109 protein-coding genes, 4 pseudogenes and 1 other annotated feature (1 of these 114 running past the window's edge) are annotated in these 114548 nt (G+C 57.0%); of the genes and pseudogenes, 52 read left to right on the top strand and 61 right to left on the bottom strand.

Going from position 1 to position 114548, the window contains the following annotated elements:
- Nucleotides 1-773, bottom strand: the beginning of a protein-coding gene (locus ET34_RS0104875) for a hypothetical protein (protein ID WP_051640479.1). Its footprint begins 850 nt before the window's first position; only the first 773 of its 1623 coding nucleotides appear in the window; the start codon lies at nt 771-773; its stop codon lies beyond the left edge, outside the window.
- Nucleotides 774-1121: 348 nt separating this feature from the next.
- Here ET34_RS0104875 and ET34_RS0104870 point away from each other — a divergent pair, with 348 nt between their 5' ends.
- Nucleotides 1122-1574: a hypothetical protein gene (locus tag ET34_RS0104870; protein ID WP_031519947.1), complete on the top strand. Its 453-nt coding sequence runs from the start codon at nt 1122-1124 to the stop codon at nt 1572-1574.
- Between the two features lie 625 nt (nt 1575-2199).
- On the opposite strand, the gene ET34_RS20855 is transcribed toward ET34_RS0104870, so the two are convergent.
- The 3 genes from ET34_RS20855 to ET34_RS0104860 form a co-directional block, all read right to left on the bottom strand.
- Nucleotides 2200-3633 (bottom strand): ATP-binding protein, encoded by a 1434-nt coding sequence (locus ET34_RS20855; protein WP_051640485.1) that lies wholly within the window; start codon nt 3631-3633, stop codon nt 2200-2202.
- Between the two features lie 398 nt (nt 3634-4031).
- Nucleotides 4032-4388, bottom strand: a complete 357-nt coding sequence (locus tag ET34_RS21565) for a nuclear transport factor 2 family protein (RefSeq protein WP_072001964.1) — start codon at nt 4386-4388, stop codon at nt 4032-4034.
- Between the two features lie 98 nt (nt 4389-4486).
- Nucleotides 4487-5047 carry a hypothetical protein gene (locus tag ET34_RS0104860; RefSeq protein WP_031519946.1) on the bottom strand — a complete coding sequence of 187 codons (561 nt, stop codon included), beginning with the start codon at nt 5045-5047 and terminating at the stop codon, nt 4487-4489.
- A gap of 310 nt (nt 5048-5357) precedes the next feature.
- On the opposite strand from ET34_RS0104860, the gene ET34_RS20850 reads away from it, so the two are divergent.
- The gene (locus ET34_RS20850) at nt 5358-5744 is read left to right on the top strand and encodes a histidine phosphatase family protein (RefSeq protein ID WP_330217943.1); all 387 of its coding nucleotides are present in this window, start codon (nt 5358-5360) and stop codon (nt 5742-5744) included.
- A 387-nt stretch (nt 5745-6131) separates the two neighbouring features.
- A complete protein-coding gene (locus tag ET34_RS0104850; RefSeq protein ID WP_236633817.1) occupies nt 6132-6518 on the top strand; it encodes a hypothetical protein in 387 nt (128 codons plus the stop codon).
- Between the two features lie 262 nt (nt 6519-6780).
- Here the strand turns inward: ET34_RS0104850 and potD are convergent, their stop codons facing one another.
- The 4 genes from potD to potA are packed head-to-tail and all read right to left on the bottom strand — an operon-like array spanning nt 6781 to nt 10631.
- Nucleotides 6781-7827, bottom strand: coding sequence for a spermidine/putrescine ABC transporter substrate-binding protein PotD (gene potD, locus ET34_RS0104845; RefSeq protein ID WP_031519943.1), 1047 nt, complete (start codon nt 7825-7827; stop codon nt 6781-6783).
- Nucleotides 7824-8615, bottom strand: a complete 792-nt coding sequence (gene potC, locus ET34_RS0104840; protein ID WP_031519941.1) for a spermidine/putrescine ABC transporter permease PotC — start codon at nt 8613-8615, stop codon at nt 7824-7826. The genes potD and potC overlap by 4 nt, the downstream gene beginning before the upstream one ends.
- Nucleotides 8612-9469 (bottom strand): spermidine/putrescine ABC transporter permease PotB, encoded by an 858-nt coding sequence (gene potB / locus ET34_RS0104835; RefSeq protein WP_031519940.1) that lies wholly within the window; start codon nt 9467-9469, stop codon nt 8612-8614. Before potB ends, potC begins: the two co-directional genes overlap by 4 nt.
- A complete protein-coding gene (gene potA, locus ET34_RS0104830; RefSeq protein ID WP_152548357.1) occupies nt 9453-10631 on the bottom strand; it encodes a spermidine/putrescine ABC transporter ATP-binding protein PotA in 1179 nt (392 codons plus the stop codon). Before potA ends, potB begins: the two co-directional genes overlap by 17 nt.
- 246 nt (nt 10632-10877) lie before the next feature.
- Here potA and pepT point away from each other — a divergent pair, with 246 nt between their 5' ends.
- Nucleotides 10878-12101 carry a peptidase T gene (gene pepT / locus ET34_RS0104825; protein WP_031519936.1) on the top strand — a complete coding sequence of 408 codons (1224 nt, stop codon included), beginning with the start codon at nt 10878-10880 and terminating at the stop codon, nt 12099-12101.
- A gap of 52 nt (nt 12102-12153) precedes the next feature.
- On the opposite strand, the gene ET34_RS0104820 is transcribed toward pepT, so the two are convergent.
- The 9 genes from ET34_RS0104820 to rluE form a co-directional block, all read right to left on the bottom strand.
- Nucleotides 12154-13275 carry a ribosomal protein uL16 3-hydroxylase gene (locus tag ET34_RS0104820; protein ID WP_031519935.1) on the bottom strand — a complete coding sequence of 374 codons (1122 nt, stop codon included), beginning with the start codon at nt 13273-13275 and terminating at the stop codon, nt 12154-12156.
- A gap of 135 nt (nt 13276-13410) precedes the next feature.
- Nucleotides 13411-14874 (bottom strand): two-component system sensor histidine kinase PhoQ, encoded by a 1464-nt coding sequence (gene phoQ / locus ET34_RS0104815; protein WP_031519933.1) that lies wholly within the window; start codon nt 14872-14874, stop codon nt 13411-13413.
- A complete protein-coding gene (phoP, locus tag ET34_RS0104810; RefSeq protein WP_031519931.1) occupies nt 14871-15545 on the bottom strand; it encodes a two-component system response regulator PhoP in 675 nt (224 codons plus the stop codon). Before phoP ends, phoQ begins: the two co-directional genes overlap by 4 nt.
- A gap of 133 nt (nt 15546-15678) precedes the next feature.
- Nucleotides 15679-17049 carry an adenylosuccinate lyase gene (purB, locus tag ET34_RS0104805; RefSeq protein ID WP_031519929.1) on the bottom strand — a complete coding sequence of 457 codons (1371 nt, stop codon included), beginning with the start codon at nt 17047-17049 and terminating at the stop codon, nt 15679-15681.
- Nucleotides 17050-17067: 18 nt separating this feature from the next.
- Nucleotides 17068-17697, bottom strand: coding sequence for a high frequency lysogenization protein HflD (hflD, locus tag ET34_RS0104800; protein WP_031519927.1), 630 nt, complete (start codon nt 17695-17697; stop codon nt 17068-17070).
- A gap of 76 nt (nt 17698-17773) precedes the next feature.
- Nucleotides 17774-18895 (bottom strand): tRNA 2-thiouridine(34) synthase MnmA, encoded by a 1122-nt coding sequence (gene mnmA / locus ET34_RS0104795; RefSeq protein WP_330217942.1) that lies wholly within the window; start codon nt 18893-18895, stop codon nt 17774-17776.
- A 168-nt stretch (nt 18896-19063) separates the two neighbouring features.
- A complete protein-coding gene (locus tag ET34_RS0104790; RefSeq protein ID WP_031519924.1) occupies nt 19064-21013 on the bottom strand; it encodes a methyl-accepting chemotaxis protein in 1950 nt (649 codons plus the stop codon).
- A gap of 271 nt (nt 21014-21284) precedes the next feature.
- Entirely contained in the window at nt 21285-21740 is a 456-nt protein-coding gene (locus ET34_RS0104785) for an NUDIX domain-containing protein (protein WP_031519922.1), read from the bottom strand.
- A 2-nt stretch (nt 21741-21742) separates the two neighbouring features.
- Complete coding sequence (gene rluE / locus ET34_RS0104780) at nt 21743-22405, bottom strand: 23S rRNA pseudouridine(2457) synthase RluE (RefSeq protein ID WP_031519920.1); 663 nt, start codon at nt 22403-22405, stop codon at nt 21743-21745.
- 218 nt (nt 22406-22623) lie between these two features.
- Here rluE and icd point away from each other — a divergent pair, with 218 nt between their 5' ends.
- Nucleotides 22624-23874, top strand: a complete 1251-nt coding sequence (gene icd, locus ET34_RS0104775) for an NADP-dependent isocitrate dehydrogenase (protein ID WP_031519918.1) — start codon at nt 22624-22626, stop codon at nt 23872-23874.
- A gap of 513 nt (nt 23875-24387) precedes the next feature.
- Here icd and ET34_RS21560 read toward each other — a convergent pair.
- Nucleotides 24388-24504 (bottom strand): annotated as a pseudogene (locus ET34_RS21560) (lysis system i-spanin subunit Rz); the annotation flags it as partial.
- 475 nt (nt 24505-24979) lie between these two features.
- Between ET34_RS21560 and ET34_RS0104765 the strand changes: the two are divergent.
- Together ET34_RS0104765 and ET34_RS0104760 are read left to right on the top strand one after the other, a co-directional pair.
- The gene (locus ET34_RS0104765) at nt 24980-25864 is read left to right on the top strand and encodes an NAD-dependent epimerase/dehydratase family protein (protein ID WP_031519917.1); all 885 of its coding nucleotides are present in this window, start codon (nt 24980-24982) and stop codon (nt 25862-25864) included.
- Between the two features lie 59 nt (nt 25865-25923).
- Complete coding sequence (locus ET34_RS0104760) at nt 25924-26727, top strand: SDR family NAD(P)-dependent oxidoreductase (RefSeq protein ID WP_031519915.1); 804 nt, start codon at nt 25924-25926, stop codon at nt 26725-26727.
- A gap of 19 nt (nt 26728-26746) precedes the next feature.
- Here ET34_RS0104760 and ET34_RS0104755 read toward each other — a convergent pair whose 3' ends face one another.
- From ET34_RS0104755 to ET34_RS0104740, 4 genes are all read right to left on the bottom strand, one after another.
- Entirely contained in the window at nt 26747-27451 is a 705-nt protein-coding gene (locus ET34_RS0104755) for a dienelactone hydrolase family protein (protein ID WP_051640478.1), read from the bottom strand.
- A 66-nt stretch (nt 27452-27517) separates the two neighbouring features.
- A complete protein-coding gene (locus ET34_RS0104750) occupies nt 27518-28357 on the bottom strand; it encodes an SDR family NAD(P)-dependent oxidoreductase (RefSeq protein WP_031519911.1) in 840 nt (279 codons plus the stop codon).
- A complete protein-coding gene (locus ET34_RS0104745; RefSeq protein ID WP_031519909.1) occupies nt 28354-29556 on the bottom strand; it encodes an MFS transporter in 1203 nt (400 codons plus the stop codon). The genes ET34_RS0104750 and ET34_RS0104745 overlap by 4 nt, the downstream gene beginning before the upstream one ends.
- A gap of 216 nt (nt 29557-29772) precedes the next feature.
- Nucleotides 29773-30897, bottom strand: a complete 1125-nt coding sequence (locus ET34_RS0104740) for a metallophosphoesterase (protein ID WP_031519908.1) — start codon at nt 30895-30897, stop codon at nt 29773-29775.
- Nucleotides 30898-31004: 107 nt separating this feature from the next.
- Here ET34_RS0104740 and ET34_RS0104735 point away from each other — a divergent pair, with 107 nt between their 5' ends.
- Both ET34_RS0104735 and ET34_RS21555 read left to right on the top strand, forming a co-directional pair.
- Nucleotides 31005-31991, top strand: a complete 987-nt coding sequence (locus ET34_RS0104735; protein ID WP_236633816.1) for a LysR family transcriptional regulator — start codon at nt 31005-31007, stop codon at nt 31989-31991.
- A 253-nt stretch (nt 31992-32244) separates the two neighbouring features.
- Nucleotides 32245-32412, top strand: a pseudogene (locus ET34_RS21555) (NADP-dependent isocitrate dehydrogenase); the annotation flags it as partial.
- 73 nt (nt 32413-32485) lie between these two features.
- Here ET34_RS21555 and ET34_RS0104725 read toward each other — a convergent pair.
- On the bottom strand, nt 32486-34450 hold the full coding sequence (locus ET34_RS0104725) for a methyl-accepting chemotaxis protein (RefSeq protein ID WP_031519904.1): 1965 nt from the start codon (nt 34448-34450) through the stop codon (nt 32486-32488).
- 295 nt (nt 34451-34745) lie between these two features.
- Between ET34_RS0104725 and ET34_RS0104720 the strand changes: the two genes are divergently transcribed.
- Nucleotides 34746-36206 carry a sugar porter family MFS transporter gene (locus ET34_RS0104720; RefSeq protein WP_051640476.1) on the top strand — a complete coding sequence of 487 codons (1461 nt, stop codon included), beginning with the start codon at nt 34746-34748 and terminating at the stop codon, nt 36204-36206.
- Between the two features lie 47 nt (nt 36207-36253).
- On the opposite strand, the gene ET34_RS0104715 is transcribed toward ET34_RS0104720, so the two are convergent.
- On the bottom strand, nt 36254-37213 hold the full coding sequence (locus ET34_RS0104715; protein ID WP_031519901.1) for a sensor domain-containing diguanylate cyclase: 960 nt from the start codon (nt 37211-37213) through the stop codon (nt 36254-36256).
- A gap of 228 nt (nt 37214-37441) precedes the next feature.
- On the opposite strand from ET34_RS0104715, the gene ET34_RS0104710 reads away from it, so the two are divergent.
- The gene (locus tag ET34_RS0104710; RefSeq protein ID WP_031519900.1) at nt 37442-37636 is read left to right on the top strand and encodes a hypothetical protein; all 195 of its coding nucleotides are present in this window, start codon (nt 37442-37444) and stop codon (nt 37634-37636) included.
- 26 nt (nt 37637-37662) lie between these two features.
- On the opposite strand, the gene ET34_RS0104705 is transcribed toward ET34_RS0104710, so the two are convergent.
- From ET34_RS0104705 to ET34_RS0104675, 7 genes are all read right to left on the bottom strand, one after another.
- Nucleotides 37663-37908: a DinI-like family protein gene (locus ET34_RS0104705; protein WP_031519898.1), complete on the bottom strand. Its 246-nt coding sequence runs from the start codon at nt 37906-37908 to the stop codon at nt 37663-37665.
- Between the two features lie 90 nt (nt 37909-37998).
- Nucleotides 37999-40197, bottom strand: coding sequence for a glycoside hydrolase family 2 protein (locus ET34_RS0104700; RefSeq protein WP_031519896.1), 2199 nt, complete (start codon nt 40195-40197; stop codon nt 37999-38001).
- Nucleotides 40194-42887 carry a hybrid sensor histidine kinase/response regulator gene (locus ET34_RS0104695; RefSeq protein WP_051640475.1) on the bottom strand — a complete coding sequence of 898 codons (2694 nt, stop codon included), beginning with the start codon at nt 42885-42887 and terminating at the stop codon, nt 40194-40196. The genes ET34_RS0104700 and ET34_RS0104695 overlap by 4 nt, the downstream gene beginning before the upstream one ends.
- Before the next feature lie 18 nt (nt 42888-42905).
- The gene (locus tag ET34_RS0104690) at nt 42906-44300 is read right to left on the bottom strand and encodes a DUF3131 domain-containing protein (protein WP_031519892.1); all 1395 of its coding nucleotides are present in this window, start codon (nt 44298-44300) and stop codon (nt 42906-42908) included.
- A complete protein-coding gene (locus ET34_RS0104685) occupies nt 44285-45835 on the bottom strand; it encodes a DUF3131 domain-containing protein (RefSeq protein WP_081826903.1) in 1551 nt (516 codons plus the stop codon). Before ET34_RS0104685 ends, ET34_RS0104690 begins: the two co-directional genes overlap by 16 nt.
- The gene (locus tag ET34_RS0104680) at nt 45832-47199 is read right to left on the bottom strand and encodes a DUF3131 domain-containing protein (protein WP_051640474.1); all 1368 of its coding nucleotides are present in this window, start codon (nt 47197-47199) and stop codon (nt 45832-45834) included. Before ET34_RS0104680 ends, ET34_RS0104685 begins: the two co-directional genes overlap by 4 nt.
- Nucleotides 47196-49019, bottom strand: a complete 1824-nt coding sequence (locus tag ET34_RS0104675) for a glycosyltransferase family 2 protein (RefSeq protein WP_031519887.1) — start codon at nt 49017-49019, stop codon at nt 47196-47198. Before ET34_RS0104675 ends, ET34_RS0104680 begins: the two co-directional genes overlap by 4 nt.
- A 318-nt stretch (nt 49020-49337) precedes the next feature.
- On the opposite strand from ET34_RS0104675, the gene opgC reads away from it, so the two are divergent.
- The 5 genes from opgC to ET34_RS0104650 are packed head-to-tail and all read left to right on the top strand — an operon-like array spanning nt 49338 to nt 53490.
- Nucleotides 49338-50558: an OpgC domain-containing protein gene (gene opgC / locus ET34_RS0104670; RefSeq protein ID WP_031519885.1), complete on the top strand. Its 1221-nt coding sequence runs from the start codon at nt 49338-49340 to the stop codon at nt 50556-50558.
- Between the two features lie 12 nt (nt 50559-50570).
- A complete protein-coding gene (locus ET34_RS0104665; RefSeq protein ID WP_236633815.1) occupies nt 50571-51485 on the top strand; it encodes a hypothetical protein in 915 nt (304 codons plus the stop codon).
- A gap of 9 nt (nt 51486-51494) precedes the next feature.
- A complete protein-coding gene (locus ET34_RS0104660; protein WP_031519881.1) occupies nt 51495-52718 on the top strand; it encodes a PP2C family protein-serine/threonine phosphatase in 1224 nt (407 codons plus the stop codon).
- Nucleotides 52708-53052, top strand: a complete 345-nt coding sequence (locus ET34_RS0104655) for an STAS domain-containing protein (protein ID WP_031519879.1) — start codon at nt 52708-52710, stop codon at nt 53050-53052. Before ET34_RS0104660 ends, ET34_RS0104655 begins: the two co-directional genes overlap by 11 nt.
- Nucleotides 53053-53055: 3 nt before the next feature.
- Entirely contained in the window at nt 53056-53490 is a 435-nt protein-coding gene (locus ET34_RS0104650) for an ATP-binding protein (protein WP_031519878.1), read from the top strand.
- 1 nt (nt 53491) lies between these two features.
- On the opposite strand, the gene ET34_RS0104645 is transcribed toward ET34_RS0104650, so the two are convergent.
- Nucleotides 53492-54658 carry an esterase gene (locus tag ET34_RS0104645; protein ID WP_031519877.1) on the bottom strand — a complete coding sequence of 389 codons (1167 nt, stop codon included), beginning with the start codon at nt 54656-54658 and terminating at the stop codon, nt 53492-53494.
- 207 nt (nt 54659-54865) lie between these two features.
- Here ET34_RS0104645 and ET34_RS0104640 point away from each other — a divergent pair, with 207 nt between their 5' ends.
- Complete coding sequence (locus ET34_RS0104640; protein WP_031519876.1) at nt 54866-55201, top strand: FxLYD domain-containing protein; 336 nt, start codon at nt 54866-54868, stop codon at nt 55199-55201.
- Nucleotides 55202-55205: 4 nt separating this feature from the next.
- Here the strand turns inward: ET34_RS0104640 and ET34_RS22905 are convergent, their stop codons facing one another.
- Both ET34_RS22905 and ET34_RS20845 read right to left on the bottom strand, forming a co-directional pair.
- A complete protein-coding gene (locus ET34_RS22905; protein WP_035890891.1) occupies nt 55206-55601 on the bottom strand; it encodes a hypothetical protein in 396 nt (131 codons plus the stop codon).
- Between the two features lie 1038 nt (nt 55602-56639).
- Nucleotides 56640-57163, bottom strand: a pseudogene (locus ET34_RS20845) (VOC family protein).
- A gap of 279 nt (nt 57164-57442) precedes the next feature.
- On the opposite strand from ET34_RS20845, the gene ET34_RS0104625 reads away from it, so the two are divergent.
- The gene (locus ET34_RS0104625; RefSeq protein WP_031519874.1) at nt 57443-57670 is read left to right on the top strand and encodes a putative hemolysin; all 228 of its coding nucleotides are present in this window, start codon (nt 57443-57445) and stop codon (nt 57668-57670) included.
- Between the two features lie 73 nt (nt 57671-57743).
- On the top strand, nt 57744-58049 hold the full coding sequence (locus ET34_RS0104620) for a hypothetical protein (RefSeq protein ID WP_031519873.1): 306 nt from the start codon (nt 57744-57746) through the stop codon (nt 58047-58049).
- A 1-nt stretch (nt 58050) separates the two neighbouring features.
- On the opposite strand, the gene ET34_RS0104615 is transcribed toward ET34_RS0104620, so the two are convergent.
- The gene (locus ET34_RS0104615) at nt 58051-58392 is read right to left on the bottom strand and encodes a DUF488 domain-containing protein (protein ID WP_031519871.1); all 342 of its coding nucleotides are present in this window, start codon (nt 58390-58392) and stop codon (nt 58051-58053) included.
- A 196-nt stretch (nt 58393-58588) separates the two neighbouring features.
- Here ET34_RS0104615 and ET34_RS0104610 point away from each other — a divergent pair, with 196 nt between their 5' ends.
- The gene (locus tag ET34_RS0104610; RefSeq protein ID WP_031519869.1) at nt 58589-59296 is read left to right on the top strand and encodes a CTP synthase C-terminal region-related (seleno)protein; all 708 of its coding nucleotides are present in this window, start codon (nt 58589-58591) and stop codon (nt 59294-59296) included.
- A gap of 21 nt (nt 59297-59317) precedes the next feature.
- On the opposite strand, the gene ET34_RS0104605 is transcribed toward ET34_RS0104610, so the two are convergent.
- Entirely contained in the window at nt 59318-60499 is a 1182-nt protein-coding gene (locus ET34_RS0104605) for a CynX/NimT family MFS transporter (RefSeq protein ID WP_031519867.1), read from the bottom strand.
- Nucleotides 60500-60598: 99 nt separating this feature from the next.
- On the opposite strand from ET34_RS0104605, the gene ET34_RS0104600 reads away from it, so the two are divergent.
- A complete protein-coding gene (locus ET34_RS0104600) occupies nt 60599-61387 on the top strand; it encodes an AraC family transcriptional regulator (protein ID WP_031519865.1) in 789 nt (262 codons plus the stop codon).
- 65 nt (nt 61388-61452) lie between these two features.
- Here the strand turns inward: ET34_RS0104600 and ET34_RS21235 are convergent, their stop codons facing one another.
- Together ET34_RS21235 and ET34_RS0104590 are read right to left on the bottom strand one after the other, a co-directional pair.
- Nucleotides 61453-62430, bottom strand: a complete 978-nt coding sequence (locus ET34_RS21235) for a hypothetical protein (protein WP_051640473.1) — start codon at nt 62428-62430, stop codon at nt 61453-61455.
- 82 nt (nt 62431-62512) lie between these two features.
- Nucleotides 62513-62959: a DUF441 domain-containing protein gene (locus ET34_RS0104590; protein WP_031519861.1), complete on the bottom strand. Its 447-nt coding sequence runs from the start codon at nt 62957-62959 to the stop codon at nt 62513-62515.
- A 100-nt stretch (nt 62960-63059) separates the two neighbouring features.
- Here ET34_RS0104590 and ET34_RS23235 point away from each other — a divergent pair, with 100 nt between their 5' ends.
- Nucleotides 63060-63164 carry a small membrane protein YoaI gene (locus ET34_RS23235; protein WP_461784434.1) on the top strand — a complete coding sequence of 35 codons (105 nt, stop codon included), beginning with the start codon at nt 63060-63062 and terminating at the stop codon, nt 63162-63164.
- On the opposite strand, the gene ET34_RS0104580 is transcribed toward ET34_RS23235, so the two are convergent.
- From ET34_RS0104580 to yeaG, 3 genes are all read right to left on the bottom strand, one after another.
- Nucleotides 63161-63658 (bottom strand): YbaK/prolyl-tRNA synthetase associated domain-containing protein, encoded by a 498-nt coding sequence (locus ET34_RS0104580; RefSeq protein WP_031519859.1) that lies wholly within the window; start codon nt 63656-63658, stop codon nt 63161-63163. The two genes, ET34_RS23235 and ET34_RS0104580, sit on opposite strands and share 4 nt — an antisense overlap.
- Before the next feature lie 170 nt (nt 63659-63828).
- Nucleotides 63829-65115: a YeaH/YhbH family protein gene (locus ET34_RS0104575; protein ID WP_031519857.1), complete on the bottom strand. Its 1287-nt coding sequence runs from the start codon at nt 65113-65115 to the stop codon at nt 63829-63831.
- Between the two features lie 78 nt (nt 65116-65193).
- The gene (gene yeaG, locus ET34_RS0104570; RefSeq protein ID WP_031519856.1) at nt 65194-67128 is read right to left on the bottom strand and encodes a protein kinase YeaG; all 1935 of its coding nucleotides are present in this window, start codon (nt 67126-67128) and stop codon (nt 65194-65196) included.
- Between the two features lie 422 nt (nt 67129-67550).
- On the opposite strand from yeaG, the gene ET34_RS0104565 reads away from it, so the two are divergent.
- Complete coding sequence (locus ET34_RS0104565; RefSeq protein WP_031519854.1) at nt 67551-68297, top strand: MipA/OmpV family protein; 747 nt, start codon at nt 67551-67553, stop codon at nt 68295-68297.
- Between the two features lie 77 nt (nt 68298-68374).
- Nucleotides 68375-69229, top strand: a complete 855-nt coding sequence (locus tag ET34_RS0104560; RefSeq protein ID WP_031519852.1) for an aldo/keto reductase — start codon at nt 68375-68377, stop codon at nt 69227-69229.
- Nucleotides 69230-69287: 58 nt separating this feature from the next.
- Here ET34_RS0104560 and ET34_RS0104555 read toward each other — a convergent pair whose 3' ends face one another.
- Nucleotides 69288-70175, bottom strand: a complete 888-nt coding sequence (locus ET34_RS0104555; protein WP_031519851.1) for a D-hexose-6-phosphate mutarotase — start codon at nt 70173-70175, stop codon at nt 69288-69290.
- 94 nt (nt 70176-70269) lie between these two features.
- Complete coding sequence (gene gapA / locus ET34_RS0104550; protein ID WP_031519849.1) at nt 70270-71265, bottom strand: glyceraldehyde-3-phosphate dehydrogenase; 996 nt, start codon at nt 71263-71265, stop codon at nt 70270-70272.
- A 343-nt stretch (nt 71266-71608) separates the two neighbouring features.
- On the opposite strand from gapA, the gene msrB reads away from it, so the two are divergent.
- Together msrB and ET34_RS0104540 are read left to right on the top strand one after the other, a co-directional pair.
- Nucleotides 71609-72022: a peptide-methionine (R)-S-oxide reductase MsrB gene (msrB, locus tag ET34_RS0104545; protein WP_031519848.1), complete on the top strand. Its 414-nt coding sequence runs from the start codon at nt 71609-71611 to the stop codon at nt 72020-72022.
- Between the two features lie 43 nt (nt 72023-72065).
- Entirely contained in the window at nt 72066-72344 is a 279-nt protein-coding gene (locus ET34_RS0104540) for a YeaC family protein (protein ID WP_031519846.1), read from the top strand.
- Between the two features lie 37 nt (nt 72345-72381).
- On the opposite strand, the gene pncA is transcribed toward ET34_RS0104540, so the two are convergent.
- The 3 genes from pncA to sppA form a co-directional block, all read right to left on the bottom strand.
- Nucleotides 72382-73023: a bifunctional nicotinamidase/pyrazinamidase gene (gene pncA, locus ET34_RS0104535; RefSeq protein ID WP_031519844.1), complete on the bottom strand. Its 642-nt coding sequence runs from the start codon at nt 73021-73023 to the stop codon at nt 72382-72384.
- Nucleotides 73024-73049: 26 nt separating this feature from the next.
- A complete protein-coding gene (ansA, locus tag ET34_RS0104530; protein ID WP_031519842.1) occupies nt 73050-74066 on the bottom strand; it encodes an asparaginase in 1017 nt (338 codons plus the stop codon).
- A gap of 125 nt (nt 74067-74191) precedes the next feature.
- Nucleotides 74192-76042 carry a signal peptide peptidase SppA gene (sppA, locus tag ET34_RS0104525; protein ID WP_031519840.1) on the bottom strand — a complete coding sequence of 617 codons (1851 nt, stop codon included), beginning with the start codon at nt 76040-76042 and terminating at the stop codon, nt 74192-74194.
- Nucleotides 76043-76207: 165 nt separating this feature from the next.
- Here sppA and ET34_RS0104520 point away from each other — a divergent pair, with 165 nt between their 5' ends.
- The 4 genes from ET34_RS0104520 (at nt 76208) to ET34_RS0104505 (ending at nt 80259) form a co-directional block, all read left to right on the top strand.
- Nucleotides 76208-76759 carry an NAD(P)H nitroreductase gene (locus ET34_RS0104520; protein ID WP_031519838.1) on the top strand — a complete coding sequence of 184 codons (552 nt, stop codon included), beginning with the start codon at nt 76208-76210 and terminating at the stop codon, nt 76757-76759.
- Between the two features lie 117 nt (nt 76760-76876).
- Entirely contained in the window at nt 76877-77920 is a 1044-nt protein-coding gene (gene selD, locus ET34_RS0104515) for a selenide, water dikinase SelD (protein WP_031519837.1), read from the top strand.
- 4 nt (nt 77921-77924) lie between these two features.
- Nucleotides 77925-79874 (top strand): DNA topoisomerase III, encoded by a 1950-nt coding sequence (locus ET34_RS0104510; protein ID WP_031519835.1) that lies wholly within the window; start codon nt 77925-77927, stop codon nt 79872-79874.
- 130 nt (nt 79875-80004) lie between these two features.
- The gene (locus ET34_RS0104505) at nt 80005-80259 is read left to right on the top strand and encodes a DUF1496 domain-containing protein (RefSeq protein ID WP_031519833.1); all 255 of its coding nucleotides are present in this window, start codon (nt 80005-80007) and stop codon (nt 80257-80259) included.
- On the opposite strand, the gene ET34_RS0104500 is transcribed toward ET34_RS0104505, so the two are convergent.
- Together ET34_RS0104500 and xthA are read right to left on the bottom strand one after the other, a co-directional pair.
- Nucleotides 80225-80635 carry a pyrimidine (deoxy)nucleoside triphosphate diphosphatase gene (locus ET34_RS0104500; protein ID WP_330217949.1) on the bottom strand — a complete coding sequence of 137 codons (411 nt, stop codon included), beginning with the start codon at nt 80633-80635 and terminating at the stop codon, nt 80225-80227. The two genes, ET34_RS0104505 and ET34_RS0104500, sit on opposite strands and share 35 nt — an antisense overlap.
- A gap of 43 nt (nt 80636-80678) precedes the next feature.
- Complete coding sequence (gene xthA, locus ET34_RS0104495; RefSeq protein ID WP_031519830.1) at nt 80679-81485, bottom strand: exodeoxyribonuclease III; 807 nt, start codon at nt 81483-81485, stop codon at nt 80679-80681.
- A gap of 443 nt (nt 81486-81928) precedes the next feature.
- On the opposite strand from xthA, the gene ET34_RS0104490 reads away from it, so the two are divergent.
- The 7 genes from ET34_RS0104490 (at nt 81929) to ves (ending at nt 89605) form a co-directional block, all read left to right on the top strand.
- A complete protein-coding gene (locus ET34_RS0104490) occupies nt 81929-83149 on the top strand; it encodes an aspartate aminotransferase family protein (RefSeq protein ID WP_031519828.1) in 1221 nt (406 codons plus the stop codon).
- Complete coding sequence (gene astA, locus ET34_RS0104485) at nt 83146-84180, top strand: arginine N-succinyltransferase (protein ID WP_031519826.1); 1035 nt, start codon at nt 83146-83148, stop codon at nt 84178-84180. Before ET34_RS0104490 ends, astA begins: the two co-directional genes overlap by 4 nt.
- Nucleotides 84177-85655, top strand: coding sequence for a succinylglutamate-semialdehyde dehydrogenase (gene astD / locus ET34_RS0104480; protein WP_031519825.1), 1479 nt, complete (start codon nt 84177-84179; stop codon nt 85653-85655). The genes astA and astD overlap by 4 nt, the downstream gene beginning before the upstream one ends.
- Nucleotides 85652-86992, top strand: a complete 1341-nt coding sequence (gene astB, locus ET34_RS0104475; protein ID WP_031519823.1) for an N-succinylarginine dihydrolase — start codon at nt 85652-85654, stop codon at nt 86990-86992. Before astD ends, astB begins: the two co-directional genes overlap by 4 nt.
- 8 nt (nt 86993-87000) lie before the next feature.
- On the top strand, nt 87001-87966 hold the full coding sequence (gene astE / locus ET34_RS0104470) for a succinylglutamate desuccinylase (RefSeq protein WP_031519822.1): 966 nt from the start codon (nt 87001-87003) through the stop codon (nt 87964-87966).
- 313 nt (nt 87967-88279) lie between these two features.
- Nucleotides 88280-88759, top strand: a complete 480-nt coding sequence (gene spy, locus ET34_RS0104465) for an ATP-independent periplasmic protein-refolding chaperone Spy (RefSeq protein WP_031519820.1) — start codon at nt 88280-88282, stop codon at nt 88757-88759.
- Nucleotides 88760-89038: 279 nt separating this feature from the next.
- Nucleotides 89039-89605: an environmental stress-induced protein Ves gene (gene ves / locus ET34_RS0104460; RefSeq protein ID WP_031519819.1), complete on the top strand. Its 567-nt coding sequence runs from the start codon at nt 89039-89041 to the stop codon at nt 89603-89605.
- On the opposite strand, the gene cho is transcribed toward ves, so the two are convergent.
- The 3 genes from cho to nadE all read right to left on the bottom strand — a co-directional run bounded on the left by cho (nt 89582) and on the right by nadE (nt 92286).
- Nucleotides 89582-90460: an excinuclease Cho gene (cho, locus tag ET34_RS0104455; protein ID WP_031519817.1), complete on the bottom strand. Its 879-nt coding sequence runs from the start codon at nt 90458-90460 to the stop codon at nt 89582-89584. The two genes, ves and cho, sit on opposite strands and share 24 nt — an antisense overlap.
- Nucleotides 90461-90528: 68 nt before the next feature.
- Complete coding sequence (gene yddG, locus ET34_RS0104450) at nt 90529-91419, bottom strand: aromatic amino acid DMT transporter YddG (protein WP_031519815.1); 891 nt, start codon at nt 91417-91419, stop codon at nt 90529-90531.
- Nucleotides 91420-91458: 39 nt separating this feature from the next.
- Complete coding sequence (nadE, locus tag ET34_RS0104445; RefSeq protein ID WP_031519813.1) at nt 91459-92286, bottom strand: ammonia-dependent NAD(+) synthetase; 828 nt, start codon at nt 92284-92286, stop codon at nt 91459-91461.
- Between the two features lie 253 nt (nt 92287-92539).
- Here nadE and osmE point away from each other — a divergent pair, with 253 nt between their 5' ends.
- Nucleotides 92540-92890 carry an osmotically-inducible lipoprotein OsmE gene (gene osmE, locus ET34_RS0104440; RefSeq protein ID WP_031519811.1) on the top strand — a complete coding sequence of 117 codons (351 nt, stop codon included), beginning with the start codon at nt 92540-92542 and terminating at the stop codon, nt 92888-92890.
- Nucleotides 92891-92941: 51 nt separating this feature from the next.
- Here the strand turns inward: osmE and katE are convergent, their stop codons facing one another.
- Complete coding sequence (katE, locus tag ET34_RS0104435) at nt 92942-95200, bottom strand: catalase HPII (protein ID WP_031519810.1); 2259 nt, start codon at nt 95198-95200, stop codon at nt 92942-92944.
- A 222-nt stretch (nt 95201-95422) separates the two neighbouring features.
- On the opposite strand from katE, the gene cedA reads away from it, so the two are divergent.
- The 3 genes and pseudogenes from cedA to ET34_RS0104420 all read left to right on the top strand — a co-directional run bounded on the left by cedA (nt 95423) and on the right by ET34_RS0104420 (nt 96471).
- Complete coding sequence (gene cedA, locus ET34_RS0104430; RefSeq protein ID WP_031519808.1) at nt 95423-95656, top strand: cell division activator CedA; 234 nt, start codon at nt 95423-95425, stop codon at nt 95654-95656.
- A gap of 121 nt (nt 95657-95777) precedes the next feature.
- A pseudogene (locus tag ET34_RS22900) lies at nt 95778-96112 on the top strand (type II toxin-antitoxin system RelE/ParE family toxin).
- On the top strand, nt 96109-96471 hold the full coding sequence (locus tag ET34_RS0104420; protein WP_031519806.1) for an addiction module antidote protein: 363 nt from the start codon (nt 96109-96111) through the stop codon (nt 96469-96471). The pseudogene ET34_RS22900 and the gene ET34_RS0104420 overlap by 4 nt, the downstream one beginning before the upstream one ends.
- 90 nt (nt 96472-96561) lie before the next feature.
- Here ET34_RS0104420 and ET34_RS0104415 read toward each other — a convergent pair whose 3' ends face one another.
- The 4 genes from ET34_RS0104415 to hxpB all read right to left on the bottom strand — a co-directional run bounded on the left by ET34_RS0104415 (nt 96562) and on the right by hxpB (nt 100366).
- A complete protein-coding gene (locus ET34_RS0104415; RefSeq protein WP_031519805.1) occupies nt 96562-97953 on the bottom strand; it encodes an L-cystine transporter in 1392 nt (463 codons plus the stop codon).
- A 134-nt stretch (nt 97954-98087) separates the two neighbouring features.
- The gene (locus tag ET34_RS0104410) at nt 98088-98678 is read right to left on the bottom strand and encodes a metal-dependent hydrolase (RefSeq protein ID WP_031519803.1); all 591 of its coding nucleotides are present in this window, start codon (nt 98676-98678) and stop codon (nt 98088-98090) included.
- 95 nt (nt 98679-98773) lie between these two features.
- A complete protein-coding gene (gene kduD, locus ET34_RS0104405) occupies nt 98774-99535 on the bottom strand; it encodes a 2-dehydro-3-deoxy-D-gluconate 5-dehydrogenase KduD (RefSeq protein WP_031519801.1) in 762 nt (253 codons plus the stop codon).
- A gap of 162 nt (nt 99536-99697) precedes the next feature.
- Complete coding sequence (gene hxpB, locus ET34_RS0104400) at nt 99698-100366, bottom strand: hexitol phosphatase HxpB (protein ID WP_031519799.1); 669 nt, start codon at nt 100364-100366, stop codon at nt 99698-99700.
- Between the two features lie 149 nt (nt 100367-100515).
- Between hxpB and ET34_RS0104395 the strand changes: the two genes are divergently transcribed.
- On the top strand, nt 100516-101052 hold the full coding sequence (locus ET34_RS0104395) for a YniB family protein (protein ID WP_031519798.1): 537 nt from the start codon (nt 100516-100518) through the stop codon (nt 101050-101052).
- Between the two features lie 14 nt (nt 101053-101066).
- On the opposite strand, the gene ET34_RS0104390 is transcribed toward ET34_RS0104395, so the two are convergent.
- From ET34_RS0104390 to pfkB, 3 genes are all read right to left on the bottom strand, one after another.
- On the bottom strand, nt 101067-101927 hold the full coding sequence (locus tag ET34_RS0104390) for a fructosamine kinase family protein (protein ID WP_031519796.1): 861 nt from the start codon (nt 101925-101927) through the stop codon (nt 101067-101069).
- A 72-nt stretch (nt 101928-101999) separates the two neighbouring features.
- Entirely contained in the window at nt 102000-102296 is a 297-nt protein-coding gene (ghoS, locus tag ET34_RS0104385) for a type V toxin-antitoxin system endoribonuclease antitoxin GhoS (protein WP_031519794.1), read from the bottom strand.
- 69 nt (nt 102297-102365) lie between these two features.
- Nucleotides 102366-103295 (bottom strand): 6-phosphofructokinase II, encoded by a 930-nt coding sequence (gene pfkB, locus ET34_RS0104380; RefSeq protein ID WP_031519793.1) that lies wholly within the window; start codon nt 103293-103295, stop codon nt 102366-102368.
- 289 nt (nt 103296-103584) lie between these two features.
- Between pfkB and ET34_RS0104375 the strand changes: the two genes are divergently transcribed.
- The gene (locus ET34_RS0104375; protein ID WP_031519791.1) at nt 103585-104343 is read left to right on the top strand and encodes a DUF481 domain-containing protein; all 759 of its coding nucleotides are present in this window, start codon (nt 103585-103587) and stop codon (nt 104341-104343) included.
- A 247-nt stretch (nt 104344-104590) separates the two neighbouring features.
- A complete protein-coding gene (locus tag ET34_RS0104370; RefSeq protein WP_031519790.1) occupies nt 104591-104815 on the top strand; it encodes a hypothetical protein in 225 nt (74 codons plus the stop codon).
- A gap of 245 nt (nt 104816-105060) precedes the next feature.
- Here the strand turns inward: ET34_RS0104370 and ET34_RS0104365 are convergent, their stop codons facing one another.
- Together ET34_RS0104365 and ET34_RS0104350 are read right to left on the bottom strand one after the other, a co-directional pair.
- Nucleotides 105061-105240: a con-10 family general stress protein gene (locus ET34_RS0104365; protein WP_024548692.1), complete on the bottom strand. Its 180-nt coding sequence runs from the start codon at nt 105238-105240 to the stop codon at nt 105061-105063.
- Between the two features lie 641 nt (nt 105241-105881).
- Nucleotides 105882-106388 carry a ferritin-like domain-containing protein gene (locus tag ET34_RS0104350; protein ID WP_031519788.1) on the bottom strand — a complete coding sequence of 169 codons (507 nt, stop codon included), beginning with the start codon at nt 106386-106388 and terminating at the stop codon, nt 105882-105884.
- 747 nt (nt 106389-107135) lie between these two features.
- Here ET34_RS0104350 and ET34_RS23115 point away from each other — a divergent pair.
- The 8 genes from ET34_RS23115 to pheS all read left to right on the top strand — a co-directional run bounded on the left by ET34_RS23115 (nt 107136) and on the right by pheS (nt 114520).
- The gene (locus ET34_RS23115) at nt 107136-108674 is read left to right on the top strand and encodes a glycosyltransferase family protein (protein ID WP_330217933.1); all 1539 of its coding nucleotides are present in this window, start codon (nt 107136-107138) and stop codon (nt 108672-108674) included.
- Nucleotides 108671-109789, top strand: a complete 1119-nt coding sequence (locus ET34_RS23110) for a protoporphyrinogen/coproporphyrinogen oxidase (RefSeq protein WP_051640470.1) — start codon at nt 108671-108673, stop codon at nt 109787-109789. The genes ET34_RS23115 and ET34_RS23110 overlap by 4 nt, the downstream gene beginning before the upstream one ends.
- A gap of 249 nt (nt 109790-110038) precedes the next feature.
- Nucleotides 110039-111967, top strand: a complete 1929-nt coding sequence (thrS, locus tag ET34_RS0104340) for a threonine--tRNA ligase (RefSeq protein ID WP_031519786.1) — start codon at nt 110039-110041, stop codon at nt 111965-111967.
- 3 nt (nt 111968-111970) lie between these two features.
- Complete coding sequence (infC, locus tag ET34_RS0104335) at nt 111971-112513, top strand: translation initiation factor IF-3 (protein ID WP_072001962.1); 543 nt, start codon at nt 111971-111973, stop codon at nt 112511-112513.
- Between the two features lie 92 nt (nt 112514-112605).
- A complete protein-coding gene (rpmI, locus tag ET34_RS0104330) occupies nt 112606-112803 on the top strand; it encodes a 50S ribosomal protein L35 (protein WP_001124225.1) in 198 nt (65 codons plus the stop codon).
- A gap of 46 nt (nt 112804-112849) precedes the next feature.
- Nucleotides 112850-113206 (top strand): 50S ribosomal protein L20, encoded by a 357-nt coding sequence (rplT, locus tag ET34_RS0104325; RefSeq protein WP_013366084.1) that lies wholly within the window; start codon nt 112850-112852, stop codon nt 113204-113206.
- Nucleotides 113207-113319: 113 nt separating this feature from the next.
- Nucleotides 113320-113446 (top strand) — a sequence feature (Phe leader region).
- Nucleotides 113325-113369: a pheST operon leader peptide PheM gene (gene pheM / locus ET34_RS22830; RefSeq protein WP_201770422.1), complete on the top strand. Its 45-nt coding sequence runs from the start codon at nt 113325-113327 to the stop codon at nt 113367-113369. It overlaps the preceding feature by 45 nt.
- Nucleotides 113447-113536: 90 nt before the next feature.
- Nucleotides 113537-114520, top strand: coding sequence for a phenylalanine--tRNA ligase subunit alpha (gene pheS / locus ET34_RS0104315; protein ID WP_031519782.1), 984 nt, complete (start codon nt 113537-113539; stop codon nt 114518-114520).
- Nucleotides 114521-114548: the final 28 nt, after the last annotated feature.

Raw genomic sequence — 114548 nt, 5'->3', positions numbered from 1 at the left:
CTTTCAATGAACTGCTTACGCCCTTCATCGTTGATTAATTTGATAATGTTTTTGAAAACATTGCTTTCCCGCCTTTCTCCTACCAGGATTTCTCTGTACACTTTTTCAAATTCGGACAGGCAGTCGGGAACAGCAGTCCTCGCATGACGAAAGAAAGTAATTAAGTTGTAAATTGCATCAGCGAGTATCGGTAGCGAATCAATCTTATGAAAATTATTTAATCGGGAAAGCAGCTCGTTACTGCATGAGTGCGCGATGGAAAGATCCTGATGGCAGTAGCCTTTTCTTGCCTGTGGAGAAATTGGCGGGCAATGTGTCGGCCCCTCTGTCAGGATGGCAAACATATCATCATGAATAAATTCTTCCCAGAGTTTGTTTTGCTCCGCAAAGCGAAACCCCTGCTCTGATGGCTGCCGGTTCATCTCTCCCCATGTCTTAAGACTGACCTTGCCCTCATCAAAACCTTTATAAATTTGATACATGAATATAAGTGCATCAATGAGGCTGTCTTGCTTGGGCTCCTTAAAACTAAGCACCAGACTGTTCTGTGTATAAATTTTGCTAATTTTTTCACTCTGGGCTTGCAGCATTGTAAGTACCTGATGCTGCTCAGCAAACCATTTGCTGTACTCAGGATCTTCATTCAATTGCCGGGCTTTAAGAATAAGTAGGAGCAACTGTTCGCTGACTGCATCGTATATGTGTGGAAAAGGTGTCGCGACGCCAGAGAGAAACGTTAAAAACATGTTTTTATTGTGTTCGGATAGGTGCATCAGGGTCCCTTAAAAGAAGCTTGATGAGAGTTTGTGCTAGTTTTTATGCCGTTCAGCCTTAGCGAAATTTTCTAAAGATGACCATTTTTCATCAATGTGATGATAAAACCATAATCATAGATGATACCAATTACAAAAAAATAATCACAACTTTTTATATCCAAACGAAAAATAACTTATAAAAAATTTTTTAAAGCAAAAAAACAATAAGTTGATTTAAAAATACAAATTAAAAGTTAAAATAAATCAAGATAATGAATTTTATTTTTAACTTGATTTAATAATTAGAGATGAACTACTCTCTTTTCAGCGGGGCATGTCGCCTCGCATTTTGAAAAGGTGATAGCCATGAGTGACGTAACAACGCAAGACATTGATGATGCACTGGAGCGGGCCCAAGCGTTGAAAGACACCGCTGAGGAGTTCATTGATATCGCTGACGGCATCAATAATGCTGCGCGTATCAGACTGGAGGATGAGCGTGGTATCGACATCGATAGCACGCGTACGATACCTTTGGATGACATCCCGCTGGGTGAGGAAGCGCTGCGCGTGAAGGAAGATACGCCTGGCGTTGATATCGCAATCCAGACGCTGGAAGACCTAGCCGAAGGCAAAATTCCTACTGCTGAAGTGAATGAAAAATTCCAACAGGCGACGGAAGATCTGGACACTCTCGATAGCACGCTTCAGGATGTTGGTGCTGAAGAAGTCATCAAGGCCTCTCAGTTGTCTGAAAATGACAACGACTTCTACGGTGATCAGGATGACGAAACAAACGATGACGAGGAGTATGATTAACGGCCTAGGTTACCCTCTTTTCGTGAAGCCGGTCTCTTAAAGGTGAAGCGGGTGAGCGTCATTAACGTCACCTCGACTGCGAAGCCAATTTAAGGGCCGGCCGAACAATACACTTATCACTATTGACTGTGTTGGCTTGCTTTACCTGGCAGAAGATTCAAATTCAAGAATACCGATCATTTGATGGCCATCCGGCTCCTCGGCCTGCAGGGCTGGTTAGCTCCGACAGCCCATTTAGCGTTCCAGACCTGCCAGCTAAATAGCTGCCCGGAATAGTGCTCCACTTTTGGCCAGCCCCTGTGAGACAAGGGCGTGGTGAATTTGCTCTGCCATGTAGCGCTACATCAGACTTGCTATGATACGTTCAAAAGTGCCCGGCAGATGCCCATGAATGACAAGTGTAGCGGTATTAGGTGCAGCTATTTAGGGTCCAATGGCAAAAATGTAATGCCCCCTTCAAACAACTTTTTCCGTTTTCAAAATAGACTTTCATGTAAAAATTTAATAAAAATAAGCATGATGTTTAAGCCTGCATTTAATTTAGATAGCCTTAATTTGATATCTAAGATAAAATGGATATACATTTTTTTAGTAAAGCTTCATTATCAATAATTATCAATAATTATCAATAATTATCAATAATTATCAATTTAAGTTTTTTTCGAGTCCTGGTGATATTTTGGAAAAGCATTTTTAATGCATTATAATATCCATACCCCGAATAGATAAGATTCCCATTCACATGATATTCAAAATGACGATCAATAGTAACAACCACATTATCAAATTCCTGTCCAATGACACGATGAGCTGATTGATGGTAATAACTAGAGTATTGCTGATGGTATTCTTTATTATGTCGTGAAGGTGTAAAACGAAGAATCTCCCATTCTTCCCTATCAAGAAACAACAAGTATTTTTTTGCATCATCTAAATTCTTAAAGTAATTTAATTCAATATTGCCAGCATTACGGAAATCCACTTTTCGATTGTTGTTAAACAACATTTTGATGAAGCTGGCAATTTCTTTGTTAGTTCTAATTTTTTCAGATAACTCAAATGAATGAAGGTTATTTATTTTCTCAATCTTTTCATCATTGCCTTTTTCCCATGTTGCCAAGGTCTGCAACCTGTCGTATGAAAATATGCATGATTGTTTATTGGTGGTTACCTTTGTGATTAAATCATCTAGTTGATGCGCATAAATTCGCTGAACCTCATCAATGATAATCGTATTATGTTTCGATAAATCATGACTAGCCAGATTTTTTACTTCTATAATTTCCCAGCCTCTACCTATCATTGTGAGGTGACCTGAATTTAATTGTCCACAATGCACTAATAATACATTCTTACCGGCTTCAGAAAGCAATTTAGCAATATCATAAACCAACAGTGTTTTACCGGTTCCGGCAGCCCCTACCACTGAAATAAAGCAAGAATTTGTCGCATTAAAAATGAGTTTTGTTATTTGTGATTTGAAATCCTCTTGTTGATGAGTTAAAAAATATTTATCACTTAAAAACTTCTCTGTTGAGTTGAATGGGGATACTAAGTAGTCGGAAGGGTTAAAAAGAGAATCAATATTTTCCTTGAGTTCAGTGCCATATTTTTCAAGCAAATCACATAGTTGAAGAGAGCTTATTTCTACCAGTTCATCATCTTGATTAAGAGCGTATAAATGCCCAGTATCAGATGAAAAAGTGATTGCATAAATTTCTTTACCAATAAAGCTTAGGTAATATCGATTCCTGATAAGTTGTTTCTTTATCTTTTCCGGAGTGCTAGTGCGTTTTAATTCAATGTTTATAACAGCATCCCGATTGACTTTCAATAACTCAAATTCCTTGCCAATTTGTGGTATTTTATAACCCACAAGGAAGCCATCAAAAAGGCAAGGGTTTGTGATGAGCGCTCGCAACGATTCTAAAAGTGCCTTAACCTCCTCAATTTCAGCATTTTTAATCTCAATGTTATAATATCGCTTAAGATCTAAGAATTGATCTGAGCTAATGGAATCGTGTGCCTGAGATAAAGATAGTAAGTTTATGCTTTTCAAAGTGGCCACCGTAATTAATTTTTTAATTATGCCTTTACAGCTTGTTAATCGAATTATACATACCCAGCAGTTATAATCCGATTTGTAAATTACTCTGAAATGAATTTCATATCAATATATGTATAAAAATTTGCTTTCATATTGGTCGGCCATTGTTATTACTCCATGTAGCCCCCCTGCGGCTCCCCGACACGCTAGTCCGTCAACCAGCAGGCCGGAAAACTCCGCCCAACCGCCGCAATCAGCGTATAGGACCTGCGGCTGAGGTCTCATGGCGAACGCTCGAAGCAAAGTCTGTAATTAACGGTAAAAAATGAATGCTTTTTTATCTGCACATTCAGAGGCTAAAAGGATGCGAATGGCTGTTGTGAGCGAGGAGCGGACATTGTATCTGGCATCTATACGCTCCCTGCCTCTGGCGTTCCCTGGTGGAATACCAATTTCCATTGCCCGTTCGCAGAAAATTCCCAGTATGAAGAACGTAGGGTTGCACGACTGCCATCTGGATTAACAGTTCTGTAGTGCAATATTGCGAAATTATTTCCAACGCTGATAAGCCGGTAATCACGACTAAGAATAGCCGGAACATTATCTTCGCTTAAAAGCGCTTCAATAGTCTGAGTACGATCAACGACTACACCTGAGCGTGTTATTTCGCTAAATCTTTCGTGGAGTATCTGTTCAAGCCATACCCGATCTTTCCGCCTGCTGCTATGAAGAGAGCATTCAAGTCTTTTTAGCGCCTCCAGGAGCATAGTGTTTGTCCTCATCACAATCGAACATTAACTCTTAAGGCAATAATTGCTGGAATGCAACGTCCGCGCCGGCCGAAGACTGTGAGGGGCCCCCTTCTTCAAATCGGGATGCCCGTTTTAAGATCGAGCTTAAAAGGTTCCCAACCCCCTGGCGGGTCCCACTCTCCCAGGCCCAGCACCGTATCATTCTCTATCGATGTAATGATCACGCCATCAATGGCGCACTGCCTAGATTTCCAGAGAATGCCCGCATCAATATCCATCAGAAAAACGTGGCAGTAAGTGGTGACCAGAACCCGATTATGTAGCCTGTCAGAATGGATGTCAGGAACTGAATAAATATGGCCAACGTAATCACCTAATGGATGGCTTCTGAACGAGTGTGTGCTCATCTCAACAACATGAAAGTGGTCGCCACAAATGATTGCCACCTGGGATTCATTCAGTAGGAAATCACAAAAGGCGCTGGAAATCAGCCAGCCATCCTCGTCGGCACGTATATATAACTGTAAAATCACAATGGGCTCACCGCCCTTACTAATTAACAGTCGTCGATCCTTTTCTCCATTAGCGCCAAAGGGATTGACGTCGATGATCGAAACACCTTCCCTTTCATCACCGGGCTTAGGCTGTTCAAGCCAAGTCGCTTGCAATGTCATTGAGTATCCAAAGTGTGAACAGCAGAAGAACACATACTACTTTACAAGCTGATGTCACGACAGCGCCTTAGGTTGCCATATTGCGCTGACCGGGCCACGCGAATGAGTACATTCAAGTGTTAGCAACGTCCGCTTCTGGCACAAAGCCGACATTCACCCGGGTGTGGTGTGTAAAGCGTTTAAACGAAATCGCTGACACATTACGCCTGACTCAATTTGTGCGATCAACCCTAAATATGGTGGTAGAACACCCTGACGTATTTACGTTAGTCTCCCTGCATCTTGAGGATTACACAGAAAGAAGTGCAGTATGGAAATTATTTTGATGCGTCATGGAAAGCCCGCCTTTAGCAAATCGGCGAGAGTAAGCTGTCGTGAAATGGCCGACTGGATCGCACAATACGATTGTTCGGATACCGGCAGCGATATACCACCCGACACCAGTAGATTATTAGCCTCAAGCGCATTAAATATTATCAGTAGCCCGCTCCCCAGGGCACTCTCTTCCCTGAGCGCATTAGGGCGTAAGCCTGACCTTATTGATGACGTTTTCAGAGAAGCGGGCCTGCCGATATTCCACCTGCCCGGTATGAAATTATCCCCCACGCTCTGGGCTGCTTTGTTCCGCATTATGTGGCTTTGTGGCTTTTCCCGTAATGCCGAGCCCCAGGGAATAGCGAAACAACGCGCCGTTTAGGCTGCGGACATTCTCGTAACATCTGTAGAGCTATCAAACGGGCCCGTGCTGCTGATGGGGCACGGGGTGATGAATCGACTGATTGCAAAGCAGCTTATAGCGTTGGGCTGGAAAGCCTGTGGTCAGCAGGGTCATGGTTACTGGAACGCTAATATCTACAAATCAGGGTAAGTGGTCATTCTGAAGATACTGCCCTGTTTCACAACGCTATCTGCCATTATCCGCAAATGAACATTTCTTTGGTTGGCTATGGCGACTGGTTCGTTGACTTCAGCCCACCACCCGGGGAAACTGAAAAAAATATTACCGGTAAGTGAGTGAACTGTGCAGCGAGTATTGATTCAATTAATTCTGTTAAGCGTGAGTTTATTCAGGGCGGGAGAGATATTGGCAAACACACCGGAACAGGTCGTGATGGCCTTCCAGCATGATTATAAGATCTGGAATGACCAGACTTTCCAGCAAAGCCAGACCCGCGACGGGAAAGATATTATGCCGCTTGCGCAGAAGAGCTGGAATGAACTGCTGAAAAAATACACCGCACCGGATTTCGCAGGCGAACCCATTGCGTTTGGTTCCGAGTCCTCTCATGACCCTGAGCAGGAAAAGATCCTGTCGACAAAAATCACCGGCGATAATGCTGTTGTGACGACCAGATTATCAAAACAATATTACTCACCCGTTTATGAATATCAGTTGTTCAGAGACAATAATTCCTGGTACCTGTCGCAAATCTTTTTGGTTGATGAAGACGGGAAATACCCGAGCTTGTAATGCTCCGATTACACATAAATGCCTTGTGCAACGGGTTATAACATTTATTTCTGGGCTAACGCATGCGTATAACTCAGGCAAGGTATATCAGGCCTAAAAACTACCAGGTGAATTTGACGAAAGGCATTACTGAGGGAGCAGGGTGAGGGAAGGGGGCAAATCCTGACAGCGACACCATAAACAGCAAACGGCGGATGCCCGCCGTTCTGTTACATCAGTTAAACCCCAGGGCGGGCAAGCATGCTCACCCGCCGCTGCGGTTTTATCGTCCCGCTTTCAGCTTCTGGTAGTACGACTCATAGATCGCGCTGGCGTCGCCGACGTCGTTCTGCCATTCGCCTTTCTCGATAGTTGCCGCATCCGGGTAGAGTGACTTATCGTTGGCGACGTCCGGGCTTAACAGCTTGCGCGCTGCGAGGTTAGGCGTCGGGTAGCCGATGGTTTCCGCTACCTGTTTTGCCACGTCCGGACGCAGCAGGAAGTTGATCAGCTTCAGGGCGCCATCCACGTTTTTCGCATTGGCCGGGATCGACAGGCTGTCCATCCAGAAGATACCGCCTTCTTTCGGCCAGACCACCTCAAGCGGTGTACCGGCCTGACGGGCCACCCACGCGGAACCGTTCCACACCATTCCCAGATTCACTTCCCCTTCCATATACGGGTTAGCCGGGTTATCGGAGTTGAAGGCCGCCACGTTTGGCATCAGCTTTTGCAGCTCGTGATACGCCGCCTCGATCTCTTTCGCATCGGTAGTGTTACCGGAGTAGCCGAGTTTGCGCAGCGCCATCTGGAACACTTCGCGCGCGTCATCGGTCAGCAGCAGGCTGCTTTTGTAATCCGGCTTCCACAGGTCAGCCCAGCTGGTGATGGTTTTCGGATCGATCTCTTCGCTGTTAACGCCGATGGCGGTCGCACCCCAGATGTACGGGATGGAATAGTCATTGTTCGGGTCGAACGGCTTGTTGAGCATCGCCGGGTCGAGATTGTGGAAGTTGGTCAGCGTGCGCTTATCGATCTTCTGAATCATCCCCTCTTTGCGCATCTTGTCGACAAAGTAGGTGGACGGCACCACCAGATCGTACGCGCCTTCCTTGTAGGTTTTCAGCTTGGCGTACATGGTTTCATTCGACTCGTAGGTCGAATAGATCACCTTGATGCCGGTCTCTTTGGTGAACTGCTCCAGCAGGCCCGGCGGCACATACTCGGTCCAGTTGTAGAAGTAGAGGGTTTTGCCGTCGTCGGCATGTGCTGCGCTGACGCCCAGCGCCAGCGCGCCGGCAGCAAGCAGGTGGCGTGACCATTTTTTCATTTAAACGTCCCCTGAGTTTTGGTGTTATCGCGAAGGATAAGCTGGCTGGCAAGCACCAGAACCAGCGAGAGAAGCAGCAGAATGGTTGCCAGCGCGTTCACCTCAGGCGAGACGCCGACTTTCACCATCGAGTAGATCTTCAACGGCAGAATTTCATAGCTCGGCCCGGTAACAAACGACGAGACCACCACGTCGTCCATCGACAGGGTAAAGCTCAGCACCCAGCCGGCCGCCACCGCCGGCATGGCGAGCGGCAGAATGATTTTGCGCAGAATGGTGATTTCGCTGGCACCCAGATCCTTTGCCGCTTCCAGCATGCGCACGTCAAACCCTTTCAGCCTCGAGTAAACGGTGACCACCACAAACGGCAGGCAGAACGTGATGTGCGAGAACAGCAGCGACCAGAAGCCGAGCTGAATCCCGAGCAGCATAAACAGCACCAGCAGCGAGATGGCCATCACGATGTCCGGCGACATCATCACCACGAACAGCATCCCGCTGACAAACGGCTTGCCGCGGAAGCGGTAACGGTAGAGCGCCACCGCCGTGAGCGAGCCAATCAGCGTGGCGAACGTCGCCGAGAATACCGCCATGGTCAGCGAGTGGCGCGCGGCCTGCAGCAGGCTGTCGTTGTTCATCAGCAGGCTGTACCATTTGGTGGTAAAGCCCTGCCAGTTAATGCCGAAGCGCGAGCCGTTGAACGAGTTCACAATCAGAATAATGATTGGGATGTACAGGTAAGCGTAGATGGCGGTCATAAAGCCGCCGCGAAGAAGCCGCCCGATCATTCCAGCTCCACCTTCTTGTTAAGTAGCCGCGCGGCGCGCCAGTACACCAGCAGCATCAGGCCCATCACCAGCGTCAGCGTGATGCTGGTGGCAGAGCCGAACGGCCAGTCGCGAATATTCAGGAACTGGCTCTTGATGACGTTGCCGATCAGCAGATTTTTCGCGCCGCCCATCAGGTCGGAGACAAAGAACAGCCCCATCGCCGGGAGCATCACCAGCAGACAGCCGGCGATAATGCCCGGCATGGTAAGCGGAATAATGATGCGGATAAACGTCTGCAGCTTGCTGGCACCCAGGTCCCGCGCCGCTTCCAGCAGCGGTTTATCAAGCTTCTCAATGCTGGAGTAGAGCGGCATCACCATAAACGGCAGCAGAATATAGACCAGCCCGATAATCACCGCCGACGGGGTATACATGATGCGGATCGGCGTGTCGATAAGCCCGGTCCAGAGCAGAAACTCGTTCATGTACCCTTTGGTGCTGAGAAAGATCTTCAGCCCGTAGATGCGGATCAGCGAGTTGGTCCAGAACGGCACAATCAGCAGGAACAGCAACAGCGGGCGCACCTTCTGCGGTAACCGCGCCAGGAACCAGGCGAACGGATAGCCCAGCGCCAGGCAGGCGAGGGTGGCGATCAGCGCCATGTTGAGCGAGTGCAGCAGCACCTGGAAGTAGAGCGGGTCAAGCAGACGCGCGTAGTTCTCCAGGGTAAACACCAGGCTGACAAAGTTCGCGTCGTCGCGGGTGAGGAAGCTGGTGCCGATGATCATCAGGTTCGGCAGAAAGACGAACAGCACCAGCCAGCCGACGATGGTGGCGATCACCAGGTTCTGAAATTTACGCGAGCTCTTCATCGGTGAGCACCACCTCCCAGCTCTCAACCCAGGTAACCGCCATTTTCTGGTCCAGCGAGTGGTCAAAGTCAGGATCGTCTTCGTTAAAGAACTCGCTGACCATCACCATCTTGCCGTTTTCCAGCTCGACCACCGACTCCAGCGTCATGCCTTTATAGTTGCGCTCGCGCACGTAACCAATCAGTCCTTCGACATCGCGCACGTCGTTGATCTCCTCCACGCGCAGATCTTCCGGACGCAGCAGCACCTTCAGCTGCTGGCCCGCTTCCACCGGGAAGTTGACGTAGATATTGCACTCGCGCCCTTCGACGTTGGCCCGCACCCGCTCGGCGTCGATACGCTCAATCACGGTCGCGTCGAAAATATTGATCTCGCCGATGAAGCTTGCCACGAACAGGTTTTCCGGCTCCTCGTAAATTTCACGCGGGGTGCCATCCTGCTCAATGCGCCCGTTACGCATCACCACGATGCGGTCAGACATGGTCAGCGCTTCTTCCTGATCGTGAGTAACAAACACGAAGGTGATACCGAGCTTGCGCTGCAGCGCTTTCAGCTCGTTCTGCATCTGCTTACGCAGCTTGTAGTCGAGCGCGGACAGGGATTCATCCAGCAACAACAGGCGCGGCTTGTTGACCACCGCGCGGGCAATCGCCACGCGCTGCTGCTGCCCGCCGGAGAGCTGATGCGGTTTGCGCTGGGCAAATTCTTCAAGCTGCACCATTCTTAAGGCATCGGTGACACGCGGGGCGATCTCTGCCGCCGGCGTTTTCTGCATGCGCAGGCCGAAGGCGACGTTTTCAAAAACCGTCATGTGCGGGAACAGGGCGTAGCTCTGGAAGACCGTGTTGACGTGGCGATGTTCGGCGGGAACGTCGGTGATATCCTGGCTATCAAGGTGGATCGTGCCGGTATCAACATTCTCAAGACCGGCAATCAGGCGTAATACCGTGGTTTTGCCGCAGCCGGAGGGGCCGAGAAGGGTAAGGAATTCGCCGTTATTGATGGTCAGGGATAAATCGGAAATCACCGTTTTGCCATCAAAACTTTTACCGATCCCCGCCAGTTGCACCAGCGGTGAAAGCGAACGCGGTTGTGTATTCAATTTTTTACTCTGTCCCGTAACTGACGCATCGGATGGCTTATCGGATGCGGGGTTTGTGATGAACCACCTTTGGGTCTGGCACATTGATTAAGGGCAGGCATTCTACGGCAAAGCGCCAAAATCGCCAATGCTTGTAACCATTTATTCATGCGCTACGGTTATCACTGCACGCGATCGGCTCGGGACCGGCGTTATGTCATTTTCTGGCAGGTTTATTTCATCCATGCGCCGACGTAAAGTGACCTGACGCAATATTTGATTCAGACAACATATTGATAATGTTGTGACATTAACAGGGGTGACGGTATGGATAAATTATTAGAGCGATTCTTAACCTATGTCTCGCTGGATACCCAGTCGAGACCGGGCGTGAAACAGGTGCCGAGCACCGAAGGGCAATGGAAGCTGCTGCGCCTGCTGCAGTCTCAGCTGACTGAGCTGGGGCTGGTGGACGTTACCCTGAGCGAGCACGGCACGGTGATGGGCACGCTGCCGTCCAATATCGCCAAACCGGTACCGACGATCGGCTTTATCTCCCATGTGGATACCGCGCCGGACTTCACCGGTAAAAACGTCAATCCGCAAATTGTTGAAAACTATCGCGGCGGTGATATCGCGCTGGGCATGGGCGACGAGGTGTTATCCCCGGTGATGTTCCCGGTGCTGCACCAGTTGACCGGGCAGACGCTGATCACCACCGACGGCAAAACCCTGCTCGGGGCTGATGATAAAGCGGGGGTCGCGGAAATCATGACCGCGCTGGCGGTGATGAAACAGGAAAACATTCCCCACGGTGATATTCGCGTCGCCTTTACCCCGGATGAAGAAGTCGGCAAAGGGGCGCTGCACTTTGACGTTGGCGCGTTTAACGCCGAGTGGGCTTATACCGTGGACGGCGGTGGCGTCGGCGAGCTGGAGTTTGAAAACTTCAACGCCGCGTCGGTGACCATCAAAATCGTCGGCAACAACGTGCATCCCGGCAGCGCCAAAGGGGTGATGGTGAATGCCCTGTCGCTGGCGGCGCGTATCCACGCCGAAGTACCGGCCAGCGAATCGCCGGAGTGCACCGAAGGTTACGAAGGCTTCTACCATCTGCACGGCATCAAAGGCAGCGTCGATCGCGCCGAAATGCACTATATCATTCGCGATTTTGACCGCGAAAATTTCGAAGCGCGCAAACGCACCATGATGGAGATCGCTAAAAAGGTTGGCAAAGGGCTGCACCCGGACTGCTATATTGAGCTGGTGATTGAGGACAGCTACTACAACATGCGCGAGCAGGTGGCTGAGCACCCGCACATCATCGATATCGCGCGTCAGGCGATGATCGACTGCGATATTGAGCCGGTGATGAAGCCGATCCGCGGCGGTACCGACGGGGCGCAGCTCTCGTTCAAAGGCCTGCCGTGCCCGAACATCTTTACCGGCGGCTACAACTACCACGGCAAGCACGAGTTTGTGACGCTGGAGGGGATGGAGAAGGCGGTGCAGGTAATTGTGCGTATCGCCGAGCTGACGGCGGAGCAGTAAACCCGCCGACCAAAAAAAACCGCGCCCGGCGCGGTTTTTTTATGCTCGTCACTCAGTCGGCAAAATACCAGTAGCCGCTGTTCACCAGTGCGGCCAGCATGGCGAGGAACGACGGATCGTCAAGCGCATCGCCGAAGCTGTCACCGCTCAGCGTCATGCTGCTGGCCAGCGCTTCCAGCGCCGGACGGTGCGGAGACTCAATCTTCTCGCCGTTAGCGAACACCGCATCGCCCACGCGCAGCACGCGCAGACCACCCAGGCGTACCAGCGAATCGCCCTGTTTCAGCGCATCGTAGATCTCATCCGGCTGGTACGGCGGCTCCGGCGGCGCCACGTCCAGTTCATGACGCGACTGGCTGATAAACTCTCCAAACCACTGATTGAAGTGCTCCGGATCGTTGATCAGGCCCAGCATCATGCCGCGCAGCTTGTCCAGCTCGGCGGGCACGATATCCGCCGGATGCTCACGCGCCGGCACGTCCGGGTCAGCGTAGCGATGGCTGCCCAGCTCGCGCTGCAGCACGTAATCGGCAAAGCCGCTGATCAGCTCGCGGCCGCTGGGGGCGCGGAAGCCCACCGAGTAGTTGAGCGAGTTTTCCAGCGAATAGCCTTCATGCGGGAATCCTGGCGGAATATAGAGGATGTCGCCCGGCTCCATTTCTTCGTCAATGATGCCGTCGAAGGGGTCAACCTGCAGCAGATCCGGGTGCGGGCAGTGCTGCTTCATCGGCACCTTTTCCCCCACGCGCCAGCGGCGACGGCCGGTGCCCTGAATGATAAACACGTCATACTGGTCCAGATGCGGGCCGACGCCGCCGCCCGGCACCGAGAAGGAGATCATCAGATCGTCGATGCGCCAGTCCGGCAGGGCGCGGAACGGCCGCATCAGCTCGGCGGTCGGCTCATGCCAGTGATCCACCGCCTGCACCAGCAGTGACCAGTTGTTCTCACCCAGGTGATCGTAGCTCTCAAACGGGCCGTGGCCGACCTGCCATTTGCCGTCCTGATGGCTTACCAGGCGGCTGTCCACCTCGTTTTCCATTGCCAGACCCGCCAGCTCATCCGGAGAGATCGGATCGACGAAATTCTTGAAGCCGCGTTTAAGCACCACCGGGCGTTTCTGCCAGTAGCGCTCAATAAAATCGGGCCAGTTTATATCTAAGTGGTAATCCATAGGAGGGTGTCCGGCAGCAGGTTAACTAGCTAACAAATCACTATTTTAGCGCTCCCGCCCCCGTTTGTCGTGCCGGGCGGCGGGAAAAAAGCAGGCTACGGGCGCACCTGCTGGATAAAACAGCACAAGGAAGGACTACAGCGCATCCCCGGCCGGACGCTGGCGGCCAAACAGGATCTCCATGCGCGCGCCGCCGAGCGGACTTTCGCCGATGGTGATATGCCCGCCGTACTGGGCAACGATATCGCGCGCCACCGACAGACCCACGCCCTGGCCGGGGCGCAGGGTGTCGGCGCGCTGGCCGCGATCGAAGATCAGCGAGCGCTTGCTCTCCGGAATGCCGGGGCCGTCGTCTTCCACGATCAGGATCAGCGCTTCGCCATCCGGGCGGGCGCTGACTTCAACAAACTCCAGACAGTATTTACAGGCGTTATCCAGCACATTACCCAGCACTTCCATAAAGTCGTTCTGCTCACCGACGAAAATAATCTCCGGCGAAATGTCGAGGGTGATGTCCACGCCCTTGCGCTGGTATACCTTGTTCAGCGCCGAGGTCAGGCTGTCGAGCAGTGGCCCGACGGCGTGCACTTCCCGGCTCAGCATCATGCTGCCGCTGCGCATGCTGGCGCGGTTGAGGAAGTAACCGATCTGCTGGGAAATACGGCTTATCTGCTCCAGCATTACCGGTTCGGCCTGCTCAACGCTCAGCTTGCTGGTACGCATCGAACGCAGGGTACTCTGCAACACCGCCAGCGGCGTTTTCAGGCTGTGGGTCAGGTCGGTGAGGGTGGTGCGGTATTTGTCGTAGCGCTCGCGCTCGCTTTTCAGCAGGCGATTGAGGTTGCGCACCAGGCTGGTCAGCTCCCGGGTCGTTGCCGGGTTAAGCTGTTCGCGGTGATGCTCCTCCAGCTCGCGCACTTCCCGCGCCAGCGCCGCGATGGGGCGCAGGCTCCACCAGGCCGCCAGCCACAGCAGAGGCAGGACCAGCAGCAGGTTGGCAATCAGCACGTATATAAACCAGTTCCACACCATATAGGAGCGTTTCAGCTCGACCGGGATAGTATCCACCACCACCACGGTCAGCGCCGGCATGCGCGGTGTGGCGGGGTAGAGATTCACCGCGACCGAGTGGGTCATCTCGTAGTCGGTGTCCTCTTCGTGGAAATCGCTCAGCTGCTCCTGCACCGGGTGGTTATTGCCCACGAGCTGGCGGCTGGTGGTGTATTTCGCCTCCAGCTCGTGGAAGCCGTTGGCGGTGAGCCAGTCGGGACGGATCTGTTTAACCAGCCACGGCACCTGACGCTGGGACCACATCAGCTGGCCCTTTTCGTTATAGATAAGCGTGATGGTGGGGCTTTGCAGATCGAGGTTTTCCGGCAAATCGACGCTGATTTTGCCATTTTCCCAGCTTGACAGGGTGTACCAGAGATTGCTCTCGCCGCGCAGCAGACGGAAGGTGGTTTTGTCGAAGCTGACGCTGTAACCCACCAGCGCCACCAGCCCGTAGGCCAGTGACAGCACCAGCACCACCGCGGCGGTGGCCAGCAGGAAGCGGACCCGCAGCGAGAGCGGGAAGAAGTGGCGCATCAGGCGTTTCATTTCGGCAGGTCGAAGCGGTAGCCCTGACCGCGTACGGTGTTGATCACCTCATCCGGATACAGCGCCTGGATTTTCTTGCGCAGGCGGCCCATCAGTACGTCAATGGTATGGCTTTCGCGCAGCTCGGCGTCGGGATAGAGCTGCAGCATCAGTGAATCCTTGCTCACCACTTTTCCGGCGTTGCGGATCAGGGTTTCGATGATGGTGTACTCAAAGGCGGTCAGCTTGATCAACTCTTCATTGACCGAGAACTCGCGGCGCGAGAGATCCACCTGGAACGGCGGCAGGGAGATCACCTGCGAGGCCAGGCCGCTGTTGCGACGCATCAGCGCCTGCATCCGCGCCATCACCTCTTCAATGTGGAACGGCTTGGTGACGTAATCATCAGCCCCCGCGCCCAGCACTTCCACCTTATCCTGCCAGCCTTCGCGCGCGGTAAGCACCAGCACCGGCAGACCCACATCGTGGCTGCGCCAGCGGCGGATCAGCGACAGGCCATCCTCATCCGGCAGGCCAAGGTCAACAATCGCAATATCGGGGGTGTGCTCGTTTAAGAAGTAGTCGGCTTCTCTGGCATCTTCGGCCGCATCGACCTGATGACCCAGCTCCTGCAGTTGCACCTTCAGATGGTGACGCAGCAGGGCATTATCCTCGACGACCAGCACGCGCATGACGCTTCCTCTTCATAAATTTACGGCCTGAATAGTTTAACGCGAATTATGGTAGCGAAGGGATAAACATTAGTTAAACCGTGGGGCGGTGCGGCGGGGAAACCCCCTTGCCGGGCGGCAAGGGGGCAGGGCATTACTTCAGATCGTCAACCATCTGAATGGCGCGACCGATGTAATTTGCCGGGGTCATCGCTTTAAGGCGGGTTTTCTCCTCCTCCGGCAGCGCCAGACCGTCGATAAACTGCTTCATGCCGTCGGCATCGACGCGCTTACCGCGGGTCAGCTCTTTCAGCTTCTCGTACGGCTTTTCGATGCCGTAGCGGCGCATCACCGTCTGGATCGGCTCAGCCAGCACTTCCCAGTTGTGATCCAGCTCGTCCAGCAGGCGATCGCGGTTCACTTCCAGTTTGCTCACGCCTTTCAGGGTGGACTGGTAGGCGATCAGCGCGTAGCCGACACCGACGCCGAGGTTACGCAGCACGGTGGAGTCGGTGAGGTCGCGCTGCCAGCGGGAAACCGGCAGCTTGCTCGCCAGGTGTTGCAGCATCGCGTTCGCCAGGCCGAGGTTGCCTTCGGAGTTTTCGAAGTCAATCGGGTTCACCTTGTGCGGCATGGTGGAGGAGCCGATCTCCCCGGCGATGGTTTTCTGTTTGAAGTGGTTCAGCGCGATGTAACCCCAGACGTCGCGGTCGAAGTCAATGAGGATAGTGTTGAAGCGCGCCATGCAGTCAAACAGCTCGGCAATGTAGTCGTGCGGCTCAATCTGGGTGGTGTACGGGTTCCACTGAATGCCAAGTGAGGTGACGAACTCTTCGCTGAACTGGTGCCAGTCCACTTCCGGGTAGGCGACCATATGGGCGTTGTAGTTTCCGACCGCGCCGTTGATTTTACCGAGGATCTCCACCTGGCCGAGCTGACGATACTGGCGCTCCATACGGTACGCCACGTTCGCCATCTCTTTACCCATAGTAGACGGGGTTGCCGGCTGGCCGTGGGTGCGCGAAAGCAGCGGGATGTCGCGGTACTGGTGTGCCAGATCCTTCACGCCGTCAATCAGCTTGCGCCAGTACGGCAGGATCACGTCGGTACGCGCGGTCTGCAGCATCAGGGCGTGGGAGAGGTTGTTGATATCTTCGGAGGTGCAGGCGAAGTGGATGAATTCGGTGACCGCGTGCAGCTCAGGCACCGCCGCCACTTTCTCCTTCAGGAAGTACTCCACCGCTTTGACGTCGTGGTTGGTGGTGCGCTCGATGGTTTTGATACGCGCGGCGTCTTCTTCACTGAAGTTCGCCACGATGGCATCCAGGTAATCGTTTGCTTCTTTGGCAAAAGCAGGAACTTCCTTGATTGCTGCGTGCGCGGCCAGCTTTTGCAGCCAGCGTACTTCCACCTGTACGCGGAATTTCAGCAGGCCAAATTCGCTGAAGATAGCGCGCAGCGGGCTGACTTTATCGCCGTAGCGTCCATCGACAGGGGAAACGGCGGTCAGGGAGGATAATTCCATAGTCACAACTCCGGGAGGTTAACAATGAGCGAGAATATTTTTTGCCTGAGCGGTCAGGCGGCTACGGGAAAACATAAGCTGGAAGCGGCCACCGCCGACCTGCTGCCAGAGCACCGCGGCGCGGATACCGGCCAGCAGCGTGGCGCGTACTTTGGCCTGCACCTGCGGGCTTTGCAGCACGGCCGGTGAGCCGGTGACCTGAATGCGCGGGCCGAGCGGGCTGATGACGTCAACATAAATACCGGCCATCGCGCTGAGCAGGGTATCAGATTCAAGATCGAAATGGTCGAGCTGACGGTGCAGGCCGCTGATGCTGCTGCCGAGGGTATCCATAGCACCCTTTGTGCCGGCGAGCTTACGCTCCAGCACCATCAGGCTCAGGGTATAGCGCGTCAGCTCGGCGTTCAGCCCCTGGCGGTTGCCGGCGTTGAGCACGCCGAGCAGGGTCTCCAGACCGAGTTTCAGGTTGGCTTCGCGACCGCCAAACACCCCGAGCGTGGAGTCAGGGTTCTGATCGATGACGCTCTGCAGCGACACGTGCAGCGCTTCGGTATCGCAGTGACCCTGATGCGCCAGCTCCTGCACCAGACGGGCCGACTGGCAGATGCCCGCCAGCGCCAGGGTGATGTCATAATAGTTCTTCGCCACGCCAACTCCTTGTTCTGACCGCGCTCGTAAACCGTCGCAGGGCGACGGCGAGCCAAAAGGTAAAATAGAGAATCCGTTATGCCGGCAGCGCGATACGCTGCTCGATGATGCCGCCGCCGAGGCAGACATCACCGTCGTAGAACACCGCAGACTGGCCCGGCGTCACCGCGGCAACCGGCTCGTCGAAACGCACTTCAATGCGGTCGTCGCCCAGCGGGGTAACGGTGCAGGGAATATCGGTCTGGCGATAGCGGGTTTTCACCGTGCAGCGTTTTTCCGCTTTCCAGTTTTCACGATCCACCCAGTGCAGCTGCTGGGCAATCAGCCCGACCGACATCAGACGCGGATGATCGTGACCCTGCGCGACGATAAGCACGTTGTTTTCAACGTCTTTGTCCACCACGTACCACGGATCGTCGCTGCCCTCTTTGGTGCCGCCGATACCCAGCCCTTTACGCTGGCCGAGGGTATGGTACATCAGCCCCTGATGCTCGCCGATGGTTTCACCGTCAACGGTGATGATTTTACCCGGCTGGGCAGGGAGGTAGCGGCCCAGGAAGTCGCGGAATTTGCGCTCGCCAATGAAGCAGATGCCGGTGGAGTCTTTTTTCTTCGCGGTGACCAGATCGAGCTGTTCGGCGATGCGGCGCACCTCCGGTTTTTCCAGCTCGCCTACCGGGAACAGGCTCTGGGCAATCTGCTCGTGGCTCAGGGTATAGAGGAAGTAGCTCTGGTCTTTATTGCCATCCAGCCCGCGCAGCAGGCGGCTTTTGCCGTCGACGTCAGCGCGGCGCACGTAGTGGCCGGTGGCGATGAAGTCGGCACCGAGATCTTCGGCGGCAAATTCAAGGAAGGCTTTAAATTTGATCTCTTTGTTGCACAGAATATCCGGGTTCGGCGTGCGGCCGGCTTTGTACTCTTCCAGGAAGTGCTCGAAGACGTTATCCCAGTACTCTGCGGCGAAATTGACGGTGTGCAGTTCAATGCCGAGCTTATCGCACACGGCCTGCGCATCGGCAAGATCCTCGGCGGCAGTACAATATTCCTCGCCGTCGTCCTCTTCCCAGTTCTTCATGAACAGGCCTTCCACCTTATAACCCTGCTGTTGCAGCAGGTAAGCGGAAACGGAGGAATCGACACCGCCGGACATGCCGACGATCACTTTTTTTGGGCTTTCTGACATGGAATACTCACGCATTGAACAACAAGGCGGCGTATTCTATCACGCACTGGCGGCGCAAACACCCCCGAGCGCGCCGGGTTTTCCCTCCGGCATGCAGAAAAGGCGCGAACGGCAAAAAACAGGCCTGCCCGTCTGGATGTGACGGGCAGGGTGAGCGGGGCGCGGCTGCGTCCCGTTACTGGTTTACGCGGCGCGTTCGTCGAGGCTGAACTGCTCGACGGTTTGCGCCAGCTGCTGGGCTTGTTCTTCGAGCGAGGTGGCGGCGGCGGCCATCTGCTGCACCAAAGCGGCGTTCTGCTGGGTAACGCCATCCATCTCGTTGACGGCAATCGTCACCTGACTGATGCCCTTCGACTGTTCATCGGACGCGCTGACGATTTCACCAATAATGGTCTGCACCGAATTCACCGCCTGCGTCATCTCCTGCATGGTTTTCCCGGCATCATTCACCAGCTGCACGCCGTTTTCCACGCGCTGGCTCGACTCCTCAATCAACCCGGCGATCTCTTTCACCGCATTGGCACTGCGCTGGGCCAGGCTTCGCACTTCGCTGGCCACCACCGCGAAGCCGCGGCCCTGTTCCCCGGCCCGTGCCGCTTCCACCGCGGCGTTGAGCGCCAGGATGTTGGTCTGGAACGCAATGCTGTTGATCATGGTGGTGATATCACCGATCTTCTTCGCGCTGTCGTTAATCTGCGCCATTGTCTGCACTACCTGGCCGACCAGCGCTTCGCCGCGGCTGGCAATCTGCGTGGCGTTAGCGGTGAGCTCGGTCGCATGATGCGCGTTGGTGGCGTTGTGCTTCACGGTGGCGCTGATCTGCTCCATGCTGGCCGCGGTCTGCTCCAGCGCTGCCGCCTGCTGCTCGGTGCGCGAGGAGAGGTTGATATTGCCGCTCACGATCTCGCCTGCCCCCTGGCGCACGGAGTCACTGGCTTCTTTAATCTGCCCGACGATCCCGCGCAGCTGCACCTGCATGGTGTGAAGCGCATAAAACAGGCTGCCGCGATCCCCCGATTTAACCGCAATCGCGTTATCCAGCTTGCCGTCGGCCACCGCTAGGGCGATAGTCGCGGCGTGCAGCGGTTCTCCACCGAGCGGTTTCAGCACTTTGCGGCTAAAGACGATGCCCAGCAGCGCGCTCACCAGCAGAATGCTCACCACCATCAGCACAATGGCGTTCATCAGCTGTCGGTTGGCGGCTGCCATGACCTGACTGACCGGGGCCACGATGCCCAGATACCATTTGTCGGTGCTGTTACCAATGCTGATGGGTTGCCAGGTGACTAACGCCTCTTCGCCGAGGATCGGGTCGTTCTGTTCCATGACGTTCGCGCTATAGCCGCCGGTCTCCCCAGTAAAGGGCTTACTGGTCAGGGATTTATCAGGGTAAGAGATCACCTTCCCGGTAGTAGAGAGCAACATGGCGTAGCCGGTGCCTTCCCAGGGTTTAATCTGGTTCACTTTTTGCTGCAGCAGGGCCAGGGAGATATCTGAGGTCACCACCGCCTGCAGCTTGTTGTCGGTCACGATGGGGGCAGCCACCGAGGTGAGCAGGGTAGGCACGCCGTTATAGCTGTAGCTGTAAGGCTCGATCAGCGTATCTTTCATGCTTTTTTGCGGCACGAGGTAGTAGTCGCCCTGGCCTGGCGTGGTGTATGAGAGTAGCGGATGAAGCTGATAATTACCCGCCTTGTCGCTGTCAACGAAGAAGGCGTACCGGCCTTTTGGTGCCTGGCCTGGCTGCCCGTCGAACGCCGCATCCTGCCCGTCAAAGGCATTTTCTTCGAAGATAACCGAGACGGAGAGGTAATCCGGATTATCGCGCAGTGCGCCTTCCAGCAGCGTATCGACGACCTTACGGTCGGTTACGCCCGCGCGGGGCAGCGCCGCCAGGCTGTGGCCGAGGTTATGCGCCACGTCGCGCGCGTAATTTAACTCCTGCTGAATCTTCAGCGCCTCGCTCTGCGCTATCTGCTGCAGATAGTTTTCTGCCAGCGATTTCTGTTCACTGCTGGACTGCCAGCTCAGCACGCCGATGGTCACCACAAACCCCAGCGTGATGGTTAAGGCGCCGGTCAGCAGCATCTGTGTGCGGGTACTCATCTTTTTTTGTACGGATTGTCTGGCCATCACGGCTCCTCAGGATCAACCACAAACTATCATCACTGTCCCTTCACGTAGCGCCTCCTGGTCAATGCTCTATCGGCGTTTATTTTTTGTTCTTTAATTCCATGCAAAGCACAGTGGCTGGCATAAAAAAGGGGGTTTTTGCATCCTGGTAGCAGGGCGCGCGGGAGAGCGAGGCAGAAAGGAAGGAAAGCGTTCAGGGGAGCGATGAGCGGCAGCATGTTAAGCTGCCGTTAATTATTTCGCGGCGTAACAAATCAGTAAAGGCGTGATGTTATGCCCCGCCCGGCGACCAGTTAAATGCCCCGATGACCGACAGCGGATAGCGCGTCCCCTCCTGCCAGCAGCGAATGCTCTCCGCCACCAGCGGCGAGCGCAGGTTGCCGGCGTTCAGGATCTCGTCGGCGCTGACCCATAAACAGCGGTCGATATCGCTGTCGTGAGGCGTGGTGTCGCACTCAGCATCGAGATCGATGGCGAACAGAAAGCGCAGGAACGGCGTGCGGTCCGGCGCAATCCACTGGTGCATGCGCACAAAGGTGTCAGGCACAGCGACAATGCCGGTCTCTTCATACAGCTCGCGGCTCGCGGCCTCGACCAGCGTTTCGTCCGCTTCCAGATGCCCGGCGGGCTGGTTCCAGGTCGCTTTGCCGTTAACGGTCTCTTCCACCACCAGAAACTTACCGGCAGCGTGCACCACGCAGGCGACGGTGACATGCGGTTTAAACATCATTACTCCTTGGTTAGCGGGACATCGCGCCACTCGCCGCTGGCGAGATTGTCGAGGGTATAGGGGCCCATTGCGTAGCGGATCAGGCGCAGGGTAGGGAAGCCGACGTGCGCCGTCATGCGTCGCACCTGGCGGTTGCGCCCCTCGTACAGGGTGATTTTGAGCCAGGCGGTGGGAATGGATTTGCGCTCGCGCACCGGCGGTTGGCGCGGCCACAGCCATGAAGGCTCTTCGACCCGCTCTATCCCGGCCGGCAGCGTTGGCCCGTCGTTAAGCGTCACCCCGCTGCGCAGGGCCGCCAGCGCCTCCGGCGTCGGCTCGCCTTCCACCTGCACATAGTAGATTTTTCCGGTGCGTTTCCCCGGCTGGGTAAGCGTCGCCTGTAACGCGCCGTCGTTAGTGAGCACCAGTAGCCCCTCGCTGTCGCGGTCGAGCCGCCCGGCGGCATACACCCCGGCCACCGGAATGTAGTCTTTCAGCGTGGCGCGCCCGGCCTCGTCGGTGAACTGCGGCAGCACATCGTAGGGTTTATTGAACAGCACCAGCCGTTTCGGCCCGGTGTCGCGGCGGCGGGCGGTATCTTGTCGTGAGCTGAATCGCTTAACGCGGTGATTTCTAAAAGAAGTTCCAGGCATACTATTTTCAGTCAGTGGGGATTGCCGCATTATAGCGGAATCACGACTGCCTGGCATGGTTGCAAAGTTTAAGGTAGTATCGACAGGCTCATTACAATTCATTAACAAAATATGCGCTGAATAATTCGCGTTGCAGGACGGCGGCACGAGACGAATCCCGGCTCCGGTACGGGGTAGCCGAGAGGCCAAAGCATCTACGGCGTGAATATGACAGGCATCATAATCAGAAGCGCTCGAAGGAGAGGTGAATGGAAAGCAAAGTAGTTGTTCCGGCGGAAGGTAGTAAGATCACCCTGCAAAACGGCAAGCTCAACGTTCCGAATAATCCGATTATCCCTTTCATTGAAGGTGATGGTATCGGCGTGGACGTGACCCCGGCGATGCTGAAAGTGGTGGATGCCGCCGTTGAGAAAGCCTATAAGGGCGAGCGTAAGATTTCCTGGATGGAAATTTTCACCGGTGAGAAATCCACTCACGTTTACGGCCAGGACGTCTGGCTGCCTGCTGAAACCCTCGATCTGATCCGCGACTACCGCGTTGCTATTAAAGGCCCACTGACCACCCCGGTCGGCGGCGGTATTCGTTCTCTGAACGTTGCGCTGCGTCAGGAGCTGGACCTGTACGTCTGCCTGCGCCCGGTACGTTACTACCAGGGCACCCCAAGCCCGGTTAAGCACCCGGAACTGACCGACATGGTTATCTTCCGTGAGAACTCCGAAGACATCTACGCCGGTATCGAGTGGAAAGCCGACTCTGCCGAGGCGGAGAAAGTGATCAAATTCCTGCGCGACGAAATGGGCGTGAAGAAGATCCGCTTCCCGGAACACTGTGGTATCGGCATCAAGCCGTGCTCTGAAGAGGGGACCAAGCGCCTGGTGCGTGCGGCCATCGAGTATGCGATCACCAACGACCGTGACTCCGTGACCCTGGTTCACAAAGGCAACATCATGAAGTTCACCGAAGGCGCTTTCAAAGACTGGGGTTACCAGCTGGCGAAAGAGGAGTTCGGCGGCGAGCTAATCGACGGCGGCCCGTGGATGACCATCAAAAACCCGAACACCGGGAAAGAGATTGTCGTAAAAGACGTGATTGCTGACGCCTTCCTGCAGCAGATCCTGCTGCGTCCGGCGGAGTATGACGTGATCGCCTGTATGAACCTCAACGGCGACTACATCTCTGACGCCCTGGCAGCGCAGGTTGGCGGCATCGGTATCGCACCGGGCGCGAACATCGGCGACGAGTGCGCCCTGTTCGAAGCGACCCACGGTACTGCACCGAAATACGCCGGTCAGGACAAAGTGAACCCAGGCTCCATCATCCTTTCCGCGGAAATGATGCTGCGTCACATGGAGTGGTTCGAAGCTGCAGACCTGATTGTTAAAGGGATGGAAGGCGCGATCAACAACAAGACCGTGACCTACGATTTCGAACGCCTGATGGATGGCGCTAAGCTGCTGAAATGTTCAGAGTTTGGCGACGCTATCATCGAAAACATGTAATCCGAACTTCAGGTTGCATCTGAACGGGAGCCTGATGGTTCCCGTTTTTTATTATTAGAATTTGTATGGTTATCAAAAATTTATCAAAACAAGTTATCAAAACCAGTTATCAAAACCCCATCCCAAAATCCTGGATCGCGATTGTCGTCCAGTCTTTCCCACGGTTAGCATGATAGCCGTCGGTCTGCTGCTGGGACCGAACCTCGCCGGATTTACGCTGGGGTATCAACTTGGGTGAAGAACCTGGCCAGACGCAGCCTGAATTAGCCCCGTTTCTGGATTATTTGCGGGGTAGGTGCGGCATCACTCACAAAGGGAGCAGGCTTTCGCACAGAGGCTGTTGCAAGCCATTATTCTGGACTTACATCCTGATTCAGCGGCGTCAGTAAGTCGGAGGCTGATAGTATCATCCAGGCTGGTGGCGCTAGCCGTGCTGTTCTTTCCAGACTGTGCGTTGAACAGCAACCGACGCTTGCCGACAGCAGCATCGTGCTCAGGCTAATTAATATGTGCTTGTACATCTGCCAGATTCTGTGTGTATTTCGCATCCAGCGCCGCAATGTCATGCTGATGCTTCTGCATGCCTGCAATGTCATCCCCAGCCAGCTTTAATACACCCTGTACGTTCACGCTGCTTTAGCGGTGCCGATAAGAGTCAGAAGCACCGAGAATGTAAGGTAATTTCAACATGCCCGGTGGCCTGTGTAGCTATTTTTGAAGGCAGATAATAATGCATATTATTATTTTGTGGCAGACCGATCGCCGCGAGTGATGGGATAATGATGCAGACGTGCCCACGAATAAAAATGCATGAGCAGCTTCTCGCCAGGCGCTGCGCAGTGTTCCACAGCAACAAACATTTCCGCTTGAGCCATTCTGGCACAGTCCGGTAAAGCTGATTAGTGTCCGTTAAGAGCAAAGAGCGGACATTCAGTTATGAAGCCTTAGTGTAAGCACCCTTGCCGATTGATGGATTCCGCCTGTTATGGAAAAAAACTTAGATTGATGAATTAAAGTAACCGTAGCTTTTAGACAATCTCATCGCTTATTTTCTGTTGTCGTCAAAACTTAAGGTTGATTTGCACCTCAACCATAAGGACGAAGTATGTCAGTAAAAAAACGTATCGCCATTACCGGTGCGTCAGGGAAAATTGGCAGGGTCACAGTAGAGTGGCTTGAAAAAGCAGGGTATGAGCTGTTCCTCATTGATAAGAAAGAACCGTTAACCAGCGAACATCCGGCGATGATTGCGGATTTAGAGGATTTTGGCGCAACGCTTGATGCCCTTTCCTCCATCGGGGAAGACGTCTATTCACGACCCGAACCTGCAGCCTTTGATGCCGTAGTTCACCTCGCCAGTATCCCCCATCCCCGGATGATCCCCGATTCTGACGAGTTCAGAAACAATATGCTGGCCACCTTCAACGTATTTGAGGCATCCAGGCGCCTGGGGATTAAAAATATCATCTGGTCATCGAGCGAGGTTCCTACCGGCGTGCCTTACGATCAGTGGGAGCCCCCCTATGTTCCGGTTGATGAACACTACCCGGCACGGGGGATTAGCATTTACGCGCTGACGAAAGTGCTGGGTGAAGAAATGGCCCGCCAGTTCTGCCTTAATAACCCTGATATGCGCATTACCTGTCTCCGGCTTTCTAATGTTATGGAACCGGAAGAATACGCCCAGTTTGAAAGCTGGCAGGACGATCCGGCCGTCAGGTTATGGAATATGTGGACCTACGTTGACGTCCGGGACGTTGCCCAGGCGATTGAAAGAGCCCTCGAATATGACGTCAGGGGTAAAGATGAGTTCTTTATTACCAGCGATGTCACCTGCATGCGAACCCCTACACAGGAGCTTCTCGACCGCTACTACCCTGACGTTGAGCAGCGTAAACAATTTGCAGGCAATGAATCGGTGCTGAGCAGCGAAAAGGCAATGCGCGTCCTGGGTTACCGTCCGGCTCACCGCTGGACCGACAGCGTCTGATAATCCCTTTGTTACCGGCCTGTACAGGGCCGGGTAGCCCCTTTTAACTGGAGAATTATATGAGTGAGAAAAAACTGGCTCTCATAACCGGCGCAAGTAACGGTATCGGCCTGGCGCTTGCGGAAGAATTTGCGGCTAACGGGTACGATATTGCCATCGTGGCCCGGGATGAAAAAAAGCTATCAGCCACACGCGAACATCTGCAAAAACACTTCTCAGTTAACGTACACGCATTCAGTGCCGACCTGAGTGAGTATGATCAGATAGCTGACCTGCAGGCCAGAATGGATACGGCCGGTTTAGACCTCAGTGCGCTGGTCATCAATGCCGGTCAGGGCCTCGGCGGCGCCTTTATTGGTGGTACCGATCTTGAAAAAGAGCTCAGGTTAATCCGGCTTAACGTTGATGCTGTGGTCCATCTTTCTAAAATATTTATTCCGCGGCTTGTTGAAAAGGGCAACGGGCACGTTCTTATCACCTCCTCGTTGTCCGGCTCGGCACCGATACCTTTTGAAGCGGTTTACGGCGCGTCGAAGGCTTTCGTCAACTCCTTCTTTTACGCCATACGTAACGAGTTGATGGGAAGCGGTTTATCGATGACGCTTCTGATGCCCGGGGCAACGGAAACTAATTTCTTCAAAAATGCAGGACAGGCAAGTACGACGGTAGGATCCATGAAAAAGGATGATCCGAAAGAAGTGGCCAAACGCGCCTGGTATGCCCTGATGACAGGGCATGAATTTGTCTACGGCAGCGAGTATGCCGAATATGAGGGCGAGGTAATGAACAGAATGATGAGTGAATCGCACAAAGCTCAGCGTCACCGCATCATTTCTGAACCCAATTCTGCCACGAAAAAGTAAATCCGCACGGCGCCGGGCATCAGCCCAGCGCCTCTTTCAACAGGGTAAATACAATACCAAAAGCATGGTTGCTGACGGCCTCGTTGTAATGCGTTTTACCCGGAACATCGGCCCTGGGATAGGTAAAAGAGTGAACCGCGCCGGCATAACTCGTCAGCTGAAAATCACATCCGCAGGACGCCATTTCACCGGCGAAAGCTTGTATCTGCTCACCAGTTACAAAAGGATCGTCGGCCCCGTTTAATACAGCGATCTTGCCTCTGATATTCCCTTTTTCAGCAGGGATCCGCGTATCAAGTGTACCGTGAAAACAAGCCGTGAGAGCCAGAGGCGCTCCGCTGCGCGCCAGCTCGAGCACGCAATGCCCGCCATAGCAGAACCCTACGGCAGCGAGCTTATCCGCATTTACGTACCGGAGCTCCGCCAGTCGAGCCAGCGCTGCGTTAAGTATCAGCCGCTCCGCCGGCGAGTCCTTGACAGAATGCATACAATTAGCCGCCTTCTCTGCCGAGTCGGGCAAATGGCCGTACAGATCCGCAACGAGCACAACGTACCCTTTTTTTGCAATCGTGCGCGCATGTTCAATGCTTGATGCTGCGGTACCCATCATATTCGGGGCAAGAAGAATACCCGGAAGCGTTGCGTTCCTGGGATGACGAACGAGCACACCCGTAAAGGTTTTTCCCACAGCATGGTAGTGAATGAATTCTTCAGTAAGCGGCATGGCTCTGGCCTCTGTAAGTTCCTGTTATCCCGGCGACCTGCCTTTGTGCAGAGTGCCGGCGACATATCAGCTTTTCATCCAGCGTTCAAAAGCCGCCTTCCAGTCCGGGTGCCAGCGCGACAGGGCCGGGCGGTTGTCCAGCATATCCTGGGCAGCCCACATGATGCGTCTGGCATCCATTTCGCTGGTAACGGCGTTATCAGGGCAGATGATATAGAAGTCACCGCGCTCAAAGCGCGGGAGGAAATAATCAATGACCTGCGCAGCTGTCCAGGCTTCATCGGGCTTGTCACCGCTGCGCTCATCCATGCCGGGATCGTTCATATCGGTCCAGGTATAGCCAGGCACCAGAAGATGAGCGGTGAGCCTGGTACCGGTTTCCTTCAGAAGCTGATGAGACAGTTGCTCTGTCAGCACCTTTACGGCTGCCTTTGAGGCGTTATAGGCTGCGAACCCAGGTGGGGTTGTAATACCTTCCTTCGAGCCCAGGTTAACAATGGCACCTTTATCTTCCATTTTTAACATTTCAGGCAGAAAAATATGCTGTGTGGCCACCATGGACAGCAGGTTTACCTCCATCTGCTGTCGCCAGAGAGTGGGGGAATCACAGGCGCCAGCGGCTATTTTCACGCCTGCATTGTTAAACAACAGATTTACTTTTCCCCAGGCGCTGTAAACAGCGTTCTTGAGCTGCTGCTGTCCTTCATCATGGGTAATGTCGCCAGTGACCAGTAGCGTTTCAGCCTCCAGTTCGCCGGCCAGCTGCTCGAGCGCCTGTCTGTTCCGATCAAAAAGGCACAGCTTCATGCCCTTTCGTGCCAGCTCCCTTGCCGCCGCGGCGCCAATACCTTTCGCCGCACCGGTTATTACGGCAACGTTACCTGTACTGATAACTTTATCGTTCATGACTTACTCCCGTCAGTAATGCGTACCGATATGAACATAAGAAGAAGTGCTAACAGGGAAAAAGCAGCCCCTACCCACCCCGTAGAGATCCAGCTTCCTCCCGAAGCGATAACGAAACCGCCTGCAGCTGCGCCAAGCGCATTCGAAATATTAAATGCGCTGTGGGTCAGGGAGGAGGCGAGAGTCTGTGCTTCACCGGCAATGTTCATCATATGCGCCTGAAGCGACGGCACGAGGGAAAACCCGCACCCCAGCATAAACAGCACGATGAGGACCGGGACCTGGAGCATTCCCGTAAGGGAAAACAGCGCCAGAAAGACGATATTCCAGGCGATGATGCCAAATATTGATGGGATCAGCGCAATGTCTGCCAGCCTGCCTCCGATAATATTGCCGGCAACCATGCCGGCTCCCCAGAGCACCAGGATCCACGGCACATATGTGGTTGAAAATCCGGCAGCTTCCGTCAGTGCCGGGGTAATAAAGCTGTATACGGCAAACATGCCGGCAAAGCTGACTGAAGCGACGGCAAACGTCATCAGGATCCGGGAACTCTTCAGCGCGCCAAGCTCCTTCAGCGGTGAAGCGGATCTGTCCGCCGCCACGGATGGAACAAAAAGCAGAACCATTATGACCGTCAGCACCAGACCCACGGTTACCATCCAGAATGACATTCTCCAGCCCAGCGCTTGGCCTGCCCATGTGACAAGCGGAACGCCGGCAACGTTCGCGACGGCAAGTCCCAGCATAACGTAACCGATATAACGGGCTTTATGCTGCGGTAATACCATTGAGGCCGCCACAAGCGCGGATACGCCGTACCAGGCACCGTGAGGCATCCCGGAAATGAAGCGCGCTGCCAGCATGGCGTTATAGCCCGTAGCCAGTGCGCTCAGGGCATAACCTGCAAGCGCAATAATTAACAGTATCAGAAGCAGAGTCTTACGGGCCTGGCGCGCGCCAAGCACCGCGATTGCCGGGGCACCGACCACCACGCCCGCCGCATAGGCGCTGATGTAGCCTCCAGCAGCAGGTATGGAAACGCCGGTACCCTGCGCCAGGTCCGGCAGAAGACTCATCGGTGCAAACTCGCCTGTACCGATGCACAATCCGCCCGCGCCAAGCGCAAGCATGGCGGGGAATAATCCCATGGGAGGATGAATACGTTCACGCTGCCGTGAAAGCGTTTGTTCAGACATTGGCTATAACTCCCGATCGATTAAACTGCCGGATACAAAAAAAGAAGAACCGGTACCTGTCATGCAACGGCTCTTAGCTATGTGCAGCTTATGGGTCACGACGTTCCGGAAAGAACGGCAACAGGCAGTGGTATATTGAATTGAAGTAAACTATAACGCCTGGTTTTCAGTTATTGATGAATAATATCGCCAGAAACGTTGATTATTATTCAACTGTCATGTTGCTGGTTCGCCACGAAGAGTGATAAGCGTTATTTCGGCAGGTTTTCCCAGCCGGAAAGGAAAGCCGTTCCAGATGCCTGAACCGTTGCTGACGTAAAGCGCAAGGGAGCCTTCTTCGTAAAGGCCGGACACAAAACCGTTATTGGCAGGTGCGACCAGCCTGTCCAGCCCCGCGATCATACCGCCGTGTGTATGTCCGGAGAGCTGAAGACTTACCCCTCTTTCCGCAGCCAGCCCGGCATTCTCAGGCCTGTGATCAAGAAGGATTACGGTTTCACCAGGGCGGAAAGACTTCAGAGCCTGCGCCAGGTCAGGCCCCGGTAGTCCGTATGATGGCGCAACGGCATCCGTTACGCCCGCCAGATACAGCGAGTTACCGTCCCGGCTAACACGGTATCCTGCATTATTAAGAAAATGCATGCCCAGTTTTTCAAAGGTCTGGATCCAGTTTTCAGCGCCGAAGTAATACTCATGATTGCCCGTTACGGCAAAAACGCCGTCGCGCGCCCGAAGCTGGCCAAGCGGTTCAATGTCGGAGAAACGCGCATACGGCCAGCCATCAATCATATCTCCGGTAACCACAACCATATCCGCATCCAGCTCGAGGGTGCGGGCAACAACGTCCTGTATCCAGCTTCGCGGCAGCAGCCTGCTGGCGTGCAGATCCGTCAGCTGGACAATCCGGTAGCCTTCAAAGCGTGGGGGTAATCCCCTGAGCGTTATGGCTGTCTTTTTCACTTCAGGTATCGCTGTACCATTTTTCAGGGCCTGTATTGCCAGTATGGCCGCCACCGCAGGCAGGATAAACCATATAGCCGTATGCCATTTCAACCGGCGTCCTGATACCAGCCGGTAGACAGTCCCGAGGATGTCGCACAGCACCAACAGAGCAGCCAAAAATATGGTTATGCCGAAAAGCCAGGTGGTAAGCAGCAATAGCGGTTTTGGTATCTCTGGAGAAAACATATTCCCGGTAAATAATTTCGTAATCAGATGAAACTCAGAGGCTACAAGCATCACGCCAGCGGCGGCAATTTTAGCTGAAAGCGGGGCGGGCAGTGGCCTGATAAACCGAAACAGCACGTAAAGCGCTGGAATAAGCGTCCAGAGATGAAACACGCGGAGATCTCCCGGGGAATGGTGATTTTTCGTCTACCGTGGCGTTGGGTTGCAACGCTTTGTTGAATGAATCTAAACTTAACATCCTTCTGGCACGATTCCGTGCAATGTCCTTTGACATTGCATTGAATTTTATTCAACGGTTTAACTTCATGCGCACCAGACTTTCTACCACGCTCACCCGAAGCGATCTTGCTGAGCTCAACGCGTTTCTTATTACTGAGAAAATGCGCAGTTTTACCAAAGCCGCCATAGAACTCGGGATCACGACTTCTGCGCTGAGCCATACCATACGTAATCTTGAGACGCGCCTGGGCGTCAGATTGTTGAACAGAACAAGCCGCACGGTCTCTCCGACCGAAGCGGGCGCGAGCCTGGCACTACGCCTTGAAACAGGATTTAAAGAAATTGGCGACGCGCTTGAGGAAATTAACCGCATGCGCGATCGGCCTGTGGGAAGGCTCAGGCTTAACGTGCTGAGTGACGGTGCCCGCCTCATCATGGCACGCCATCTTCCTCGCTTTATCAGCAAGTACCCGGAAGTGGAGATCGAAATCAGCGTTGATGACCGGATGGTCGATATCGTGCAGGAGGGATTTGATGCCGGGATCCGCTTTGGCGGTACCGTCCCTGAAGATCTCGTTGCAGTCCGCCTGGGGGAAGAGCTCAAATGGGTGGCGGTTGCATCACCACGCTATCTTTATCAGCATACGCTTCCTGCTGTGCCTGAAGATCTGCGCCTCCATGACTGTATTCAGCTGCGCACCGGGCAGGGCGTTATCTACAAATGGGAATTCCGTAAGGGTGAGGACTATCGTGTAGTTGATGTCAGGGGACAGCTTTGCGTGAGCGAAACGGCGCTGGCAATTGAGCTGGCCCTGTCCGGCGCCGGCATTGCCTACTGCCTTGAAGACAGGGTTCGTGACCACATTCGTGACGGCAGTCTGAGGATCGTGCTCCCGGAATGGGCGCCCGTTGAAGAGCCTATGTATCTTTACTATCCCGGTCACCGGCGGGTTCCACAAGGGCTGAAGGAGCTGATTGAGGTGCTGAGAGAAGAGATAAAAAATGAAAATAGAGTAGCTGATAAATAATTTAATTCATTGCTAGAGGTATGTCCGCTTCTGGCACATAGCTGTCAGACGTTACAACTGGAGGCTGTATCCTCAACAAGCCCGTCGCAAAGCGGTAAAGATGCAGGGCGAATTTCAGACGTGATGTAAGTACCAAAGCTCTACATAAATCATAAGTAATCAATTTACTTTGATGAAGGTAAAAGTAGCGGGTATGGTTGCAAAATAACCATTCAGTTCTTTAAATTCAATAAGCTAAAATTGATTTCTAAGACTATCGCTGCGTCACATGGAGTGGTTCGAAGCCGCATACCTGATTGTTAAAGGGATGGAAGGCGCGATCAACAACAAGACCGTGACCTACGATTTCGAACGCCTGATGGATGACGCTAAGCTGCTGAAATGCTCAGAGTTTGGCGACGCGATCATCGAAAACATGTAATTCGCTTACGCGAGACGATAAACGGGAGCCAGCGGCTCCCGTTTTTTTTGCTCAGAGTACGTAACGCATGACGTTACCGCCCGGCAGACAGCACCTGCAGCACTTTCAGTTCGGCAACGGCTTCCTGCATGGCATCCATCCCGGCGGTCAGGGTGCGCAGGCTGTCCAGCTGCTTCACAATATCGGCGCGCTCGTTGCGCGTCTGATGGCTCATTTCGGCAATCGCATCGGCGGACTGGATGCTGCGCTCCGCCATATCGGTGGCGGTGGCTACCGTGTTACTGGCGACGCCGCGAATGCGCGAGATGGTGTTGACCGCATCGTCGATGTTGCTGGCGGTAGCTTCCGCCTGCTCTTTGGACAGGTGCGCCAGACGGCGCACCTCCTGCGCCACCACGGCAAACCCACGTCCCGCTTCACCGGCGCGTGCGGCTTCCACCGCTGCGTTCAGCGCCAGGATATTGGTCTGGAACGCGATATTGCTGATGCCGTGGGTAATGACGTTGATGCCGTTGGAAATTTTCTCCAGGTCATCCAGCCCTTCCCCTAAACGACCCTGCGCCCGCTGGCTTTCGGTGGCGATGTCGCTGATAGCGCGAATACTGCTTTCCGCCATGCTGAGCGCTTTCCCCTGGCTCTGGGTTGAGGCTTCCAGCGCGGGTAGCGCCTTCACCACCGGGGCTAACTCTTCCTGATAGCTCACGACGCGATCCAGCACCCGGGTCTGTATGCGGTTCAGCGCTTCCCAGCGGCGCAGCGCGCGCTGCGCGTAGTGGGCCGCATAGCTGGCGTACTCCACCGGGAACTGCGACATCGCTTTGACGTCGTGATTGAAGAACACCAGCGCCGAAAGCGTCTGGTTAATCGGCACGCCGAGGATCTCGCCGAAGCTTGAAAAGCCTGCCGCCGGGATGCCTTTGAAGAAGTGCGCGTCATGCAGCTGATCGACGTTACCCATGCGGCGCAGGATACAGTCATTCATCATGATCGCCGCCGGTTTGCCGTGCAGCGCGGTAAATCGCTGCCAGTCCTGCCGTGTGGCCTGTTTGAAGTCGGTTTCCTGCATCAGGAACAGCCGGTCGCCAAATTCAAGATCGCAGAAGAAGCTCACGCAGCCGCTGTCCATTTTCGCTACCGAGCGAATGAAATACTCATCACCCACCTTTACCGCAAACGTCAGGCCTTTCAGTCCGTCGCTGAGCCGCTGCTCACTGCATCCCAGATGTTCAGCCAGCGCCCGGGTAAACGGCTGCTGCTGGCCCTGGCTGTTGAACACCGAGGTCACGGTACGGGTGATCGGATCGGCTTCGGCAATCAGCCAGCTCTTATCCATCGGCGTGAAGTTCTGGCTCTTGAAGGGCGCGAATGACTTACCGTCAGCCATGCGGCAGAACACGATCACGGCTTTGCCCTGCAACACCCGGCCGCCAACGCCAATCCATGTGCCGTCAAAGCTGACGCGGCCGCCCGCAGAGCCGCCAATGGCGAGGCAGGGGAACAGGCCGCTGTTGTACCAGGCCTGCATCAGGAAGCCTTCCGACGCCGACAGGCCGTCGCAGTAGATCATGGCAAAGGTACGATCGGCGGAGAGCGGCATGCGCAGCGGCATCGCCGCCAGTTCACGCTGAATGGCATTGACGCGCTCTGTTGCCGTGGCGGTGTCGTTAAGGTGCAGATCGACGATATGCGTCTCATGCTCAGCGATCAGGGTGTCGGGCAGCCAGAGCCAGCTTCCCTCCGGGCCGTCACCCTTACAGTAGGTGGTGTGGCTGCCGCTGGCGCTCAGCGCGCCGTTCGAGGAGAGGGTAATGACGGTCAAATCCGCCGAGGTGAAACGCTGCCATGCCTGGCTCACCTGATGGAAATCGGCCTCAGGGGGAACGAAGGTCAATAAAATGCCGGAGGCGCGCGTACTCAACCCGGCATCAGACAGGGATGTCGGCAGGGTGCGGCAGTCGAAAATACCATCAGCGGGCTTCGCCTCGCCGATAAAACGGAAACCTGGAACGCCTTTGCGCATTGTCTTAATAAAAGACATATTATTGTTTTTTCTGAAGTTAATAAATTACTGCCGGTGCAGGTGATAAAAAAGAGGGCTAACTGTCAGGTCCGTTCGCAATCAGTACTCAGCACTGAAGTTCAGCCTCATCTGTGAACTGAGTCCTTCAGTGCTGAAGCGTTATCGGCGGCGTTGGCACGAGCTTCAGTGATTAGTGCCATTGGTGAAAGCTGCTATGTCTGTGATTCAGATCCCATTTCTGGATTCATGCCTATACTTATACCTTTCTTTACACAGCGACCTGCTGTGTTTGCCGTTAAACATGGATGCCACTATGCAAAACCCTTCCCCGACCCCGTCGACCACCCAGGACGACAGCGGGCCGCTTAACTTCACTGTCCAGCAGCGTCTGTTCTTCGTGGTGCTGGTCGCCACCATGGGCGCGCTGGCCTATGGCTACGACACCGGGATCATCTCCGGCGCGCTGCCGTACATGACGCTGCCAGCCTCGCAGGGCGGCCTCAACCTGACTCCCTTTACTGAAGGGCTGGTGACCTCCTCGCTGACCTTCGGGTCGGCGGTCGGCGCGTTTCTCAGCGGTTATGTCTCGGATCGCTTTGGTCGCCGTATCACCCTGCGCAGTCTGGCGCTGCTGTTTGTCGCCGGAGCGCTCGGCACCACCGTGGCCCCCAATATCGAAATCATGGTGGTGATGCGCTTTATTCTCGGTATCGCCGTCGGCGGCGGCTCGTCAACCGTGCCGGTATTTATCGCCGAAATCGCCGGGCCGAAACGCCGGGCGCCGCTGGTGAGCCGTAACGAGCTGATGATCGTGTCAGGCCAGCTGCTGGCCTATATCGTCAGCGCCTCAATGAGTCTGCTGCTGCACGATCCGCAGATGTGGCGCTACATGCTGGCGCTGGCGATGGTGCCGGGTGCGTTACTGTTCGTCGGCACCTTCTTTGTGCCGGCCTCGCCGCACTGGATGGTGGCGGAAGGGCGCTTCAGTGAAGCGCTGCGTATTTTGCGTAAGCTGCGTGAGAACCCGCGGGACATTAAAAAAGAGATGGCGGACATGCGCCAGAATGCCCGCGAAGCACGCCAGGGGCCGTCCGCGCGCGAGCTGCTGAAGGAGAAATGGATCGTTCGCTTGCTGGTGATGGGCTGCGGCATGGGGATTGTGCTGCAGTTTACCGGGGTTAATGCCTTTATGTATTACACGCCGATCATCCTGAAGAGTACCGGTCTCGGCACCAGCGCTTCCATCGCGGCCACCATCGGCAACGGCCTGGTGTCCGTGCTGGCGACCTTCGCCGGTATCAAAGCCATCAGCCACTTTGGCCGCCGCCCGATGCTGATGACCGGTCTGACCATCGTCATCGCCATGCAGCTGGCGTTGGGTGCGGTGCTGGTGTTTATGCCGAACAGCATGACGCAGAGCCTGCTGGCGCTGGCGTGCATCCTGGTGTTCCTGTTCTTTATGCAGATGTGCATCTCGCCGGTGTACTGGCTGCTGATGGCGGAGCTGTTCCCGATGAAACTGCGCGGGGTGTTAACCGGCTCGGCGGTGTCGTTCCAGTGGATCTGTAATGCCGCCGTGGCGTTTGCCTTCCCGCCGCTGCTGTCGCTGGTGGGTAACAACGCGTTCTTTATCTTTGCCGGCATTAACGTGGCGTCGCTGGTGTTTGTTGCACTGGTGCTCCCGGAAACCCGTGGCAAATCGCTGGAGCAGATCGAAACGCATATGCGCGAGCGCTTCGGTGACAAAGGTGAGGCGTCTGCGTCCGCCGTGTGATAGCGCGGCCCTGCAGCCGTGGGGGAGAACCACACGGCTGCAGGCGGTCAGCGAAGGTTTTTCCTGCGCTTCTCGGAGTACATCACGCTGTCGCTCTCCCTGACCATCTCCAGCAGGGAGTCAAACCGGTCGTAGTCGCTGTGCATGATGCCCCACGAATAGTTGATGTTATACGGCTTACCGGCGTTAGCGTTATGCGCGTCTATGCCTTCGCGCAGCTTGTCGAGGAAAGGTTGCACCTCGCTCGCACTGGCCACCATCACCGCAAATTCATCCCCGCCGAGGCGGCCAACGATATCTCTCACCCCCGCATGCTGGCGCAGCTGTCCTGCGAACACCTTCAGCACTTCATCCCCTTCCGCATGGCCCCACAGGTCATTGATCGGTTTGAACTTATCCATATCAAAATAGATGATGCTGAATGAGGCTTCTTCCTGACGTAGCGTCTTAAAACGCTTATCACCGCTGCGATAGAAGCCGCGGCGGTTGGGAATACCGGTCAGGCTGTCGGTCATCGCCATGTTGATGACCTGAAACTCATCTTCGAGAATAAACGCCAGATCCTTGAGGGACGTAATATCCTCATCGGAGAAGTCGCGCGGCGTGGCATCGATCAGGCACAGGGTGCCGACCACCGCACCGTCGGGCGGGCGCACCGGGTAACCGGCATAGAAGCGGATGAAGGGCTCGCCCGTCACCAGCGGATTATCGTGGAAGCGTTCATCGAGACGGGCGTCGTTCACGATAAACGGCCCCGCCTGCAAAATGGCGTGGCCGCAAAACGAGACGTCGCGCGTGGTTTCCCGCGTGTTCAGCCCCTGGCAGGCAAGCAGCCACTGACGGTCGCGGTCCAGCAGGCTGATGATCGCCACCGGCACCTTAAAAATTTTTTTGGCAAGCCGCGTTAAGCGTTCGAAGCGCTCATCATCCCTGGTATCGAGCAGGTCGATCATATACAGGGAATTCAGCCGCTCTTCTTCATTTTCAGGTATTCCGGGAAACTTCATCTGTTACCTCGACGTCAGCGGTGGCGTGGCCGCCATCATTCTGAAAGCGTGCATTCTGACAAAATATATCCTTCAGTAAATGACTGAGTATAGAGGTAAAAAGGGGATGTTTGTGGCGCGTGGAAAAGGTGTGACCACTGGCCTGCGGGCGAAGCCTGCGCGAAGCGCGCCACGCAACTCGTCCACGCTCAGCTAAACTTACTGAACACACATTCCCGGGAGGCAGCAATGTTTAACCACGATACTAATGACGAGCGTAAAAAAGAGGGTGAGGTGCATAAGGGGCTGCCGGAGGCGGCACCGAATCACGGCAATGCGTATGAAGAAGATGATCTGGGCGTGACGGGCAATCCGAATCAGCATGGTGAAGCGCCCCGGCCGGAAGAGGCCGCCGATAATAACGCTTCACGTCGTAATAAATAGTGCCACAGGCGCGGGGCCGCGCCTGATTACTCCTCTGCTACCAGCCACATATCGGCTTCTTCAAACATCTCCTGAATCGCCTGACTGATAATCGATTTTTCATTTTTGGTCGCATCGGTGTTGATCGCCGGATTGGTCATCATCGGCTTCACGCGCACGTCGGCGTCGGGGAAAATACGGTGGATACGTTTGGTGAGTTCAGTAAGGATAAGCTCGCGCGCGCCGGGTAACCCTGCCACGTTGCGCTTATCGTAAATGAGTTCGACGAACATAAAAGTGCCTTTACTGTTTTTTTGTACAGCATTTTTGCCTGCTTTGACCCGGGATGTCAAGGGCGCGACGGGGGGGACCGCGCCCGTTGTTCACCGGGGCAGCACGTCGATGCGCAGCCGGTTATCCGCTACGGTTTTTCCCGCGGCGTTGAGAATGCGGCTTTCCACCTGCAACGGCTGCGTACCCTCTGGCGTCACCGGCAGGCTGACAATTTTATTCCCGCTGTCGGCCGGGATAGTGACGGGCTGCTCGCCCTGCTCCAGCAGCTTCCCGCCCTGTTTCACGCGCCACGCCAGGCGCGCGCCGGAGAGCCCGGATGGCTGGTCGTTGACGATCCACAGGTGGATCTGCCCAGGCTGGTCCGCTTTCCACTGCACGTTAACCGGGTCGATGGAGGGCAGCAATGGCTGATAGGCGCGCTGCAGGGCGTAATAACCGGCCTTCGGCTGGCGCAGGTAGTCCACCACGCCCCAGTTTATCGACGGCCAGGTCTCAACAAACATAAACTGGAACAGGGCGGTTACCGGCTGGTAGCGTTGACGCCGGTAGCTTTCTGCCGCCAGCGCCACGAGGTCCGCCTGATATTGCTGGGTGTTATGGATGAAGCTTGCCATCGAATCGCCGCGGGAGAGACCGGCATTTTTGAACGTCTGAATCGGCTGGAAGTTGTGGTACTTCCAGCTCGTCCATTTCGGATCGCCCGGCTCGGTGCTGGCAGGCCACCAGTCTTTACGCGGAATTATGGTTTTCAGCGTGCTCAGCTTCGGCAGCGCCTGGGCACCAAATTCGGTGATGATGGCAGTTTTCGCCGGCTCCAGCAGATTTTGCAGCGTCCCGAAATACCAGCCCGCCCAGTAGTGCTCTTCGACGGCAGAGTAAGCGTGGACGATGCGCGTCTTGTCCTCGGCCAGCGCATCAGCGACGCGCTGCATCAGTACGCGGTTGAGATCTTTATGCCAGTCAGGGAAGCGCTTCTCCATCCACGGCGAGTTGAACGGCGGTTCGTTCTGACCACCCCATACTACGATAGACGGCGAGTTGCCGAACTGCGCCACCATCTCGCGGCTCTGTCGCGCAGCATTGTCAGCAAAGGCGTCGCTGTCGTCATAGCCCCACTGCAGCGGCACGTCCTGCCAGATCATCAGCCCGCGCTCGTCGGCCTGCTGATAGAGCGACCGGTTAGCGACGTGACCATGCACGCGGATCGCATTGGCATTCATCACCTCCACCAGCGCAAAATCCCGGGCGTAGCGGCGCGCTGTCATGGTGCTCAGCCAGGGGGAGCCGATGTAGTTGGTGCCGCGGACGAACACCCGCGTACCGTTGACGGTCCAGCCTTTATTATCGGGTTGTTCAGTCACCTGGCGCAGGCCGGTGCGGCTGCGGCGGCGGTCCAGTACTCCCGCGTCGTCGCGCAGGGTGGCGGTGACCTGATAGAGATGCGGGAAGCCATAGCCCACAGGCCACCACAGCTTCGCATCGGGCATCGGCAGCGACACCGCGATGCGCTGCGGGGTGTCGCCGGTCGCTTTCAGGTTCATCGGGAAGGCCTGCTGATAGCGCGTCCCGGTGAAGTTATCCGGCGCGGCGGTCAGGGTCAGGGTGGTCTGCACATCCGCCGGAGCGCGATACACCAGTTCGGCGCTGAGCGTGGGCTTGTCCAGCCCCTGCGACCAGTCGGGACGCAGGATCAGATTATCAATAGCCACGGCGCGGCTCAGGCGCAGGCGCACTGGCGCCCAGATGCCGCCTGAGTTGGCGTCCTGCCCCTGCGGCGACCAGGCACCGCCGGGCCGCGAGTCGTGCTGGTTGAGAATGCCTTTAACCTGTTTTTTATGCAGCGGCCATATCGTCTTCGGATCTTCAAACGGGCTGTCCACCCGCACCGCAAGGCGGTTGTAACGCGTGAGATCGCCAGTGATGTCTACGGCGAAGCGCTGGAAATAGCCTTCGTGCTTCGCCTGACGCTTACCGTTGAGCCAGACGTCAGCAAAGTAATCCACGCCGTCAAACTCCAGCGTCGCCAGGGTGTCGGCTGCGGGCTGTGGCAGCGAAAATTCGGTGCGATACCAGAGCGCACCCTGGTGGTCCCAGCCGGCGCTGTACCAGTTGGCCGGCACGCGCAGTTTGCGCCAGTTGGCATCCGTGCCGCGCCAGCCCTCGAAAGCCGGATCGTTGCCGTCGTGGGCGCGCCACTGGCCCGCCAGGGACCAGCTCACCGGGACCGGCGGCGCAGCCAGCACGGGCAGGGCGAGCAGGGCGCTTGCCAGCAGAATCAGACGCTTCATAGGCTCTCCCGAAGTTCTTGCAGGCGGGCGGTAACCGCATTGCTGGCCTGCAGCAGCTGCGCACTGAGCTGCCCGGCGTCCAGGGGCTCACCCTGTTTCGCGGCGGTTTCGGCGCGCTGTAACAGGCTGACCAGTTCGTCGAACCCAAAGGTGCCCGCCTCGCCGCGCAACTTATGGGCGAGACGCCCGATGGCCTGGCGATCGTCTGCGTGCAGCGCAGCATCCAGTGCCTGTACGGTGTCGGTAAAGTGGTCGTCAAACAGGGCCAGCAGCTCCTGCAATAGCGGCGGATCGACGCCGATGCGCTGGCACAGGGTTGCGGCGTCCGGCGAATCCGCCGGGGCGGTGACCGGGTCAGGACTCAGGTTTAGCCCCATGACGCGATCGATTTCATTGCTCAGCACGTCGAGGGTCACGGGTTTCGCCACATAGCCATCGAAGCCGTGCGCAAGGCAAAACTCCTTGTCGCCCTTCATGGCATGGGCCGTCATGGCGATAATGCGCTGGTGAGCGAAGGCCGGATTTACCTGTTCGCGCTCGCGGATAATCTGCGTCGCGCGCTCCCCGTCCATCTCCGGCATCTGCAGATCCATCAGGATCACATCCCACGGACCGTTATCAAGCTGCTCCAGCGCTTGCAGGCCATTATCGGCGAGGGCGAATTCATGCCCCAGCCGGGTCAGAAAATGGCTCGCCAGTTTCTGATTCACCAGGTTGTCTTCCGCCAGCAGAATGCGCAGGCCGCTGCACCGGGGGGCAACCTGCGCTGGCTGCGGCGTGCTGGCCGGGAAGGCCGTGGTGGTAGCCAGCGCCGCAAGCATCGCCTCTTTCAGCTCATACTGGTCCACGGGCTTGCTGAGAAAGTACTGGATACCCAGGCGTTTTAGCTGCCCGGAATCCATAAAGCGGCTCATCGAACTGAGCATCACGATTTTGCTGGCGGCGAGGCGGGCATCGGCTTTGATCTCCCGCGCCAGCGTCATGCCGTCCTTTTCCGGCATCTGGGCATCAAGCAGGATCAGGGCAAAGTGCGGATTCTGCGCTAACAGCGCCAGCGCGGCGTCCGCGCTGTCGGCGGTGGTCGGTTTCATTCCCATGTTGCGCAGCATATCGCTCATCAGGCGGCGGTTAGTGGCGTTGTCATCCACCACCAGCACCGTCACGCCCACCAGCGACGGCGGCGGTACTGACGGGCTGACCACCGGCACCTCCGGCAGCGGCAAGCTGAAGTGGAACACGCTGCCGCGGCCTGGTTCACTCTCGACGTTAAGCTCGCCGCCCATCATCTCCACCAGCCTGGCGGAGATGGTCAGGCCAAGCCCGGTGCCACCATAGCGCCGGGTGGTGGAGGTATCCGCCTGGCTGAAGGATTCAAAGATGAGCGACTGTTTATCCTGCGGAATACCAATCCCGGTATCGCGCACCTGGAAGCGCAGACGCGCTGCCTCGTCCTGGCGGGTGACCGACAGCTCCACCTCTCCGCTGTGGGTGAACTTCAGGGCGTTACTCACCAGATTGGTCAGTACCTGGCGCAGGCGCACGTTGTCGGTGGTGAGCACATTCGGGACATCCGGGGCAATGTTGAGCAGCAGTTCGAGATCTTTTTCCGAGGCGATGGGCATCAGGGCGCGCATCATCGACTGCAGGAACGGCCGCAGCTCGAAACGCTCCTCGTCAAGCTCCACCTTACCGGCCTCGATCTTCGAGTAATCGAGGATGTCGTTGATGATACGCAGCAGCGAACGGGCGGAGTGCTGCACGAGCGTCATATACTCGCGCTGCTCATCGCTCAGCGGCGTTTCAAGGCACAGCTGGGTCATGCCGAGAATGCCGTTCATCGGGGTACGGATCTCATGGCTCATATTGGCGAGAAACGCGCTTTTTGCTTCGTTAGCCGCGCGCGCTGCGGCCACCGCCTGAAGCGACACCTGCTCTGCTTCTTTACGTTTGGTGATGTCCTGCAGGGTGCCGATCACCCGCAGGGTTTCGCCCTCCACGCTCAGGCTGATCACCTGACCGGAAAGCAGCATCCAGCGGTAGCTGCCGTTGCGGTGCAGCAGGCGGATCTCCCGCTCAAACACCGGCTGTTGCTGATTGCTGGCATCCGCCAGCAACTGCTGAAGCGCCAGCCGATCGTCGGGGTGAATAATGGTATCAAACAGCGACCCGGCATAGTGCCAGGTTTCACGCGGGTAGCCGAGCAGCGTCAGCAGCGCATCGTTAACCTGCAGCAGATCGCTCTGCTTGTGCCAGTCCCAGATGCCGATAAGCGTCGACTCAGCGGCCAGCAGAAAATCCTGGTGCAGCTGCTCGCGCGAGCGGGTGATGAGATCCAGCCCGGACATATCGGTATGCAGGCTGACAATGCCGCCGTCCGGGGTGCGGGTATGCTGGACGTAGAGAGTTCGACCGGACATCTCGCGCAGCTCGCTGTGGTTATCGAGGCGGCAGCGGGCCAGCAGGCTGTTCATCATCGACTGTTTATTCTGGCTGTCGTCCGACATATAGGCGCTGGCGATAAACCCTTCAGCCAGCTCAGTGAGCGTCATTCCGGTCTTGATACGGTTCGCCATCCCCGGGTAAAACTCCTCAACCCGGGCATTAAAGGCCACCAGCCGCTCATCGGCGTCATAAACCAGCAGCGCGGCGCGGAGCGCATCGAGTTCCTGTGGCATTTTACCTTGCGGCATCTTTCCTCCTTTCCGCGGTCAGCGGGCGGCGACCGGCGCGGGGTCCGGCAGACAGCGTTGCAGTGCGGGCGAGAACGGGTCTGCGATTTGTCGGGCAAAATAGCCCGGACGGCGTGGCGTTTGCTCGCCGAGTAGCGGGCCGTAGTTGGCTTTATAGAACAGCGCTTCCAGCACCATCGCATTGGTCGAGAGCGTGATGGCCCGGTTGTAGTCTCCGGTGCTTTCAACCCGGCCTTCATACCAGCCGCGTTCGCGATCCTGCTGCAGCCGCGTCATCTTCATCAGCGCATCGGTAAAGGGCGTATCCCACAGCACCCACAGGCCAAATACTGCCCGGGTCGATACCTGGGCGAGGCGCGGATAGTATTTCCCGTCATCGCCGAGGGTGTTCCAGGCATAGCCATTGGCGAAGATGGTGTCGTTAACATGCCAGGGGGCTTCAGCAAGGTTAAAGTCGCTGCGCGCGGTCAGCACCTTATCCTGCTGCCAGCGCATCTCCTGTACGCGATACACATCGCTGGCGCGGTGGCGCAGGGTGCGCACGGTATCGCGGCTGGCACCCGGTAGTTCCCAGCCGTACTCCATGCCGCTCAGCACCGAGGGCAGGGTGGTAATGGCGGAGGGCGTCCAGGTGGTGCGCGGATCGCGGGCATCCACGTCCAGCGAGAGATTGTAGATGATGACCGGTTGTGCGGGAGGGGCCAGCGACAGCTGGTTGGCGAAACCCCACTCGCCAAAGCCGGCGGCGCTGTATTCGCTGTCGCCGAGCCGGCCTTCGGGGCGAGTGATCATCTGCTGGTTCTGCTGCATCTGGCCGGCAAAAAGCTGCCCCTGTTTATCGACGATGCGGCAAAAATTCCAGCGCAGCGGAATGCGCTCCAGATACTCGGCGTACTCCGGATGCCAGGCCGCTACCAGCCGCAGCCCTACCATCAGGCGCGCGATCTCCCGCGACGACCAGCCCAGTACGCGCGGCTTATTGCTGTAGTCGATCATCGCCCCGCTCTGGGTGTTGTAGAGCAGGTTTGGCAGGCTGTCGCTGGTGAGCATCAGGCGATTCAGGGTGCCCAGCAGCCGGGTAATGCGCTGGTCAAAGGTGACGTCGTCCACCAGACCAAGCTGGCGGGCGGCGGTGAGGGCAATCAGCGTGTCGCCCAGTTGCCAGACGCTGACTACCGGACGCTTGTCGCTACCATTGACCAGCCCATTGTGCGGCTGGGTGTTGTTTTCAAAGTAGCGCCAGGCGACGCGCGCCCAGCGCTGCTCCTCCGGGGTGAGTGCCCCGACGCGAGCGGTGGTGTGCCAGCCGCCGTTGACCAGCCAGCGCCAGCCCGCTCCGTCCTGGCGCAGCAGCAGCCACGCGGCAACAACGAGGATCGCAACCAGCAGCAGCCGGATTACTGTTTTAAGCATGTCGCGGCTACCGGAGGCAGTTTCACAGGGGCATTGCTGTCGCAGCGCGTGCATTTGCAGGCAGCGCAGGCGGGTGCGGTGCGTAACGCGGTGCCGGTCTGCTCACACCAGTTTTTGATACCCGGCGTCGGTTCCAGGAACGGGCGGTTGCGGCGACCGTTGTTCTCCTCAAAGGTATCCACCAGCCGCTTCTCCCACATCGACGGCGCAAAGCCTTTCTTGCGCGGATCGTTGCTGTTGAACTGCAGCAGCTTGCCCTGTTTTTTAAACAGCAGCGCTTCGAGCATGATGCCGTTGTTGTTGGCGGTGAACTCCTTGATCGGGCCGTCGCCGTTTTCATACAGCCCTTCGTAATAGCCTTTGCCCTGTTCATCGGCATTTTCAATGGCATCAAACAGGCGGTCGGTGTAGGGCGACTCCCACAGCGCCCACATGCCGAGCGCTGCCTTGAGCGAGACGGCGGCGACATTGGGCACGTACTGGCCCTTATCGGTAATGGTGTTCCAGTTAAAGCCGTCGCTGTAGACGGTGTCGTACACGAAGTACGGCGCTTTATCGAGCTGATGCTCGGAGCGCGCCGATAAGATGCCGGTAATGGTGTAGCGGTTCTCCTGGGCCTGATAGACGCGGTCGGCAAAGTTTTTCATCCACGGATGGCTGTAGTCTTTGACGTCATCGTCGCGGTCATCGGCGTTATCCCAGCCCAGCTCCAGACCGTGCAGCAGATAGGACTCGGTTACTACATAGTTATGCTGCTGGGTCAGACGCGGGTCGCGCGAGTCAAACGGCACCAGCACACAGTAGATCTCTGCCAGCGCGTAAGGCTCGGGGCGGCTGGCCTGGCAGGTAGTAAAGCCCCACAGCTGATAGCCCGCGGCGGCATACTCTTCATAGCCCAGACGGCCTTCCTGCACGTACTGCACCTTTTTCTGTCCGTCAACGTAGGCGCCGGTCATGGTGCCGCAGTCGTCCACCACGTTGGTGAAGTCCCAGCCCAGCACCACGTTATCAATGCTGTTGCTGTATTCCGGGTAACGCTCTTTGATGATCTTCAGCCACACCATCATGCGGCCAATATCGATGGCGGAAAAACCGATCTCACCGGGTTTGTTCAGGTAGTTCACCTTCTGCCCGGTAATGGTGTTGTAAGCCTTATTGGGCACCTGATTCTGGAACAGGGAGAGCTTGTTCAGCGTCGCCATAAGCTGCAGCATGCGGCGGTCAAACTCGGCTTTATCGATTATTCCCAGCTCGCGGGCGGCGGTCATAGCAGCCAGATAGGAGGCGCTGTCCCACATGGTGGTGGACGGATATTTGTTTACCGCGTTCACCAGCCCGGTGGTGGGCTGGGTATTGGCGACAAAATATTGCCAGGCGTTCTTCGCCATCGCCATTTCACGCTCGCTCAGCTCGCCCTGGCGCACCGGGTAGTCCGATGCCGGCAGCGTGGTGGCGGCCTGGGTGTCGGGAAGGGTGAACAGCAGCGAGATCAGCAGGGCAGTTGTCAGCCCTAAGTGTCGCGGTAAGCATCTCATTCTGGTGTCACTCCTTCTTGTGCATTATCGGTGTCTGCCGCGCCCGCTCTTGACAGGCAGCCGAGGCAGAGCAGCTGTCCGCTGGTGATGTAGTTCAGGCTTTCAAGAATGACGGCATTGGTATCCGCTTCGATTTTCGGGTTAACGCTGCCATCGATGTTGTAGCCGGACTTCCAGCCCTGGCCCGGCTCCAGCATCGGCAGCATGTGCTGGCGCATGGCGTTGCTCCAGTTGTTACGGAACAGGGCATACCAGCCAAACGCGCCACGGGTGGACAACAGCGCTCTGGCGGCCGGATTGGTATCGGGTTCAACCACGTTTTCCGTCGCGGTACGGGTCAGCGGCTGGCTGTCCGGCTGGCTGGCGGTGTAGTCCGGTGCCTGCTCGGCATAGTCGGTGTTAATGGTGACGCTCTGGTCTTCGTACTGGCTGCGTTTTTGCAGGATCTGCATGATGCGCCAGGCGATCTCGCCGCTGCGCGCGTCAAAGCCCTGCTCCAGACCAGTGAGCACATATGGCAGGGTAACCAGCGACGGCTGTTTGCCCCAGGGCGTGCGCAGTCCCTCGTCTGGCACCATGATGCTGTCGATCTCTATCATCTTCAGGCCGTCCGGCGGCTGGGTCACCGCGAGGCCTGATGCGGTATTGATGGTGCGTAACATGTTGCTGGCATAAAGCCGGTAGCCATAGCTGCTGCGGCTTTCGTCTGCGCGCATCACCCAGCGGGTGACCGGCAGGTTAGTATTTTGCGGCCCGCTTGCGGCAATCAGGTCGTCAAGATGCCATTTGCTCAGTAACTGCTGCACCGCCAGCGCATGCTCAGGGTAGCGCCAGAGCAGGATTTGCAGCGGTATCATCAGCCGCCCCATGTCGATAGCCGAGCCAGAATTGTCATCACTGCCCGTCAGCGGTGTCAGGGTTTCGGCGTGGTAGTACGTGGCGGGATGGCCGTTATCAAGCAGCGGCAGGGTGCCGAGCGTCTCCAGCGCGCTGAGGATGCGGTCGTCAAACTCACTGCGGGAAATGATATGCAGCTGATACGCCGAGATGCTGGCCAGCAGATAGCTGCCGGTACTCCACAGGCTGAACCAGGGCTGCGACGCCTCGGCGTTCACCAGGCCATTGGGCTGGGTATTGTTGACAAAATACTGCCACGCCACCCGTGCCCAGAGCGCTTCGTCCAGCGTCAGGGCGCGTGTAGCGGGCAGGGCCGGGAAATCTTTGCTCAGCACTATCCCCTCGGCGGTTTCAATCCGCTTTGGCATCTGCTGCTCCACCCACAGCACAATGGCAAAGCCAACCATAAAGCCGATAAGAATAGTCAGGTAGCTGCGTGCGCTGCGGATCCCATGCCGGATACTCATGCGTTTTCCGCCTCCTGCGTTTCAGGCGGCGTCCACATCGCGGCCATGATCATCGGTAGCATGGCGGCGATGTTTACCCCGCCCCAGAAAATATTGATCACGTAGCCGGACGGGTCATCGACCTGACCGCGTGCCACCTGAATACCGCCCCAGATCAGCCCCAGCAGGGTTAGCACTACAATGGCGATCTGCGGCTTCACCAGGTACAGGAAGCGCCCGGTCTGGCGCTCCTTCGGGGTAACATCAAATTTGATTTTCTCGCCGCGCAGCACGGTATTGAGCGCGCGCAGGTTGACCGAGAAGAACGAGAGGTAAGAGGCGCGCCCGTCCCAGGCTGAAATCCCCCAGGTGCCGAACATAAATGCCAGTTCGCTGATGATGAAAAACGGCAGGAAGTGCAGATAAAACGGCTCGGAGTAGGCCGACACCGGTGGGATGCCGGTGAACAGGTAAATTAACGGCGAGATGAGGAATACCGCATTCCAGACGCAGGCCAGATAGGACCAGAAGGTGGTAGCGTACATCAGGGTCTGGCCGGGGCTGAGGCGGAAACGACGGCGGCTGAAGACTTTGTCGTGAAACAGAATGTCCAGCGAGCCTGCGGCGTATTTGAAGCGCTGGATCATCCAGGTCAGCAGATCCTGCGGCGAGAGCATTTTCGATTCGATAGTGGGGTGCATCACCGAGCGCCAGCGCCGCTCGCTGTCGCCGTGCAGCACGATGGAGGTGTAAATATCCTCCGAGACGTGGAATTTGTAAGGCGTCAGTTCGGTATCGCTGATGACGTGAGGAAGCATGGCGCGGCTCAGCGCGGCGCGGGTATCCTCATCGCGGATAGTGCCGGTGTAGCGGGCGATCTCCTCTTCCACCGTAAAGACGTAGCCGCGCAGCGCCGCCTGCATTACCGCCTCCCGGCGGTGCACGCTTGCCGCGCCGCAGCAGAAGGCCGCGTTGGCCCAGTTACGGCGGCGCAGAATGACATCGTAAAACATCCGCGGGTCGTTGAAGAACGGGTCGCTGCCGATGGTCAGACGGCCAAAAATACCCTCGGTTACGCGCCCGAACAGATAGCCCGGCAGGCCCACTTTGCGCTTCAGCCAGGCGTGAAGCCGCTCGCCTTCGGGGAGATCGAAAAACCACTGCGGGGTCTGCACCCAGGCGACGTCCGGGTCGCGGAAATAGCCCAGCGTATGGGTGAGCAGGGTAGGGAACACCCGCGTATCGGCATCGCAGATAACCAGAAAGTCGCCGTCGGTATGTTCCATGCCGTTGCGGATATTGCCCGCCTTATAGCCGATATTATTGTCGCGGGTGATGTAGTTGACCCCTTCCTCTTCGCACACCGCGCGCATCTCCGGGCGACGACCGTCATCAAGCACGTGAATACGGTAAATAATTTCTGACGGATAGCGCATTTTCAGCGCGTCCTGGATCGAGAGCCGCACCAGCTCCACGTCCTCAGAGTAAGTAGCGATAAACAGATCGACCTTAGGCGGACGCGATTCACCCCGATCCTGCGGGACCAGGCACTGATTAATATCCTCCGGCGGCGGAGGGCATTTCGGGTCTTTCACCTGCCAGATGTTGATGGTGAACAGCAGGGTGCCGATCCAGGCGAGAGTTTCTGCCAACGCCAGCGGCACCGCATACCACAGGGCGTCCATATTCAGCGATTCCATCCAGCGCCAGCGAATATAATTGGCACCCAGGATCAGGCCCGCAACGGCAAGCACCTGCCACAGTCGCATCATCCAGGGCGGCGTACGCAGAGGTTCAGGCGGCTTACGGTGTTCGAATCGTGAGAAATAATACTTTGGCATCCAGCACCCGACTTACAAGAAAGTGATATTCAGCGCCTGACCCACAAGAATATATCCTGTAGCCAAAAAGGCAGGTTACTGAAAACGTTATTATTGAAAATCATAGATGCAAGCATTGCCTTTGCAAGAAAACGGCAGAATAAGCGCTAAATAATTTTATTAAACCGTTGAAAGACGATTTAAAAAACGTTTAAGGGGTGATGATTAATTGTCTCTTTACACTTTGCGCATCTGCACTACATTAATATTAACAAGTCTGATAATTAAGCGAAGCGCGACACAGGGTTTCTGCCAGCGCTCTTTTCTGGAATACGGATTATGGTGGATACGGTTTCGGTGTCGCATCGCCAGTCGGTGCGTGAGAGGGTGCGCAGCTGGCGTTATACCGTGCCTGGACGGCGCGATCTCCGTATCGATATGCTGCGCGGTATCGCACTGGTGATGATGGTCGTCGCGCATACTGAAGTTATGTCGCTATTTAATATATTGACCTGGGAGCGGTTTGGATTAACAACCGGAGCCGAAGGGTTCGTTATTTTATCCGGATTTATGCTTGGTATGTTGAATCGTCAGCGCCTGCAAAAGGAAGTGTTGCTGACGCTATCCTGGAATCTGTGGCGGCGCGCCTTCAAAATATATCAGGTCAATATCGTTATCATTTTAATTATTCTGTTAATGTCTTATCTTCCCTGGATTAATACCTTCGAGGTTTCACACTTTGTTGACCGCTACTCCGGAACTGCCTGGTCGCTTTTCCCGACTACGCCGCAGATAAAAGAGACCTGGTTTAATATCATTTTATTTTTGCAAATAGGCCCACACCAGACGCAAATACTGGGGCTTTATATTTGTCTGCTGTTAATAAGCCCGGTTTATTTATGGTTTTTACACGCCGGGCGCGTCGCCTGGCTGGTGGTGTTATCCCTTGCAATCTATATCAGTTATCAACTCTGGCCGGTGCGGCTGACCGATGCAGAATTTGAGTTTGCCTTCCCGATGATGGCCTGGCAGCTCATCTACGTGCTGGGGATGAGCTGCGGCTGGTACAAAGACGAACTGATGTCGCTGGCACGCACCCTGCCGGGCAGACTCGTCATCAGCCTGATGGTGCTGTTCGCGCTGGGGATGATGTTCATTGCCCAGAACCATACAAACCCCTTTATGCCGCCCGGCCTGCTGATGCACGTTATCCCGCCGGCGGACTTCAACGGGTTCTATCACACGCTGGCCGCCAAAAACGGCCTCGGCCCGTTCCGCGTGCTGAACGATTTCTGCCTGATCGTGACGGTGTATCTGGTACTGACCCTATGCTGGCATCCGCTGGAGCGGGCGCTGGGCTGGTTCCTGATCCCGCTGGGCCAGCACTCGCTTTACACCTTCATCATTCACGTCTTTGTGGTGCTGGCGGTGAGTCAAATCGTGCATTTCGATCTCTGGCAACAGGCATGGTTACGCAACACCCTGATCCACGCTGTGGCGCTCGGGGTGCTGTGGTGGATGGCAAAAAAAGAGATTGGCGGACGCTTTATTCCCAATTAAGAGGAGCACGACATGTCGCAGGGCGGGTGCGCAACCAGGTTTTCTCCACTACTGCTCGGGGTGCTGTGCAGCGCGTCGCTGCATGCAGAGACGACGGCCCCGACAGAGAGCGACACGGCGGCGGTACAGGGCGAGCCGATTCAGGCGGGGGTATTTACCAGCCGCTGGGGGCGTTTATTCTCGGGCAATGATGATAAGTTTTCCGGTGCGCTCAGCGTCAGCAGCGGGCTGAAAGAGCAGCTATTGACCATCCCTAACGGCTCGGAATCCGCGCAGCAGAAGAGAAAGGTAAACCAGCTGCTTAACCTCAGTTTGCAGTACTCCCCGTACAGCTACTGGTTCGCCAACATCACCAACCGGGTGCCAATCGCCGATGCCAGCCGCTATACCGCTGACTTTCGCTACAGCTTCGGATATGACGACTGGCACGCTAACACCTTCAGCGCGGTCTACAGCAACTACGGTGATAACCACTTCTTCCCCTCGGGCAACAGCCGCCGCACCTATTTCGAGCAGGGCGCGTTTACCTTCGCCTACAAGTTCTCGCTGCCTAAAGCGGTGGAAGCGCCGCTGCTGATCAACAAAGGGGATTCGATCATCTGTCAGGTCGGGTACAGCTGGGTGCCGCGCTACTACTCGCTGAAGGATAACGACATTCGCGCCAACAAAAACGTGGTGCTGGGGGGCTGCGGGTATACCCTCAAACAGCACTTCTTTTTGCGCGCCACCGCGTTCTGGTTCCCGGACGGTAGCCAGCAGCAGCCGTGGAACGGGGACTACAGCTACAGCTTCGGCTATGCGGGTTACACCCCCGGATCGTTCTCCATTCAGTACAGCAACTACAGCGGCACGCGTTTTCCCGGCAACGGCGGCAATGCGCGCTTCCGGGAGGGGACCATCAGCCTGATCTGGTTTTTACCGATCTGAGGAGAGCGTATGGATAACGAACAGACCGTGCTGGTGGTGGATGATGCGCCGGTGTGGCGTCGTCTGCTGACCGGATTGCTCACCCAGTGGGGCTACTGCGTCTATGAGGCGGAGGATGGCGAAGCGGCGCTGGCGCTGCTGGCGGCGCACCCGATAAATCTGGTACTCAGCGACTGGGAGATGCCGGTGATGGATGGCGTGACGCTGTGCCGGGCGATCCGCGAACGCTTCCAGGATCGTTACATCTATCTCGTCCTGCTGACGGCCCGCGACAGCGTGGACGATCTGCGCGTCGGGTTCGCCGCCGGGGCGGACGATTTTCTGCGCAAGCCGGTCAATCAGATTGAGCTTCAGGCGCGGCTGCACGCCGGGGCGCGTATTTTACAGCTGGAGATGACGCTGGCGACGCGCAATGCCCGACTGACCGATGCCCTGAAGCAGATCGAGCTTGATTTACAGGCGGCTGCCCGTCTGCAAAGCAGCATTCTGCCGCCCCACGCGTTGCGCCACGGCAGCTGGGAAGCCGACTGGCTGTTTTTGCCGTCGGCCTGGGTCTCCGGCGACGTGTTTAATTTCTTTCCCCTCGACGATCGCACGGTGGCGTTTTATAGCGTGGACGTCTCCGGGCACGGCGTGAGTGCAGCAATGATGTCGGTGGCGGTGGCGCGTCAGTTTACTCATGGTCGCACCGTGGAGCGCTTTCTGTTTGATGGTGAGACGGCCCGCGCGCCGCGCGAGGTAGTCCACATCCTCAATCAGCGTTTCTGCGCCGAAAGCGATGACGTGCTGAGCTACTTCACCCTCGTCTACGGCGTTATCGCGTGTGACACCGGCGCGGGCGTGCTGTGCCAGGCCGGGCATCCGACCCCGTTTATTGTGGCGCGCGACGGTGCGCTGCGCGATGTCGGTCTCGGCGGCCCGCCGGTGGGATTGTTTACTGATTTGAGCTGGGAGGATACGGCCTTCCGGCTGGCGGCGGGCGAGCGGCTCTGTCTTTACAGCGACGGCATCGCTGAGTGCGAAAGCGCGAGCGGGGAGATGTTCGGCGGTGAGCGGCTGAGGGCGTTTATGGCTGAGCAGACCGACCAGCCGCTGCCCGCGCTGTTTTCCCGCTTCGCCCGACAGCTCGATGCCTGGCAGGCCAGCGAAGCTGTCGACAACGTGGTAGCAGACGATATTTCGCTGCTGGTGATCCAGCGTACACAGGAAAGCGAGGACAACAATGAAGATTGAGACTGAAAACGTCGAGGGCATTACGGTCGTCACGCCGCTGGCGCGTCGGCTGGACGCCTCGGTAGCCCTGGCCTTTAAAACCGAGGTGCTGGAGATTATTCAGCGCGGTGATCCGCGACTGGTGCTCGATTTCTCACGGGTCGATTTTATTGACAGCAGCTGCCTCGGGGCGCTGATCTCGCTGTTGAAGGCCACCAGCGGGAAAGGTGACCTGGTGCTGAGCGATCTCAACAGCAACATCCGCACCATGTTTACCCTGACGCGTATGGACCGCGTGTTTACGCTGTTTCCTGCCCGTCAGGATGCCATCCAGACCCTGCAAGCAAAAGGCTGAGCCATGACGCAAACCGAACATGCGCGGCGCATCACGCTGCCGTCGGGGCTCAACAGCCTTACCACCTTAGGGGTTGCGCTCCGGGAGTATCTGGCACCGCTGGGGGTGGGGGAGAGCTGGATCTATCCGCTCGATCTGGCGCTGTGCGAAGCAGCCACCAATATTATTCTTCACGGCTACGCGGATCGCCCGGAGGCCAGCTTTGAGGCGGTATTCAGCCGCGACGGCGACGCCGTGTCGGTAACCCTGGTGGATAGCGGTATTCCCATTCCCGGCGATAAAATCCCGCCGCCGGATCTGGATGATGCCCTGACGCTGGATCAGGTGATGACCGGCGGGCGCGGGCTGTATCTCATCTACCGCTGCGTGGACGAGGTACGCTACTGGCAGAGCGACCAGGGGAACCACCTGATGCTGACCCGGCGGCTCCCCGGCTGAGTCAGCGGAACAGTTTCTGTACGAAATCGATATACGCTGGCCGCCAGACGTCCATTTCATGCCCGAGATCGGGATAGGTGTGCCAGTCGTGCTTGATGCCTTTTTTATCGAGCTGCGCTTTCAGGCCAATCATATCGCGACCGGTGACGATGTCTTTATCGCCGGTTACCAGCGTAAAGTTGCGCAGCTGATTATTGATGCTTTTTGGCTTATCCAGCCGCGCGCTGACGCGAAAATCGGGCACCGACTCCGTGGTCACGCCGCTGAAGATGCCGAGCCAGGCAAAGGTGTCGAGATGGCGCATGCCGCTGACCAGCGTCTGATAACCGCCCTGCGACAGCCCGGCCAGCGCTCGTCCTTCGGCTTCATCTTTTACGGCATAGCGCTGCGCGATGAGCGGGATAATATCGGTGGTCAGCTCTTTGTCCGCCGCCAGCGCGTTACGCGGGTAGAAACCCTTACGACGCTCTGCCGGCGGCACGTCTTCCGGGATTATCCCTTCGGCATCGGTTTCGGTATCCGGAATGACCACCAGCATCGGCACGATTTTTCCTTCCGCCAACAGGTTATCCATGATCTGCGGTACGCGCACCTGGGTCAGCGCTGACCAGGCCGAGTCGCCAAAACCATGATAGAAGTAGAGCACCGGCAGCGGCTCGCTGCTTTTTTCTGCACCCGGCGGCACCCAGACGTGAAGCTGACGTTCGCGTTTGAGCGCCGTGGAGCGGTAGGTCAACGTATGGATTTCTCCGTGCGGCACGTTGCGTATATCCAGCACGCTGCCGGGCACCAGAATCAGACTGGTGTTAACCTGGCGCTGGGGTTTGGGCATTCCGCTCCCGGTGTCGGGGGTGCGAAAGCCGTCAACGTTGAAGAAATACTCGTACAGATTCGGCTTCATCACCTCGCTGGTTAACGACCAGACGCCGCGGTCGTCTTTGGTCATCGGATGCGAAACGTAGCTCTCTGGCGTGCCACCGGTTACCACCTCCACCGCTTTGGCAGACGGCGCCCAGAGCCGCCAGGTGATGGTGTTATCGCTGTTTACACCTGAGACGATTTCGCGCAGCGCTACGCTTTCTGGCGGTTTAGCGGGCAGGGGAATGGCAATGGCGCTGGTGGTAAACAGGCCCACCAGCAGGGCGAGGCTGGTCAGTTTTCCGGACATACGAACTCCTTTCACATCGGGGTGTAAAAAGTGTGGCACATTCGCTCCGGCGCGCCTTTTTCCGCGGCACTTTTCTGCCGGTGCCGTGAAAAACGTCGCGTTTTCACTGCCATATCCGGTAACGCTTTCACACATTTTCGTGCGCCGGCAGCGCAGCGCGAGCAGGTAGAATGGCTGTTTGAGTGACTTTGAGTGAGAGCACAGCAGTTGAGCAAAACGTTATTTATCGCCGCTCTGATGGCAGTGAGCATCAGCCCGGCCAGCGCGGCCCCGGCGGGCGTGACCCTGTCTGATTTGCACTTTGGCCGATCGGAGCAGGGGATTCGCGAGATCGAGGGCGTGGTGAAAAACGTCTCGCATCACACCCTGAGACAGGTTTACATCGCGGTGAACCTGCTGAAAAACGGCATGGTGGTGGGCTACACCACCGATATCGTCTTCGATCTCAAACCGCATGAGGAGTGGCACATCGCCGCGCCGTGCCATACGCGCATTTTCAAACCCACCCACTTTTCCCTCGACGAACTCTCTGTGGTCGAGTGAGGCTTCAGGAGAGCGCGTCCTGCGCCAGTTTTTCATAGCGCGGCAGGCTAACCACCGGTAGCGTCTGGCTCTCTTCCACGGTGCAGCGGTCGGCGGTGTCCTTACCGGCATAGAACAGGAAATATTTCTCCTTGCGCGGGAAAAAGACCAGGTCGTCGCCGTTGCGGAAGGTGGTGACGCGATACGGCTTGCCGGAGGCGGTTTCATGACGTGACGAGCCGGAGGCAATCTGGAAATGATCCCCCCATTTCATGGTGGTGAGCTGGTATTTGAACCAGGCGATCATCACCTCGCCACGGGTCGCGCAGGAGAGTTGTACAGCGGTGGCCGCCGAGGCGGAGGAGGGGCAACACAGCGTCAGGCTAAAACAGGCTGCTATAAAGGTAAGTGACAGGCGCATGGGCAGAGCATATCCCGCTAATAAAAAGTAAACCGCAGCGGGAAGTATAGGTTCCCCTGCCGCAAAGCGCACCCCGGTAACATTAACCTTATGTTTCAGCCAGATGGCGTTAGCATCAAATGATAATGAGATTCGCTATCATTTGTCTTGCTAAGATATATCCTAAATGGTACGCTCTTTTTACCCCATACAGAGCTAACGCCACGATGTGTGAGTGCCGGAGATAAGCGCCGGATGGGGTAAGCCCTTCATACTCAGCCCTGGCGCAGCGCCGGGGCTGTTGCATTTCTGGCCCAGCTGCAGCAATTTGCGTTAAGTTGAATTATTGTGCCAGCGTATCTCGCTGAAATATGGTTTTTATTAGTGCGCTGCGGTAAATATTGACCTTTTATTGGCGCGTTTTTTTTATTACTGAATTTTTGCTGAAAGGGTTAAACCCGCGTCAATTTTCCCGGCGGGTGTTACAATTATTCCCCCGCAATAATATCCCTGTTTTTTGTAAGACTGATAACCTGGCAACGGGTATTACTTAAGGCTACTTTTTTGCCATGTAACAGAGCCAGTAAGATAAATACGCGCAGGAAAAATTTTTTATTTAATGTACTGGTTAACGAGTACTGATTTGTTTTTTCGCTGGCGTGCTGCCCACTCATCGGATTACCAGACCAGAGGCAGGGCGAGGCCTGGTGCGGTGCGGTATTGACTGGTGTACGACTGCCAAAATCCGCTAATGCTGTAATCGATTACAAAGCAATAATACCCTGTCCGAATAGTATCGGTTGTCACTATATTGCCAGCAATCAAATAAACAGTCCGAAAGCGGGGCAGTAATAATTACGCCGATAAAGCAAGCGTGCGATATAGCAAGATGAAAAATTTTCAGGATCGAAAAATAAAGCAGGAAAAAAAGAAGAAGTGTGTCTATATATAATATATCTGCACCGGGGAAGAGCAGAAATAATTAATAAAGGTAGTTCACTCTTAACGGGGCCTGTGATGTCGCAGGCACCCGATTTTTTTATTTGTTTGCCACACAGGCTATGGCTTCCAGCGCTCAAGATCGCTGTGTTGCCGGTAGGGCAGCGGCGACGGCGTGCTGATCAGCTCAATGATGCTCCCCCAGGGCGTTTGCCCGTAACAGAAGCAGTTTCCTTCTCCCTTTCCGCCGGAAACGTCAGCGGCTGCGGTGCGGTAAACATCTTGCCCCCGGCCTGCTCAAATCGTTTCACCGCCTCGTCGATATCGTCCACCTGCACGGCAAAATGTTGCAGGCCATAATCGCAGGGGCGCACAGGCTCACGCTGCTGCGGTCCCTCCATCTGGAACAGCTCCACGCCCGGACCATGTTGCAGCTGCAGCATACGCACCGCTTTCACCACCGTCCCGGGTACCAGGTGCAGCACGCGATCGTTATGCTCGCCCTGGTTGTCTTCGCCTTCAAGCGGCAGCGAGTCGTAGAGCACTTTAGCCCCAAAAGCATCGATAAAGAATCGCGTCGCCGCGTCAATATCCGCAACGGTGATACCGATATGATCCATGCCGCGCACCGGGTTGTGGTTCATGATCCCTCCCTATTTTTTAAACAGATAGCATTGATAAGCCTGGAAGAGCGCAGGCGATCTGTAAAACGGCAGGGGGAATGGCAGGCAAAAAAAAGCCCCGACGTTAAGGGGGCGGGGCAAAGAAAACAGTACGCATTGATTATGGAATGTGTTCTCCAGGTCAGCAGAGAACGCCGCTACTGTAGCGAGCAATCGTGGTGACAAGATGGAGAAATGATGGAGTTGTCTTTTTTCAGGCAGGTGATAACGTGCGCGGCGAACCCGGTACAAGGATGAATGATGAACAGAGCGATATTAGCGTTTGTGGTTATAGCGGCCAGCGTCTCAGGGTGCAGCCAGAGCAGCGCAGCGCAGCGCGCTAACCCGGCGGCGGTGTGGTGCCTGGAGCAGGGCGGAGTACGTATCCCGGTCACCACACCCGATGGCGTGCGCAGCGACTGTAAGCTGCCCGATGGCACACAGGTGGATGAATGGACGCTGTTTCGCCGGGCGCACGGTGCGGGATAACGCATCGGGATATTTACTTTTTGCTCTAAGAATGTTCTGATTTGCGGCGACGTTAATCAGTACGAGTTGAATCATGTATCAGTTAAAGCCGGGCGGCCTTGCAATGATTATTGGCGCCCGTACCGCCGCCGGGCGGATGAATATTGGTAAGTCAGTTGAATTATTTGGTTTGTGCCAGCCGGGCGAGCGTTTTATCAATCCGGTCAACGGGGTAGAAACCCAGCTGCCGCCGGGTAGCGCCCGCGCCTTGTGGCTGGTAACCGGCGACGTGACGGCCTTCGATCGTCAGCACGGTTTTGCGTTTGTACGCGCCGAGTACCTGCTACCGCTCAACAACCAGCACCATAAGCGGGAAGAGGACGCCCTGCAGCGGGTGTGAGTTACTCCGCCGCGAGAAAATCGGCCAGCACCGTCGCGTGGTTGTGCTCTGATTTTGCCGCATAGAGCAGGGTGAGCGTCTGCCGGTGTGCGATCTCCCGCAGCCGCGCCACATCCTCTGGTTGAGCCTGCAGTTCATCGTGATAGGCCTTGCGAAACGCGGCGACGTCGATGGCGTCGCTGTGGAGCGCTTTGCGCAGTTCGGTTGACGGGGCGAGGGTTTTGCACCACTCGTCATAAGGCAGGTCGCGCTTCGCCATGCCGCGCGGCCAGAGCCGGTCCACCAGCACCCGGTAACCGTCTGCGTTGCTCGCAGGCTCATAAACACGTTTACAGCGAATCATTGCGCCTCCTGTTCTGCCGGGCAGCTCTGCCCACCTGTTATTTATCTCATCAATGATATTACCCCGTTTCCCCGGGCGATCGGAAAGGCAAATCCTGCCGGATGCTCCCCCATTTTTGGTCATTGTGCCCGTGGGGTTGACTCTCTATACTGAGGCTCCTTATGTTGTCCCCACTTGTCTGGCATAAGGAATTTCAATGGATCTCACCGACACCTCTTCCCCGTTACGTATTGCGCTGGTTGGCGACTACAATGCCGATGTGCTGGCACATCAGGCCATTCCGCTGGCCATTGATGATGCCGCTGCGGTGCTCGACATCGCCGTGCGCTATGACTGGCTGCACACCACTGCCGTGCAGAGTGATGACGATCTGGCGGACTATGATGCCATCTGGGTGGTTCCGGCCAGCCCGTATCAGCACACCGACGGCGCCCTGCACGCCATCCGCTACGCGCGTGAAACCAGCACGCCATTCCTCGGTACCTGCGGCGGTTTCCAGCATGCGATTATCGAGTATGCCCGCAACGTGATGGGCTGGGATGATGCCGGACATGCTGAAACCGACCGTGAAGGCCGGCTGGTGATCGCCCCGCTGAGCTGCTCGCTGGTGGAAAAAACCGACGGTATCGAACTGCGACCGCATACCCTGATTGCGAAGGCTTACGGTCGGGAAGAGATTGTGGAGGGGTATCACTGCAACTACGGTGTGGCGGCGGAGTTTGCTGCAGCGCTGGAGCAGGAGCCGCTGAAAGTCACCGGCTGGGACGAGCAGGGCGACATCCGCGCCGTGGAACTGACTACCCATCCATTCTTCGTGGCGACCCTGTTCCAGCATGAACGCGCCGCGCTGGAGGGCCGCCCGGCACCGCTGGTTCAGGCATTCCTGCACGCCGCCAGCCAGTAACGCAGACGGCGCGCTCGCGCCTCAGTCGGACGTGATGACCCGATCGCGTCCGGCAAAACCGCCCGCCAACGCCATTATCATCGCCAGCAGCGCACAGCCCACCAGCGGTAGCGTCCACTCGCCGCTGACATCATGCATTTTGCCCATCACCGGCGGTCCGAACGCTGCCAGCAGATAGCCGACCGACTGCGCCATGCCCGAAAGCGCGGCGGCCTGATGAGCGCTGCTGGCGCGCAGGCCGATAAACGTCAGCCCGAGGATCATGGTCGCCCCGCTACCGAAGCCGTACAGCACCACCCACAGGCTGGCGAACTGAGGCAGCAGCCATAAGCCAAGCGCGCTGATGGCGCAGAACAGTGCGAAAATCACCGCCACCGCCCGCTGATCGCGCAGCCGGCTGAGGAGCAGCGGAATGGCGATCCCCGGCGCGGCGGTGGCAAGCTGCAGCAGGCCATGCAGGGAACCGGCGGCCGTCTCGCTGTAGCCGTGGCTGATGAGAATCGAGGGCAGCCAGCCGATCACCACGTAGTAGATGAGCGAGTTCAGGCCGAGGAACAGCGTTACCTGCCAGGCCAGCGCCGAGCGCCAGATCCCACGATTGTGGAGCGCCCCGGCCCCGCTCACGGTGGCGCGGGTGTGGTTTTTCCACTGGGGCAACCAGATAAGCAGCGCCAGCAGCGGGAAGATCATCAGCGACCACAGCGCGCCCTGCCAGCCGGGGCCGCTTTGCGCCACCGGTACCACCAGCGCCGACCCGATAGCGGCCGCTACGCCCATGGTCAGGGAGTAGGCGCCGGTGAGCTTCGCCACCTGGCCGGGAAAATCACGCTTGATCAAACCCGGCAATAACACGTTTCCGAGGGCAATACCGCCGCCGATGATCGCGGTGCCGATAAACAGCAGGGCACTGCCAGAGAGCGAGCGCAGTACGATACCGGCGCAGATCAGGCCAAGCGCGAGGAACAGCGCCCGCTCCATGCCAATACGGCGGGCCACGCCGGGTGCCAGCGGGGAAATCAGGGCAAACGCCAGCAGGGGCAGGGTGGTGAGAATACCGGTCTGGGCCGTGGTGAGCGCCAGGTCGGCGCGGATGGCATCCAGCAGCGGAGCCGCGCCAGTAAAGGTGACGCGCAGGGTGGTGGCTATTGCCAGCAGGCCTGCCAGCAGCAGCAGCGACTGGCGGCGGGTCATCAGAGTGGTCATGAACATCTCTTTCTGTAAACGGAAGCGCAAGGATACGCGTTTTCCCGGGGCATAGAATCAGGATAAAATGCCAGATAATCGCTAAAACCGGACAACATCATGCAGCAGGATTTATGGCTCGACGGCTATGATGCCGACGCCTCCCACGCGCCCGCCGAGGCATTCCGCATTCGCGTGGAGCAGCGTCAGGTCGAGATCCCGTTTCACCACCATCGCAAAGGGCAACTTATTCTGGCGCTGCACGGCGGGGTGACCTGCGAGGTGGAGCACGCCATGTGGATGGTGCCGCCCCAGTATGCCGTGTGGATCCCCGGAGATATGCCGCACAGCAACCGCGCGACTGCCAGCGCCCAGCTCTGCTTTCTGTTCATCGAACCCGGCGCGGTGTCGATGCCGGATCGCTGCTGCACGCTGAAGATTGAACCGCTGGTGCGCGAGCTGATCCTGGCGCTTGCGGCACGACACCACGAGCCGGCGCAGCATCCGCGTATCACGCGCCTGACCGCGTTGCTGTTCGATGAACTGCCGCGCCAGCCGGAAGAGCAGCTCCAGCTGCCGGTGTCCGGGCATCCAAAGCTGCGTGAGATGGTGAACTATATGGAACATCACGCCGACCAGCCGCGCACTCTGGCGCAGTGGGCGGCGATGCTGGCAATGAGTGAACGCAACCTGGCACGCTTAATCGTGCGCGAGACCGGAATGAGCTATCGCCGCTGGCGTCAGCAGCTGCAGCTTATTCAGGCGCTGCACCTGATGCTCGGTGGGCAGAATGTGCAACAGGCGGCCCAGGCGCTGGGCTACGACTCCACCACGGCGTTTATCACCATGTTCAAAAAGGCCCTCGGGCAAACGCCGGGGCGCTACCTGGATGCGTTGCAGCAGGGGTGAGTCATGAAGTCTCACTCAAATTCCACTGTGTGGCAGGATAAGGAAGATAATCAGACATTATTGTCTCAAGGAATCGCTGTTCCTTTTACAACATAGTTTTGGATATTTTTCCCGTGGCGAAAAATGGAACTTAGTGTCTGCATCATTTCTTTATCAGAAATAGCGTCAATTCCGACTGTATCCATGACATCCGTACAGATTTTATTAAACAAAAGATAAGTTGCACGGATTTCATAAACGATACTTACCAGGTCTGGATGACCTTTTGTGTTTGGCTTAAAGTGAATTAAGTTTATGTCCGCAGGCCGCCCCTGAAATTCGAACCATACGGAGATAGAAAAAAGCGCATTCTTGATATCATCAAGTAATTTCTTTTCGTTACTGGTCACTTGATTATTTCCGATGGCGTCCAGCACAACTTCCGTCAGAGCTAGTAATGATGTATCGAGCCTTTTAAATCTTGTAAGCGCACCAGTGCGGAATTTCTGATCGGGGGCATAGTTGACGCCAAGCAGGGGTGAACATGTTGGAAAAATGCGCTTATAAAGCGAATGAGGCCTGGTAATCTGGAAGATTTTATCTTCTTGAAGGCAATGCAATTTAGCTTTGGTGAATCGCAACTTATGAGTGGTGATTTTTGAAAAAGCTTCCACCATATGCTTATTGTGCGAGTAAAACTCGTCCATCTTATTTTTAAATTCTGCCGTAGCGATCTGCTTTTCAACCTGAACCGTGCGATGCAGGCTGACGATAATGGCGGTAAAGGGCACCGCAGACGCTAACAGCAGCAGTGGTATTTTACTGATGTCATAAAAATGTTGGTAGCCCGCAGCGCTTATCAGAAAAGAGGATTGAGACCAGACCGGCGCGCCAAAATAGAAGCAGGAGAATAGCGGCCCAAGAATACTGAGCCAGAATAATGGCTGGCCGTACAGGTTATCAGAGGTAAGTTTAAACCAGCCCTTAAAGCCGTACAGCGCAATTACTGCGGCAAAGACGATAATAAAAATCCAGAAGTAGAGGGTAGAGTGCACCACAAACATATCGTTTTCCATTCAATATGAAATTAAAAAATACCGGAAGCCTGACAATAAAGTCTGTCAGCCATATTTAACAGCATAATCACTACGATTTCGCCAGAAACAACGACACCAGCCCGGCGGCGATAAGCGGGCCGACGGGCACGCCGCGAAACAGCGCCACGCCTAACACGGTGCCGACCAGCAGCCCGGCGACGATGCCCGGCTGGCTGCTCATCAGCGTCACGCCGCGCCCGCCGAGCCAGGAGACGAATACGCCCACCGCGATAGCGAGCAGCGATTTCCAGCTCAGGAACGACTGAAACAGCGAGGAGGGCGGCAGCGTACCGCTGGCAATCGGGGCCATGACGCCGATGGTAAGAATGATGATCCCGACCGTAAGCCCCTGCTTTTCAATCCACGGGAAGAAGTGATTCAGCGGCGTCACGCGCACGATGATCAGCACCAGAATCGACACCGCCACCGCGGTATTGTGGCTGACAAACCCCAGCGCGGCGAGCGCCAGCAGCACCAGTAACGTCATATCAAACATGATGGTTCCCTGTTAAAAGCCCGCCGCAGCGGGCGTGTCATCGTGGTGTCACAGTGAGGCGGTAAAGCTGTTCTCATCGTAAATTACTGCCGGAGCGCCCGTGAACGATCCGATGCTGTCAGACGTGGTCTGGGTGAGCACGATTTTCTTCAGTCTCGCCCTGACGCTGGTCGGGGCGGTACTGCTGCTGGAGCGCCACGGCTAAGCCGCGTGAAACGCCATCAGCTCAGGCCGGGCGATGCGCAGGTAGTCTGCGGTGTTCAGCACAATGGATTTTTCCAGCCGGCCGGCGTTAAAGGCGATCTCGTCGACGCGCTCAAACAGCAGCGGGTCGGCCACCAGCTTCAGTGAAGGATGAAAGCTGAAGGGCGGAATGGCGCCGAATACGCAGCCGGTCAGGCTGTCCACTTCTGGCGGGCTGGCCAGCGAGGCTTTGCTCCCACCGATACCGGCAGCCAGCGCAGCCAGATCGGCCTGTTTATCGGCAGCGATAATCGCCAGCACGTGCTGTTTTATGCCGTGACCCTTTACCTTGCACACCAGCGCTTTCGCTCCCTGTTCCAGTGCCGTTCCGCGCAGCGCGGAAACCGCTTCGCACTTGCCCACCGGCTCGTGATCCATCACGCGATACCGCGCCTGCTGCGCGTCCAGCAGGTCGATTAACTGCTGGAAAATATCTGTCCCCGCTACGCTTATCATCTTTTCCCTCTTATCGCTTTGCCTGCTAAGGATTGTCATCATAGCGCGTAACGCGTGAAATACCTGACTGAATTTGCGGGGAAAAACCTCATGAAACCCGGCCCGGGCGGGCGTCGGCAATAAAAAAAGCGGCTCGTGCAACGAGCCGCTCCGGCACAAGAAAAAATGGCCTAGCCGTGGGCTTCCGCTCCCTGCTGTTTATGGAACAGCTCGCGGAACACCGGGTAGATATCATCCTGATCGCGGATATGCTGCATGGCGAAGTTGTCGAACATGGCCTGCAGATGCTCGTACTCGCGCCACAGCGTCTGATGCGCCCGGCGGGTGATCTCGATATAGCTGTAGTAGCGCACCACCGGCAGGATCTTTTTCGCCAGCAGTTCGTGGCACAGCGGCGAGTCGTCCGCCCAGTTATCCCCATCCGAGGCCTGGGCGGCATAAATATTCCACTGCGCCGGGTCGTAGCGTGCTTTCACAACCTCATCCATCAGCTTCAGGGCGCTGGAGACAATGGTGCCGCCGGTTTCCTGGGAGTAGAAGAACTCATGCTCGTCCACCTCTTTCGCCTGGGTGTGGTGGCGGATATAAACGACTTCCACGTTTTTATACGTCCGGCTCAGGAACAGATAGAGCAGGATATAGAAACGCTTGGCCATATCTTTGGTGGTCTGATCCATTGACCCAGAGACGTCCATCAGGCAGAACATCACCGCCTGACTCGACGGTTCAGGACGTTTTTCATAATTCTTGTAGCGCAGGTCGAAGGTATCGATAAAGGGCACGCGGGCGATTTTCTCCCGCAGCTCGGCGATCTCCTTGCGCAGCCGCTCCTCTTCCAGTAGCTGCGCCGGTTCGCTTTTCGCTACTTTCTCCAGGTCCTCTTCCAGCGCGCGCAGCTGACGGCGCTTGCCGGCTGACATCGCGGTACGCCGCGCCAGTGAATTCTGCAGCGAGCGCACCACGCTGATATTGGCCGGAACGCCGTTGGAGGTGAAGCCAGCGCGATGGGTCTTGTACTCGTTAAGCTGACGGTGCTGGTTTTTCTTCAGATTCGGCAGGGCCAGATCCTCGAACAGCAGATCGAGATACTCGTCCTTGGAAATCTGAAACACGAATTCGTCCTGACCTTCACCGTCGGCGCTGGCCTCGCCCTGGCCGCTGCCGGACCCGCCACCGCCGCCCTGCGGGCGTTCTATGCGGTCGTTCTGCACGAAGTGGTCGTTACCAGGGTGTACGCGATGACGCAGGCCGCCGCGTCCCTGATGGAACATCGGTTCGCTGATATCCTCATTGGGAATGGAAACGGATTCGCCGCTCTCCACGTCGGTTACCGAACGTTTATTGATGGCTTCCGAGATCGACTGTTTGATTTGCGATTTATAACGACGCAAAAAGCGCTGGCGGTTTACCGTGCTTTTATTTTTGCCGTTAAGACGCCGGTCTATAAACCAGGTCATATGCCCCTCCCGTCTTGTGCTGTCAGCACCAGGCCGCGGCGATAACCTGCCCGCGACCTGCCGCCATGACCCGACTTATCAGGATGATTTACGCACGCGCAGATACCATTCACACAGCAGGCGAACCTGCTTGCGGGTATAGCCTTTCTCCATCATGCGATCGACAAAGTCGTCATGTTTCTTCTGCTCATCGGTGGAGGTTTTCGCGTTGAAGGAGATCACCGGCAGCAGCTCCTCGGTGTTCGAGAACATTTTCTTCTCAATCACCGTGCGCAGCTTCTCGTAGCTGGTCCAGTTCGGATTGCGGCCGTTGTGGTTAGCCCGGGCGCGCAGCACGAAGTTGACGATCTCATTACGGAAATCTTTCGGGTTGCTGATCCCGGCCGGCTTTTCGATTTTTTCCAGTTCGGCGTTCAGGGATTCACGATCGAACAGCTGGCCGGTATCCGGATCGCGGTACTCCTGATCCTGAATCCAGAAATCGGCATAGGTGACATAGCGATCGAAAATATTCTGGCCGTACTCGGAATAGGATTCGAGGTACGCGGTCTGGATCTCTTTCCCGATAAACTCGGCATATTTCGGGATCAGGTAGCCTTTGAGGAATTCAAGGTAGCGCTCGGCCTGCTCCTGCGGGAACTGCTCGCGCTCGATCTGCTGCTCCAGTACGTAGAACAGGTGCACCGGGTTGGCGGCTACTTCAACGTTATCGAAGTTGAACACCCGCGACAGGATCTTAAAGGCAAAGCGCGTGGAGAGGCCGTTCATCCCTTCATCCACCCCGGCGTAGTCCCGGTATTCCTGATAGGACTTCGCTTTCGGGTCGGTATCTTTCAGGCTTTCCCCGTCATAGACGCGCATTTTCGAGTAGATGCTGGAGTTTTCCGGCTCTTTCAGACGCGACAAAATTGAGAAGCGTGACAGGGTTTCCAGCGTGCCTGGCGCGCACGGGGCATGGGACAGCTCGCTGTGATTGAGCAGCTTCTCGTAGATTTTGATCTCTTCCGAAATACGCAGGCAGTACGGCACCTTGACGATGTACACGCGGTCAAGGAAGGCTTCGTTGTTCTTGTTGTTACGGAAGGTGACCCACTCTGATTCGTTGGAGTGTGCAAGAATGATACCGTTGAACGGCAGGGCGGAGATGCCCTCGGTGCCGTTGTAGTTACCTTCCTGGGTCGCCGTCAGCAGCGGGTGCAGCACCTTAATAGGTGCTTTGAACATTTCAACAAACTCCATGATCCCCTGGTTTGCGCGGCACAGCGCGCCGGAGTAACCATAGGCGTCGGGATCGTTCTGGGCATGATGTTCCAGCTTACGAATATCCACTTTCCCGACCAGGGCTGAAATATCCTGGTTGTTTTCATCCCCCGGCTCGGTTTTCGCGATCGCCAGCTGCTGGAGAATGGACGGCCAGACTTTTACCACGCGGAATTTAGTAATATCGCCGCCGAACTCGTGCAGGCGTTTCGCCGCCCACGGCGACATAATGGTGCCGAGATAGCGATTGGGGATGCCGTACTCTTTTTCCAGAATCTGGGCATCTTCCTGCGGATTGAACAGGCACAGCGGGTGATCGTTTACCGGGCTGCGCTCGCCGTTGGCGCTCAGCACGTAAATGGGCACGCGCTGCATCAGGGATTTCAGGCGTTCGGCCAGCGACGATTTACCGCCACCCACCGGGCCAAGTAAATAGAGGATCTGTTTCTTCTCTTCCAGGCCCTGCGCGGCGTGCTTGAGATAGGAGACAATCTGTTCGATGGCCTCTTCCATGCCGTAAAACTCTTCGAAGGCCGGATAGCGTGCCACCACCCGGTTAGAGAAGAGGCGGGAAAGCCGCGGCTCCTGCGCTGTATCTACCATCACTGGCTCACCAATGGCCGTTAATAGCCGCTCTGCCGCATTGGCGTAAGCGCTGCGGTCCTGTCGGCAAACAGTAAGAAATTCCTGCAGTGTGAACTCTTCGTCCTTGGCAGCTTCATAACGCTGACGATAGTGATCGAATATATTCATGGCATGCCGTCCTTTCGTTTTAGCACAGGTGTGAGAGCCGTTCATTTAGATAGAGGAGGCTCCTGGAAGACGAATTCTGACTGCAGCAACCCTTATGCCAGGTTAGTGAATAGCAGAGAAATAAAGGCGCTCAGCAATATAGCTTCTCTTAAAATTAAGCGTAGATGGCATTTGTGAAACTTGCATACGCAGCAAAATGAATTTCAATGACATATCAATAACTCATCCAAAATTATTCGCTTTTGTGATTAGCGTCCGCGCCAGAATTCATACAGCCGTCATTCTGGCGTAAGCTTAGCGTCATCAAAACCGGTCAGGCTGACGTGTTATCGGATGTTTCTTTGGGGTAAATAGCTTGGGCTGGTTGTGAAGGGCGGTTACACTTATCGCGCGGATTATTTGATTATAGGAATGAACGGACTGTGACCAATTTCAAAATTCTTGCATTGGGTGCGCTACTTGCCTCATCTGCATCGCTGGTTCAAGCGGAAGACTCTTTCTCATTAGGCGCCGGAGTTGGGGTGCTTGAAAGCCCTTATAAAGATTACGATCGCGACGTCGTGCCGGTTCCGGTCATCAACTACGAAAGCGACAGCTTCTGGTTCCGCGGTCTCGGCGCAGGGTATTACCTGTGGAATGACACCGCCGATAAACTCTCCATCATGGCGTACTACTCGCCGCTGCACTTCAAGCCGGGCGACAGCGACGATGAACAGCTCAAGCGTCTCGACAAGCGTAAGAGCACCCTGATGGCGGGCCTCTCTTATATCCATAACACCCAGTATGGTTTCCTGCGTACCACGCTGTCCGGCGACACGCTGGATAACAGCAACGGTATCGTCTGGGATCTGGCGTGGCTCTACCGTTACACCAACGGCGGCCTGACCCTGACGCCGGGTATCGGTATCGAGTGGAGCAGTGAAAACCAGAACGACTACTACTACGGCGTATCCCGTAAAGAGTCTAACCGCAGCGGCCTTGACCGCTACCGTGCTGACGACAGCTGGAGCCCGTACCTGGAGCTGTCTGCCGCTTACAGCCTGAACGACGCGTGGAGCGTCTACGGTCTGGCGCGCTACACCCGCCTGGCAGATGAAGTGACCGACAGCCCGATGGTCGATCAGTCCTGGGGCGCGGCAATGTCTGCCGGTGTGACTTACCGTTTCTGAGTAACAAATTTGTGCAAACTAACAGGGCGCTTGCGCCCTGTTTTGCATTATGGTGGTGCAAAAACCAGGAGGCGACGATGACGACCACATCAGTAATCTTTCCTGAAGCGCTGGCGCTTCCGGCAATCGGCCAGGGCACGTGGTACATGGGGGAGCAGGCGCATCAGCATCGTAGCGAAGTTGCAGCCCTTCAGGCAGGTATCGATGCGGGCCTGACGCTGATTGATACCGCTGAAATGTATGCGGAAGGCGGTGCGGAGCGGGTAGTCGGGGATGCGATTCGCGGGCGTCGCGATGAGGTGTTTCTCGTCTCCAAGGTTTACCCGTGGAATGCCGGTGGCCAGAAAGCGATTGCCGCCTGTGAAGCGAGCCTGCAGCGCCTCGGCACCGACGTGCTCGATCTTTATCTCCTGCACTGGCGCGGCCCGTTCTCGCTGGAAGAAACGGTGAGTGCCATGCACACCCTGATACAGCAGGGCAAAATCCGCCGCTGGGGCGTGTCCAATCTCGATTATGACGATATGCAGGAGCTGTGGCAGCTCGGGGCCGGACGAGAGTGCGTGACCGATCAGGTGCTCTATCATCTTGGGTCGCGCGGTATCGAGTACGATCTGTTGCCCTGGTGCCAGCAGCATCAGGTGCCGGTTATGGCCTACTGCCCGCTCGCCCAGGCGGGGCGGCTGCGCAGCGAGCTGATGAGCGATGCGGTGGTGCAGGATGTGGCGCATCAGCACGGCATCAGCGTCGCGCAGGTATTGCTGGCGTGGGTGATAAGCCATCAGGGCGTAATGGCCATTCCAAAAGCTGGCAGCATAGCTCACGTGCGCGAAAACGCGGCGGCGCTGGAGGTGACGCTGTCTGACGAGGCGCTGGCGCGTCTCAACAGCGCGTTTCCGGCACCCGGCTACAAAACGCCGCTGGACGTGGTGTAAGCCGTATAAAAAAGGGGTGAGCATCGCTCACCCCGGCTGGCTAACCGCGCTGGCGGTTTTAGCCTTTGCGCACCACGCGCAGCGTCTGCGCCAGGCGCGACGGTCGCTCTTCGGTAGTTTTCTGTGCGCGGGTGACGCAGGCCGTCTCCACGCAGACGAACGTCTTATAGCCGTCGTCCGGCATGTCGCCCATGCTGACCGACAGCGCCGGGCCAGGGTTCCAGCCGACAACGTTGCTGTGGTGGTGATGCACCACTTCGATGCAGCGGTTTAACGCGCTGTCACCAATCAGACTGCACGCTTCCGGGTTGAGATAGACGCGATCGGTACGGTCCGGGAAGGTCTGAACGCCGTTGCTGAGCACGCCTTCCTGAGCATTATTCACTTTATCGATATAACGATCGCCCAGTCCGCTCACCTTCACCGCATCAATGTCACCGACATTGAAATAGGTGTGCAGCGCGGAGGTGGTTTCAAATTCGCCGTGGGCTTCGAGCTCCACTTCGCAGGTTTTGCCGAGTCTGAAGCGGGCAAACAGCGTGAAGTCGTGCGGCCAGTAGCGTTTTGTCGCTTCGCTCTGCTGTAGCTCCAGCGTCAGCACCACGCCATTGTCATCTTCCTGATGCGCTTTCAGATGCCAGGCCAGATTACGGGCGAAGCCGTGAGAGGGCAGGGATTTATCCTCAGCCGGGCCAAACCACGGCCAGCAGATCGGAATGCCGCCACGCAGGGCAACGCCGGTTTTAAAGGGGGTCGTAGCGCTAAGCCACAGGACTTCTTCTTCCCCGGCAGGTTGCCAGGTCAGCAGGTGCGCACCCTGCAGTGCCAGCGATGCTTTAACCTGCGGATGGTCAATCACGATGATGTCCAGCTCGTCCATCTGGCGACGCGACAGCGTCGTGGTCAGCTGATCGACTACCGGAAGCGCAAAAATTTTATTGTTCATCAAGTCAGTCCTCACTCTTCGCGTCGGGATGCCGGCGCATGCGCAAAAAAAAGAGCGACCGAAGTCGCTCTTTATTGTCAGTTGCTCATCTCACTTATTTGGAGATGTGGGCAATCAGATCCAGAACTTTGTTGGAGTAGCCAGTTTCGTTGTCGTACCAGGAAACCAGTTTCACAAAGTTGTCGTTCAGTGCGATACCGGCTTTGGCATCGAACACGGAAGTGCAAACTTCGCCGTTGAAGTCGGTAGAAACAACGTCGTCTTCGGTGTAACCCAGAACGCCTTTCATTTCGCCTTCAGAAGCGGCTTTGATGGCTTTCTTGATTTCTTCGTAGGACGCTGCTTTTTCCAGACGAACGGTCAGGTCAACAACGGATACGTTCGGAGTCGGAACGCGGAACGCCATACCGGTCAGTTTGCCGTTCAGTTCTGGCAGTACTTTACCTACTGCTTTAGCTGCACCGGTAGAGGACGGGATGATGTTCTGAGCTGCGCCGCGGCCGCCGCGCCAGTCTTTGTGAGACGGGCCGTCAACGGTTTTCTGAGTAGCGGTGGTCGCGTGAACGGTGGTCATCAGACCTTCGACGATGCCGAAGTTGTCGTTGATAACTTTCGCCAGCGGTGCCAGGCAGTTGGTGGTGCAGGATGCGTTAGAAACGATGTCCTGGCCTTCGTATTTGTCGAAGTTAGCACCGCGAACGAACATCGGGGTGTTGTCTTTAGACGGGCCAGTCAGAACGACTTTTTTCGCACCAGCGGTGATGTGCTTACGTGCGGTTTCGTCGGTCAGGAAGATACCGGTCGCTTCAGCCACAACGTCAACGCCGATTTCGTTCCATTTCAGGTTAGCCGGATCTTTCTCTGCGGTAACACGGATGGTTTTGCCGTTAACAACCAGATGACCGTCTTTCACTTCTACGGTGCCGTTGAAACGACCGTGAGTGGAGTCATACTTCAGCATGTACGCCATGTAGTCAGCGTCTAACAGATCGTTGATACCAACGATTTCGATGTCAGAACGTTCCTGCGCGGCACGGAAAACAATGCGACCGATACGGCCAAAACCGTTGATACCTACTTTGATAGTCATATATTCCACCAGCTATTTGTTAGTGAATAAAAGGTTGGCTGTAAAATTACAAAAACCTTACGCAGCGTCAAGCGGAATCGTGTCAATCATTGCGACAAATCAATCAACTGCATTGTCCTGGCTCGACCGATCGCCTCACTATTCCTGTTGTGCTATCTCAACACATTGGGACGACGCGTGGAATTTTAAAGGGCAGGCAAGTTAAAAAAGTGACCTGAGTCACATTTGCTTGCCCGTCCCCAATACAGCGCTAAGTGTAGAACAAAAGTGTACGCGTGGCTGTTAATGTTTTGTTAGAATCTGGGTACAGATGTATCTACACAACCCATCGAGAAGTACGCTTATGAGCAATGAACATTCCCAGGATGACCTGAAGCAAAATCTGACGGAAATGCAGTTCTACGTTACGCAGAAACACGGCACGGAACCGCCATTCACCGGGCGTCTGCTGCACAACAAACGTGAAGGCGTATACCATTGCCTGGTGTGTGATGCGGCGCTGTTTAACTCGCAATCCAAGTACGATTCCGGCTGCGGCTGGCCCAGCTTTTATGAGCCGGTGAGCGAAGAGGCGATCCGCTACATCAACGACTACTCGCACGGTATGCAGCGTATCGAAATCCGCTGTGGCAACTGTGATGCTCATCTGGGGCATGTCTTCCCCGATGGCCCGCAGCCTACTGGCGAACGTTACTGCGTTAATTCCGCCTCGCTGAACTTTGCCGATGACGATAGCGGCGAGCAGATCAAAGGTTGATGAAACGTTTCAGCAAATTATTCCAGCACGCTGTGGAGAAACGATGAATCTTGATGATGTAATCAGCAGCATGACGCCGGAAGTGTACCAGCGTCTGGCAACCGCCGTTGAGTTGGGAAAATGGCCGGATGGCGTCGCACTGACGCCGGAGCAAAAAGAGAACAGCCTGCAGCTGGTGATGATGTGGCAGATGCGCCACAATACCGATCCGCAGCACATGACCATCGGCCAGGACGGCCAGATTGTTACCAAAAGCAAGCAACAGCTGAAAACCGAGTTCGGGATCTCCCCGGCACCGCTGGCTACGCTCAAACCGCAGTAACGCGACAAAAAAGCCGCCTCCCGGGCGGCTTTATCAATTATGCCTGGGTTTCACGCCAGTCATCGAGGGTGTAGAGCGTAGCTCCCGCGGCGGCCATATCCATAAACGCCTGCGCGCTGTCCTGCGGATTCAGGTTAACGCCGCGACAGCCGTCGGTAATGACGTTCACGCGGTAACCCAGCTGCAGCGCGTCCAGCACCGTATATTTCACGCAGTAGTCTGTCGCCAGCCCCATCACCACCAGCTCGATAATTTCATGATGGCGCAGCCAGACATCCAGCGCGGTTTTTTGCCGGTGGCCGTTATCGAAAAAGGCACTGTAGCTGTCGATAGCCGGGTTTTCGCCTTTATGAAACACCGCGTCGATGGCGTTGGCGTTAAGCAGCGGATGCAGGGCCGCGCCCTCGCTCTCCTGCACGCAGTGATCCGGCCAGAACGTCTGCGGCAGGCCATCCAGTTCACCCTGGCTGAACGGCTCGACACCATGCTGGCTGGCAAAGCTCCCGTGATGGGCCGGGTGCCAGTCCTGACTTGCCACCACGGCTTCACCCCGGGCTTTGCTCCAGTCGATCAGCACATTTGCCACGTCTACCGTGCTGTCGCCCTCGGCCACCGCCAGCGCGCCGCCAGCGCAAAAATCATTCTGCAGATCGACCAGTAACAGCGCACGTTGTTTCATATTTTCTCCTTTGCTGGCAGCAGCCATCAGTCATTGAGCGTCAGCTCACCGCGCAGGTTCGCCATCATGGCGTCGCGGTTGGCCTGTGCATCCAGACCCTGACACAGTAAATAGTGCAGTTTAGTCAGGGTTGCCTCAACCGTCATGTCATAGCCGCTGATCACGCCAGCGTGGGCGAGGGCGTTGCCGGTGGCGTACCCGCCCATGTTGACCTTCCCGGACATACACTGCGTGAGGTTAACCACCACGATCCCGCGTGAACAGGCATCGCGCAGCTCGTTAAGGAAATCGCCATTCTGCGGCGCGTTGCCGACCCCGTAAGAGCGCAGAATCAGGGCTTTTACCGGCTGGCGCAGGAAGTTGCGCACCACGTCCGCGCTGATCCCAGGATAAATGGTCAGCACGCCTACCGGCTGCGGGGTGATCTGATGCACGATCAGCTCGCCGTTGCCCTGCGGGGCCGGCGGCGTATTCAGGCGACGAATATGAATACCCGCTTCCAGCAGCGGCGGCAGGTTAGGGGAGGCGAAGGCATCGAAGCCGTCGGCGTGCGCTTTGGTGGTGCGGTTCCCGCGGTAGAGACGGTTGTTGAAGAACAGCGTCACTTCACTGATCGGGTAGTTAGCCGCCACGTAGAGGGCGTTAAGCAGGTTGGTCTGCCCGTCGGAACGCAGCTCCGCCAGCGGGATCTGCGACCCGGTAACGATCACCGGTTTGCTGAGGTTTTCCAGCATGAACGACAGCGCCGAGGCGGTGAACGCCATGGTATCGGTGCCGTGCAGGATCACGAAGCCGTCGTAGCGGTGATAGTTGGCTTTAATATCATCGGCGATATGCTGCCAGTCCTGCGGCGTCATGTCCGAGGAATCCATCAGCGGATCGTACTCATGGATGGTGAAATCCGGCATCTCCGGGCGGTGGAACTCCGGCATTAACGCCAGCTGATGCTGCAGATGCCCTGACACCGGAATGTAACCCTGTTCAGAACGCTGCATCCCAATGGTGCCGCCGGTATAGGCAACGTAAATCGATTTTTTTTGCATGAGTGGACTTTATGTTGTGCGTATGCGTGACGGGGCGAAGTATACCTTAACCCGCCGGAAGTGGCAGCGCAGAGGCAGGTGGTCGGGGCAGAAAGAAAAAACCCGGCCGCAGCCGGGTTTTCGCATTAGCGCACGTCGGCGCAGGTGAGGCAGAACGCGTAACGATTCTGCGGGTCGTTCAGCGTGGCGAACTTATCGCCCTGGGCTTTCAGCTCCCGCGCCGCATCAGCGACCGGAGCCGGGAAGTAGGCCTGCAGCGCCTGCGGCAGCATAGCGTGCACCGACCCGGTGATGCCCTCCAGCACCATATCCATAAAGCCCGGCTCTTCCTGGAAGTAAGCCAGATGCCAGCTCTTCAGCTTCGCCAGCTCGGCGGCTTTGTTCACCGCATCATCGAAGTCACCGAGGCCGTCCACGAGACCGTTGCCTTTCGCATCCAGGCCGGTCCAGACGTGACCCTGAGCAATCTTGTCGATCTGCTCCGGGGTCTGTTTACGTGAGGCCGCCACCAGGCTGATAAAGCGCTGATAGCCGTTTTCGATGCCGAGTTGCATCATCTGCTGCACTTCCGGCGGCAGGGTTTTGGTGAGAGCAATATCCGCCAGCGGCGAGGTCGCCACACCGTCGGTATGCACCCCGATGCTGTCGAGGCTGTTTTCGAAGGTGTTGATCACCCCGAAAATGCCGATAGAGCCGGTGAGCGTGCTCTGGTTAGCCACGATGTAGTTGGCCGGCGTCGAAATCCAGTACCCGCCCGACGCAGCCATGCCGCCCATCGATACCACCACCGGCTTGCCGGCTGCTTTCGCTGCGGCCAGCTCTTCACGGATCAGCTCCGAGGCGTTGACGCTGCCGCCCGGACTGTTCACGCGCAGCACGATCGCTTTCACTTTCGCATCCAGTCGCGCATCGCGGATCTGTGAAGCCGTGGTATCACCCCCAACGTTGCCAGCAGTTTCCGGGCCGTCCATGATCGCGCCGTTAGCGTAGATCACGGCGATGGCCGAGCCGGTTTCCACCGGTTTTTTCAGCATGTAGTCATACATGCTGACCGCGCTGAAGTTCTTATCGATGCTGCTCCAGCCGAACTGCTTGGTCAGCGCTTTCTCGATAGTGGCGTTGCTGCCCAGCTCGTCCACCAGCTTGTTCTTCAGCGCATACTGCGCGGTATCGCCCTGGGTGGCGGTCAGGCCTTCAAGCACGCCCTGCGCGCCAGGGAACACCTGCTGCCACGGAATGTTGCGGTTAGCGGCGATGGTGTTGAGATAGTTCTGCCACAGCTCGCCAATCCAGCGGCTGTCGGCTTCGCGCGCGGCAGGCGACATGTCATCACGAATAAACGGCTCGACCGCCGACTTATAAGTGCCGACGCGGAACACGTGGGTTGAGACTTTCAGCTTGTCGAGCAGCGATTTGTAGTACAGCCCGTTGGTGGCGAAACCATGCAAATCCACCGTGCCCTGCGGCGAAAGCCACACTTTATTGGCGAAGCTGGCAAGGTAGTACTGGCTCTGGCTGTAGCTCTCGCCCACCGCAAACACCGGCTTACCGCTGTCGCGGAACTCGCGCAGCGCCTTGCCGATATACTGCATCGACGGCTGATCGGCCCCGGCGAAATCCTTCAGATCCAGCACGATGCCGGTAATGTTCCGGTCGTCTTTCGCCTGACGGATCATATTGACGATATCGAACAGGGAGTTTTCCTGTAAGCGATCGGAGCTGGCACCGAACAGCTGACGGCCTAACGCGCCGAGCTTGTTGTTCACCGACGGCTTATCAACCACCACCCCGGCGATGTCGAGCAGCAGTGCCCCGCGTGCGGGTGCGGACGGGCCGCTGGAGAGCTGCATCCAGATGCCGACACCCACCAGCACCAGCAGAATGAAAAACAGATTCAACACCAGTTCCCTGATGAAGTTCAGCAGACGCCAGGTCCATTTAAAAAAACCGGCAATAAATCGCCACAGGGTACGCATGTATTCTCCATATCCATTAATTGACCCTACTGACTGGAACAGCCAGATGTGTCGGTTATCCTAAATACCCGGCGGCACGTTGTCAGCAGGAATCGCTGCCGGGGCTGTAACAAATTCAGTCGCTATGTTAGCTTGCCGTTAAAAAAACTGACCAGGAGTAAAGAAATGGACGCATTAGATCTGCTTGTAAATCGCCGCAGCGCCTCGCGTCTGGCGGACCCCGCCCCCACGGGCGACGCGCTGGAAAAGATCCTGCAGGCCGGGATGCGCGCCCCTGACCACAAGACGCTGCAACCCTGGCACTTCTTTGTGATTGAGAACGACGGCCGCGAGCGCTTCAGCAGCGTGCTTGAGCAGGCAGCACGCGCCAACGGTGGCGACGAGAAAGCCATTGAAAAAGCGCGCAGCGCGCCGTTCCGCGCCCCGCTGATCATTACCGTGGTGGCGAAGTGCCATGACCACCCGAAGGTGCCGCGCTGGGAGCAATTGCTGTCCGCAGGCTGTGCGGTGATGGCGATGCAGATGGCCGCGCTGGCTCAGGGCTTCAACGGCATCTGGCGCAGCGGCCCGCTGACCGACAGCCCGGTGGTGCGTGACGCCTTCGGCTGCGCTGAGCAGGATCAGATCGTCGGTTTCCTCTACCTCGGCACCCCACAGCTGAAAGCCTCCACCACCATCAGCGTGCCGGACACCCGCCCGTTCGTGACCCGTTTCTGATCCCCTTTCGCAAATCTGTCTGGATTGTGAGCAACTGCCCGCCAATTCAGACAGCCAGACTTATCACTCGGGTGTTTGAGCGCTACCATAGCGCGTTGCCAATGACAGGAGATGTCCATGAGTGAGCAAACTGTTCGTTTGACCCAGTACAGCCACGGAGCTGGTTGCGGCTGTAAAATTTCCCCGAAGGTGCTCGATACCATTCTGCACAGCGACATGGCGAAGTTCCTTGACCCAAACCTGCTGGTCGGAAATGAAACCCGCGATGATGCCGCGGTGTATGACCTGGGCAACGGCACCAGCGTTATCAGCACCACCGACTTCTTTATGCCGATCGTCGATTCCCCGTTCGATTTCGGCCGTATCGCCGCCACCAACGCCATCAGCGATATCTACGCGATGGGCGGGAAACCGATCATGGCGATCGCCATCCTCGGCTGGCCGATCAACACCCTGGCACCGGAGATCGCCCGTGACGTGGTCGACGGCGGACGCTTCGCCTGTCAGCAGGCTGGCATCGCGCTGGCTGGCGGCCACTCCATCGACGCCCCGGAGCCGATCTTCGGCCTCGCGGTGACCGGCATCGTCCCCACCGAACGGGTGAAGAAAAACAGCACTGCGGAAGCGGGCTGCACCCTGTGGCTTACCAAGCCGCTGGGTATCGGCGTGCTCTCTACCGCCGAGAAAAAATCCCTGCTGCGCGACGAGCACAAAGGGCTGGCCACCGAGGTGATGTGCCAGCTCAACAGCATCGGCGCGGAACTGGCCAGTATCGAGGGCGTGAAGGCGATGACCGACGTCACCGGCTTCGGCCTGCTTGGGCATCTGAGCGAACTCTGCCAGGGCGCAGGGGTGCAGGCGCAGGTGCGTTACGCCGACGTGCCGACACTGCCGGGCGTGGAAAGCTACATCGAACAGGGCTGCGTGCCAGGTGGTACTGCCCGCAACTTCGCCAGCTATGGTCACCTGATGGGTGAAATGAGCGATGCCCAGCGCAGCCTGCTGTGCGATCCACAAACCTCCGGCGGCCTGCTGCTGGCGGTGACGCCGGATGCCGAAGCGCAGGTGGCGCAGCTGGCGGCGGAGCGGGGCATCACCCTGACCGCTATCGGCGAGCTGACCACCGCCCGCGCCGGGCGTCCGATGATCGAGATCCGCTGATCCAATGCGCCTGTTTATTGCCGAAAAACCCAGTCTTGGCCGTGCGATCGCCGACGTGCTGCCGAAACCGCATCGTCGCGGCGACGGCTACATCGAATGCGGTAACGGTCAGGTGGTGACCTGGTGCGTTGGCCACCTGCTGGAACAGGCGCAACCCGATGCCTACGACGGGCGCTACGCCCGCTGGGATCTGGGCGATCTGCCTATCGTGCCAGAGAAGTGGCAGCTGCAGCCCCGCGCCTCGGTCGCCAAACAGCTTAACGTGGTGAAGCGCCTGCTCAATGAGGCCAGCGAAGTGATCCACGCCGGTGACCCGGACCGGGAAGGGCAGCTGCTGGTGGACGAAGTGCTCGATTACCTGCAACTGGCACCGGAAAAGCGCCAGCAGGTGCAGCGGTGTCTGATTAACGATCTCAACCCGCAGGCGGTGGAGCGCGCCATCTCACGTCTGCGCGCCAACAGCGAGTTTATCCCGCTGTGCGTCTCGGCGCTGGCCCGCGCCCGTGCCGACTGGCTCTACGGCATCAACATGACCCGGGCTTACACCATTCTCGGGCGCAACGCCGGCTATCAGGGCGTGCTCTCGGTCGGACGGGTACAGACGCCGGTGCTGGGGCTGGTGGTGCGGCGCGATGAAGAGATCGAAAACTTCATCCCGAAAGATTTCTTCGATGTGAAAGCGCACATCGTCACCCCCGCCGATGAGCGGTTTGTCGCGCTCTGGCAGCCGAGCGAAGCCTGTGAACCCTGGCAGGATGAAGAAGGGCGTCTGCTGCATCGTCCGCTGGCTGACCACGTGGTCAACCGCATTGCCGGCAAGCCGGCGGCGGTCACGGCGTATAACGATAAACGGGAATCAGAAATCGCGCCGCTGCCGTTTTCGCTCTCCTCGCTGCAGATTGAGGCCGCGAAGCGCTTTAACCTCAGCGCGCAGAACGTGCTCGACATCTGCCAGAAGCTGTATGAAACCCACAAGCTGATTACCTATCCGCGTTCCGACAGCCGCTATCTGCCGGAAGAGCACTTTGCCGGTCGCCACGCGGTGATGAATGCCATCAGCGTTCACGCCAGCGACCTGCTGCCGCAGCCGGCGGTGAACCCGGATACCCGCAACCGCTGCTGGGATGACGGCAAGGTGGACGCGCACCACGCAATTATCCCCACGGCGCGCAGCAGCGCGGTCAACCTGACGGATAACGAAGCGAAGGTGTACAGCCTGATTGCCCGTCAGTACCTGATGCAGTTCTGCCCGGATGCGGTGTTCCGCAAATGCACCATTGAGCTGGATATCGAAAACGGGAAATTTATCGCCAAAGCTCGCTTTCTCGCGGAAGCCGGCTGGCGGGCCTTGCTGGGTGGAAAAGAGCGCGACGAAGAGAACGACGGTACGCCGCTGCCGGTCGTGGCGAAGGGCGACAGCCTGCTGTGCGAGAAGGGCGAAGTGGTGGAGCGCCAGACCCAGCCGCCGCGCCACTTCACCGATGCCACGCTGCTCTCTGCCATGACCGGGATCGCGCGCTTCGTGCAGGACAAAGATCTGAAAAAAATCCTGCGCGCCACCGACGGGCTGGGCACGGAAGCGACGCGTGCGGGCATTATCGAACTGCTGTTTAAACGCGGTTTCCTGGTGAAAAACGGGCGCTACATCCGTTCCACCGATGCCGGACGCGCGCTGATCCACGCCTTACCGGAGCTGGCGGCGCGCCCGGACATGACCGCGCAGTGGGAATCGACCCTGACGCAAATCAGCGAAAAACAGTGCCGCTACCAGGACTTCATGCAGCCGCTGGTTTCCACGCTGTATACCTTGATCGACCAGGCGCGCAGCACGCCGACGCGTCAGTTTCGCGGTATCGTCGCCCCGGGCGGCGGGAAATCAGCCGCGTCGAAAGGCGCGAAGCGCAGCCCGCGCGGCAAAAGCAAAAAACCGGATGCCGCCGCGCCTCCGGCGTAAGCAATCGTGAAAAGTGACGCGATAAACCCCGCGTCTTTTACCCAATGCCCGCGATCGCAGCGGCTATAGTCATATTCACAACGTAACGGTTCGGGAGAGGGATATGGTCACGGTAAAATGGGGATGGGTGATGGCGGCGGCGTTACTGGTGAGTCTGCCAGCGGCAGCGGATCGCTACCGGCCAGACGTGGACGTCAGCATACCGCCGGAAGTGTTCAGCAGCGGCGGGCAGCGCGCCCAGCAGTGCACCCAGTGCTGCATCTACCAGAATGAGAATTACTCGGAAGGGGCGGTGATTAAAACCGAAGGCGTGCTGATGCAGTGCCAGCGCGACGAGAAAACCCTGAGTACTAATCCGCTGGTCTGGCGTCGCGTGCGCGAATAAACGCCTCCAGCAGGGGCACATCCGCCGGGGCGAGATCCATGGTCAACGCCTCGTGCGGGGTGCACCAGCGCAGCGCGCTGTGGCACAGCGCCGTCAACTCTCCGCGAAACGCCACCACGTGCCAGGCATGAAGATGGATCATTCTGCCCGTCACCTCGCGCCGGTGGCTCGCCACGTAGCCGCCAATCCGGGCATCAATCGCTAACTCTTCCCGCAGTTCCCGCTGTAGCGCCGCGGGCTGGGTTTCGTTGGCCTCGACTTTCCCGCCGGGAAACTCCCAAAGACCAGGCTGGTCGCCCTCTGGCGGCCACCGGGCCAGTAAAATTTTGCCCTGCTGCTCGATAATGGCAGCGACAACATCAATGGTTTTCATCAGGTGTTTTCACAGACGGCTCCCCGTTGCCGGGGAGCCTGAGGGATCAGAGTTTGAAGCTGGCCCAGACCGGCGCGTGGTCAGAAGGTTTTTCCATCGCGCGGATCTCATAGTCGATACCGGTTTCAACGCAGTGCGGCATCAGGCCTTCGCTGGCCATCAGCAGATCGATACGCAGCCCGCGATTGTCGTCGAAGCCGCGAGAGCGGTAGTCGAACCACGAGAAGCGGTCATTGACCTCCGGGTTAGCGGCGCGGAAGGTGTCCACCAGACCCCAGTTTTTCAGACGCGCCATCCACTCACGCTCTTCCGGCAGGAAGGAGCATTTCCCGGTGCGCAGCCAGCGCTTGCGGCTGTCTTCCCCGATACCGATATCCAGATCCGTCGGGCTGATGTTCATATCGCCCATGATCAGCACCGGGTTCTCTTTTTTCAGCTCGGTTTCCAGGAAATTCTGCAGATCCTGATAGAACTTCGCTTTGGCCGGGAACTTGGTCGGGTGGTCACGGCTTTCGCCCTGCGGGAAGTAACCATTGATAACGGTGATGTTACCGACCGGGGACGGGATCTCCGCCATAATCAGACGGCGCTGGGCCTCTTCACCGTCGTCAGGGAAGCCGCGGCGTACGGAAATCGGCGACGCTTTGGTTAACAGCGCCACACCGTAATGCCCTTTCTGGCCGTGATAGAACACGTTGTAGCCCAGCTTTGCGACATCTTCGAGCGGGAACATGTCATCGTGGACTTTCGTTTCCTGCAGGCCGATAACGTCCGGCGCATGCTTTTCTACCAGCGCCTCCAGCTGATGGGGGCGGGCGCGCAGGCCGTTGATATTAAAAGAGACAAATTTCATAAGTCGCAGCCACTGTGTGAAGTGAGAGTGCCGGGATGGTAGCAGAAAAGCGATCCGGTTGCTGCTGCCATCCATCGGTTTTGCCAATTAACGCGACAGGTGAAAGCTGGCAGGCGAAGCGCACCATTTAATGGCGTACTGCCCTGAAAAGAGGCAGCGGCTGCCCTGAAATAACGCGGTCGATCACAGATCCAGTATGAAATGCTAAACCTGCATAAACTTTCTCGCGCTTTGCCCCGCATCGGGGTCCATTCAGATGATTATTCACTTATTATGCAATTAATGTGCATATCGTCAGGTTTTAAGTTATTGATTTTTCGTTTTGAAACGCCGTTTATGCATTTTCCTGCTGGCTGGCACGAACCCTGCAATCTACAGTAACAGCGCAATCAATCATTTTCATTAACATACAAATAACCTTTTATTCACCTGTCGAGGTCGCCATGTCGCAGTCAATTACCCGCCAGCAGTTTGATGAATGGATGCTTCCGGTCTACGCCCCGGCCCCGTTTATACCGGTCAAAGCGCAGGGCTCCCGGCTGTGGGATCAGGAGGGCAAGGAGTACGTGGACTTCGCAGGCGGCATCGCGGTGAATGCCCTGGGCCATGCCAGTCCCGAGCTGCAGGCCGCGCTGGTGGAACAGGCGGGCAAGCTGTGGCATACCGGCAACGGCTATACCAACGAGCCGATTCTGCGGCTGGCGAAAAAGCTGATTGACGCCACTTTCGCCGAGCGCGTGTTCTTCTGCAACTCCGGGGCGGAAGCCAACGAAGCCGCGCTGAAGCTGGCGCGTAAATATGCCCATGACCATTACGGTGCGCACAAGAGCGGCATCGTAGCCTTCAAGAACGCGTTCCACGGACGCACGCTGTTTACCGTCTCCGCTGGCGGCCAGCCCGCTTATTCGCAGGATTTCGCACCGCTGCCGCCGCAGATTGAGCATGCCGTGTTTAACGATCTGGACTCGGCCCGGGCGCTGATGAGCGACACCACCTGCGCGGTGATCGTGGAGCCGATGCAGGGTGAAGGGGGCGTGCTGCCGGCGCAGCGTGAATTCCTGCAGGGGCTGCGCGAGTTATGCGATCGCCATAACGCGCTGCTGATTTTTGACGAGGTGCAGACCGGCGTGGGGCGTACCGGTTCGCTGTACGCTTATATGCACTACGGCGTGGTGCCCGACGTGCTGTCCACCGCCAAAGCGCTGGGCGGCGGTTTCCCGATTGGCGCCATGCTCACCACGGACCGTCTGGGCCAGTGCATGAACGTCGGCACCCACGGCACCACTTACGGCGGTAACCCGCTGGCTGGCGCGGTGGCGAACCGGGTGCTGGAGTTGGTGAATACCCCGGAGATGCTGGAGAACGTGCAGGTGCGCCATCAGCAGTTTATGGACCAGCTGAACGCCCTGAACCGCAATACTGAACTGTTCAGCGAATTCCGTGGGCTTGGGCTGCTGATTGGTGGCGTGCTGCGCGAGCCGTATGCCGGTAAAGCAAAGCTTATCGCTCAGGCTGCGGCGCAGGAGGGGCTGATGATGCTGATTGCCGGTGGTAACGTGGTGCGCTTCGCTCCGGCGCTCAATATCAGCGAGGCGGATGTCACCGAAGGGCTGGCCCGCTTTGCCCGCGCCTGTGAACGCTTTATGGCGGGAGGCTCATCATGATGGTGATCCGTCCGGTTGAACACAGCGATCTGCCGGCGCTGCTGGCGCTGGCGGCGAAGACCGGCGGTGGGCTGACCTCGCTGCCGGTGGATGAAGCTACGCTGTCGGCGCGTATAGCGCGTTCCCTCGCGACCTGGCAGGGCGCGCTGCCGCCGGGGGAACAGGGCTACGTTTTCGTGCTGGAGGAGCACCAGACCGGTGCCGTGGCGGGGATCTGCGCCATTGAAGTGGCGGTTGGGCTGGACGAGCCCTGGTACAACTACCGGGTCGGTACGCTGGTGCACGCCTCGAAAGAGCTTAACGTCTACAACGCGCTGCCGACCCTGTTTCTCAGCAACGACCACACCGGCAGCAGCGAGCTGTGCACGCTGTTTCTCGACCCGGACTGGCGAAAAGAGGGCAACGGTTACCTGCTGTCGAAGTCGCGCTTTCTGTTTATGGCGGCGTTCCGCGACCGCTTCAACGAAAAAGTGGTGGCCGAAATGCGTGGCGTCATCGACGAGCATGGCTACTCCCCGTTCTGGGAGAGCCTCGGCGAGCGCTTCTTTTCGATGGAGTTCGCCCGGGCTGACTACCTGTGCGGCACCGGGCAGAAGGCGTTTATCGCCGAGCTGATGCCGAAGCACCCCATCTATACCCATTTCCTGACCCCCGAGGCGCAGGCGGTGATCGGCAACGTCCATCCGCAAACCGCCCCGGCGCGGGCAGTGCTGGAAGCCGAGGGCTTCCGCTACCGCAACTATATCGACATTTTTGACGGCGGCCCGACGCTGGAGTGTGACATCGACCGGGTGCGGGCTATCCGTAAAAGCCGTCTGGTCGAGGTCGCCGCAGGCCAGCCGGCGGAAGACGATTTGCCGGTGTGCCTGGTGGCGAATGAGCAGTATCACGCGTTTCGCGCCATGCTGGTGCGCGCTAACCCCAAAACCGAGCGGCTGGTGCTGGACGCCGCCACGCTTGACGCGCTGAAGTGTCAGGCGGGCGATCGCGTGCGGCTGGTCCGCCTCTGCCCCGAGGAGAAAAAAGTATGAATCTGTGGATCAACGGTGAGTGGCTGGCGGGCAGCGGCGAGGCGATGGAAAAACGCAATCCGGTTAGCGGCGAGCGGCTGTGGCAGGGGGCGGCTGCCAGCGCGGCGCAGGTCTCTGCTGCGGTACGTGCGGCCCGGCTGGCGTTTCCCGGCTGGGCGAAAACGCCATTCGCGGAGCGTGAACAGGCGATCACCCGTTTCGCAGCCCTGCTGGAAGCGAATAAAACGTCCCTGACGGAGACCATCGCCCGGGAAACCGGCAAACCGCGCTGGGAAGCCGCCACCGAAGTGACGGCGATGATCAATAAAATCGCTATCTCGGTGAAGGCGTACCATACCCGCACCGGCGAGCAGCACAGTCCGCTGCCGGACGGGGCGGCCACCCTGCGCCACCGTCCGCACGGCGTGCTGGCCGTTTTCGGGCCGTATAACTTTCCCGGTCACCTGCCCAACGGGCATATCGTCCCGGCGCTGCTGGCGGGTAACACGGTGGTGTTTAAGCCAAGCGAACTGACGCCGCTCACCGGCGAGACCGTAATGAAACTCTGGGCACAGGCCGGGCTGCCGCCGGGAGTGATTAACCTGGTGCAGGGGGCGCGCGACACCGGTCAGGCGCTGGCTGCGGCCCCGGATATTGATGGTCTGCTGTTTACCGGCAGCGCCAGCACCGGCTATCAGCTGCATCGTCAGCTCGCCGGGCAGCCGGAAAAAATTCTCGCGCTGGAGATGGGCGGCAACAATCCGCTGATCGTTGACGACCCGGCCGATCCCGACGGGGCGGTACATCTGGCAATCCAGTCCGCGTTTATCAGCGCCGGCCAGCGCTGCACCTGTGCCCGTCGCCTGCTGGTGAAGCGCGGCGCGCAGGGGGACGCGTTTCTCGCCCGGCTGGTGGAGGTTGCTGCGCGTCTCACGCCCGGTGCCTGGGATGCCGAGCCACAGCCGTTCCTCGGCGGGTTGATTTCGCCGCAGGCGGCGGAGCGGGTGCTGGAAGCGTGGCACGGGCACCTGCAGCGCGGTGGACGGGCACTGCTGACCCCGGCGCTGGTCGCACCGGGCAGTGCGCTGCTGTCACCCGGCATCATCGAGCTGACCGGGGTGGACAACGTGCCGGATGAAGAGGTGTTCGGCCCGCTGCTCTGCGTCTGGCGCTACGACAGCTTCGACGACGCGATCGCGATGGCTAACCACACCCGCTACGGGCTGGCGTGCGGTCTCATCTCTCCGGATCGCGCCCGGTTCGACCAGCTGCTGCTGGAGGCGCGCGCCGGGATCGTGAACTGGAACAAGCCGCTGACCGGGGCGGCGAGTACCGCGCCGTTTGGCGGCATCGGTGCGTCGGGCAATCATCGCCCCAGCGCCTGGTACGCAGCGGACTACTGCGCCTGGCCGATGGCAACCCTGGAAAGCCCGACCTTTAGCCTGCCGGAAAGCCTCAGTCCCGGCCTCGATTTCAGCCACAGGGAGCCGACATGAGCGCACGCGAATTCAACTTTGATGGACTGGTCGGCCTGACGCACCACTATGCCGGGCTGTCGTTCGGCAACGAGGCATCCACCCGCCATCGCTATCAGGTTTCGAACCCGAAACTGGCGGCGCAGCAGGGGCTGTTAAAAATGAAAGCGCTGGCCGATGCCGGCTACGGGCAGGGCGTGATCCCGCCGCAGATGCGCCCGAACCTGAGCGCCCTGCGCCAGATCGGCTTTGGCGGGCGCGATGAGCAGGTGCTGCGCCAGGCGTTTGAGCAGGCGCCGCATCTGCTCTCTGCCGCCAGCTCGGCGTCGTCCATGTGGGTGGCGAATGCTGCCACGGTGTCGCCCTCGGCCGACTCGCTCGATGGCCGGGTGCATTTCACCGTCGCCAACCTCAACAATAAATTTCATCGCGCCAGTGAAGCGGTGACCACCGGCCGCCTGCTGCGCGGCATCTTTGCCGATGCGCGCTACTTCGCGGTCCATGACGCGCTGCCGCAGGTGGCACTGTTTGGCGATGAGGGGGCGGCGAACCATAACCGCCTCGGCGGCGACTACGGCGAACCGGGGGTGCAGCTGTTTGTTTACGGACGCGAAGAGAGCGGGGCGCTGATCCCGGCGCGCTACCCGGCCCGGCAGACGCTGGAGGCCAGCCGGGCGGTGGCGCGCCTTAATCAGGTCGATGCAGATCGGGTGCTGTTTACCCAGCAAAACCCGGCGGTGATCGATCAGGGGGTATTTCACAACGACGTGATTGCGGTGTCGAACCGTCAGGTGCTGTTCTGCCACGAGCAGGCGTTTCTGCATCAGGCTGAGCTGTTCCGCCAGCTGGCGCAGCGGGTGCCGGGCTTTACGCCGGTTGTGGTGCCGCAGCAGGCGGTATCGGTGAGTGATGCTGTTGCTAGCTATCTGTTTAACAGCCAGCTGCTGAGCCGCGATGACGGCAGCATGATGCTGGTGCTGCCGGAAGAGTCGCGTCAGCATCAGGGCGTGTGGCGCTATCTCAACAGCGTGCTGGCAGCCGATAACCCCATCAGCGAGCTGAAGGTGTTCGACCTGCGCGAAAGCATGGCTAACGGCGGCGGTCCGGCATGTCTGCGGCTGCGTGTGGTGCTCACGCCGGAAGAAGCCCGGGCGGTAAACCCGGCTACCCTGATGGACGATCGGCTGTTCAACGCGCTCAACGCCTGGATTGAACGCTGGTACCGGGATCGCCTTACCCAGGCAGACCTGGTGGACCCGCAGCTGCTGCAGGAGAACCGCGAGGCGCTGGCTGCGCTGTGCGACATTCTCAACCTGCGGCTTGACGACTGCTATCCGGAATGCCGGGAATGGGCCTAGGAGGCGCGATGCAGGATTTTCTCAGGCTGACGCTGGACGAGGCTGCTCCGCAGCCCGTATCGGGGGAGTGCGCGCATTTTCGCTGGCGCTGGCTGGCGGCGGGCGTCCTGACGTTTGAACCGCTGATGCCGGTTGACCGGGCGCTGGTGCTTTCGGCCGGGCTGCACGGGAATGAAACCGCGCCGGTGGAGCTGCTGGATAAGTTGCTACAGCGCCTGATGCAAGGCGAGATCCGTCTGCAGTGGCGGGTGCTGGTGATACTGGGGAATCCGGCGGCGCTGCGCGCGGATCGCCGGTTCGTTGATTACGATATTAACCGGCTGTTCAGCGGGCGCTGGCGCGATGTACCCTCGTGCAGCGAAACCGCCCGGGCGGCGGCGCTGGAGAAACGGGTAAGCGACTTCTTTGCCGCTGGCGAAGAGCGCATCCGCTGGCATCTGGATATGCACACCGCCATTCGCGGCTCATATTACCCGCGCTTCGGCGTCCTGCCCGCCCGCGCCCGGCCTTATGATGAAGGCTTTCTGCACTGGCTCGGCTGTGCCGGGCTGGAGGCGCTGGTGTTTCATCAGACGCCGGGCGGCACCTTCACCCACTTTACCAGCGCCACGTTCGCCGCCCTGAGCTGCACGCTGGAGCTGGGTAAAGCCCGGCCGTTTGGCAGTAACGATCTGAGCCAGTTCAACCAGGCCGCACAAGCGCTGGCAGCGCTGCTGGGTGGCGAGGCGCTGCCCGTCGCGAACGCGCCGCGGCGTTACCGGGTGGCGGGGCAACTCATTCGTCACAGCGAAGCCTTCATCCTGCACATGGCGGATTCCACGCTCAACTTCACCCCGTTTCCGCGCGGCACGCTGTTAGCGGAAGAGGGTGAGACGCGCTATGAAGTGCAGCATGATATCGAGCGGGTGCTGTTTCCTAACCCGCACGTCGCGCCCGGTTTACGCGCCGGACTGATGCTGGTGGAAATAACCTGATGCCTGCGCCCCATTATTTGGGGCGTATTTTTACCACGGTCGAAAATATCAGGAATATTCCTGGATAAAGGGTTTTCATTCCCCGTTCGGCTGGTTATACTTTCTCCACAATTTGCTCTAAATCAAGCAGATAACATATTTCATCATCACTCTCCGCAATCTTTCCTTATTTTCTCCATAATTGAACAATCTTTCACTTTTCCCCTTTCACAGCTTTACTGATGCTCTGAATACTTGACGCTGAACCCCCTAAACTCATTCTCGTCAACACGGTGAACCCACCGCGAAATAAACTGAAAGTAAGGACAAAACTATGCGTAAATTATCTGCTCTGATTGTTGCTTCTGGCCTGATGTTCGGTGCGGCTAACCTGGCGCACGCGGCGGAAACCACCCAGCCTGCGGCGGGCGAAGGTAAGCCGATGATGCACCACAAGCGTGGCCCGCATCACGACATGATGTTTAAAGATCTGAACCTGACCGATGCGCAGAAACAGCAGATCCGCGACATCATGAAAGACCAGCGTGAAAAAATGCCGCGTCCGTCCGCCGATGAGCGCCGTACCGTACACAGCATCATTGCCAGCGACAGCTTCGACCGCGCCAAAGCGCAGCAGGAAGTGGATAAAATGGCCGAGCAGCACAAAACCCGTATGCTGGCCCACATGGAAACCCAGAATAAGATCTACAACATTCTGACGCCGGAACAGAAAAAACAGTTCAACGCTAATTTTGAGAAGCGTCTGACAGAACGTAAAGCGCCGGAAGGTAAAATGCCTGAGTCTGCTGAATAAGCCAGACGCTATTTCTGAGACCGCCGTTGCTGCTCATCCCTGGTGATGGGCAGCAACGGCGGTCTTCTCTTTTCTGCTTTCTTTTGCCTGCCTCTTGCCTGCGCGCTGCGAATCGCTATGCTCTCTGCGGCCAGAATAAAAAATTGATTCATCTCGCTTTTTTATAACGCCCTAAGGTAAATCGCCGCTCTGGCCGATAACCCTGGCTGTACGTATAACAACAACAATACTGCGCCGCTCATCCGGTGCAGCCGCGCTGTGCGCGTTTCAGGAGTCGTAATGCACTTTTTCGATATTACAAAAATGCCGGTCAGCCTGTGGCGTAACGGTGCCGGGGAAACCCGTGAGATCTGCTGTTATCCGCCGGCGACCCGGGACTTCGCCTGGCGCGCCAGCATCGCGTCAATCGCCGGGAACGGGGAGTTTTCACCCTTGCCGAAGGTAGACCGGGTGATCACGCTGATTGAAGGCGGGGAGGTGACGCTGGATGGCGGCAGCGCCTTTCGCCATACGCTCAGGCGCTATCAGCCGTTCGCGTTTTCCGCTGAACAGCCGGTGCGCGCTGAGCTGACCGAGGGCAGGATGTCGATGGATTTTAATATCATGGTGCACCGGGAGCGCTGCCGCGCCAGCGTGCGGGTGGCAGACCGCACCTTCACGACCTTTGGCAACCACGGTGGGATTGTGTTTGTCCTGAGCGGCGCCTGGCAGCTCGGGGATACGCTGCTCAGCGTCGATCAGGGCGCGTGGTGGCAGGCGGGCCACCACACGCTACGGCTGCTGAAAAACCAGGGGCAGCTGCTGTTTACCGAGATCGCGGCGTTACCCGGCGAGCGCGTCGCCTAACTCGATAATTTCGAAATCACCGCGGATCATCGGCTTACAGAGGATTTTGTAGCCGTCATTATCGAAGCCGTGCTGCGGCTGTTGCAGCTGCGCGGCGTCTTCGAGGCGCGCCACCGAGCCGAGCCAGAACCAGTTATGAATGATATGGTACTGGGTCATCTCGCCGAAACTCTCCTTCAGCCCGACCGGCCCCTGCCACGGCCAGCAGACGATGCGCATCTGCTCCAGAGCATCCAGCAGCCGGGTATGATGCTCGGCCTCGCTTTCGCGCCCGCAGCAGGCACCGGCGCAGCGTTTGAGCGCCGAGCGGAAGCAGGCCCGGCCACGCGGCAGGCTCTCCAGCCCCACCAGCCCGTAACAGAGCTGCCAGTCGTCGGCGATGGTTTTTAACGTTTCCAGCGCAGCGCGGCGGTTAGCAAACAGGCCATACAGCCCGCTCTGGGCAGCAAAATCGACCTCTTTGGCATATACCACCTGCGGCTTACCGTTGGTTAACAGCAGCGAGCAGAGCTGACGGTTGCGGCGCAGACGCTTGTTGAACAGCGGCTGCTGCGCTTTGATCATCTGCGCTTCAAGCAGCAGCGCGCCCACTTCCCCGGCGGTACAGATAAAGGTGATGCGCCGCGACTGGCGCAGCATGGACGCTTCATCCGGGGTGCGCAGATGGGACAGCACACGGCTGCGGATATTCACGCTTTTCCCGATGTAGAGCGGCATGGTGTCGCTCTCACCGTGAAAAACATAGACCCCAGGATGACGCGGCAGGGCTTCAAGCCAGGGGCGCAGGTGTTCGGGATACTCATAGATGGCGGCGGCTTCAAATTCCGGCCCGGCCCCGCGGGTACGTCTTACCACGACAAACTCCTGAATACTGGTTACCTGTACAGTGTAGCAGAGCGATCGTGGTTAAAAAAGCGTCTTGATCAGGCGTGGTGCCGGGTCGCCAGCCAGCACAGCAGCGAACCGCAGACCACCAGCGCCACGCCCCACCAGAAGTCGGATCCGGGGCGCAGGCCCAGCCACAGCGTTGCCAGCAGGGCGGAGAGCACCGGCGTAAAGTACGATGCGGTAGCCAGTAGGGTCATGTTCCCGTGCTGAATGCCGTGATTCCACAGGCTGTACGCCACGGCGGTAGAGATCCCCATAAACAGCAGCTGGAGCGAGCCGGAGAGCGTCACCTGCATCGACGGCTGCGTGCTGCTGGCAAATTTCAGCCACAACACCAGCGCGGTAACCGCAAAAAACAGCGTTACGCCGCTTTTTCCTTCGCTGATGCGCCGGGTTAAGGTGCAGTAGAGCGCCCAGATAATGGCTGCGCTGAAGGCCAGCCCGTAAGCCAGCGGGTTATCCTGCACGTTGTGCCACAGCAGTTCGGGGGACCAGTCGCCGTCGCCCTTCAGCACCTGAACGACGCCCAGGCAGGCCAGCAACAGACCGGGCCACAGCAGCAGTGAACTACGCTGGTGGTTGATATAGCGCGCCAGCAGCACCGTCAGGCTTGGCCAGAGATAGTTGATCATGCCCAGTTCCAGCGCCTGGCTGCGGGTATGCGCCAGGCCGATTGCCAGTGCCAGACAGATTTCATAGCCCACAAACAGCGCACCGCCAGTCCACAGATAGCGCACTGGCAGCGCGCGCGGGCGGGGCAGACCGGTGGCGACACAAAGGAAAAGGGTGCTCAGGGTATAGATCAGCGCCGCGCCGCCGACCGGGCCGAAATGCTCAGCGATACTGCGAAACAGCCCAACAGAGGTGCTCCACAGCAAAATTGCGCCCAGTCCGGCAAGGGTGGCGCGCTCTACGTTGTACGTCATAACCTGTCCATAAAAAAGGTGGCTTGCGCCACCTCTGTATTACTTCTTCCAGAAATCATCAAACACGGTGATGGGGGGCCGGCGCTTATGTTCGGTTTTCAGATACCAACCCTCAATGATGGCGGCGGTGTCCGGCGGAACCGACTTGCCTTCCAGGTAGTCATCAATCTGATCGTAGGTCACACCCAGCGCCACTTCATCCGACAGAGAAGGGCGGTCATCTTCCAGATCCGCAGTCGGTACTTTCAGGTAGAGGTGTTCCGGGCAGCCCAGGGTTTTCAGTAGCTGTTTGCCCTGGCGCTTGTTGAGGCGGAAGATCGGGTTGATGTCGCTGCCGCCGTCGCCGTATTTGGTGAAGAAGCCGGTGATGGCTTCCGCCGCGTGGTCAGTCCCCGCCACTACGCCTTTGGTCATGCCGGCGATGCTGTACTGGGCCTTCATACGCTCACGCGCTTTTTCATTCCCGCGCACAAAATCGCTCAGCTCAATGCCGGCGTCGCGCAGGGCTTTTTCACTGGCCAGCACCGCCTCTTTAATGTTGACGGTCAACACTTTATCCGGCTGGATAAACGCCAGCGCATCCTGACAGTCCTGCTCGTCAAACTGCACGCCATAGGGCAGACGCACGGCGATGAACTGATAACCGCTGTCGCCGGTCTCGTCGCGCAGCTCGGTGATGGCCAACTGGCACAGTTTACCGGTCAGCGTGGAGTCCTGACCGCCGCTGATGCCGAGCACCAGCGACTTCAAAAATGGATGGGCTTTGAAATAGTCTTTCAGAAAGCCGATGCTACGGCGGATTTCCTGCTGCGCGTCGATAGTGGGGCTGGCACCCAGCGCTTGAATGATCTCTTGTTGTAAAGCCATCTCTCCCTCCGAATAGCTCGCCTGCGCGTGCAGGCAAAAATATGTGATGTAGTTAAAGCTAAACCTTTGTTGCCAAAACAACAAGCAGGCACCCATAGCAAAACCACATGAGTCGCGTGGTTCGCCCTCCGGGGCTATCCCATTTTTCGCAATAGAATGTTCCTAAAGAAGAAATCATTTTTTGTCACGAGTTGAAAATTCCTGTTTGTTCTTCCAGGCTTATCTCACACGCTGAAAAAAACGAGGAAGGAATATGAAAAAGAACTTTGCAGGAATTTTAAGTGCAGCGGCTGTTCTGACTATGCTGGCAGGCTGTACAGCATACGATCGCACCAAAGATCAGTTCTCTCAGCCGGTGGTGAAAGACGTCAAGAAAGGCATGAGCCGTGAACAGGTTCGCCAGATTGCCGGTCAGCCGTCAACTGAGATCAATATGGTTCACGCTCGCGGTACCTGCCAGACTTATGTGCTGGGCCAGCGTAACGGTAAAGCCGAAACCTATTTCGTGGCGCTGGATGAGACCGGCCACGTTCTGAACTCCGGCTACCAGACCTGTGCGGAATATGACACCGATCCGCAGGCGCAGCAGCAGAAAACGCAGTAATTATTGCGCGTTAAAAAAGAAACCGGCCATCGCGCCGGTTTCTTTTTATCTTTATGCCGGGATAGTCAGCGCCTGAGGGGTACGCGACCATACGCGGTGATGACACAGCTGCTGGATAAAGTCATCCACGAAGGTACCAGCACCCGCATCGGCTTCCACCACACCCTCTTCACCCTGCGCGCCCACACCGAGTACGGTTCTGAACTGTCGGGCAGCACCCACCAGACCAATCACCTTCAGGTGCTTATAGGCTTCCAGCAGGTAATAGACCGCGTCGGCATTGCCCGCGATGCTGTCGATATGCCCGCCAGGCACGATAACCGCATCCACGGTCACCGACGGCGATCCAGCGAAGGTCGCGGCGATATCCAGCACCGAGCCGTCGTCCGCCGTGATTTCGCCCATGCGTGAATAGAGCAGTTTCGCATGCACGCCCTGGGACTTCAGCCCCTGCAGGATCGCCAGCAGGTCACCGGCATCGGTCTTGTCGTTGAGCAGCACCGCCACCACGCGACCCTTCACCGACCCGCCTGGTACTGCATACAGGCTCAGCGAGGCATCTTTTTTCAGGCCGTTAACGTCCTTCGGCGGCGTGAGATGCATCTGCTCGTCGCTCAGGGTAATACCGAGATTGGTGGCCACCGGGTGCGCCAGTGAAATGTCGATGCGTGCCAGATGATCGACCACGCGCTCGCGGATATAGCCCCGTACCACTTTCGACAGCTCAAAGCTGAAGGCGTCGATGATGTGCTGCTGTTCAACCGGCGTCTGGCTCTGCCAGAACAGGCGCGGGTGCGAATAGTACTCCCCGAACGACGGGCTGCGTTCGCGTACCTTATGGCCTTCGACGCGGGTCTGGTATGACTCAAAACCGCCGCCCTTCGGCCCCGGCGGCGTTTCGCGCGGCCAGTTATCGTTGATGGAGTTGGGTTCGTAGTTCGCCGGGTTGGTATCAATATCCATGCGGTGCATGCCGTCGCGCTGGAAGTTGTGATACGGGCAGGTCGGGCGATTAATCGGGATTTCGTGGAAGTTCGGCCCGCCAAGACGGCTTATCTGGGTGTCGGTGTAGGAGAACAGACGCCCCTGCAGCAGCGGATCGTTGGAGAAATCGAGCCCCGGCACGATATGGCCCGGATGGAAGGCGGCTTGTTCGTTCTCGGCAAAGAAGTTGTCCGGGTTGCGGTTGAGCACCATTTTGCCCACCAGTTGCACCGGCACCAGCTCTTCCGGGATCAGTTTGGTCGGGTCGAGCAGGTCGAAATCATATTTGAACTCGTCTTCTTCCGGGATCAGCTGCAGGCCCAGCTCGTACTCCGGGAAGTCGCCCGCTTCAATAGATTCCCACAGATCGCGGCGGTGGAAGTCCGGGTCGCGGCCGATAAGCTTCTGGGATTCATCCCACAGCAGCGACGCTTTGCCCGCCACCGGTTTCCAGTGGAAGCGCACAAAGGTGCCTTTACCGTCGGCGTTAATCATGCGGAAGGTGTGGATGCCAAAGCCTTCCATGGTGCGGTAGCTGCGCGGAATGCCGCGATCCGACATGGCCCAGATCACATTGTGCAACGTTTCCGGCTGCAGCGAGACGTAATCCCAGAAGGTATCGTGCGCGCTCTGGCCCTGCGGGATCGCCCAGTGCGGCTCGGGTTTTACCGCGTGGACGAAGTCAGGGAACTTATGCGCATCCTGAATGAAGAAGACCGGGGTGTTGTTGCCCACCAGGTCGAAAATGCCTTCTTCGGTGTAAAACTTGGTGGCGAAGCCGCGAATGTCGCGCACCGTGTCGGCGGAGCCGGCGCTGCCCTGTACGGTAGAGAAGCGTACAAATACCGGAGTGATTTTTTCCGGGTCAGACAGAAATGCCGCTTTAGTGATGTCGCTCAGGTCGCGGTAGGGCTGGAAATAGCCGTGCGCTGCCGAACCGCGGGCATGCACGATACGCTCGGGAATGCGTTCGTGGTCAAAATGGGTGATCTTTTCGCGCAGGATAAAATCTTCCAGCAGCGTCGGGCCACGGGTGCCGGCACGCAGCGAGTTCTGGTCATCGGCAATGCGCACGCCCTGATTAGTGGTCAGCGCTTCGTTTTCACCGCCTTTGCGGAACGACTCCAGCGCGTTGAGCTTTTCGTTTGAGGTATCGGGTGCTTTCAGGCTGCCGGGAGCGGTGGGTTCGGCACCGGGAGGAGTAGGGTGAGCGGAAGGTTGATGGGAGCCATCTTCCGGTGCCAGCGAGCCTAATCCTGGCTGCGACTGACGGGCATCGTGGACCGGTGCCCGGTGTCCGGCGTTATTATGGTCTTCGTGCGACATTTCTCGTCTCCTGTTTCCATTACTGAAAAGTGGTCGTTGCTACTAAAAACCCCTCTAACTATAGAACAACCTCGCGGCGACGCTTCGCTTCAGCCCTGGCAGACTGCCGCTTCGGCTGTTGTTTTTTAACGCAAAACCGCACGCCGGGCGCGACGTTGCGCGGTGAGATCCGCTATCATAGGCGCTGCCTTTTTTGTAAGAGTGACCAACGCCAGTTTGACTATGAAAACGTTACGCCAACAAAATCGCCCCGTTATTAGCTATGTCCCGCGCGTCGAGCCTGCGCCGCCGGATCACGCCCACAAGATGGACGGATTCAAGGATGTGTGGTTACTGCGCGGTAAGTACGTAGCGTTTGTGCTGGTGGGGGATCACTTCCGCCGCTCTCCGGCGTTCACCGTGCCGGAGTCGGCCCAGCGCTGGGCGCTGCAGGTGCGCCAGGAAGAGGAGATGTAAGCCAGGCGCGTTTTAACCCCCGGCTCCGCCATAGCCCGCTGTCACTTAAAAGTGACAAATCACCTTGTGGCAATGTCCTTTATAAGCGACAATTATCTCAGGCCAGGAAGGCGAGGTGATGATGCTTTATATTGCAAAACGTTATCAGGACCACAATAACCACGTTCCATACACGGACTGGATTAGTAAGCTCAGACGGAAAAACCCCCAGGCCGCAGCAAGGATCGACATCCGCGTTGCGCGAGCAACCGCCGGAAACTTTGGCGATCACAAGTTTGAAAGACAGGGCGTGTGGGCATACGCATAGATTGCGGTCCGGGCTATCGGGTGTATTACGCAATGGATAAAGGAGCGATTATTTTGCTGTTAATCGGTGGTGATAAAAGCACCCAGGATGACGATATTGATAAAGCAGTAGGTTATCTCAACGATTATCACGCGAGACTGACAAAATGAGTGACCACATCGAACAGGTAACAGAGCTTAACGAGGTCAGCGTAACTTCTCCGGCTGCCGTAGATCATGATGCTGCAATGGTTGAAGAGCTGCGCGCGGATCCGGACTATGCTGAAATCTATTTGCAGACCGCGCTGGAAGGGATTTACGAGCCAGGCGGCGTGAGCGCGTTCCTTATCGCTCTCCGTCAGGTTATTGAAGCCCGGGGCGGCGTCAGCGAGATTGCCAAAAAAACCGGGCTTTCACGCCAGCACATCTATCGTGCGCTGTCGGAAAATGGCAACCCGACCATCACGACGATCACTGAGTTAACCCGCGCCGCGGGCGTTCGACTCGCAACCTCATCCCGGTACGGCTAATCTTTCCGGCGAAAACAACGCATTCACTGAATTCCGCCCATAAAAAAACCTGCGCGATGCAGCACCGCGCAGGTTTTTTTGTGCGTGCGATTAACGGTGCGCCAGTTCGGCTTCCTCGTCGCTGTTCATTACCGCTTTGTCGGTCTGCTTCATCCACTGGCTGGTGAGCGTACCGGCGGTCATGGAGCCGCTTACGTTCAGGGCGGTGCGGCCCATGTCGATCAGCGGTTCAACGGAGATCAGCAGGGCGACCAGCGTCACCGGCAGGCCCATCGCTGGCAGAACGATCAGCGCGGCAAAGGTGGCCCCGCCGCCCACGCCCGCAACACCGGCAGAGCTGAGGGTGACGATACCGACCAGCGTTGCGATCCACACCGGGTCCAGCGGGTTGATACCGATAGTCGGAGCAACCATCACCGCCAGCATCGCCGGGTAAAGACCCGCACAGCCGTTCTGGCCGATGGTGGCACCGAAGGACGCGGAGAAACTGGCGATCGCTTCCGGTACGCCAAGACGACGGGTCTGGGCTTCCACACTCAGCGGGATAGTAGCGGCGCTGGAGCGGCTGGTGAAGGCGAAGGTCAGAACCGGCAGCACCTTGCGGAAGAAGCGCAGCGGGCTGACGCCGTTAACGGCCAACAGCAGGGCGTGCACGCCGAACATGATCGCCAGACCGAGGTACGAGGCGACCACGAAGCTGCCGAGCTTGATGATGTCCTGCAGGTTAGAGCCGGCAACGACTTTGGTCATCAGCGCCAGCACACCGTACGGCGTCAGCAGCATCACCAGACGCACCAGCTTCATCACCCAGCTCTGCAGGGTATCGATGGCCACCAGTACGCGCTGGCCTTTCGGCGCATCGTCTTTCAGCAGTTTCAGCGCAGCGACGCCCAGGAAGGCGGCGAAGATCACTACGCTGATGATAGAGGTTGGGTTCGCGCCGGTAAGATCGGCAAACGGGTTTTTCGGTACGAAGGAGAGCAGCAGCTGCGGCACGGTCAGGTCTGCAACCTTCCCGGCGTAGTTGGTTTCAATCGCCGTCAGGCGCGCGCTCTCAGCGGTACCCTGCACCAGGCCTTCGGCGGTCAGGCCAAACAGGTTGGTGACCAGCACGCCGACCAGCGCGGCAATCAGCGTGGTGAACAGCAGCGTGCCGATGGTCAGGAAGCTGATTTTACCCAGCGAGGCGGCGTTATGCAGACGGGCTACCGCGCTCAGAATCGAGGCGAAGACCAGCGGCATTACGATCATCTGCAGCAGTTGCACATAGCCGTTACCGACGATGTTGAACCACTGAATGGAATCTTTCAGCACCTGGCTGTTGTCGCCATAGATCGCGTGCAGCGCCAGACCGAACACCACACCGATGACCAGACCCACCAGCACTTTTTTGGCGAGGCTCCACTGCGCTTTACTGGCTTTCGCCAGCCCCAGCAGCAGAATGACGAACACCGCAATGTTCGCGATTAAAGGAAAGTTCATCCCCGTTCTCCTGATTTATTATTTGCAGGCACGCGCCTTTGTCGTGCCTTTATGGCGCAAGGTTAGCAGATGGCTCGCACGCGCCCTTATATCCAAATGGAATGGTTTATGACAAAAAGACGTGTTTTGTTTGCTTATTGACCGGAGTGAGGAGAAATAAAGCGGTTAAAGCCGTTTTGCAGCGAGTTGATCAGCTGAGACGAGGCGCGGATGACGCTGTTTTCCGGCAGCCCCTGCGGCATCCAGATGGCAAAGGCAAAGAAGGCCATGCACAGCACGCGCTCCAGCTGGTTCCCTTTTTGCGGCATCAGTAACGGCAGGCGGAAGCGCCAGCGGCAGGGCCACAGCAGCGGTACGCCGGCGGGAGTAATCATATCGGCGGCGATGTGGCTGAGATAACCCACCACCATGCCCTGAATCGCATCCGGCGGTACGACCCAGGTTTCCGGTACCTGTAAATAGAAGAAGGTCAGCACCGCAAACACCGCCAACAGGCTGTGGGTAAAACCGCGATGACCAAACGCCCGGGCGATGGGTTTTGACACCCATTTCAGGCGCTGCCCGAGAAACGACTTCGGGTGGTCGATGTCCGGCAGCAGACAGGTGAGAATGGCAGACGGAATAATATGCCACCAGTCGCCATCCGCGAGCACCGGCGTGAGTTCGGCATTTTTGGCAAACACCGCACTGGCAATAGAAAAAAGCAGATGGCCTTCCGCCGTCATGATAAAACCCGCTGGAGCTGTCGATTCATCCAGTATAGGGTTTTTATACAGTAGACGGAAGTAGTGACGGTGTAACAATTTACCTTTAGTGACGTTTAACGCGCCAGCCAGCCGCCGTCCACCGCCAGGGTATAGCCGTTGACATAATCCGACGCGCCCGAGGCGAGAAACACCACCGGTCCGGCGAGATCCTCGGGCGTGCCCCAGCGGCCTGCGGGGATACGGTCGAGGATCTGCTGATTGCGCTCCGCATCCTCACGCAGCGCCTGGGTATTGTTGGTAGCCATGTAACCCGGCGCGATAGCGTTGACGTTGATATGGTGCGGCGCCCATTCATTGGCCAGCAGGCGCGTGAGGCCCAGCACCCCGCTTTTGGAGGCGGTGTAAGAGGGAACGCGTATTCCGCCCTGGAATGAGAGCATGGAGGCAATATTGATGATTTTGCCGCCGCTGCCCTGGCTGATGAACTGTTTTGCCACCGCCTGAGAGAGGAAGAACAGCGACTTCAGGTTGAGATCGATGACTTCATCCCAGTCCTGCTCGCTGAAATCAATGGCATCGGCCCGGCGGATGGTGCCGGCGTTATTCACCAGAATATCCACCTTACCGAAGGTATCCAGCGCGTGGCTGATGATGCGCTCGACGGGCTCAAGGGTGCCAAGATCGGCCTGCACTGCCGTGAAGCGGCGTCCCAGAGCCTGGACTTTCTGCTGCGTCTCTGTGGGCGTTTTGCGGGTTACCGCCACAATATCGCACCCGGCCCCGGCAAGACCCAGCGTCATTCCCTGTCCCAGCCCGGTATCGCACCCGGTGACGATGGCCACTTTCCCGGCCAGGTTGAAGGCATCACCCATCATCGCTTCCTCGTTTTCACTCAGTAAGAAACGGCAACGCCGTCCCGGATGAGATGAGCTTAGGCAGGGCGGTATGAAAACTCAAATTAAACTGAAACGAGGTTTCAGAAAGCGGAATGGCGTCACCAAATGACGGTTAACGGGCGCTTATCGCGCCCGGCAGGATTAGCCCAGCAGATGCTCAGGGCGCAGCGCTTCCAGTGAGTCGAGCTTGACGTTCGCCAGCGCCCAGCGCGTGTCTGCGCGGTTCTCGTGCGCCGGCACCACGATGGAGCGCATCCGCGCCGCTTTGGCAGCAATCATGCCGTTGACCGAATCTTCCAGCGTGACGCAGGTGAGCGGGTCAACGCCAAGCTTCGCGGCGGCATCCAGATACACCTGTGGATGCGGCTTACTGTAAGGCAGATGCTCTGCCGATGCGAGGGCATCGAAATAGTCACGCAGATCGAACATCGCCAGCACGCGCTCCAGCATGTGCAGTGGCGAGGCCGACGCCAGGCCCACTTTCAGCCCCTGGGCTTTACACAGCTGCACTGCGGCCAGTACGCCGGGCAGCAGCGGCTGTTTCTCTTCCACCAGCGTTAATGTGCGACTGATAATACGTTGCGTAACTTCCGCGTTGTCCGGCCCGTTCCACGGCTGCTGGGCGAACCAGAGATCCACCACCATATCGATGCGCAGACCGAGAGTATCGGGCAGCTCGTCACGGCGGGAAATATCTACGCCCAGGCTTGCCATCACCTCCAGCTCGGCCTGGTCCCACAGCGGCTCAGAGTCAATCAGCAAACCATCCATATCGAAAATTGCGGCGAGGATCTGACGAGAAGGGGTCATCGACTACTCCTGTAATGAAGGGGAAAATGCACTGCGCTAAAACTGACACATAACGCCTGCGCGATCAAACGGCATGAAAGAACAGGCGAAATCAGGTGCGAGCAGGTAGACTTAACGCTGAATCAAGGCGTCTTTATCAAGGGGAACCAATGACGTATCAACAAGCTGGACGCATCGCCATCCTGAAGCGCATTGCCGGTTGGGTGATTTTCATTCCATCGCTGCTTTCAACCCTGATTTCCGTACTGAAGTATATGTACGCGCACAGCGAGAAGCAGGCAGGTATCAATGCGGTCATGCTCGATTTTGCTCATGTGATGATCGACATGATGCGTTTTAATACCCCGTTCCTGAATCTGTTCTGGTTCAACTCGCCGACCCCGGATTTTGGTCGCTCCCTGAACCTGATGTTCTGGGTCATCTTTGCGCTGATCTTTGTTGGTCTGGCGCTGCAGGCGTCCGGGGCGCGCATGAGCCGTCAGGCGAAGTTCCTGCGTGAAGGGGTAGAGGATCAGCTGATCCTTGAGCGCGCAAAAGGGGCAGACGGCCTGAGTCGCGAACAGCTCGAAAGCAAAATCATGGTGCCGCGCCACACCATCTTCCTGCAGATCTTCCCGCTCTATGTGCTGCCCGTCATCGTTATCGTGCTGGGTTACCTCTGCTTCTCCCTGCTCGGCTTTATCTGAGCCTGCTGGCGGTATTACACCGCCAGTACCCGTTCCATCGCGCGCTGCGCCACCATCAGATGCTCGCCGCCAAACAGAATGGCGCGGTTGAGCAGGGTATACAGCTGATACAGCGGCTGTCGCTCCAGAAAACCCGCCGGCAGCGGGGCAACGGACTGGTAGCCGTCATAGATCTGCGGCGGCTGGTCACTGTGCAGCGGCAGCATCGCCAGGTCGCACTCGCGATCGCCCCAGTAACAGGCCGGATCGAAGATATAGGGGCCATGCGGGCCGAGGGCGCAGTTGCCGGACCACAGATCGCCGTGCAGCAGCGACGGCGGTGGCTGATGCGACGAGAGCTGCTGCTGTACCGCATCAACTATCTGATCGATGTCGCCAAAATCGAGACCGCGCTCTGCCGCCAGCTCAAGCTGCCAGCCGATGCGCTGTTCAGCAAAAAAGGTGGACCAGCGGCGTTGCCAGGCATTGGGCTGCGGGGTGGTAGAGAGGTCGTTATCAAAGTCGAGGCCAAACTGCGGCTGGTCGCTCCACTGGTGAAGCCGTGCCAGCTGCTGCCCCAGCAGAAAGGCGTTGTGGGCGTCCAGCGGACGCGGAGCAAGGTACTCCTGAAGCACAAAGCTGTAGTCGCGATCGCTGCCGACGCCGTAGACCTGCGGCACCGTCACGGTGTGACTGCGCGACAATAATTCAAGCTGGTCGGCTTCGGCAGTGAAGATCGGCAGCAGCTCCCGCTCGTCGCACTTCACAAAAATCTCATGTCCGGCATAGCGGATACGCCAGGCGGCGTGGATCTCCCCGCCGGGAAGCTCAGTGCGTTGTTCGATCTCTCCCTCACCGAACTGCTCGTGTAACAGACGACTAATGGCTTGCCACATAATGTCTCTCCACAGATGGTCTGGCTGACGCAGCGCTTCATCAGCGCTGCACCCGGCGGGAGCCGCTGGTGCTTAGCGGGAGGCGTTCTCGCTAAACCACTGCTCCAGCGGCGTCACCTCAACGTCTGGCCTGGTATCCAGGGCCGACTCGCCCAGCCCTTCGGCCAGGCTTTTTACCTCATCGGCATCCAGCGTGCCGAGGATGCTGAACGTTAGCGGACCCAGCTCATGTACTTTGCCATCGTCGTCCGCCACGGTAAGGGCGAACCCGCCGCGCGTCATGGCGTTGGTCAGCTCGTTGATATCGGTCAGGCTGCGATCGCCCCCGGTAATCGTTACCACAAAACGCTTAATATCATCGCTGCTCATGCATCACCTCATTGTTCGCGAACGTTTTTTAGCATAGTCGAAACGCGGGAAATCACCCGCGAGCGCGGGTTAGCGGTTAAGCCAGGCGAAGATCTTATCGGTATCTTCCCGGGCGCACAGTCGCGTACCTTTATTGATGGTGGCGGCGCTGCCCGCGGCGACGCCGTAGCGCGTCATCTCCTCAAGCGAAGCGTCCTGCGCCAGCTTCAGCGTCATGGCACCGACCATGCTGTCGCCCGCGCCAACGGTACTCTGGCTCTTCATCGGCGGCGGAACCACCTGTACGCAGTTGTCACCATCGACCGCCAGCGCGCCCTGCGGGCCAAGTGACACCACGACGCGCCGCACTTTACCGCTTTTCACCAGGTCGATGGCGGCCTGACGCACAGCATCCGGCTCGTCGAGGTCGCGTTTCACCAGGCCGCTCAGCTCTTTCTGGTTGGGCTTCACCAGTTCCAGGCCGCCGACCTCAAGTGCGGCGGCGAGCGCCTCGCCGGAGCTGTCGACGATAATGCGCAGCCCCCGTTGCTGAGCCGCCTGAATCAGCTGGGTCAGCTTCTTCACGTCCACGCCGGGCGGCAGGCTGCCGCTTATCACCAGTATCGAGCCGGACTCAACACCGAGCACTTTCTCTTCCAGCTGGCGGAATTCGTTGTCGCTCAGCGCCGCACCGGGCATCACGAAGCGATACTGTTCGCTGCCTGACTCGACGTGGACATGCAGATTCTGGCGCGTCCAGTCCTGGGTTTTTACGGTGTCAGCGGAGACCTGCTCATCAAGCAGCAGGGCGGTAAGATGTTCCCCGGTGGCACCGCCTGCCGGGAAGATCGCGGTGGCTTTGCCGCCGAGGTGAGCAATAGCGCGCGCAACGTTGATGCCGCCGCCGCCCGGTTCAAACACCGGTGCGGTGCAGCGCAGCTTACCTTCGGGGTAGATCTGCGGCGTGATGGTGGCGCTATCAAGCGACGGGGCGAGCGTAAGCGTATAAATACGTACCATATTCCCTCCTGTGCGAATGAGCTGTCCTAAGCGTAGCAGCCGATTATCAATCCAGCAGAAATAACCGGCTGATAATTAAATTAATATTGCGCGTCATCCGCGCTAAAGAGTTATTCATTTAATGCGAGTTTGAGAGGCTTCTTATTCAAAAAACGAAACAGGAATTCATTGCTATGTTAATGCGGCCTTTTTATAATTTGTTACCTTTACGCGGCACTGAAGTTATTGATTCGTAGTAAAGATTCCGGGACCGTGTCGGTCTCTTTTTTTTGTTGTACGGACTTGATAAATGAAGCTTTTAAAGACAGTACCCGTAGCGATGATGCTTGCGGGAGGCATGATTGCGGCGCAATCTGCGTATGCCGATGATTCCGTTTTTACTGTCATGGATGATCCAACCAGCGCTAAAAAACCTTTCGAAGGCAACCTGCATGCCGGTTATCAGGCACAGTCTGGCAATACTGAAAGTTCGTCACTGACCGCTGACACTCAGATGACCTGGTACGGCGAAACCACCGCCTGGTCGCTGTGGGGCAATGCCAGCAATACCTCTTCCAACGATGAACGCTCCTCTGAGAAATATGCAGCGGGCGCGCGTTCGCGCATCAACGTTAACGATCGCGATTACCTGTTCGGCCAGGGCAGCTGGCTGACCGACCGCTACAACGGCTATCGTCAGCGTGATGTCGCTACCCTCGGTTATGGTCGCCAGATCCTCAACGGTCCGGTGCACAGCCTGCGTCTGGAATTCGGTCCGGGTGTGCGTTACGACGAATTCACCAACGGCGAAGATAAAACCCAGGGGTTAGGGTACGCGTCCGGCACGTATGCCTGGCAGTTCTCTGACAACGCGAAATTCACTCAGGGCGTTTCCGTCTTCGGTGCTGATGACACCACCGTTAACTCTGAAACCGCGCTCAACGTGGCGATTAACGACCATTTCGGTCTCAAAGTCGCCTATAACCTGACGTGGAACTCTGAGCCACCATCTTCTGCACCGGATCACACCGATCGCCGCACTACCGTGTCGCTCGGCTACACCATGTAATAAATAAGGCCGGGGGTTCTTCCCGGCCTTATTATTGCGTAGCGCTGAATAGTCTGTTTGTGCTGCTATTATCCTGCTTTCGGTTTACCGCCCAAATAATTCCCTCACAATTCCGTAACCTGCAATAACTTCAGTTTCTTTGACACCTTTCGACAAATAAATTGACTGTTAAGAAATGTGATCTGGATCTACAATTTATCTACAGGCGAAGTATGCCTTTTGTTACTCCAGAAAAGAGAATAACGTCATGAAAAAATTAACCATTACGGCGGTAGCGGCCCTTCTCGGCACGCTTTCCTTCGGTGCCTTTGCCGCGCCAGCTCAGACTACGATTCAAACCACCCCGGCCGCCAGCTGGCAGGTCAGTGATATCGAAGCCGGTTCAAATATCGTTCCGGGTACGCAATCCACTGGTAAAACCATGGATGATGCGTTTAATCCGCACACCCTGGTTGCAGGTGAATGGTATTAATTCCCCGCCGCGTAAATTATGCAATTAATTAAAAAACCGGATTTTGCTGTTCCGGTTTTTTTATGCCTGTTAAACGCTTTGCGCCGGTGGTCATAGCCTGTACACATTGATACCTATCGGTGCTAATCATTATTATTATTAATTATTCATTGCGCTGGTCTGTGCCGTAACGTAATGCCGTAACGTAAAAAAGAGCAAATTCGCCAGGCAAATTTGCTCTTTTTACCGGACGGATTGTCCGCTATTTAGCTGGGCTTGCGACCGCCGCCGTGGCTGTTCTTCCCACCTTTGCGGCCCGCTTCCGAGGCGCGCTCAGGGTTATTTTTGAAGTTGCCGCCGCTGTTCTGGCCACCTTTACGGCCTGCTGCGGATGCACGCTCACGATCTTCAGCAAAATTACCGGAACCACCACGATGTTGTGCCATTTTGTTTCTCCTGTAAATTATCCATGCTCAGCAAAAGCGTCGGAAATATCGCCGTCGCAGAATAAAGTTTAGCTGCGAAATGATATATAGCAACGCTGAGAGGCGGAGTGACTATTAATTTAATTCGTTTGGGATTATTCTTACTTGGTGATATTTGTCAGTAAATTCATGTTGTAATAATATTATTATCGAAACCGCAGATATTCGCGTTTACTACTAAGGAGAAGACAATGAGAACCTGGTTTTCACATGTGAAAGGTGAAGTTCATGGTAAATTCATTCCGATGGTAGTGGGGAACAGAGTTTGTCTGATGTTGCGTTCCGGTGGTGCGATATATAAATCACGGGAGTGGCTGCTGAGGGAGAGGAAAAATATAAAAGCGGTTTTCTGATAATAAATAAAGGGGCGTGCAGCCCCTTTATTATGCCTATAAAAAAGCCCCGCCGGAGAGAGGGCAGGGCAAAACCAGCATCACGATTCAGGGGATAAACTATTTCTGTTCGCCGCGACGGGTCGGCGATTTCCGATCGTGGGCAGGCAGGGAAGTTCCTGATTCTGCGCCGCGTACCGGATCGATGAACGTCTGGTGTGTAATGGTCATAAACATCATCAAACCCTCATAGTAGTGATGGGAGAACGGTTATTTTTTTGCCTCGGCACCGGGTGCCGCTGCGCGTTGAAGAAACTGTTCGCTGACGTCAGGAAGATGCACCAAAGCCCATTCAGCCATGGCCACTTCCTGTTTCAGAATAGATTCGAAAACCGGTATCGCCGCATTATCACCAGCAAGCTTAGCTGCGCTAATCAGGGCGGTGTAGCTGGCAATTTCTAATTGCTCGAAAACGTAGCTGCTAATAGCCAGCTTAACTATTTCATCCGAGGCGAGTTTACTTCCCAGCGACATACCCAGCGCTTCAAGTTTGCTGAAGGTGTCCTTAATTAAGGAGCGGGAAACATTGTTGCGATCGAGTATTTCCTCGAGCAGTGAAAGCTGATGCTGCGTTTCTGTCAAATGCTGAGTAATACGCTGCTGAAATTGCGGGTAATGCTCAATGCGCTCGGCCATAGCTGTGAGCATTTTCTCAGCCTGCTTTTCCATAGCGTGCGCATCGCACAGCCAGTCATGATAATTCTCGGCGAAAGTCATCATTGCCCTCGTTGCATATCAGGAAATGCATTTCTGCATGGCCAGTAATCATATTCTGGCGAATTAATAATGTGTGCATTATTGATATTTATTCGATCCATCGAAACTGTTCTCCCTGAGTATTAATTTCTAATGCATGAACAAGAATAGCAGGTTTTCAATGAAACCCAGCGGATAGTTAAGTTTTCCTTATAAGACAATTCTTAATTCAAAAAAATAGTGTGAGATCAAGCCGCTCGGGACGGAATATTTGTACAAACGGCAGCGTCAGGCACAACTATTTTAACAATTGCCCTGGGAAATAATACTTCCCTCGCGCTAACAGAGTTTCAGTCTGGTGACTCTGATCAGGCCCGGGGCGATCGCCGTTGATGCCTCGCTTGCGAAATAGTAAGCACTATTTATTTGTTAAACACGGCGCACGCCCGGTACTGCGCCCAACGCTTCAGGCTACCATTAATAACCACATATGAATGAGTGATTTAGTTGCGGCCCGCTTCAAAATGCTGTCGCTACGCTGGTAAACCCTGCGGCAGTGCGCCATGCTTTGATAAGCAAGGTTAATTATTTCTGGACGGAAACGTTACTTAGCTCTGGTCGTTCCCGGCCACGTCCAGCGTTATTCGAGCCTTATCTCTTCACCACTCTTCTGCCGGAATACCAGAGCTTCACCCACAGAAAGAGCGAGATATTCCTCTACACGCTTTGTCCGGCACGGGTTGCCCGTGCCGCAAGGAGGGGATGCCTGTGCCGTTTCGCAGTTACTGGCAAGCCGGGTTCGAGGGCGCGGACCACATTAATGCGCAGGGAGTCGCGCTTTCGATGAATGACGCGACCGGTCATCTGACGCGGGCGGCTGAAGACTATGCGGCACTGTCGCCCTGGGCCATGGCCACGGTGCGGGAGAGTGCGGGTTGGCGCATCACCGAGCGTGACGGAGGTTACGATTTCAGCCATATCCGGGCGCGAATGCTGGCGGCGAAAGCGCACGACATCCAGATCTGCTGGACGCTGCTGCACTATGGCTGGCCCGCCGGGCTCCCGCTGCTCGATGCTGCGTTTGTGCCGCGATTCGCCCGCTTTTGCGGCGCGGTGGCGCGTTATCTCGCGCCCTGGTATGACGAGCCGCCGGTCTATTCACCGATCAACGAAATCTCCTTTACCAGCTGGGCGCTGGCCGTGGGCTATTTTCCCGCCGGTGAGCCGCTGCACGAGGCCTCGGGTACGCTGTTCAAGCATCAGCTGGTGCGCGCCGCGCTGGCGGCCTGCGCTGCCATTAGCCAGGCCGATCCGCGGGCGCGTTTCCTGCACTGCGATCCGCTGATTTTTGTCACGCCTGACGGCGAGGCGCAGAGCCAGCATCACGCTGACACTCAGCATGAGGCCCAGTTTGAGGCCTGGGAGATGCTGGCCGGCCTGCGCGCCCCGGAGCTGGGCGGACAGCCGCAAATTCTTGATATGATTGGCGTGAACTACTACCACGACAACCAGTGGCAGGCTCCGGGCCAGCAGCGGCTTTACTGGCATCTTGGCGATCGGCGACGACGGCCGTTCCACGTCATGTTGAGCGACCTTCACCAGCGCTTTCAACGTCCGTTGCTGGTGGCAGAAACCAGCCACGTCGGCAGCGGGCGCGGGGCGTGGATCACCGCTGTCGCCAGCGACGTGGCCCAGGCGCAGTTAAACGGCGCGGAGATCGCTGGCATCTGCCTCTATCCCATTGTTGACCGTCCCGACTGGGACCACGGTGCGCACTGGCATCGCAGCGGCCTGTGGGAGCCGCGTCACGCTGGCCCCGATCCGCTGGCCCGCACCCTCTGTCTACCTTACGCGCACGCATTGCGCAGGGCGCAGCACACCCTCTCGCTATTTCACCTGCAGTTGAGTTCCTGTCAGACGGGAAAGGAGCAACCTATGAAAACGCTTATCGTGTTCAGCCATCTGCGCTGGGATTTTGTTTATCAGCGTCCGCAGCATCTGCTGTCCCGTCTTGCCGGCTACTATCAGGTGATCTTTATCGAGGAGCCGGTGTATGAAGCCGGGCCGCCGGGGTTACACCGAAGCGCGCCTGCGCCCGGCGTAACGGTTATCTGCCCGCACACCGACGTGGCAGCGCCCGGTTTTCACGATGAACAGATTGCGGGCCTGCTGCCGCTGCTGGGAGCGCTGGGCGATGAGCACCCCGATGCGGTGGTCTGGTTCTACACGCCGATGGCGCTGCCGTTGCTGGCCGCGTTTACGCCCTCGCTGGTGATCTACGACTGCATGGCCTGCCTGCGCCGGTGATTAAAGAGTGCATCCTCGGCGCGGTCGAGGCGCGTTACGGCGGCACTACCACTGCTACGCTTTCGGGCGACAGGTCCGCTTCTCAGCCGGACGACTGCTGCGCTGACGGCGTGGCACCTGGCGGGGATTGTGTGTTGACGGCCCGCGATAAAGCCGCGTCAAGCTTTGAGGCCTTTATTTATCAGACCTGGGGGGCGGGCATTGCGCGCTATTTTGCTATTCCCTACAACCGCAAGCTGTGGAAGGTACCGCTTACCGAGATGGAGACCTCATGGCTGGGCGGCCGCGTGCCGCTCCCGGATCTGGGGCAGATCATCGAAGGGGCGCTGACGCCAGCCGGTAAGCCGGTGGGGCCGAATGCCCGCTTTGGCTATCCGCTGCGCGGCGGCTTTCAGGCGCTGATGTCCGGCTTTCTGCCGCTGCTGAAAGGGCCGCTGGTGACCGGCGCAGAGGTGACGGCGATCTTCCCACGCGAGCATATTGCGGTGCTGGCGGACGGGCGCAGCTATCGCTATGAGCAGCTGATCAGTACGCTGCCGCTGCCGGTCCTGTTGCGCATGGCGGGGAGTGAAGTGCCGGCGGAGGTTGCCGCCGCGGCAGAGGGGCTACGGCATACTTCGGTACGCTGCGTAAACCTCGGCGTTGGCCGGGCGGATCTCACCGAGAAGCACTGGATTTACTATCCCGAGGAGACCATTTTTCACCGCATTTTCGTGCAGGGCAACGCCAGCCCGTGGTGCAACCCGCCGGGGGGCTGCGGCCTGACCTGCGAGATCAGCTACTCCGATAAAATGCCGTTGCCGATGGATGGCCAGGCGCTGACAGACCGCTGTATCGCCGAGTGCATCAGCGTCGGGATTATCAATGAGGACGATGCTATCCTGACGGCTAATCAGGTGGATATTCCTTACGCCTATGTGATTTACGATCACGCCCGCGAAAAGAACGTTGCGCTGGCCCGGGAGTGGCTCCAGCACTATGACATCACCCTGGCGGGCCGCTACAGCGAATGGGAGTACTACAACTCAGACCACGCCTTCCTTGCCGGCAAACACGCGGCAGAAAAAGTGTGCGCGCAGCCTCGCAGTCGCGCTGCAACCCTTCCTCCACGCTAAATGTTTGTTGTGTATCGCCTCCTGTTTCTGAGAAGACAGCGAGGCGAGCGTCGCGATAAATAGCATTCCTGCTTTTATTAGTGTTACCATAGGCCTACGCGTAAGGGCAGGGAACTGCCCTCATTTTTTTAAGTGCGGACCAATTTAACAACGGTTGGTTAGATGGTTTCGTCACTTGCTGAAAACACACTCTCATTAATGTCATATGTGATCTTTCGTGTGGGTCACCACTGTGAATAAGGATTTATCATGCCGGTAATTACTCTTCCTGATGGCAGCCAACGCCATTACGATCGTGCAGTCAGCCCCATGGATGTTGCGATGGACATCGGTCCAGGCCTGGCAAAAGCCTGTATCGCGGGCCGCGTTGACGGTGAACTGGTTGACGCCAGCGATCTCATCGAGCGTGACGCGCAGCTTGCTATCATCACCGCGAAAGATGAAGTAGGGCTGGAAATCATTCGTCACTCCTGTGCGCATCTGCTGGGCCATGCCATCAAGCAGCTGTGGCCGCACACCAAAATGGCGATTGGTCCGGTTATCGATAACGGCTTCTACTACGATATCGATCTTGAGCACACCCTGACGCAGGACGATCTGGACCAGCTTGAAAAGCGTATGCACGAGCTGGCGGAATCCAACTACGACGTTATCAAGAAGAAAGTAAGCTGGCAGGAAGCGCGCGAGACCTTCGTGTCCCGCGGTGAGAGCTATAAGGTCGCCATCCTTGATGAAAACATCGCTCAGGACGACAAGCCGGGCCTGTATCATCACGAAGAATACATCGACATGTGCCGCGGTCCGCACGTGCCGAACATGCGTTTTTGTCATCACTTCAAACTGATGAAAACCGCCGGTGCTTACTGGCGCGGCGACAGCAGCAACAAAATGCTGCAGCGCATCTATGGCACCGCGTGGGCGGATAAAAAAGCCCTGAACGCCTATCTGCAGCGTCTGGAAGAAGCGTCGAAGCGCGACCACCGTAAAATTGGCAAGCAGCTCGATCTCTACCACATGCAGGAAGAAGCGCCGGGTATGGTGTTCTGGCACAACGACGGCTGGACCATCTTCCGCGAGCTGGAAACCTTCGTGCGCAGCAAGCTCAAAGAGTACCAGTACCAGGAAGTGAAGGGTCCGTTCATGATGGACCGTGTGCTGTGGGAAAAAACCGGGCACTGGGATAACTACAAAGATGCAATGTTCACCACCTCTTCCGAGAACCGTGAATACTGCATTAAGCCGATGAACTGCCCGGGCCACGTGCAAATCTTCAATCAGGGTCTAAAATCATACCGCGACCTGCCATTGCGTATGGCTGAGTTCGGTAGCTGCCACCGTAACGAACCGTCTGGCGCACTGCATGGCCTGATGCGTGTACGTGGCTTTACCCAGGATGATGCCCACGTCTTCTGTACTGAAGATCAGGTGCGCGACGAAGTGAACAGCTGTATTCGCATGGTTTATGACATGTACAGCACCTTCGGCTTTGAAAAAATTGTGGTGAAACTCTCCACCCGTCCGGAGAAACGTATCGGCAGCGACGACATGTGGGATCGTGCCGAAGCGGATCTGGCGGTGGCGCTTGAAGAGAACAACATTCCCTTCGAGTACCAGCCGGGTGAGGGCGCGTTCTACGGCCCGAAAATTGAGTTCACCCTCTATGACTGCCTGGATCGCGCATGGCAGTGTGGTACCGTGCAGCTGGACTTCTCGCTGCCGTCCCGCCTGAGCGCATCCTACGTAGGCGAAAACAACGAGCGTCAGGTGCCGGTGATGATCCACCGTGCGATTCTGGGCTCTATGGAACGCTTTATCGGTATTCTGACTGAAGAGTTTGCGGGTTTCTTCCCGACATGGCTCGCCCCGGTACAGGTGGTGGTGATGAATATCACCGATTCACAGTCTGAATACGTTAACGAATTGACCCGTAAACTACAAAATGCGGGCATTCGTGTAAAAGCGGACTTGAGAAACGAGAAGATTGGCTTTAAAATCCGCGAGCACACTTTACGTCGTGTCCCTTATATGCTGGTTTGTGGCGATAAAGAGGTTGAAGCAGGCAAAGTTGCCGTGCGCACCCGTCGCGGTAAAGACCTTGGAAGCATGGACGTAAACGACGTGATCGCGAAGCTGCAACAAGAAATTCGCAGCCGCAGTCTTCAACAACTGGAGGAATAAGGTATTAAAGGCGGAAAACGAGTTCAAACGGCGCGTCCAAATCGTATCAATGGCGAAATTCGCGCCCAGGAAGTTCGCTTAACTGGTCTGGAAGGCGAGCAGCTTGGTATTGTAAGTCTGAGAGAAGCTCTGGAAAAAGCTGAAGAAGCCGGAGTCGACTTAGTCGAAATTAGCCCTAACGCCGAGCCGCCCGTTTGCCGTATTATGGACTACGGCAAATTCCTCTATGAAAAGAGCAAATCTTCTAAGGAACAGAAGAAGAAGCAAAAGGTTATCCAGGTTAAGGAAATTAAGTTCCGTCCTGGCACAGATGAAGGCGACTATCAGGTAAAACTCCGCAGCCTGATTCGCTTTCTTGAAGAGGGCGATAAGGCCAAGATCACACTGCGTTTCCGCGGTCGTGAGATGGCCCACCAACAGATCGGTATGGAAGTGCTTAATCGCGTGAAAGAAGATCTGGTTGAACTGGCAGTGGTCGAATCCTTCCCATCGAAGATCGAAGGCCGCCAGATGATCATGGTGCTCGCTCCGAAGAAGAAACAATAAGGCCATCAAGTAGCATCTCTGAGGGGTGTTAAGCCTCACAGAGATGTTCGCCTGTGTTTCATTTATTAACAATGCGAAGTGGAAGTTAAAAAATGCCAAAAATCAAGACCGTACGCGGTGCTGCTAAGCGCTTTAAAAAAACCGGTAAAGGTGGTTTTAAGCACAAGCACGCTAACCTGCGTCACATTCTGACCAAAAAAGCTACCAAGCGTAAACGTCACCTGCGTCCGAAAGCCATGGTTTCTAAAGGCGATCTGGGTCTGGTAATTGCGTGCCTGCCGTACGCATAAGTCGTTTAACTTTTAACTTTTTTACAGAATAGAACAGGAGAGCTAAATGGCTCGCGTAAAACGTGGTGTAATTGCACGTGCTCGTCACAAAAAAATCCTTAAACAAGCCAAAGGCTACTACGGTGCGCGTTCACGCGTTTACCGCGTTGCTTTCCAGGCTGTTATCAAAGCTGGCCAGTACGCTTATCGTGACCGTCGTCAGAAAAAGCGTCAGTTCCGTCAGCTGTGGATTGCGCGTATCAACGCAGCAGCACGTCAGAACGGTATCTCTTACAGCAAGTTCATCAACGGCCTGAAAAAGGCGTCTGTTGAGATCGACCGTAAGATTCTGGCTGACATCGCTGTATTCGACAAAGTGGCATTCACTGCACTGGTTGAAAAAGCGAAAGCAGCTCTGGCGTAAGCCGGTGGAAGAGGGAGCTTGCTCCCTCTTTTCATTTCCGCCCGCCGCGAAGATTGACTTTTTAGCCGTAGAACCTTTCAATAGCGTTATCAACAACATCAACAAGGTCACTGCAAGCATGAACGCTGCTCTTTTCCGCTTCTTTTTTTACTTTAGCGCCTGACACCAGGGGGCTTTGCGCGTAAGAAAAGAAACGGAAAATAACACGCCAAAAGCCTCCCTCGCGGAGGCTTTTTTGTTTTGTCCTGCTGCAACACAGCGTCAAAACAGTGCGACATGACGAATGAAAACCACTACGCCGGGAGACAAACCGGTATAACGAGGAAAACCATGCCACATCTCGCAGAGCTGGTTGCCAGTGCAACGGCAGCTATAAACGATGCCCAGGATGTTGCCGCGTTAGATAACGTACGCGTCGAATACCTGGGAAAAAAAGGGCACCTTACCCTTCAGATGACCACCCTGCGTGAGCTGCCGGCGGAAGAACGTCCGGCAGCAGGCGCTGTGATCAACGAAGCGAAAGAGCAGGTGCAGCAGGCGCTTAACGCACGCAAAAACGAACTCGAAAGCGCAGCCCTGAATGCACGCCTTGCCGCGGAAACCATCGACGTCTCCCTGCCGGGTCGTCGTACCGAGAATGGCGGCCTACACCCGGTCACCCGTACCATCGATCGCATCGAAAGCTTCTTTGGCGAACTCGGCTTCACCGTGGCCACCGGCCCGGAAATCGAAGATGACTACCACAACTTCGATGCCCTGAATATTCCGGGTCATCACCCGGCGCGTGCCGATCACGACACCTTCTGGTTTGACGCTACCCGCCTGCTGCGCACCCAGACTTCCGGCGTGCAGATCCGCACCATGAAAAACCAGCAGCCGCCGATTCGCATCATCGCGCCGGGCCGCGTCTATCGTAACGACTACGATCAGACCCACACCCCAATGTTCCACCAGATGGAAGGGCTGATCGTTGATAAAGACATCAACTTCACCAACCTGAAGGGCACGCTGCACGATTTCCTGCGCAACTTCTTCGAAGAAGATCTGCAGATCCGCTTCCGTCCGTCCTATTTCCCGTTCACCGAACCCTCCGCAGAAGTGGATGTAATGGGTAAAAACGGCAAGTGGCTGGAAGTGCTGGGCTGCGGCATGGTGCACCCGAACGTGCTGCGCAACGTCGGCATCGATCCGGAAGTCTACTCCGGCTTCGCATTTGGCATGGGGATGGAGCGTCTGACCATGCTGCGTTACGGCGTGACCGATCTGCGCGCCTTCTTCGAAAACGATCTTCGTTTCCTCAAACAGTTTAAATAAGGGCAGGATAATCCAATGAAATTCAGCG

The organism is Siccibacter colletis (assembly GCF_000696575.1).
GTDB lineage: Bacteria > Pseudomonadota > Gammaproteobacteria > Enterobacterales > Enterobacteriaceae > Siccibacter > Siccibacter colletis.
Note: the sequence above shows the minus strand (reverse complement) of the source record. Positions and strands in the feature narration are given on the sequence as shown.

Coding starts and splice junctions, on each gene's coding strand:
- ET34_RS0104870 (WP_031519947.1), top strand. CDS start 1,122: ATGAGTGACGTAACAACGCAAGACATTGATGATGCACTGGAGCGGGCC.
- ET34_RS21565 (WP_072001964.1), bottom strand. CDS start 4,388: ATGCTCCTGGAGGCGCTAAAAAGACTTGAATGCTCTCTTCATAGCAGC.
- ET34_RS0104860 (WP_031519946.1), bottom strand. CDS start 5,047: ATGACATTGCAAGCGACTTGGCTTGAACAGCCTAAGCCCGGTGATGAA.
- ET34_RS20850 (WP_330217943.1), top strand. CDS start 5,358: ATGGAAATTATTTTGATGCGTCATGGAAAGCCCGCCTTTAGCAAATCG.
- potD (WP_031519943.1), bottom strand. CDS start 7,827: ATGAAAAAATGGTCACGCCACCTGCTTGCTGCCGGCGCGCTGGCGCTG.
- potC (WP_031519941.1), bottom strand. CDS start 8,615: ATGATCGGGCGGCTTCTTCGCGGCGGCTTTATGACCGCCATCTACGCT.
- potB (WP_031519940.1), bottom strand. CDS start 9,469: ATGAAGAGCTCGCGTAAATTTCAGAACCTGGTGATCGCCACCATCGTC.
- pepT (WP_031519936.1), top strand. CDS start 10,878: ATGGATAAATTATTAGAGCGATTCTTAACCTATGTCTCGCTGGATACC.
- ET34_RS0104820 (WP_031519935.1), bottom strand. CDS start 13,275: ATGGATTACCACTTAGATATAAACTGGCCCGATTTTATTGAGCGCTAC.
- phoQ (WP_031519933.1), bottom strand. CDS start 14,874: ATGAAACGCCTGATGCGCCACTTCTTCCCGCTCTCGCTGCGGGTCCGC.
- phoP (WP_031519931.1), bottom strand. CDS start 15,545: ATGCGCGTGCTGGTCGTCGAGGATAATGCCCTGCTGCGTCACCATCTG.
- purB (WP_031519929.1), bottom strand. CDS start 17,049: ATGGAATTATCCTCCCTGACCGCCGTTTCCCCTGTCGATGGACGCTAC.
- mnmA (WP_330217942.1), bottom strand. CDS start 18,895: ATGCGTGAGTATTCCATGTCAGAAAGCCCAAAAAAAGTGATCGTCGGC.
- ET34_RS0104790 (WP_031519924.1), bottom strand. CDS start 21,013: ATGGCCAGACAATCCGTACAAAAAAAGATGAGTACCCGCACACAGATG.
- ET34_RS0104785 (WP_031519922.1), bottom strand. CDS start 21,740: ATGTTTAAACCGCATGTCACCGTCGCCTGCGTGGTGCACGCTGCCGGT.
- rluE (WP_031519920.1), bottom strand. CDS start 22,405: ATGCGGCAATCCCCACTGACTGAAAATAGTATGCCTGGAACTTCTTTT.
- icd (WP_031519918.1), top strand. CDS start 22,624: ATGGAAAGCAAAGTAGTTGTTCCGGCGGAAGGTAGTAAGATCACCCTG.
- ET34_RS0104765 (WP_031519917.1), top strand. CDS start 24,980: ATGTCAGTAAAAAAACGTATCGCCATTACCGGTGCGTCAGGGAAAATT.
- ET34_RS0104760 (WP_031519915.1), top strand. CDS start 25,924: ATGAGTGAGAAAAAACTGGCTCTCATAACCGGCGCAAGTAACGGTATC.
- ET34_RS0104755 (WP_051640478.1), bottom strand. CDS start 27,451: ATGCCGCTTACTGAAGAATTCATTCACTACCATGCTGTGGGAAAAACC.
- ET34_RS0104750 (WP_031519911.1), bottom strand. CDS start 28,357: ATGAACGATAAAGTTATCAGTACAGGTAACGTTGCCGTAATAACCGGT.
- ET34_RS0104745 (WP_031519909.1), bottom strand. CDS start 29,556: ATGTCTGAACAAACGCTTTCACGGCAGCGTGAACGTATTCATCCTCCC.
- ET34_RS0104735 (WP_236633816.1), top strand. CDS start 31,005: ATGTCCTTTGACATTGCATTGAATTTTATTCAACGGTTTAACTTCATG.
- ET34_RS0104725 (WP_031519904.1), bottom strand. CDS start 34,450: ATGTCTTTTATTAAGACAATGCGCAAAGGCGTTCCAGGTTTCCGTTTT.
- ET34_RS0104720 (WP_051640476.1), top strand. CDS start 34,746: ATGCAAAACCCTTCCCCGACCCCGTCGACCACCCAGGACGACAGCGGG.
- ET34_RS0104715 (WP_031519901.1), bottom strand. CDS start 37,213: ATGAAGTTTCCCGGAATACCTGAAAATGAAGAAGAGCGGCTGAATTCC.
- ET34_RS0104710 (WP_031519900.1), top strand. CDS start 37,442: ATGTTTAACCACGATACTAATGACGAGCGTAAAAAAGAGGGTGAGGTG.
- ET34_RS0104705 (WP_031519898.1), bottom strand. CDS start 37,908: ATGTTCGTCGAACTCATTTACGATAAGCGCAACGTGGCAGGGTTACCC.
- ET34_RS0104700 (WP_031519896.1), bottom strand. CDS start 40,197: ATGAAGCGTCTGATTCTGCTGGCAAGCGCCCTGCTCGCCCTGCCCGTG.
- ET34_RS0104695 (WP_051640475.1), bottom strand. CDS start 42,887: ATGCCGCAAGGTAAAATGCCACAGGAACTCGATGCGCTCCGCGCCGCG.
- ET34_RS0104690 (WP_031519892.1), bottom strand. CDS start 44,300: ATGCTTAAAACAGTAATCCGGCTGCTGCTGGTTGCGATCCTCGTTGTT.
- ET34_RS0104685 (WP_081826903.1), bottom strand. CDS start 45,835: ATGAGATGCTTACCGCGACACTTAGGGCTGACAACTGCCCTGCTGATC.
- ET34_RS0104680 (WP_051640474.1), bottom strand. CDS start 47,199: ATGAGTATCCGGCATGGGATCCGCAGCGCACGCAGCTACCTGACTATT.
- ET34_RS0104675 (WP_031519887.1), bottom strand. CDS start 49,019: ATGCCAAAGTATTATTTCTCACGATTCGAACACCGTAAGCCGCCTGAA.
- opgC (WP_031519885.1), top strand. CDS start 49,338: ATGGTGGATACGGTTTCGGTGTCGCATCGCCAGTCGGTGCGTGAGAGG.
- ET34_RS0104665 (WP_236633815.1), top strand. CDS start 50,571: ATGTCGCAGGGCGGGTGCGCAACCAGGTTTTCTCCACTACTGCTCGGG.
- ET34_RS0104660 (WP_031519881.1), top strand. CDS start 51,495: ATGGATAACGAACAGACCGTGCTGGTGGTGGATGATGCGCCGGTGTGG.
- ET34_RS0104655 (WP_031519879.1), top strand. CDS start 52,708: ATGAAGATTGAGACTGAAAACGTCGAGGGCATTACGGTCGTCACGCCG.
- ET34_RS0104650 (WP_031519878.1), top strand. CDS start 53,056: ATGACGCAAACCGAACATGCGCGGCGCATCACGCTGCCGTCGGGGCTC.
- ET34_RS0104645 (WP_031519877.1), bottom strand. CDS start 54,658: ATGTCCGGAAAACTGACCAGCCTCGCCCTGCTGGTGGGCCTGTTTACC.
- ET34_RS22905 (WP_035890891.1), bottom strand. CDS start 55,601: ATGCGCCTGTCACTTACCTTTATAGCAGCCTGTTTTAGCCTGACGCTG.
- ET34_RS0104625 (WP_031519874.1), top strand. CDS start 57,443: ATGAACAGAGCGATATTAGCGTTTGTGGTTATAGCGGCCAGCGTCTCA.
- ET34_RS0104620 (WP_031519873.1), top strand. CDS start 57,744: ATGTATCAGTTAAAGCCGGGCGGCCTTGCAATGATTATTGGCGCCCGT.
- ET34_RS0104615 (WP_031519871.1), bottom strand. CDS start 58,392: ATGATTCGCTGTAAACGTGTTTATGAGCCTGCGAGCAACGCAGACGGT.
- ET34_RS0104610 (WP_031519869.1), top strand. CDS start 58,589: ATGGATCTCACCGACACCTCTTCCCCGTTACGTATTGCGCTGGTTGGC.
- ET34_RS0104605 (WP_031519867.1), bottom strand. CDS start 60,499: ATGACCACTCTGATGACCCGCCGCCAGTCGCTGCTGCTGCTGGCAGGC.
- ET34_RS0104600 (WP_031519865.1), top strand. CDS start 60,599: ATGCAGCAGGATTTATGGCTCGACGGCTATGATGCCGACGCCTCCCAC.
- ET34_RS21235 (WP_051640473.1), bottom strand. CDS start 62,430: ATGTTTGTGGTGCACTCTACCCTCTACTTCTGGATTTTTATTATCGTC.
- ET34_RS0104590 (WP_031519861.1), bottom strand. CDS start 62,959: ATGTTTGATATGACGTTACTGGTGCTGCTGGCGCTCGCCGCGCTGGGG.
- ET34_RS0104580 (WP_031519859.1), bottom strand. CDS start 63,658: ATGATAAGCGTAGCGGGGACAGATATTTTCCAGCAGTTAATCGACCTG.
- ET34_RS0104575 (WP_031519857.1), bottom strand. CDS start 65,115: ATGACCTGGTTTATAGACCGGCGTCTTAACGGCAAAAATAAAAGCACG.
- yeaG (WP_031519856.1), bottom strand. CDS start 67,128: ATGAATATATTCGATCACTATCGTCAGCGTTATGAAGCTGCCAAGGAC.
- ET34_RS0104560 (WP_031519852.1), top strand. CDS start 68,375: ATGACGACCACATCAGTAATCTTTCCTGAAGCGCTGGCGCTTCCGGCA.
- ET34_RS0104555 (WP_031519851.1), bottom strand. CDS start 70,175: ATGAACAATAAAATTTTTGCGCTTCCGGTAGTCGATCAGCTGACCACG.
- gapA (WP_031519849.1), bottom strand. CDS start 71,265: ATGACTATCAAAGTAGGTATCAACGGTTTTGGCCGTATCGGTCGCATT.
- msrB (WP_031519848.1), top strand. CDS start 71,609: ATGAGCAATGAACATTCCCAGGATGACCTGAAGCAAAATCTGACGGAA.
- ET34_RS0104540 (WP_031519846.1), top strand. CDS start 72,066: ATGAATCTTGATGATGTAATCAGCAGCATGACGCCGGAAGTGTACCAG.
- pncA (WP_031519844.1), bottom strand. CDS start 73,023: ATGAAACAACGTGCGCTGTTACTGGTCGATCTGCAGAATGATTTTTGC.
- ansA (WP_031519842.1), bottom strand. CDS start 74,066: ATGCAAAAAAAATCGATTTACGTTGCCTATACCGGCGGCACCATTGGG.
- sppA (WP_031519840.1), bottom strand. CDS start 76,042: ATGCGTACCCTGTGGCGATTTATTGCCGGTTTTTTTAAATGGACCTGG.
- ET34_RS0104520 (WP_031519838.1), top strand. CDS start 76,208: ATGGACGCATTAGATCTGCTTGTAAATCGCCGCAGCGCCTCGCGTCTG.
- selD (WP_031519837.1), top strand. CDS start 76,877: ATGAGTGAGCAAACTGTTCGTTTGACCCAGTACAGCCACGGAGCTGGT.
- ET34_RS0104510 (WP_031519835.1), top strand. CDS start 77,925: ATGCGCCTGTTTATTGCCGAAAAACCCAGTCTTGGCCGTGCGATCGCC.
- ET34_RS0104505 (WP_031519833.1), top strand. CDS start 80,005: ATGGCGGCGGCGTTACTGGTGAGTCTGCCAGCGGCAGCGGATCGCTAC.
- xthA (WP_031519830.1), bottom strand. CDS start 81,485: ATGAAATTTGTCTCTTTTAATATCAACGGCCTGCGCGCCCGCCCCCAT.
- ET34_RS0104490 (WP_031519828.1), top strand. CDS start 81,929: ATGTCGCAGTCAATTACCCGCCAGCAGTTTGATGAATGGATGCTTCCG.
- astA (WP_031519826.1), top strand. CDS start 83,146: ATGATGGTGATCCGTCCGGTTGAACACAGCGATCTGCCGGCGCTGCTG.
- astD (WP_031519825.1), top strand. CDS start 84,177: ATGAATCTGTGGATCAACGGTGAGTGGCTGGCGGGCAGCGGCGAGGCG.
- astB (WP_031519823.1), top strand. CDS start 85,652: ATGAGCGCACGCGAATTCAACTTTGATGGACTGGTCGGCCTGACGCAC.
- astE (WP_031519822.1), top strand. CDS start 87,001: ATGCAGGATTTTCTCAGGCTGACGCTGGACGAGGCTGCTCCGCAGCCC.
- spy (WP_031519820.1), top strand. CDS start 88,280: ATGCGTAAATTATCTGCTCTGATTGTTGCTTCTGGCCTGATGTTCGGT.
- ves (WP_031519819.1), top strand. CDS start 89,039: ATGCACTTTTTCGATATTACAAAAATGCCGGTCAGCCTGTGGCGTAAC.
- yddG (WP_031519815.1), bottom strand. CDS start 91,419: ATGACGTACAACGTAGAGCGCGCCACCCTTGCCGGACTGGGCGCAATT.
- nadE (WP_031519813.1), bottom strand. CDS start 92,286: ATGGCTTTACAACAAGAGATCATTCAAGCGCTGGGTGCCAGCCCCACT.
- osmE (WP_031519811.1), top strand. CDS start 92,540: ATGAAAAAGAACTTTGCAGGAATTTTAAGTGCAGCGGCTGTTCTGACT.
- katE (WP_031519810.1), bottom strand. CDS start 95,200: ATGTCGCACGAAGACCATAATAACGCCGGACACCGGGCACCGGTCCAC.
- cedA (WP_031519808.1), top strand. CDS start 95,423: ATGAAAACGTTACGCCAACAAAATCGCCCCGTTATTAGCTATGTCCCG.
- ET34_RS0104420 (WP_031519806.1), top strand. CDS start 96,109: ATGAGTGACCACATCGAACAGGTAACAGAGCTTAACGAGGTCAGCGTA.
- ET34_RS0104415 (WP_031519805.1), bottom strand. CDS start 97,953: ATGAACTTTCCTTTAATCGCGAACATTGCGGTGTTCGTCATTCTGCTG.
- ET34_RS0104410 (WP_031519803.1), bottom strand. CDS start 98,678: ATGACGGCGGAAGGCCATCTGCTTTTTTCTATTGCCAGTGCGGTGTTT.
- kduD (WP_031519801.1), bottom strand. CDS start 99,535: ATGATGGGTGATGCCTTCAACCTGGCCGGGAAAGTGGCCATCGTCACC.
- hxpB (WP_031519799.1), bottom strand. CDS start 100,366: ATGACCCCTTCTCGTCAGATCCTCGCCGCAATTTTCGATATGGATGGT.
- ET34_RS0104395 (WP_031519798.1), top strand. CDS start 100,516: ATGACGTATCAACAAGCTGGACGCATCGCCATCCTGAAGCGCATTGCC.
- ET34_RS0104390 (WP_031519796.1), bottom strand. CDS start 101,927: ATGTGGCAAGCCATTAGTCGTCTGTTACACGAGCAGTTCGGTGAGGGA.
- ghoS (WP_031519794.1), bottom strand. CDS start 102,296: ATGAGCAGCGATGATATTAAGCGTTTTGTGGTAACGATTACCGGGGGC.
- pfkB (WP_031519793.1), bottom strand. CDS start 103,295: ATGGTACGTATTTATACGCTTACGCTCGCCCCGTCGCTTGATAGCGCC.
- ET34_RS0104375 (WP_031519791.1), top strand. CDS start 103,585: ATGAAGCTTTTAAAGACAGTACCCGTAGCGATGATGCTTGCGGGAGGC.
- ET34_RS0104370 (WP_031519790.1), top strand. CDS start 104,591: ATGAAAAAATTAACCATTACGGCGGTAGCGGCCCTTCTCGGCACGCTT.
- ET34_RS0104365 (WP_024548692.1), bottom strand. CDS start 105,240: ATGGCACAACATCGTGGTGGTTCCGGTAATTTTGCTGAAGATCGTGAG.
- ET34_RS0104350 (WP_031519788.1), bottom strand. CDS start 106,388: ATGACTTTCGCCGAGAATTATCATGACTGGCTGTGCGATGCGCACGCT.
- thrS (WP_031519786.1), top strand. CDS start 110,039: ATGCCGGTAATTACTCTTCCTGATGGCAGCCAACGCCATTACGATCGT.
- rpmI (WP_001124225.1), top strand. CDS start 112,606: ATGCCAAAAATCAAGACCGTACGCGGTGCTGCTAAGCGCTTTAAAAAA.
- rplT (WP_013366084.1), top strand. CDS start 112,850: ATGGCTCGCGTAAAACGTGGTGTAATTGCACGTGCTCGTCACAAAAAA.
- pheS (WP_031519782.1), top strand. CDS start 113,537: ATGCCACATCTCGCAGAGCTGGTTGCCAGTGCAACGGCAGCTATAAAC.